The sequence below is a fragment of the Providencia sp. PROV116 genome (genome assembly GCF_028482485.1).
Taxonomy (GTDB): domain Bacteria; phylum Pseudomonadota; class Gammaproteobacteria; order Enterobacterales; family Enterobacteriaceae; genus Providencia; species Providencia rettgeri.
In genome coordinates, this window is the sequence record NZ_JAMPQO010000014.1 from 57,672 (window position 1) to 173,014 (window position 115,343).

Below are 115,343 nucleotides of genomic sequence, written 5' to 3' on the forward strand. Positions count from 1 at the left end.
TATCTCATTGATTGGGTCATTGTCATTACTTCTCGCTCACTAGTTCTTTAATGACTTGCTCTTTTTCTTGAGCCGATAAAGTTGAAGGTATCGTATTTAAGACATCATATTTCAAATCACTGGCAGATTTTAAATTTGTATTCGAATCAAAATGATCTTTATGATTAAAAGGAATAAATTCAGATGAATAATTTTGGTAACTATCTACTGAAACCTTGGTTAAGAATTGGTTTAAGAAATGAGTTAAAGCCCCCCCTTTATCTTTAAAGTGGGTTTCGAACATCAATAAATTAATATCATCTTTTGTTTTAATAACGCCCTCATTGATTGCAGCAACCAAACTGAGAGCCTCGACATTGTTATCATAAGATTTTAACTTAAGTGCCGCATAACTATCTAGAATATTTCTAATTTGAGAGTTAACTGTAGTCATGATAGAGACCGGCCACACTTTAGTGAACATAATGTACATGACAACATTACCTAATAGGATACCGAGGATCCTATCGGAAGCAACATCCAGATCATAGCTCGGTTTAAAACCATGAAGAACGGTTAATAAAAATGCCAGCCCAACTTGGACTCCTGCATAGGATATACGCTCATTACCCGCAGCCACCCATGCAGCAGGCAAGATACAGAAAAAGATGAGTATCATTAGGCTAAAAATATCGGATAAATGAGGGATAATATACACAATCGAAATAACCCCGATTAATGCACCAATTAAACACCCTATAATACGCAGCGTTAGCTTATGTACTGTTTCACCAACAGAAGTCAATGCAACAACGTAGCAAGTGATCATCGCTGTGTGGATCCCCTGCCATTCAAAATAGTCATAAAAAACATAGCATATTAGTGCAGCACAGGTTGTTTTGATGGCGAAATATTTATGGTTTGGATTTGTAAAAGCGTCTTTAACAAAAAAGGGATTTTTAGCTTTAGGGTCACTCCCCACTTTCTTCTTAAATAGAATATCTTGAAAATCAGCCAGTATTTTCTGGTTTTCAAGGTAACTGTTTTTTTCGCTTTTTAGCGTTTCCAATTGTTCAATTTGGTTTTTTTCCAAACACTGCGCAATAAATTGACATTTTTCCGCAAGTAATAGACGAATTTCAGCAGAAGTATCATCGGGTAAATTTAAGGACATGATCAGTATTTCATACGAATTATCAACCATGCTATCTAGCCACTGGATTTCCCTTTTTCCTTTTAGAAAAAAGAGTTTGATGAGCATTAGGTTCCGTTTACATTCAGCCTGCGTACTTAAAGCTTCACTAATTTGAATTGAATACGGCATTTTCCCTAAAAAAAATTGGTTTGCAGCCAAAAAACGCTCAGCTAGCTTATTCATTAATAATTTTTTAGGGCTAATCCCAAAAAAGTAATTAAAGATAACCACCAATAACATGGGGGATACAGCCATTAATAGTGCGTATAAAAGCCCTCTTGTTGCGGCATCGCCAAAAGGAACATCATCAATCAATGTCATTAGAAATGCAATTACAAGGGCAATTAAGTTACCGACATCACCAAGGCTGCTCGCTGAAGACAAATACATAAATAACCCTGAGAAAAGGGCCATAAAGAAAAAGCGCAACATCACATTTTGAATCGTAAAGTTAAACAATATAAAGATCACACAGACCGCTATACTGCATAGCACTATGACACCAATACATAACAGAATATTTTCAATCGCATTGGCTTTAACAAGGTAGATAATTAAATAGCAGCTAATCGCCGATTCTGGAATTTCGTATAACATCGCAATGCCAGCCATTAATGCGCACAGTAAAGCAATCCGCCATGTTGTCGCGAAACGAAAATTAAATGGCAACAAATCTTGTTTTATTTGTTGAAGAACCAGTAAAGCTTTAGCAGTCATCATCTTGGGATACAATATTAACAGTGGCAGTCGCACCAACACGCATCAGATTTTTCGGTGGATTTTCTAAAATTACTCTCACAGGAAAACGTTGTTCAACACGCACCCAATTTAAAGACTTGGGGACATAAGGTAAGTCTCGAGGTATATTCAACAGATCAGTAGACATTACTCCCCAACCTGCACCTTGTACTCGGCCTTTAATAGGTTGTTTGTTATTAATCATTGAATAAACAACTGCACAGCTGCCCATTTGGATGTTATCTAACTCTGTTTCTTTAAAGTATGCGGACGCAAACCATGTCTCTGTATCAATTAAGGTAAAAACAGATTGCCCTGAAAGGACAAACTCACCCGCTGATATCGTTAGTCCAACAATATACCCATCACTCGGTGCCTTAATTTCCGTGTTACCCAATTCCCACTCAGCCATGGCGAGTGATATTTTTAATGACTCAACAAGTGCTTCTTCAGATTTGGTGTTATTAATTAATGCTTCTGATGCCACATTTTGTTTTTGAGCTTGTTTTAAGCTGACTTCTGCATCACGTTTTAAGGTTCGGGCGTCATCCACTTGTTGGGCGGTAACAAAACCTTTCGCCAACAATGGCTCTAAACGTTTTAAAGACTGGGTTGCCAGTGCAAGGTTAACTTGTGCACGTTTTATTTGCTCTTCAGCCACTTCAGAATTTGATGTTTCAGCGACAATCACTCTCTTCTTGTTGCTTAACGCCGCTTCTGCAACAAGTAACTCGGCTTTAGCTTGGTTCACTCGTAGAGCATACATAGTCGGGTCAATCGTAAATAATCGATCGCCTTTTTTGACTTCCTGATTTTCTTTAACATAAAACTGGCTTATCCGTCCCGGAACGACAGAAGAAATGTTAATTTTATTGGCCTCAATCACGGCCTCTTCACTTAGTGGATTCAGAATCGATGATTGCAGGCTTTTCCATAGTAATAGTAATAAAGCCGCAAACATGCCGATTGTGAGAATGACGGCTATCTTTTTTTTATTTTTTATATTCATAATTTAATGAGAAAAATAAAGTAAGGATATGGTAATAGAGATTGTCAACAAGACACCAAAGTAAAACATCAGAGGAAAAGGTAACTTATCATCAATTTCTAAATAAACGAGAACAACACGCAATAATATAGCGCCAACCAATCCAATTAAGACACATAGCATCCAATAAGGGAAATAAGCGCCTAACATTGGGAATAATGGGGAATGTCCTTGGTTGCATCCCATTAACAATAAGGATAGCAGGCTAACGCTGATAATATGGCGATATTTTCTAATTAAGCTCAAGATAACTCACCTATCATATTATGATTAATTAACTTATTAATTAATCACTACTATAACTCTTTTTAAATAATAATCGAATGATAAATCGAAAGTTTATTAAACCTATAAAATGAAATGAAATAAAAAAATGAATTAAAGATACATAAACCAGCTACTAAATGCCGAGAACCCTCCCAAGAGGGCAATTGAGGGTTACTTCAAAAGCTATTTTTGCTTTATACCTACCGGTAAAAATGACTAAACAAAACGCCCTGTATCGCAACTAGCTTATGCGGATAACACTGAAAGTTAGTAACAGCTTATCATTTGTTTATCCGCTTATTTAAAATACCAATTAACCCGTTATTTGCCTCTCACCTTGCGTATCAACCAATAAGCGCTGGTTAATATACTCAATCGCCTCATCTATAGTCATGATTTTATTCACAACATTAGTAATTCCTTGCCCAATAATGACTTCAGCTTGGCGCAAATTAAACAACTTACCGTTTGGAATTGAAGATTCACGGATACCTCGATTTATTTCTTGATAAGCCAGTGGCATCCATGGGTAGCGATAGCAAACCTCTTGATTATGGCTGAAATCTTGATGATTACTGTTTCCACCCAACAAAATGAGGTGATCCATTACTATTGGTGAATAAAGCCAACGATAAAATTGTTCTGCATAATGTGTTTTTTGGCTATAGCGAGATACCCCTAATGCCCCACCCCCCAATTGAGGGACTCCCCCTGGTACAGGGGCAAAACCAATTTTAGGGAAAATATTACTGTGAGCAACATCGTTAAATAGGTTCATATAAGCAATCAGCATAGCAAGTTTCCCTTGCTCAAATTGTTCGACTGATTCGCTCCACCATTTATTATGAATATTTTCTGTAATAGAAACCTGGTGGAGGTATTCATCTAATACCTGACCCGCTAATGGCATTTCTAATCTAGGAATATTACCATTACTTATTAACTTTCCTCCTGCCGCGTAATACCTTAATAAGTACTCAGTGGCAATTAACCCCGCACTGCCTAACGTCGTTGATGCACCGATAGGCCGTAAAAACTCACCTTCTTCATGTAGCTCTGTAAAAAATTGGGTTACCTGATCGTATTCATCAAAAGAAGTCGGTACTGTTAGTTCTTGTCCTGTTTTCTCGTAATACATTCTTTTTAAAATAGGATCTTCAAAGAGATCTTTACGATAAAATAACATTTGTGCACTGGCATCAAATGGCATTGCATAAGCAGTATCATTCACCAAACTAAATTTTTGCTGTGTTGGTAAGGAAAAGTTACTTAATAAATCAGTCACCCCATTCCCGACTTTATCTAACGGTTGCAAGATGCGTTCCGCAAACCAAGGAAAGCAGGCCATATCGATACGTAGTAAATCATAATAAGGATGTAAATGGAGCTGCCCTAAAATTTGGTAAACTTCATCATAAGGATAAACTGCTAAATTAACCTTAATTCCTGTTTGTCGATAAAAATGTGGCAGTAGCTTTTTAAGTGCGTTTGTTGAAGGGCTGGGTAAAATGAGTAAATTTAAGGTTGGATCGGATTTATTGTCAGTAATTATTGCCGATGTTGCCGTATAAAGGTTACCACTTTGATTACGAACGTAGACAGTATTCTTCCCCACCGTTTTCTTTGCGTGATCTTCTCTCATCAGTTCATCGACCACTTCCAACCCTAATTGTGCATAGTTCATTGGGAAACAATGTAACCCTTTTAGTATCGGAGGAATGTTACCACTTAAAGCAAAAATTGCAGGGCAATCACCTTCACTACCAAAAAAACTAGCTTGGGTTAAAAAACTAGCTTTTTCAATGTCTTCAGCAACAAATAAATCGGGTATTTGCTCCTCAGAGAAAAAATCAAAAGCTGCCTTATAAGATTCATCATTAGAAGCACGAATAATAATAAATTTTTTATTCGGGGCCTGCTGTTTAAGGTTATTTTGTAACTCACTGACAAAGGTGGCGTGCTCTAAATCACCATGATCATCACTAAAAATACCCACTAGCTGGCTTCGACTTGTCGCAATTTGTTGGCAAATGGCATCAGCTGCCTGGGAGTAATCCAATGTGAAAAAGTGGTAAGCGTTTACAGGCTGACGATAAATAAAAATAATTTGAGAAGCGGCTAATTTTAAGGTGTCAAAATAGATAGCGGCATCCTGCAAACAACTGACTGCTACGACTTGCTTATAGCCACCAGCGGCAATTTTTTGTAATGCATCGAGTTCTGTCGTTTCCAGATCATCCGTCAAGAATAGATCATAAGTTATCTCTGGATACTGAGCCATAGATTGCCTAAATGAATTAAAAAATATTGCATACTTATCAGACACCAATTGCGGTAAAAGTATTGCTATCTTTTGGCTCTTATTGGTTCTCAATAATTGAGCTTGTGTATTTAACTGGTACCCCATTTGCTTGGCGGCTTTATAGACTGCTTCAATTTTCTCAACACTCACATTCCCCCGCTTATTCAAAACATTAGAAACGGTTCCATGAGAAACACCTGCTAATTTTGCGATATCCTTGATTGTTGCCATTTGTCTTTTTCACCTTGATTATTGCTGCCAATAGCATACCTGAATTATTCATCGCGACTACCGATAATTGATTTGAACGTTCCACTCTCAATTAGTTTATAAAACAAACGAATAAAATAAAGATTACTTTTCTTGCCTTTCTTTTGCAGGGCAATATTAAATAATAAGAAAATCAATTATATAAAAAATAATCTTTGAATGAGATCACTGATCTAAATAACATTTATTGGCAATAACAACCCCCAGCATTACCATTGGAACGTTCAAATTGATTTATTTTTTGTTTGAACACCAACACCAGGGATCAAAAATTCCAAAATAAAACTATAAAATACAGGTAATTATTATGAAACTTCACTTTTTAGGCACCGCGGCTTCTGAAGGCATACCAAATCCTTTCTGCCGCTGTGAGCACTGCCAAAAAGCAAGAGAGCTTGGAGGAAAAGATATTAGGACCCATTCTTCCGCCATTGTGGATGATCTTATGTTGATCGATGTTTCCCCGACATTTAGCTATCAGTTAATGCGTGACGGAATGGATGCAACTAAGTTTGAAAGCTTACTATTTACCCATACTCATCCTGACCATTTTAATGTCGGCGATTTATTCAGCCGCATGGAAGGTTATGGTTTTGAAATTCACCATCCATTACATATTTTTGGTAATGACCGAGCAATTAATGGCTGCCTTGACGTTCTACCTGGCTACAGTAAAGAGCGTTTCGATTTCCACTGCTTAGTCCCTTTTATCACCATCGAAAGAAACGGTTATAAAATTACGCCATTACTTGCAAACCATGCTAAGTGGGAACTTTGCTATGTCTATCATATTGAAAAAAATGGAAAAACTATTTTTTATGGACATGATTCAGGTTGGTTCCCTGAATTAACCTGGAAATGGTTGGAAAATAAACAACTTGATATCGTCGTATTTGAATGCACTTACGGGCTCAATGGGAAAAATCGTACAGATAATCACATGAGCCTAGAAACCGTCTTTGCAGCTAAAGAAAAACTGCAGCAACAAGGCTGCCTGCATTCAGAAACTCAAATTGCTGTTTCACATATTTCCCATAGTGGCAAATTACTTCATGACGAATTAGAAGCGGTTTGTGCACCTTATAATATCCGCGTTGCTTATGACGGATTAACGCTAGAAGCATATTAAGAGGAAAACTAATCATGGATATGAAAATAACCTCTCGCTTACTGATCATGATGTTTGTGCAATATTTCATGCAAGGCGCATGGAATATGACAATGGGACTTGTGTTAAGTACTTATGGGATGGCAAACATCATTGGTAATGCTTACGCTTTATTAGGTATAGCAACCATTATTTCCCCTTTATTCATTGGTATGGTTGCTGACCGTTTCTTTGCTTCACAAAAAGTAATGGGAGCACTGCATTTAATTAATGCGGCCGTCATTCTATGTGTGCCTCAATTTATTGAGGCACAAAATAGCGGCATGACCCTGTTTATGATTTTTATTATTGGGCTACTGTTTTATCCAACAACTGCGCTTTCTAATAGCATCAGCTTCTCTCATATTAATGGTGTGAAATATTTCCCTATTATTCGTGTATTTGGCACATTCGGTTTTATGGCTATCGGATTTATATTAGGGGAAATGGGCTTCTCGGGTAGTACCATGACTTGGTATATCGCATCCGCTGTTGCTGTATTACTAGGTTTCTACTGCTTTACTTTGCCAAATACACCACCAAAAGCGAAAGGTAAACCTTTCTCCGCTAGAGATATTCTATGTTTAGATGCACTTTCATTATTTAAAGACCGTTATTTCGCTATCTTAATGTTTAGTATCTTTGTATTAATGATACCGAAAACAGCTTACTCCGCTTATATCCCTGTATTTATTAAAACACTTGGATTCGATAATGCAGCATCTATCATGCAAATTGGTATTGCATGTGAAGTCCTATTTATGTTTGTACTGTCATTCTTCTTAATGAAATTCGGTTTCAAAATCACCTTACTTCTTGGCGCAGTAAGTTGGATTATTCGTTCAATGTTATTTTCCTATGCCGCAGTAGATTCCGGTTTCTACTTCATTATTTTCGGATTGATGCTTCAAGGATTATGCTGGGACTTCTTCTTTACAGCAGGTGATATCTACGTTGACCGTAAAGCAAAACCTGAGATCAGAGCGCAAGCTCAGGGTTTACGCTTTATTGTTTCAAATGGCTTTGGCTTATTATTTGCTTCAACAATTTGTGGTGAAATCTTTAATTCAACTGTCACAGAGACAGGTAGCGCAGCATTACCACAATGGGGAACATTCTGGCATTACCCGGCTATCGTCGCCGCTGTTGTCACCGTTTTCTTTATCTTCTTCTTTAAAGACGATGTGTCTAAAAAGAAAAATGGGGAAAATGAAAAACCAGCAAATCGCGTTACAGCACAATAATAATTAAGGAAAGGGTAAGGTCACGTCAGGAGCAAGCCATGGATTTATTTATACAGTTTGTTGACACCATTGGCCCTTTATCACTATCGAGTATTGCTAAACTACTGGCCGCCTTTATCTTAGGCGGCTTAATTGGCTTAGAACGTGAATCAAAGGGAAAACCTGTTGGTTTTAAAACTTGTGTCATTATCGCCGTTGCCAGCTGTTTATTAACCATCGTTTCTATTCAATCAGCGGAGCATTACGCCAATATCTCTGACAATATACGTAGCGACCCAATGAGATTAGCTGCACAAATAATTAGTGGGGTCGGCTTTCTAGGCGCTGGGGTTATATTGCATCGTCGTGATGATGCCATTTCAGGTCTAACAACTGCAGCCATTGTTTGGGCTTCAGCCGGTGTTGGAATTGCCTGTGGTTCAGGGTTCTACTGGCATGCAGTCATCGTTACAATCCTTTTTTTCTTAGCAATACAACTCAGTCCTCAAGTTGCTTTATTTCAGATGAGAAACCAAAAACTAGGAAAAATTAAAGTTCGAATGCTATTTACTCATGAAAAAGGTGTTCCTTTGCTTATTGAGTACCTAAAAAGCCACAAAGACTTAATTGAGAATCTCACCATCAGAGATATCAAGAAAGAGCGTGTCGAGGTAAATTTAAAGCTATTAGTACGCCAAAAAATCACTTTACCTGAATTTTACTGCTCCTTAAAACAGTTGGAGTATGTCCACTCTGTTTCTTTAGATCACTAATTCTTTCTTTTTCAAAGTGATATATTTTCGCTAAATAAAATGTGAATTATTTTAATAACCTGTTTATTTTAGCAGGTTATTTATCTATAAATTCCCCATCGACACTATAAGTGCCGTAAATCCTCTGGAATATTCTTTTTTAAAATGCGCCAAAAGTCCTCTGCAGTTTTATTTAGCCTTGTATCCATACGGTAGATATAAGCTTGGATAGGTATCGTTAATTCAGGCGTATCTAGACAAACGAGTTTCTTTTCTTTCAATTCATTCACTACAGAATAAATAGGCAACCATGCTATGCCATGACCATCCAAAGCCATATTTTTTAATAACTCACTCATTGATGACATAAAAAGTGTTTTCGAATTGATCGTACCAAATTCACTTAACCGACGATTAACTAACCTTCCCATATATGAAGCACTTGTGTAATTCAACAACGGCACTTGAGGTTGATAGATGTCAAATAGCGGCTTACCATGCTCATCTGCGGCACAAATTGGGTATAATTCAGATTCAAATACATTCAATGAGGAAAATGGAGATTGCATGAGATCTTCATCATAAAATGAGATAATAAAGTCACTCTTCCCTTCTCTCAATGCGTTGACAACTTGTACGACATCAATGGCTTCAACATGGTAAACAAACTCCTCACCGTAACCGGACAGCCCATGGACTAATTTAGGTAGTAATGTTAATGACAACGAATGAGCGGCAGCAATTTTAATATTTGGTAGACTCAATACATTATGGCCGGATAATTCATTTAAGTTACATTCCAGTTGTTGTAGTAAACTACGTGCTTGGGAATGGAAAATTTTGCCCTCTTCAGATAACTGTAAAGGGGAAGTCGTTCTATCAAATAATTCAACACCAATAGCTTCCTCTAACGCTTTAATACGACGGCTAAACGCGGGCTGAGAAATATTTCGTTGTTCTGCGGCATGAGAAAAATGTCGGCACGACTCTAGTGTTAAAAAATCATATAGCCATTTTGTTTCTATATTCTTCATCTTATTAAGCCTTAAATTGACTTGCTGTTAAAATATAAGAAATTAAAAGTGTTTTTATTGATATTTTAAGTTAATGATTAGTTAAGCAACCAAACAAAATTTGTAGATACATTATTTGTATTATGCATAGCCCTACTATTTAAAACATTAACAAAAATCAAAAATTAATTTTATTTAATTTATTTACATCATAAAACCCAGTCTATTCAGGCCCTCAGAGCAATTCATTAAAATAATTTTATTTTGAATAAAAAACTTAATGCATATCTTGCATCAACCCATACTTACTTGCATTTCTCATTCTAGATAAACATTGATAAATATTAACCATAGGTTATGGCAGTGATATTTAATTCAATGATTATTTGAATGCCAACCTATATGTTAAATAAATGAAGAAAGATAAGCATTTATTGATTTTTATTTTATAAAAAGGCTAATGAAATGCAGGGGTATTAAAATGAAAGGTTTAATTGGTGTATTAGGTGGTATGGGACCTGCCGCTACTGTCGATTTATTTAATAAATTCGTTAATTATACCGTAGCAAATAGAGACCAAGAGCATATCCCTTTAATTATATCATCTATTCCTGATATACCAGATCGAACAGAGGCGCTATTAAACCATGGTGAATCTCCTCTACCTTTAATGACTGACTATCTAAAAAAACTAGAAAATGCAGGTGCTGAATGTATTGTTATTCCTTGTAACACAGCACATTATTGGTTTAGTGAACTGAAAGATATTTGCCACGTCGATATGCTAAGTATTGTTGAGACAACAATGAAAGAAGTGCTAGCAACCAAGAAAAAAAATATCGGATTACTTGCAACAAATGCCACTATGTATATGGGGTTGTATCAAAAAAATATAGAAAATAAATATTTAAACTGCATCACGCCTGATAAAGAAAGCCAAGACAAAGTTATGGAAAGCATTTATTTATTAAAATCAGGAAATAAAAAAATGGCTGAGGCCATTATGAAAAAACAAGCTGAGGCATTATTCTCCCGAGGTGCAGAAATTATTGTTCTTGGCTGCACTGAAGTTCCCGTCATTCTTGAAAATGAAATAAATAATTATCCAGATAAATATATCGACTCAACCAGTACCTTAGTCAGAGCAAGTATTCACTGGTATGAAAGTAGAGTCGGGAAACAAAATTTAATGATAAATAAAAATATTTAATTTTATATCAAATATCAAAAATTAATTTTTAATATTACTAATGACAATATATTGTCTATTGGAGACGATTATGGTTTGGCTAGAAATCATTGTTGTATTAGGTGCAATATTCTTCGGTATACGGATGGGGGGAATTGGTATAGGACTCTGCGGTGGATTAGGATTAGCAGTTCTAACCATTGGGTTTGGTTTACCTATTGGCTCCCCACCTGTTGATGTTATTTTAATTATTATGACCGTCGTGGTAGCAGCATCTGCATTACAAGCTGCAGGTGGAATGGATTATCTCGTACGCCTCGCCAGTAAGTTTATGCGTAAAAAACCTAAGTACCTGAATATTATAGCGCCAATCATCACTTGGGTGATGACTATCATGGCTGGTACAGGCTTCATTGTTTTCTCTATGCTACCAGTGATAGCCGAAATCGCAAAAGATTCAGGCATTCGCCCATCCCGAACATTAGCAGGCTCAGTGGTTGCATCACAAATTGCTATTTCAGGTTCGCCAATCAGCGCCGCAATGGCAGCAATGTTGACAATAATGGAAGGTAATGGCGTTACTTTCATCGTTGTCATGTCAGTCTGCTTACCTGCCTCTTTTGTTGCAGCCATGGTTGCGGCATTTATCGCATCACGCCAAGGCTGTGAACTAGAAGACGATGAAGTTTATCTTGAGCGCTTACAAAAGGGCTTAGTCCATAAATACGAAGAAAAAACAGGTGAAAGCACCACCAGAGAAAAGTTTTCAGTTGTCTTGTTTATCATTGCCACTGTCGCGATTGTCATCCTTGCTGCCTTTCCGCAATTGCGTCCCGGCTTTGATATCGGTAAACCTATGGGCACTCGCGATATTATTATCATCTGCATGTTAAGTGCTGCATGTTTGATGGTGATATTCTGTAAAACATCACCAAACTCAATCGTTCTAGCACCCACTTTCCGTTCAGGAATGAGTTCACTTGCAGTGATATTGGGTATTGTTACCTTAGGGACGACATTTGTTGATGCACACATGGACCAAATTAAAGCGATAGCTGGAGATGTGTTATCTGCATATCCTATTTTATTAGCTTTAGTTCTGTTTTTTACCTGTGCATTGTTATATTCACAAGGTGCCACAACACCATTAATTATTCCGTTAGCTATTGCCTTAGATGTTCCCACATGGGCAATTTTGGCCTCTTTTGTCGCCGTCACCGGAGTATTTGTCTTACCCACTTACCCAACATCATTAGCAGCAATTGAATTCGACTCAACAGGGTCTACTCGGGTTGGAAAATATATTTTAAATCATCCCTTTATGTTACCAGGCCTAGGTGGAATTATTGCAGGTGTCGCCTTCGGTTTTATCATTGCACCAATGATTGTCTAACATAAAGACGTGAGGCTTCCACATATTTATAACAAGATAACAAAATGATTTTATTGACAAAATGAAGTTAAACTTTGGCTCTATTTGGCTTTATACTTTGCAAGATTGGCAAAATACAATAACAAAGTATAAAGCTGTTTTTTTATGCCTTCTTCAATGTTCATTAGGTACATCTGCAAAGAAAATATAATTAACAGCACGTAAAAATACCCCATTACTCTATTCAATTTTTTAAATTAAATTTTATAAATTAAAAATAACGTTCTATTAACCATTTTACGTCTCTTTATTTAATGTAAATTTAATTTGTTTTCATATAAAAATGTGAGCTGAAATGTTTTTGCATAAATTATCCACTTCTGAAAATAGTTAAAATAATTATACTCGGCTTCATATTCATTTCTTGAAAAACTAAAAAAAGGAATGAAATAAGATTTTTATTATAATTTTCATTGTGTTACAAAATCATTTTTGACAGTCTCATTTTCCAATGAAAGTACTCAATTAGGTGACTAAAATTAGGGGTTAAATCACAAATTTTAGTTTTTTACATTCATATTTTCAAAAATGACGACGTCGTCATATTAAAAAGAATTTATTTTATCTATAACATTAAACAACCATTTTTCTTACATACATATCATTATTGATAGTTAAGCGTTAAAAAACTAAAGCAAATGCGTTATAAAAAAACGCTTAATGTTGACGTCAACATTAGGGTTAACAACTAGAAAGAGGTTTTAGAACATGAGTAACCTACCTGAAAAAATGAAAGCTGTTGTTTGTCATGGACCGCATGATTATCGCTTTGAAAACATTAAAAGACCGACGCCAGGATTTAGAGAAGTTGTCATCAAAGTTGATGGATGTGGGATCTGTGCTGGCGACTGTAAAGCCAATGATGGCGCTCAAATGTTCTGGGGTGATGACCCATGGATTAAAGCACCTGTAGTTCCTGGCCATGAATTTTATGGGCGCGTTGCTGAACTCGGTAAAGGTTCCGCTGAAAAATTCAAATTAAAGGTAGGCGACCGCATCTTAGCTGAGCAAATTGTCCCGTGTTGGGAATGCCGTTTCTGTAAATCAGGCAAATATTGGATGTGTGAAACCCATGATATTTACGGTTTCCAAAAAGAAGTTGCCGATGGTGGTATGGCTGAATATATGCGTTTTTCAGAGCGTGCCATTATCCACAAAATCCCTGATGAACTATCTGATAAAGATGCCGCATTAATTGAACCGATGGCTTGTGCTATCCACACCGTACGCCGTGGTGATATCGATTTAAATGACGTCGTCGTCATTGCTGGTGCAGGCCCACTTGGGCTATGCATGATCCAAGTCGCCAAATTAAAAACACCGAAAAAATTGGTTGTTATTGATGCGATTGATGAACGTCTTGAATTAGCGAAAAAATTTGGTGCAGATGTTGTTATCAATCCACTGAAAGAAGATGCCATCAAATTAGTCAAAGATATGACGGAAGGCTATGGTTGCGATGTTTATATTGAAGCAACTGGCGCCCCAATTGGCGTTACTCAAGGGCTAGAAATGATCCGTAAGCTTGGTCGTTTCGTTGAGTTTAGCGTGTTTGGTAAAGAAACAACCGTTGACTGGTCAATCATTGGTGACCGCAAAGAACTTGATATCCGCGGAGCTCACTTAGGCCCATATAGTTATGAAGTCGCTATTGACCTATTTAGCCGTGGCTTAGTTAGCGCTGATGATATCGTTACCCACTTCTATTCCATCGATGATTGGGAAGAAGCTTTTGTCATGGCTAAATCGGCAGACTCAATTAAAGTCGTCATCAAGCCATAAACATATTTTTAACTGGTAGTAATAATTGATAATTCAAATAAACACTAAATAAGTAAAAACCCTACATATAATTAAACGCTCTTTTAGGAGAACATCTTATGCTGAGTAAATTTAAAAAGTTGGCTGTAGCAGCAAGTGTACTGACTTTAGGTATGGCTTTTAACGCTACCGCTAAGCCAGTTTCAGTGGGTATGTCATTTCAAGAATTAAACAATGAATATTTTGTCACCATGAAGGAAGCCTTAGAGAGCGCAACAGGTGATATGGGTGCACAACTATACATCTCTGATGCGGCTCATGATGTATCAAAACAAACCAGTGATATCGAAGATATGTTACAGAAAAAAATCGATATTCTACTAATTAATCCGGCCGATAGCGTTGGTGCAGAAACGGCTGTACTGGCTGCGAAAAAAGCGGGCGTTGTGGTTATCGCTATTGATGCACAAGCAAATGGCCCAATTGACTCTTTCGTCGGTTCTAAAAACTATGATGCTGGCTTAATGGCGGGTAAACGTTTAGGTGAAGCATTAGGCGGTAAAGGTGAAGTGGCCATTTTAGATGGTATTCCTGTCGTACCAATTCTTGAGCGTGTTCGCGGCTTTGAAGCGGCGATGAAAGAATACCCAAATATTAAAATCGTAACTAAATTAAACGGTAAACAAGAACGTGATACTGCGATGAACGTTACCGAAAATATGCTGCAAGCGAATCCAACTCTCAATGGGATCTTCAGTGTTAACGATGTCGGTTCTTTAGGTGCACTAGCAGCGATTGAGTCTTCTGGTCGTGATGTCAAATTAGTGAGTGTTGACGGTTCTCCTGAAGCTGTTGCTGAAATTGCCAAAGGCAACTCTCCATTTATTGCAACTTCAGCGCAATTCCCTCGTGATCAAGTGCGTATTGGTTTAGCAATGGGTTTAGCAAAATACTGGGGTGCCAATGTTCCTAAAGAAGTCCCAATTGATGTTAAATTGATCGATAAAACCAATGCAAAAGATTTCCACTGGTAATCGCTAGTTATCAATAACCGATGTATTGCACCTGTATTTCTGATGTTCGGTGCAATACATTTTCATAAATATTAATTATTAAATGCATATTGGAATAAAAATTCCAAATGGCTTTGTTACCCATTTTTAAGCAGTTGAGAAATATAGGGAAGCAATATGATGCAATTATTAGCATTAAAAGATGTCAGCAAAACTTTCCCTGGGGTTAAGGCGTTAGATAATATTAATCTTTCCCTCGAAAAAGGAGAGGTTCACGCATTATTAGGTGAAAACGGCGCAGGTAAATCAACGCTAATGAAAGTGTTATGTGGAATACATAAACCTGACAGCGGACAAATCCTGATTGAAGGCAAAGAGCACACCTTTCATAACTACAGAGATGCAATCAAAGCTGGCGTAGGTATTATTTTCCAAGAATTTTCTCTTATTCCTTATTTAAATGCTTTTGAAAATATATTTTTAAATCGAGAGTTAAAAAATAAGTTTGGTTTATTAGATAGAAAATTAATGCGAAAAAAATCACAGGAAATCTTAGTTGAGCTGGGTGTCAACATTAATATTGATGAACCTATTAGCCATTTAAGTATCGCTGAACAGCAGTTTGTTGAAATCGCAAAGGCATTATCTTTAGACGCTAAAATTTTAGTATTAGATGAACCAACTGCAACATTAACCCCCAATGAAGCAAATCATTTATTCGATGTAATGCGTGATTTAAAAGCTAAAGGGGTTGGAATGTTTTTTATTTCACATCATTTAGAAGAAATTTATGAAATCTGTGACACAATCAGTGTACTGCGTGATGGACAATATATTGGGTCACGTAAGGTTGATGAAACAGATTTAGACGTTATCATCGAAATGATGGTTGGCCGTGAAGTTGAAAATATTTATCCTCATAAACGCCAATTCAACGAGCAAGAAGTCATCTTAGATGCTGAAATTCAGCGCTTCTCATATAGCCCAACTAACCACCTTCAATTAAAAAAAGGTGAAATTCTGGGGCTTGCGGGGTTGGTCGGTTCCGGTCGTACAGAGACTATTCTTGCCATGATTGGTGCTGACAAAGCATACAAGAAAAAAGTTATTTTAGAAGGCAAAGAAGTTAAAGTTAAATCGGCTGCGGCTGCGCTGCAATTAGGTATCGGTTTATTACCCGAAAGCCGAAAAACCCAAGGTCTTGTATTACCCTTCTCCGTTAAAGAAAATATATGGTTAAACAATCACGCTCAAAAATTATTTTTAATTCAAAATAAAAAAGAACTCACTTTATCTATTGATCTAATTTCCCAAGTAAAAGTTAAAACACCAGAGCCTCACACTGCGGTTTCTACTTTAAGTGGTGGAAATCAACAAAAGGTTGTTATTGCTCGCTGGCTAAATAAACAAGCCAAAATTCTTATTTTCGACGAACCCACTCGAGGAATTGATGTCGGGGCAAAATCAGAAATTTATCAGTTAATGCGCTCTCTAACTGAAAAAGGAATTTCCATTATTATGATTTCATCGGAGCTACCAGAAGTTATTGGTGTCAGTGATAGAGTTTTGGTTTTTCGAGATGGCGAAATTGCCGCTGAGTTAACTGGAGATGAAATAAACTCAACTCAGATCATGGTACATGCGGCCGGCAATATTATATAGGATAACGACTATGTCTAATCAAAGTGCAATTCCATTAACTAAAAATAAGTTTAGTTTTTCTAAGTTAACTAAAATACCTGCATTTTTACCACTTGTTGGTTTAATTCTTTTATTTGTCTGCATGTCCATTTTTAATGAACATTTTTTAACTGTAAATAACCTTTCTACTATTGCTCGTCAGGTTTCTATCAATGCCATTATCGCTATCGGTATGACATTTGCTATCTTAACTGGTGGAATTGACTTATCCGTTGGTGCTGTTATGGCACTTTCTGGAACCTTGATGGCTGGCTTAATGAAATATTATGGAATGGATCCTTATGCAGCCATTGCTCTGGGGTTATTATCCGGTGTTGCTTTTGGCTTTATTAATGGGATTTTAGCGGCTTATGGTAAAATGCCGCCCATCATTGTCACCTTGGGTGCCATGATCATTGCTAAAGGCCTCGCCTTAATTTATACCGGTGGCTACCCAGTTTCAGGATTACCTCAAGAGTTTGCGTTTTGGGGACGAGAAGAATTAATGGGGATCCAAGTTCCTATTTTATTAATGCTTGGCCTTTATCTTATTTTCTATGTTGTACTAAATCATGTCTCTTTTGGCCGCTATATTTACGCGATAGGCGGTAATGAAGAAGCCGCTCGTCTAAGTGGTATCCGCGTTGAACGTTATAAAATGTTAGTTTACGTCATTAGCGGTTTTACTGCGGCTTTCGCTGGGTTAATATTTACCTCTCGAGTCATGAGCGGGCAACCCAATGCAGGCGTAGGCTTTGAGTTAGATGCAATTGCTGCAGTCGTACTCGGCGGTGCTTCAATCGCAGGGGGCCGTGGTATGATCATTGGCACACTCATTGGCGCAATGATCTTAGGTGTACTCAATAATGGTTTAAATTTATTAGGTATTTCACCTTATGTTCAATATATTGTAAAAGGCCTAATTATTTGGGGGGCGACCTTAATTAGTTCAATGAAACGCTAAATGAATAGTTTCTCATAACCATTAAAATAGGCAGGTATCGTTACCTGCCTATTTATATTTTTCATACATTAAATTACATGTATGTTAACTGTGCTCATATGCAACTCAAATTCTTTAGAGTACATATAAAAATCATAACGTACTTTATTTCTGATTCTTATTAATAAACAACAAGTTTCCCATCAACAAATATTTGTTTTGTTTTATGATCTTTATGTGAATCTCGTTCTATCTCAGAAAACAATAACTCAGTTGTTAATTCACCAAGATATACCGAATCATGGTGTACACCAGAAATAGATAAATGGTAAGTATCTGCATAGGGAGGTAAATCAACAGAAAAATAGCGGCAAGAAAGGCCTAATTCTAAAATGATTTTATACATTCCAGCTGTAATAATTCCATTCAACCCAACTATATACATATTAGGTGTGTACAGCTCTTGGACTTTTTTCCTTAAATAATCTTCATCATTCTTATTAAACATATAGCTACTGTATAAGACATTGATGCTTTTTCTATTTGGAAAATTTTCATATATCCCCGCTAAACGGGATAAACTAATTTCGGAGCCTTCTGGCCCTGAAACAATAAGTGTATTCTCACTATTTTGTTGGTTAAGAAATTTTCCTGTTAAAGCACCTATTTCAAAGTTTTTCAAGAATAAACCCGAATACTTATTTTGATAACCATAAATTGAACGGTCAACAAAAACCAAAGGCACATTGTGTTGGTCAATTAATGATAAGTAACTTGGTTGATAGTCTTTATCATCACGAACTGGCGATAGTAGAATACCGCTCGCCTTGTAACTGACTAACGTTTCAATTGCTGTTTTTTCTGCTTTTTCATCGCTATCTGAATCAAAAATCATGACTTGATAGCCTTTTTCTTTCGCTAAGCGTGAAACTGTTTGAATAAGCACCACATAAAATGGGTTAAATGTACTGTCAGTGACCACACCTATTATACGGCTATTTTTATTTTTCAGATTACGCGCAAAAAGGTTTGGGACATAATTGAGTTCTTGCGCAATAGCTAATATTTTATCTCGAGTTTCTTTCTTTACCATCTCAGGATGATTAAATGCTCTAGAAACTGTAATATCAGTTACATTAGCACGTTTTGCTATATCAATTATCGTTGTTGAGCTATCTTGTTTTGTCATAATTATACTAGTCAACCTTTAATGATTACCCGGAAGAATATATTAGCAATCCATTTTGCTATTATCTGGGTAGAAAAAATGCGATTATTCATTATACCTCTTTGAGCTTGAAGATAAATCAATTTCACTTTCATTAAGGAGAATAAATGACTGATAATTCAAAATAGTGACACATGCCGCATGAATTATAAAAAACCACTTAATTGTTTGATATTTAATATCTATGTTAAATAACATTTAATTCAATCAGTACTGATAAAATCAACCATAGAGCAACAAAGATAACAACACTTGAAAATAATATTTGGATAGCCTTATTGGAAATATAATGTGTTATTAATCGACCAATTAATAAACCAATAACACAAGAAGCAATGAAAACAAGACTAATTTCTTTAGGGTACTGGAACCCATTCCAGACATTAATGAAAATACTAATACTACCAATACAAAAAATGACCATTAATGATGTTGCAATAATACTCTTCATATTTAAATTAGTGAATTTTCGCAATGCAGGAACAATAATAAAACCACCTCCCACACCTAACAGCCCAGTAAGTAACCCAGTAACAACACCAATGCCCCCCAAGATTAAAGCAGTTTTAGTATTCCAAATAAATTTTCCAGTGTCTTTATTAATTATACAATGAGCATCATTCTGCACATATGCTCGATTGAAAAATATACGGCATCCGACATAAATCATAACGAAACTAAAAGCAAGCGTTAACCAAACTGGTGGGGTAACATGGGCAAGATAAACACCATATTTAGCGGAAGGAATGCTCAATAATGCTATCCAAATAGCCGCTTTATAGCGAATGTTATTTTTTATAAGGCCCTGAACAACACCAATAAATGCAGCAATTGTAACCGCTAAAAGACCAACGGGTGCCGCTAATGCCACACTCCAATTTTGGCTTGCCATTAACGCTGGAACAGCAAGAATACCACCACCGGCTCCCGTTAAACCAAGTAGGCAACCTATCAATAACCCTTCTAATATCAGTATCAGCATTGTGAATGACTTATCATTATTTTCAAATATATTCGCTGAGCATTAACGCTTCCCAAGTACTTTATTCAATACCATTAATGCACAATTAAATGACACTTCTCCAGCAATAATATCGATTAAACGAGTATCTTGGAAAATCGCAATTGTCGGCACTGATTTTATACCATATTTAGGAGCCAAAATGGGTGACTGAGCAATATCCACAAGACCAAAAACAATATTATTTTGTTGAAAATGCTCAGAAAGTTTAATGAAAATAGGGTGCATGCTTTTACAAGGCAAACACCAAGATGCCGAAAAATAAACAACTACCGTTTGATGCTCTTCCTGACCTAGAGGGTAAAGTGTGCTTGAGAAATTATCACTATCTAACTGTAAGATATGAGGCATTATACGCTACCTTTTTATACATTTTTTCTTAAACTAACATACTGAAGTGATACTTCAGATAATATATCACCTCTTATCCATTAGTTGTTCAATATTATTGATAAATTAAATATTACCTAAAAATCAATTGGTTGAGTTAAATTTAATCATAAAAAAATACACGCGTGAAAAATAATAAGTAGTTAAAATAAAATCTGTATTCATTTAACAAAAAATAACCATACAATATATATACGCTACTTTTATTTTTTATTATGCATTAATTTTTTATTTGTGAATATTCTTGTCGTTATAGTAACGACGTCGTTTAATATAACTTAAAGGTGTTCATAATGAAAAATAGACTATATCTTTTACTCTTATTAATATTTAGCCCTTCAATTTTTGCTCATTTAGATTCTGCTTATTACAGAAGCGCTTCTGATGGATTTACGGCGAAGCCTAAATGGATGGATACTCTTAGAGATGATATAATGCTTTCCGAAATAGCATTACCTGGGACTCATGATAGTGCTGCATATAAAAATTTTGTGGATAGTGTGTCAACACAAGCATTAAATTTTGACCAACAATTAGAATATGGTATTAGAGTATTTGATATCAGGGTGAGGCATACGAGTAATGCATTTGCCCTACATCATGGTAGTATATTTCTTGATGTTATGTTTGGTGATTTTATGAATTCCATTAATATTTTTTTATCAAAAAACCCTTCTGAAACCATTATTTTTAGGTTAAAACAAGAAATAGCCCCTGACAATAATAACACTCGCCCCATGAATAAAACATTAGAGTATTACATTGAATTATATAAAGATAAATATTTTAATTTACAGTCTATGGATACAAAATTAGGTGATGTTAGGGGAAAATATATGATACTTAGCAATAATGCTGCTTTTCATAATTATGGTTTAGCTTACGAACTTACAAGTATACAAGATAATTTCCATTTAAAAACCAATTGGCATTTATATTCAAAATGGGAGGCAGTAAAAACACAATTAGACCGTGCAAGTAATGGAAATAATAATAGAATCTATATCAATTACTTGAGTGGCTCTGGCGGTTCGTTTCCTTATTTTGTTGCAAGCGGGCATTCATCTCCAGGTACCTCAGCACCCCGTCTTTCTACCGGCTTAACCACTCCAGGATGGAAAGATAGTTATCCGGATTTCCCTAGAACATCTTGTGCTGGTATTTGTACAATTTCCTTTGAAGGTACAAATATTCTAACTCGAGATAAATTAAAATATTATAATAGCCTAAATATGAAACGCTCTGTCGGGATAATTATGGCTGATTTTCCTGGTGAGTCTTTAATAAGCCATGTAATAGATAATAATAAGAACCTACGAAAATAATTATTTTAAAATAAAGCATATAAAAGAATAAATTTTTTCCTTTATTTTTAATAATATCCAAACAGATTTTATTTTAACTAGAAATTTATTACAAAATCACTTAACACCCAAATTTCTAATTTGCTATTTGGCTGGTGAGAGATAAGTTTATTAATGCAAGTCCCAGTATTTTCTAAGACTTGCATCCGTCCCGCAATATCCGTGATTTGTTTGCCTAACTGCTAATGACCGCACCATCGAGCTGGGCGTGAATGCCAGCGGTCACTTCTGTGTCGGTATAAAACTGGCTGTCACTCTTTTCAAATCCGCTGCCTTTATTCACACTCGCATTGACATTCCAACCGCCTGTACTGATACCCGCACCGATTGAGCCACCTTTACTTTCATTTTTGCCATCCACCGTTTGCGTATTCGTCGCACTGGTCAGGTTGATATCATTTTTGGCAGTTATCCGGGTATTTTGTCCACTGATCTCACCTGAAAGTTGATTAATAACGGTCGTTGTGTTTAAAGCCAGTTCGCCAAGGCTAGAAAATAAACAAGGAAAAACAATTTATTGATTTTCGGCTGATAACACAAAGCGGGAAAAAATACGCTTTATCCCGCTTTGTCAACAACCTCAAGGGCAGTTTTACTTTGCCCTTATATTCTGTGAAAGGAAAAATATCTAACTATTACTTATATTCAGTTTCAATGCAGCGGCGATAGCGAGAGGAGAAAAGGTAATGCTCGCTGCAAATAACGCGGCAAGAATGGCAAAATAGCCATCGAGAGGCATTTTAAAGCTATGTGCCTCCATCGTACCCGTTGCATAAATAAGCACTGGAATATAAAGCGGCAAAACGAGCAGACTAACTAAAACCCCGCCTTTTTTTAAGGAAACCGTTAATGCCGCACCAATCGCGCCAATAAAACTTAATACCGGCGTCCCTAGTAATAAAGTACCCGCCAACACCAATAGCGTGTCTGCACTAAAAGACAACATTAATGCCGCAACCGGAGATAACAAGATCAATGGCAACCCAGTTACTAGCCAGTGGGCGATCACCTTAGCAAATACGGTTATAAATAAAGGATGTGGCGCAAGTAACAATTGCTCAAGGGAGCCATCAAGATAGTCATCCTTAAATAAACGCTCTAGTGATAATAGTGAAGACAAAATAGCCGCGACCCAAAATACCCCAACGGCAATACGCGCTAATAATTGAGGCTCAGGACCGATACTAAGCGGAAATAATGTGATAACAATTAAGAAAAACCACAACGGGTTAACGAGCTCAGAAAAACCTCGGAAAGCAATTTTAAGCTCCCGTTTAATTAATAACCAAAACATGATTCAACCCCACCCGTCAGTTTTAGTGAACCAAATTGCCCTGACATCGCTTGGTGAGAGGTAAACAAAATAATACCCCCCTGCTCTGCATGCTGATGAAAACGTTCTGTTAAACGAGCGACTCCCGCCACATCAATTGCGGTGAAAGGCTCATCAAGTATCCACAGAGGGGCTTCGCTTAGCCATAGCCTGGCTAAATTAACGCGCCGTTGTTGCCCTGCAGAAAGTTGACTAACAGGAATATCTTCATAACCGATTAATGAAACTTCCTCTAAAGCAGACCAAATCCGCTCGCCTTCATGCCCTTTATGGTGCATTTGATAATAAAACTTGAGGTTTTCATAAGGTGTCAGTAACGATTTAACCGCAGGTTTGTGGCCTAAATAAAGTAAATGGCGAGTGAATTCTTCTTTTAGCTTATCAATCGATTGATTATTCCAACAGACCGCACCTTCATCGGGTTTTAATAACCCAGCCATCATACGTAGCAGGGTTGTTTTTCCCGCTCCATTAGGCCCTTCAACTTGTAAGATTTCACTGGGCTGCACAATAAAATCAAGTTGATGGAATAACACCCTATTTTGCCGATGGCAACTCACTTGTTGAGCACTTAGCATGAAGCACAATTCCTGTTGTTTTTATTTTGAGGTTAGCTTTTTGCAACTTTGTTCAACAGCATATCACTAATAGAGTCACTCGATATTGCTTCACCGCAAAGCACTTGCATCAAAACCTCTGAACCTAAGGTCGATAATGAAAACAACATATCAGGTTTAAGTAAGCGAACTTTATCCATATTACTTTCTTGGTTAATTAACACCACGGTTTTCACAGTGCCCTCAACACCCGCTTGTTCTTTCACGCCCAATAGGGCAAAAGTGCTGAGCGAATCGCTATCCGTCATCACCAGTACGCACTTAGCATGTTTTACGTTTGCTGCTGCAAGCAATTCCGAACTGGTGGGGTCGCCCGTTACAATGTTATCTTTTTCTGGATAATGGCTACGATGGTTTTCTTGGCAAATCACGGCTACAGGTAGCTCTCGTTTTTTCAGCCCTTGATAAACATTGACGGCCATCGGTGTGCTACCAATCACCACATAATGATTTTTCATATAAGAAAACCTCTTACGCACAATTTCTTTCGTGCCTTTTGCTAACACCCCAACAATATAAACCACTGAAGTGGTAAAAATTGTGATCCCTAAAATAATCACTGTCACCGTGAACACACGCGCATCCACGGTGACCGGTACAATGTCACCAAACCCGACCGTCGTCATGCATACTAAAGCAAAATAAAAGGCCGTAGTGCCATCTTTAACCACTGGCGAAAATTCATTACCAATGTATAAAGTGCCAAAAATGGAGTAAAGCAACAATGCGATAATACACGTGATCGCCACAAACCCTGCACTAGTTAAGCTATGATGATGATATAGCTTCCAAAACACACACAATGCAATTAATAAAAAGAGCGAGAAATAACCTTGGTGAATGTTTTCTTGCGCTAACCTCAAATCAACAAATGAAATAATTCCAAGTAAAAATAATGAGAACACCCAGGCGATACGGGCTCCATTAACCATAAATAGCGATAGGAAGATAAGCGAAATCCCCAATAGAAAACGAGGAATATCCAGCAGTTTCATAAAACCGAGTGATTTCAACCACTGTGTCAGCCCAGACTCACGCCAATCAATATAGTCGGTATAAGCACTTAACACAGGCTTTAGAATCATTGTGCCATCAATAATAATTAATAATGAGAGCAGCACCCTGATTGATAAGGATGATTTCAAAAAAGCCACAAATGAGTTGTCTAACATAAGTTGCTCTCACCCTTTATTGATAATGTTGGTCAAATTTTTATACACCATAAATAGGTTAAAAGATAATATCAACTGAATGAAATATTATTAAACAATAATTCAAGATTTTACTGTTTTAGTATCAACGTATAAAACATTGTCTATAATGCAATATCATAGAAACAGTTTCGAGCTGTAACTTGGCTCAGAAGTGCAGTTAACCCCCTGCATCTTGAAAGATGACGATTCATACTCTAAATATTTCAAGAGGCAGGTAGGCGACAAATGACAATAGGCAAGGAGCATAGGTAAACTATGTGACTTGGCGAGCGGAGTGCAGTTAACACCCCTGCATCTTGAAAGATGACGAGTATGGGGAACTTAAATTACATCTTCATATCTAAAAATCGATTTCTCAATTATTTTTCAATTCGACTTAACAATAATAGAAAACAAGAGTTTAAAAACCTATGAGTAACACTACACACTCGGAAAAGTTTAGCTGGATCTCTCTGTTCTGGTTACTAATCTACTTTTGGTATTTTTCATCGTTATTACAGCTGTATGTGCTCGTAACAGGGCAAAGTAACTCCATTGGCCTTAGAGACTCACTACTTTATAGTTCCCTTTGGCTAATCCCTGCTTTATTGTTCCCAAAAAGAATCAAATTAGTTGCTGGGATGATAGGTATTGTTCTTTGGCTATCCTCTGTTGTCGCACTCGCCTATTTTGTGGTTTATGGCCACCAAATATCGCAAAGTGTCATGTTCGTCATGTTTGAAACTAATACCAATGAAGCTGGTGAATTTCTTAAGCAATATTTTAGCTTCAAAGTCCTAGGCGTCATACTCGCCTATACTGTCGTGGCGATTTTCCTTTGGACGCGTCTAAAACCTGTCACATTACCCAAACCAGGGCGAATTGGTATTTCATTACTGATTTTAGTTATTTTATTCGGAATTCCTTATTATAACAAAGGGATAAAACAAGACCGACCAATGGCTAATGTTGCGTCTTATTTGAATAGTAAACTCGCCTATGCTGCACCATGGCAATTTGTTAGCGGTTACTTTTTATATAAAAACCAGTTGGCAAACATGGAAGAGCTAATCCGTGACAACAGTAAAATTCCGCCACTAGAAAACTTCGTCGATGCAAACGGTGATACACCACGTACATTTGTATTAGTGATTGGTGAGTCCACCAGCCGCGATAGAATGAGCCTGTATGGTTATTCACGCCCAACCACGCCTGAGTTAGAAGAACTTGCAAGGGATTATCCTAACAACTTATCAGTATTCAATGATGTTGTGACATCACGACCTTATACCATTGAAGCGCTACAGCAAATTCTGACGTTTGCGACACAAACTGAACCTGAACTGTTCAATTCACGCCCTTCTATAATGAATATGATGAAGCAAGCGGGCTTTAAAACGTTTTGGATCACCAACCAGCAGACAATGACTGAACGTAATACCTTATTAACTGCGTTCTCTCGCCAAACAGATAAGCAATATTATTTGAATAATGATATGGCTCAAAGCTCACGTATCTATGATGACGTGGTTTTTTCTCCATTCAAAGAAGCACTTGCAGACCCTGCTGAAAAGAAATTTATCGTTGTTCATCTGTTAGGGACTCATATGCGCTATGAATTCCGCTATCCTGAAGATAAAGCTATTTTCAAAGACAAAGATAGCGTAGTTCCCGCTAATTTAAATGAGGACGAAGTAAAAGATTATAATGCGTATGATAACGCACAACATTATAATGACTATGTTGTTTCAACATTAATCAAAGACTTTGATTCTTCAAAAGAAAATGGTTTTTTGGTATTTTTCTCGGACCACGGTGAAGATGTTTATGATACCCCGCCCCATGAAATGTTAGGGCGTAGTGAAGGTAAGCCGAGTAAAGTCATTTATAATGTGCCTTTCCTAGTTTGGCAATCACCCGAGTGGTTATCAACTCATCAATTTGATTTGAATGATAAAACAACTCGACCGTTCAGTAATATGGACTTTATCTATGCTTGGTCTGATTTAGCGGGTTTAAACTATACTGGATTTGAACCTGAAAAAAGCCTATTTAATGAATCATTTAAGCCTCAGCCTCGATATATTGGTGACCCAGATAATAAATCCTCATTAATGCTCTATGATGATTTGAAAAAATAATTAAGCCTCTGTCGGTGAAATATTTTTTGTATTTCACCGACCTATTCATTTAAGCAATAACTTTTAGATGCTGTGCATTTTTGCGGTTTATTTTACCATCTCGCAAAATAAACGTGACTTCACCGCGCCAAAATTCAGCCAAGAAAATATCACTTATTGATTCAATGCCTTGTAATTCAATTTGCTGCATTAACCAGCTTTCATCTCTTTCGATGGACTCCAAACCATAGCTTCTAATAACCCCTTCTTTTATCAGGATCACTGATGGCATATTTTTTTCATCGCAAATAATAGTTAACTGCCCATCGGGCTCTATTTGTGCATAATAAATCTCTTGAAAAGAGTGAATTCCTTGCGCATGAATTCGAGATGAAATATTGATAAGGTCTATCTTATTGGCTTTCTCTAAAATGTTTTCCATTATAAATTGGCCTTTTTTAATGATGGGTATGGGATTACCAATCGCCACATTACGAAAAAAATTAAATCTTTTTGTTAAAAAGTTTAAAAAGCTAATAAACAAAACACCAATAATTAAAATAGTCACATACTGGTACAATGGGATAGTATCACTGTAAATCACCCCGCCAATAATGCCCCCTAAGACGAAATTACCAATGAAATCAATAGGAGTCATTTGAGAAAGCTGCGTTTTTCCCGATAGATTCATATGAATGATAACAATGGCAAAACCGATAATAAACTTTAAAATAATCAACGAATAATAGTACGCCATATTGCTATTCCTTTGTTATCTAAAACATACATTTGTTTTCATTATTTATTTAACTATTAAGTTTCGATCAGTTTAGCTTGATTATCTACCTTTTATAGCGCTATAGCATGGAACAAACGATTATTTTCCCAAAAAATAGGTTTCAATCCGAATCCAAATTCTAAAAACATCTTTACATTTCAGTGCGTTAGATATTTGGTTTATAATACTCTTAATTTCAACTATAGTTAAATATACACATTGGCAATCATGCCAATATCGGGATTTAATAATGTTTTTACCTACATCGTGCTAAGGATATGTTTATGAATATAAAACTCATTACTTCACTTCTTTTCGCGGGTCTTGTTACTGTTATCGCTGGTTGTGATGACTCCCCAAAACCAAGTGATACCGTTAAACAAGCAGAAGAAAAAGCACAGCAATTAAAAGAAGATGGTGAAAAAAAAGCCAATGAACTGACTGAAGATGCAAAAAATAAAGCTGAAGAGTTGAAACAAAACGCGTCAGAGCTAAGCCAAGAAGTCAAAACAGATGCGATTAATAAAGCCGATGAAGTAGCAACCGATATGAAAGAAAAAACGGAATCGCTCAAAGCAGAAAATGACGCTGAAACTGATAAAAAATAATTTTCTCCTCAGTTCTCTTCAAGAATGTGGGCTTTAAATGCCTGCATTCTTATTTGGTGCAAAAAAAAACAACAAAACCCGCCTAACTAGTTCGCCATTCCACGATATAATTACACTTCTTATTCATTAGCAATTAGGAAAACTAATGCAAATTAAACACAGTATTGGGTACGCAAACCCAGAACTCCTTACCGATGCTTTCAGTCTGCGCCAACAAGTTTTTACTCAAGAGCAGGGGTTCCCCGCTGATATCGATGTCGATGAATATGATGAATCCGCATTACATGTGGTTTTGTATTTAAATGATCAGCCAGCAGCTGTATTACGCTGCGTACTACTTGAAGACACTCTCATCAAAGTTGGTCGTGTCGCAGTACAAAAGCCACACCGCGGCAAAGGGCTTGGACGTGAACTAATGAAATTTGTAGAACAATATGGTCGCTCCCACCATTACCCTAAGATTGCTCTTTCAGCACAACATACGGCCATTGATTTTTACCATACCCTTGGGTATCAAACTGAAGGCGAAATGTATGATGAAGACGGAATGGACCACATTTACATGACATTATCTTTAGAGTAATAATTGCCCTTGAATTAAATTCTCTCGTCCCTATATTGATAGAAGGTCAAGATTTAATCAAATAGAGGTGAATAATGGCAAATGGTTGGGCAAATGAAGATGCCGTTCAAGAACAAATTGATGCCACTCTTGATGATGCGGTAGCAAAAGCGCGACGGCAATTACACTCCGGTGAAAGCGCCGAGTTTTGTGAGGAGTGTGGTGAAGCCATTCCTGAAGCCCGCCGCTTAGCATTACCCGGCGTTAAATTCTGTGTTAACTGCCAAAATGAATTAGATAAAAAACAATCTACGTTTAGCGGCTATAATCGACGTGCCAGTAAGGATAGCCAATTACGTTAGTTACATTTTCATCCCAATTTATCTGTGCTTTTTACTTACCTAGCACTTACTTTCACGTATTTGCGTTAACTTATTGGTAAAACATGTAAATAGTGCATCATTAACTATTAATTTAATGATAATTAACATGATATTTTCATCCCTTATTTAATCTTATTTCCCACTTTTGTTGATCATTCATCTATATCATGGCAGTATAACCGCCTATTTTTTAACTTATGAAGGTGGCAAAGACTCGGATTTCATTACTACTTTAGGCAGTTTAGCCTGTCATCAACACCATATTATTGTTCTTTCTATCTTGTTTCCTTAGGGAACCTTTTCGCAATTATTCATTGTTTCATTAAGAAGGACAGCTCGCTGCATACTTTGTCGATTTCGGTATGCCAAAAATAAAATAAAACAAAAGAAGGTTGTTATGAGTCAAATTGCTACTGATTCTAAAAAAGTTCGTTCTAAAATTAGTCCCCCTGTGTTTTATAGCTCTGCCATTATTATTTTGGTTATCGTTGGCTTTGCCGCTTTGATGCCAGAAGTCGCAGAATCTCATCTAAGTCATCTTCAACAAAATTTATTCAATAACGCAAGTTGGTTCTACATTCTTGCTGTCGCAATTATTCTTTTGAGTGTGACTTATCTGGGACTCTCCCGTTACGGGCAAATAAAATTGGGCCCAGACCATGCCCTGCCAAATTTTAGCTATGTGTCATGGTTTGCGATGCTGTTCTCCGCAGGTATGGGGATCGGCTTAATGTTCTTTGGGGTTGCAGAACCCGTAATGCACTACCTCAACCCACCGGTCGGTGAAGCACAAACGGTTGAAGCCGCTAAAGAGGCTATGCGCTTAACGTTCTTCCACTGGGGGTTACATGCTTGGGCGATTTACGCCATTGTCGCATTAATTTTAGCGTTTTTTAGCTATCGCCACGGCCTCCCTCTCACATTACGCTCCGCCCTTTACCCAATTATTGGTGAGCGAATTTATGGCCCTATTGGTCATGCGGTTGATGTCTTTGCCGTTGTCGGTACCGTATTTGGTGTTGCCACTTCTCTCGGGTTCGGTGTGCTACAAGTAAACGCAGGTTTAAACCATTTGTTTGGTTGGCCTGTGAATGAAACTGTACAGGTGATCTTAATTATCACCTTTACGGGTTTAGCGACACTTTCTGTGGTTTCAGGCCTTGATAAAGGTATCCGTATTTTATCTGAACTCAACCTTGGCCTTGCTTTCTTATTACTGGTACTTATTGTTGCTTTAGGGCCAACAGTGCTTCTGCTTAAATCTTTCGTTGAAAATACGGGGGGTTATCTATCAGAGATCGTCACTAAAACCTTTAATTTATATGCGTATGAACCTAAGTCCAGTGGCTGGTTAGGGGGTTGGACCTTACTGTATTGGGGTTGGTGGTTATCATGGTCACCATTTGTCGGGATGTTTATTGCACGTATCTCCCGCGGCCGCACCATCCGTGAATTTGTCATGGGCGTATTATTCGTCCCTGCAGGGTTCACATTGATGTGGATGACGTTCTTTGGTAACACGGCGATAGATTTAATCAAAAATAAAGGCGCAACACTATTAGCAGATACGGTACAAGCTGATGTGTCTCTCGCTTTATTTGAGTTTCTTAATTACTTCCCATTTTCTTCTGTGCTCTCCTTTTTTGCTATGTTGATGGTAATTGTATTCTTTGTTACTTCAGCAGATTCAGGCGCTATGGTCGTTGATACCCTAGCCTCTGGTGGTGACTCAAATACCCCAATTTGGCAGCGTATTTTTTGGGCTGGGTTAATGGGTGTCGTTGCCATTACCATGCTGTTAGCCGGTGGTTTGCAAGCCTTGCAAACACTGACAATAGCCAGTGCGCTACCGTTTGCGATGGTGTTACTGGCCTCTATTTATGGGTTATTTAAAGCACTTCGAGTTGATGCGTATAAACGCGATAGCCAGCAATTAGCGACCATCGCCCCAACCGCCAGTCGTAACCCTATTCCATGGCAAAGGCGTTTACGCAACATCGTATATTTCCCTAAACGCGCACATGTTAAGCGCTTTATGGAAGAATCTGTGAAGCCATCAATGGAAATGGTCTCTGAAGAACTGGCTAAACAAGGTACTGTATGCCATATCCATACCGATAAAGATGACCGAATAGGTTTTGAGGTCGATTTAGGCGAAGATATGAACTTTTTATACGAAGTTCGCCTCCGTTACTATATTCAACCGTCATTTGCCTTAGCGGGTATGGGCACAGAAAGTGATGATGAAAAGAGTGAAGAGCAACGCTACTACCGCGCTGAAATTCACTTAAAAGAAGGTGGGCAAGACTACGATGTGATGGGCTGGGCAAAAGAGCAGATCATTCACGATATTCTTGATCAGTACGAAAAACATATTCACTTTTTACACTTGTTGGGGAAGTAGCCCAAAAAGAGTGAGATTGAATATTAAAGACTGAAGTTTACACAGTAGTAACCGCCATCGTTACGTAAAGATGGCGGTTATTTATGATTCTTTCCTAGCTTTGCCTTGTTTTATTTTTTCGCTTAATAGCCCATAACCTTAGTCATGGTACATACGCGGAAAATACTCACTAATTTTATCGTTATCCAGTAGCCTATCTTTTGTAAAATCAAGCGTGTCTGAGACAACAATATAATTTCGAAGAGGGACAGGGATGTCATCTATTGTTAAAAATACTGTCGGAACAATAAAACGATAATAATCTCCCATTTTTGTTTCACCATCATAACCAATTGGGTAGTTATCACCTTCTGAAGGTAACTCTAAAGCCTCATAACAAAACATTCCCATTTTGGTAGCTAAAGAAGCAATACAATTTTTATTATTTTCAAGTCTAGAATTAAAACTTTTTATTAATTCATTCTTATCTCGGTATGATTCATAAGAGTAGATTGAATATAAATCGATTGTATAACTACCATTCAAATTTATTTCGTTAATATATTCTGTTGAGTCTCCATCTATATATTCACATAAAAGGTTAACATCATTTTGGCTAATAGATGAGTTAAGTAAAACTCTAGGTAGCCAACCATAACCATTACTTAACATCAAGGATAGCAATCCATTTTTATCTCTGGCGACCCAAGTATAATTACAAGCAAAATCGGGTGACCAATTATTATCTAACTGTAATTCCATAGATATCCTTATTATTCGACAAATACTTTAATACAATTTTTACAAGTAGATACTAGTGCTTCCGGCGGAACTTCTGATATATCGAATCCATGAGCATCTCTAGGTCTATACGCTTGTGAAATCCTTATGTCTGTTGGTTTAACTCCTTGCCTTATTAGCTGGTCGGCAGCTAATACCTCTCCACATCCCCCAACAATATTATTACAATAAATAGTTTTAGTCCCAACATCAGCTCCCCCCAACTTTTTCTTGAGAAGAGTTATTGTATCTTTATGAAGCATATCGGCCTCAATTTTATTACCTACGCTACCTTTGACAATGATAGTGCCACTTTTTATATCATATGCAGCAACCATGGTTGCTGTATCTCTAGCTTTATTTTTTGACGAAAATTTATTAATTTCCTCAATAACTTTTTTATTAGCCTCAACACGTAGTTTTTCAGCGTCTAGGAGAGACTTTAGTTTACTCGCATCTTGTTTTCCAGCCATTAGCATATGCTTTGAGCTGTTCATGGTGGTACTTGCGAGTGCTTTTGCCGCCTCCTCTGAGCTTGCTAATAATTTATAACCTGCTCCTAAAGCTGCCCCGCTAGAAATAGCGGTTTCTGGTGCAATAACCTCAGCTGAACTAATGGCTAGTTTATTAATGCAGAGCACTAGCCCTGCTTTACATCCCTGCATTCCTAATTTTGCTGCAGCTAATATTTCAGGAGATGCTGCTAGAACAATTTCACCGCCAATAACTGCGACATATCCACCTGCTGCAACAAAACCAACAAATATTGCCGCTTCTTGGCGCGCAGTAACACGTTTCGCGGCGGCTTTATCTCCCTTAGCTGCCGCCATCATATCGAGATTGTTCTCTATAATTATTTGCTGGAGTTGATGCTCTGTATAATTATATGTATAAACCAATTCAGCAGAATTAGCGGCAGAAAAAGCGCCTTCCGGCTTATGGGTAATTAATGCCCCTGCAAGTCCACCTAAGACTTTAGTGAATTGAGTTTTGGCTTCATTACCTTTGATAGCATCTTGTACCAATGCAAGTTGTCTTTCTTGCTCATTGAGATATTTAGGCTCAAACAATTTACTGTTCAATGTTATTGCAGCTAACTCTGCCGCTAATGCACCAACAACGGCGCCTTTGACATTAGCCCCAGATATTTCGGCACTCAATCCTGCCAATGCCATATGGCTAAGTGTCTTTCCAGCATGACCGATGATTTTTCCCTGTTTATCTACATATAAATACTGGAATTTATCGCCTATCAGGTTAGCCCCTTCTGCTTGAATTTGCCCAGCCACATTACTGAGTAGAGCTGTTTTAAAGTTGTCCGTGAAGCTCCCACCTTGAATCGCTGTTCCGATGGTTGAGCTGATAGCACTTTGCCCTACCACACGCTGCGCGACTTGAGTCCAATTCCCGTCACTGAGCTTTGGTAAGGTCACTTTGGCGGGATCAGTGACTTTGCCATATAACGCAATATCAAACCCTTCAAGTGAACCCGCAATAATCATACTGGTTACAATTGATTTTGCAGTATCACTTTGCCCTAGGCTGGATAAGGTTTTTGACAGGTTTCCTTTGTTCTCAACTAACGCGACAGAAGCTTGAGAAACGAGTGAGGCAAACCCCGCCTGTGCCGCAGCAGAAGCCATTGACGCTGTCGTCGCTGAAGCCCCCATGCTTGTGGCAGTCGAGCTCGCAAGTCCACCAACACTGGCGGCTGTAGAGGTTCCATAAGTAGCAGCCGCCACAGCAATGGCAATCACAGCACCTACGACTGGATTAAGGCTTTCAGTTTTTATATCCCACTGGCTATAAGCATCTTTTACAACAGCCCAATTGATGTTTTTGTTATTTTTAACGTCCCCGAGCCACTCATACCCCGGAGTGCGACTTAATATGGCTAGCGCCTGCTCGAATGACTGTCCTTCTTTGGTTTTGACATCCGCAGTGATCCCTTTATTCGCATCAACCGTCAACTTGCCACCAATATGAAGGCTGGGTAGAATCCATTTATCTGAGGTATACCCTTTATTGCGCTGTGTAATATAAAACCCGTTAGAATTTGTAATCACCTGTTCAAATTGCGAGTTTTTGACAGCCTTAAAATTCACCTTACCGGTTTGACTGGTGATTTTGGCATTCTTGCCCGTATTAATTTTGGTGGCTTCTAAGGTGACATCATCCTTGGCATATAGGTTAATATCACCACCTGCGGTAAATTCAGTGACTTTATTGGTTTTATCACTGCGTGTTTTTCTCACTTCCTTTTTCGTGATACAAAGCGTCCATCTATTGCATTTCTTTTTATACTCTTCGAAGTAACTGCTTTCCTCCATGGCTTGGGCATAGAGATACCCACCTTTTGCCGCAATATCCATCGCGCCTTTGGCAATGAGACGAGACGCTTGGAAAAGAATGCTCCCCTCAGACAAAATGGTCAGCGTTTTACCACTGTTAATTTCAGTGCCAATTTGGCGATATAACTCTTCATATGTTTTCCCTGACTGTTTTCGATAATTCGTTTTAACCGACTCTAACCGTACATTTCCCCCGCTTGAGAGTGTGATGTCATTTAGGGATTTGATTGTGCTACCTTGTGCGGTAAGTGCGCCATTGGAGGCCAGCGTGACGCCTTTATCACCGGAAAGTGTCGAAGTGACATAACGTACATCTTGGTTATCTTCATTGGAGTTTGGAATGGCAGAGTAGGCAGTCGCGGTTAATTTAATATCACGACCTGAGAGCGCGATAATTTTGTCTTTGGATTGAAGATTGGCAGATTGCAAATCAATATCGCGAGCTGCATTTAACGTAATATTGCCATTTGCGATGAGTTGAGAGCGCAGCTCTGGGTAGCGATGAGTTTTAAATACATTGTCGACATCTTTAATCGCTTTTGAACCTAACAAAATATCTTGGCCTGCATTGAACATCAGTGATTTTCCACTGTTGAAGGCAATGCCATGCGCTTCAATACTTTTGCCTGCGGTGAGGTTTATTTCCCCTGAACTTGCCCAATTTCCTGTTTTGGTAAGTAACGCATTGATATTGGCAGCAGGCTCTGAGGCCGCGAGTTTCATTAAGTTGAGTTCATCGCGACGAATAACAATATTGTCATTGGCACTGAAGGTGAGTTTATTGGTTTTGGTTAATTGCGCATTATCAAAAGAGATGTTTTTACCCGCTTGGATATGTAACGAGTTTGCGGCGTTGATAACCGGAGGAGATAAGACATTATCCTTAAACGCAGAGACAGGATTTAAGCTGTATTGAAGATTGCCATTTTTCGAAATTAAGGTACTGTCTTTAGCCGTTAAATTAACCTGTTTAAGATTAAGGTCGTTGTTGGCAATTAGGCTTTGGGATTGTTTTGCAACGAGCTGTGCATCATGGATATTGATGTTTTGACCAGCGATAATAGACAGATCATTTTCAGACTGTAAGTTGGTAGAAATATTTATATTATTAGAATTTAAGATAATATTTTTTGCAGTAACGGCAAAAGATGGATTACCTACTTGTACTATTTTTGCTATAGGTTTTTCAGTGCTAGGAAGCTTACTTTCAAGATTAATGGCGTTTTTAAAATCAAGGACAACATTATTTCCTGCCGATATCGTTTTATAATTTAAGGCTTCGGGAGCCCAAGAATAAAGTTTATCGATTAATTTAAAATCTATCGGCTCACTAACATAAAAAATATCATAAGTTCCATCATCATCGCTTTCATCTGCAAATTTTCCTAAATCTGCATTAGATCTATCATATTTATACCAAAGATCTAACTTGCCTGAGTTAAAAGAGGATATTGATGCATTTTGTCCCGTCAATATCACATTATTTTTTGCAGTGATTTGTCCAAAATCACTCACTAAATCATTTGCATTAATATAGGCGTTTTTCCCTGATGCTATAACGCCAATCCCCCCTTGATTTAGATATTGTTTCCGCTCAACATTAATGCTGTCACTGTTGATTAAATCAATTTTTCCGAACCATTTTTTATAGGAGAAGCTCTCTAATCGAGGATAGAGTGAAATAATCGAGACAACACCTTGCCTTTTTCCAAAGTAAGATGAGACAAAATCTTCACTATAGTTAGTTGTTGCATTGATATTAGAAGTTTTTATGGGAGATGCATTCACCGTATTTGTCAGTTTCTTCGTCCGAACCACCAAATCCCCCGTATTGGTCTTTATCGTTCCTGATTTATTCTCAATCAGGGTACTCAAATCCCCCTTGGCATTTTTTTGCATCCACAGATTATCTTGTGCCTGAATGAGTGCGTTATTGCCCGTATTGCTTACTGACTCGGCAAAGACTCGCATGTCCTTACCAGCGATAACTTTCCCGTTATTGGTGAGGGTGTTGGTGGCCAATGTGATGTCTTTGGCAGCATTCACGTTGACATTAGCGTTAATGTGCAGGTTTTTGGTGCTGATATTGATGTCTTTTTTCCCTTGAATATTGCCTGCAAGGGTAATTTTGCCATCGACGGTTAACGTCAGGTCATTTTGGTTGGTTTGCACATTGCTGAGGTTAATCCCAACCCCTGATTCCGTACTGACCAATTTCACTTGATTGGCATACATTCCACCCAGTGCTTTGGTATCTACGGAAATACTGGGTTTTGTCCCTTCGCCTGCAATCGGTGTCACGGTGCCTTTTTGAAAATCAACACGGTTGGTGCCTTGCATTAAGGTCAGATTCTTGGCTTTGATTTGCCCATTTAGTTCGGTGGCGCGGCTGATAATATCGGCATAGGTTTGTGCTTCGGCATTCATGCCATTTTCGCCGATAACCACACTGCCTTTTTTCACCTCAACCGCAGACAATGCGCCCTTGTTGTCCAGAATAGGTTTCCCTGTGGTCAAAGTAATTGCTGGAGTGTTCACAAAACTACAGCCATTACAGGTAATCCCATTCGGGTTGGCAATGACAACATTTGCGCCTTTGCCTGCCACTTCCAACTTACCTTGTAATTCTGAGCGGCTACTGCCCGTGACTTCGTTGATAATCAGATTGGCAGCATTTCCTTTTAAATTGGCATTGGTTTTGATTTGCCCTGCAATTTGGGAATTCACATTAGTGGTGGCGTTATTGAGTACCGCACCTTGTTTATCCACATTAAATTGTTGAAATTTATTGTGCGATATTCCCGCCCCATTCGGCGTGGCAATATTAATAATCGGGACGTTATTTTGTTGGCTGATTTGGGTGTTTTTATCGGCCGCCGTCATGGCTGCTCCCCAAGCGGGGTGTAAGGGGTAGACAACGGTTAAGAAAATAAGGGTATAACTTAATAACCGTTTAGGCCGTGAAGGCAATTGTTCATTTAGCATAAATAATCCTTTAAAAACGTAAAGCTACAGAGAGAATGAGACCGACCAATAAGCCGACCAATTGTCTGGTTTAAGTTGTGAGGGATAATGCAAAGGCTTACTGAGTAAAAACTGAGAATAAAACAGGCTATTACCAATAAAAGAGAGGCCAACGGCTCCACCTGCTAAAGTGTCAGGTTCAACGAGGTATTTATCTGAGGCAATAAACCCGTAATCTAACGCGCCGATAAAACGCAGTTGCCCAATTGCCATATTGGCGATGTCTTTATTGATTTCATTACGCCAATAGCCACCTCGGTTACCACTTAAAGACTGCTCGTGGTAGCCACGGACAGAGTACTGACCACCGATGCTGATGCGTTCAATGCCGTATAAATTATCGGGCGAATATTGACCGTAAAATGAGGTTAAATAGGTCACACCATTAGAGAAAAAATACTGATAACTGCTGCTTAGACTGAATTTGCGGTAATGGCTGCGCGGTGAATCTTTCGCGAGGGTATCCGGTGAGGCGCCAAAGGCAGATATCCCCCATTCAGCGGCAGGGTTAAACGTGAAGTAACCTTGTCCGAGCGTGGTGCTGTATTGCGGGGTAAATGAGAGGGAGGTTAAGGTTGGGCTGCTGATACTCAGGGTTTGGGAAGCTAACTGGGTGTTGGCATTTTTATGTTTTAAGCTACTTTGTAGTGTTAGCCGTTGCTTTCCATCGCGATAAATTAAGCGGCTGATATCAAGCTGCTGATTGGTATTTTTGCCTTCATAGCGATATTGCTGCCCCGATGTATAAAACGGCTGTAGCGTACTGTTACGGTAAAATTGGTAACGGTATGACCAATAACCATAAGGCACATTCAGATTCGCAACGATATAACGACTATGATGGGATGCACTTCCATCCATATCGGTATTGCCCGAGACTGACCACTGCTCACCAAACCCTAAGGGGGAATCTACCGTTAAACTGCCCGTTAGCAACTGTTTTCCCGTTGCCTTCATACCCGTGTTATCGAGGTTTAGCTGGCTCGTGATAGGCCATTTTTTCCCTTGCTGATGAATAATAATTCGAGAATAGCCATTTTGGCTTCCTGGTTGGATATCGATAGTGTTCTTAGCGGATGATAATCGGTTGAGTTGCTCCAACCCTTGTTCAATATGCCGTAGATTTAATATTTTGCCTTGTTGATGAGGAAATATTTGGTGAACTAAGCGATCAGGGGAGTTCTCAATCTCGATAGTTTCAATATGCCCTTCAATCACTTGTAATAACAATTGATGCGAGGATAAATCTTGCTCTGGAATGATGGCCTGAGAGGTGATAAACCCCTGTTCCATATAGTAATTAGTCACATGCTTAGTGAGCTTTTGTATTTCACTCAGTGTGAGGCAGCGTTTTAAATAAGGTGAGGTTAACTGAGTTTGAGTTTTAGTCGTGAGCTGTGTGGCGCCGACAAATTGGATCTCACTGATAAGGAAACATATTTCATTTTGGGAAGGAGATGGCAATGCATCTTCAATGGAAATAGTGCTTTGTTTTTCCAATAGATTACGTTGGATTAACTCTGACTCTAACCGTTGTTTTTGTTCAAATTGAACACTTTCCTGTGCAGAGGGGAGTAATTGATTTTCTGTGTAGCCATAGGGCGAAATTATGAATAACGATAAATATAATAAACGCCATAGAATACGATAATTTGTCATATTATTTAAATTTTCGTCACGAACAGTAAATTTACCGTAATGTAACTTATTCTCATTAACTGTTTTTAGATAAAAAATATTCACCATGACTAAAATTTAATAGTTTCATGTCTAATGCGGTTTTTTGTGTTTATTTCATTCCATTATTTCGGTTAATGCTTCATTAACGATAAAATTTAATATTACATACCAAAAATCAATCGATTGATTTTATTAGAAAATAATTTACTGAAGAATTTGTCACAAGTAGCCCTGCAGGTAATTTCGCAATTGTAAAAAAGGATATGACAGTGGGGAATTTAGAACTTATCTAATGAGTATAAGTGAAGTTCGATTGCAGTAAATCTACAGGGAAAAGTGAATCATTTAAGTAATAGCCATACTCTAAATAATTCGAATTGCAGGAAGGAAACAATTGAAGATAACTCGATGAACATACATCAACATGTGAGTAAGTCACCGAATGCCAGCAACAACGTCACCATGCGAAATATGACCAAGGCAAATTAATTTGCTAAATAGTTCGAACTCTAGCAAGGCAGCAATTGAGGATAGTTTGGGAAGCATACACCAGTATGTGACCCAAATAGCCGAAAGAAGCCAACACAGCTAGAGCTCGAAATATGACGAAAATTTAGGCGCTCTTTCTCTTATCAGCAGCGATATTACTATAATCTGGGCTCTCTAACGCGATTAGCTCATCCAACAACGCGGTTAATTGCTGCATTTTCTCTGGTGAAAATGCCAACTCTATTTTTTGATAACCTTCTTCCACTTCCTGCCGTGCTTTGTCATAGAGCTCTTGCCCTGCTGGTGTCAAAGAGACATATAATTTACGTTGGTCATTCAACGGTTTTAAGCGGAAAATTAAACCTTCGCGCTCCATACGGGTTAGGATCCCCGTTAAACTTGGGCGCAAAATACAGGTTTGAACTGATAATTCATGAAAATCAATTGAACGCTTATCAGCTAAAACTCGAATGATACGCCATTGCTGTTCAGTCAAATTATACGACTTTAATATCGGCCGGAAAAAACCCATTGCGGTTTCTCTTGCCTGCAATAATGCAATTGTCAATGATTCATGCATAAGATTAAAACTCACCACTTAATTAACGTTACTTAACCCAATTTTGGCATTTTATGGCAGTTGCCATTTCGCTTTGTTGGCCCTGTACTTTGATGAAATCACATACCATAACTATGAGCTTTCACATCACCAGTTTGCCTTATTTAAGAGTAGCACGGTCAAATAACAATCTCAAAGAAAAACCCTAAAATATTAATGAGTAAATAATTTAAAAACTCATTTTTAAGTTAATTTTTTGTAAATCAAAAAAAATTGAAAAAATAATAATTTCTTTTATAACATAACCTTACAGAAAGACAGCTTAATTATGTTAATGGGATCACAATTAAAATTAACATTTCCATAAACCTATTGCTAATTTCAAAATTATACTTTATTAATATATTAATAATTACTCGAAAGTTGAATTCTTTTCATTAAGGAGTTGTCAATGAAAGGCACTGTATTTGCCGTTGCCCTCAATCATCAAAGCCAGCTTAGCCACTGGCTTGAGGCATTCCAGCAAGCCCCTTATAAAACCCCACCAAAAACCCCAGTGTGGTTTATTAAGCCGCGTAATACGCGTATCAATTCAGGTGAAAAAATTTTGCATCCCGCTGGTGAAGAAGTGCAAAGTGGCGCTACGCTTGCTTTGGTGATCGGTAAAAATGCACGTAAAGTCAGTAAGACAGATGCACATCAGTTTATTGCTGGGTTTGCGCTGGCAAATGAAGTGAGCTTGCCAGAAGACACCTTCTATCGCCCTGCCATTAAAGCAAAATGCCGCGACACGTTTTGTCCAATTGGTGAAATGGTTGCAACTTCGCTAAATAATCCTGTCGATATCATCACCCTAGTAAATGGTAAAGAAGTGGATCGCTGGTCAACAAAAGATCTGATCCGTGATGCGAGTGAGTTAGTTGCTGCATTAAGTGACTTCGCCACCTTAAAGCAAGGGGATGTGATCCTGCTCGGCACACCACAACAACGTGTCACCATCAAACCCGGTGACGAAGTGGTTATCCAAGCGGAAGGCTTTCCTAGCCTGAAAAATACCGTTGTGGCAGCAGGAGGAAAATAATGTCTACGATTACAAAACACGCCAAAATCCTTTTTAAAGGCACTGAATATTCCGTCACCGTCGGTGATAACGAAGGCATTACGTTACCTAATGGGGACGTGATTGCGGGTGATTCTCCTGATGTTGAATGGTTACCTCCTGCGCAAGGAACCTTGTTTGCCCTAGGCCTGAACTATGCCGACCACGCTGCCGAATTAGAATTTAAGCCACCTGAAGAGCCTTTAATTTTCTTAAAAGCGGAAAGCAGTTTAACGGGTCATCGCCAAGTTTCTGTTCGCCCTGATAATGTGGAATATATGCATTATGAGTCTGAATTAGTGGTGGTGATTGGTAAAACAGCTCACAAGGTTTCAAGGGAAGATGCCATGGACTATGTCGCAGGTTACACCGTGTGTAATGACTATGCGATCCGTGACTATTTAGAGAACTATTATCGCCCAAATTTACGTGTTAAGAGCCGTGATACCTTAACGCCGATTGGCCCTTGGATTGTCGATAAAGATGCCATTAAAGATCCGCATAATTTGGCTTTGTACACCTATGTTAATGGTGAATTACGCCAAAAAGGCACCACTGCCGATCTAATTTTCGATATTCCTTTTTTAATTGCTTACCTCAGTGACTTTATGACATTGCAACCGGGAGACATGATTGCTACAGGGACACCAAAAGGGCTGTCTGACGTGGTACCGGGCGACGAAGTCATTGTTGAAGTTGAAGGCGTTGGCCGACTGGTCAACACCATTATCAGCGAAAAAGACTATGAGGAACGAGTGTAATGACTAAGATTAATCATTGGATCAACGGTAAAAACGTTGCCAGCAAAGACTATTTCGAAACCACCAACCCTGCAACGGGTGAAGTATTAGCAGAAGTCGCCGCGGGTGGACAAGATGAAATCAACCAAGCCGTTGCCGCAGCGAAAGACGCTTTTCCAAAGTGGGCTAACACCCCAATGAAAGAGCGTGCTCGCTTAATGCGTCGCCTTGGTGAATTGATCGACGAAAACGTCCCGCAAATCGCGGAAATGGAAACCAAAGATACTGGTTTACCTATTCACCAAACTAAAAACGTGTTGATCCCACGTGCTTCACATAACTTTGAATTTTTTGCTGAAATTTGCCAGCAAATGAACGGCCGTACATACCCTGTTGATGACAAGATGATGAACTACACCTTGGTTCAACCTGTGGGTGTCTGTGCACTGATTTCCCCATGGAACGTGCCATTTATGACCGCCACATGGAAAACCGCCCCTTGTTTAGCACTGGGTAATACTGCGGTTCTGAAAATGTCTGAATTATCTCCATTATCAGCGAATCGCCTTGGTGAACTGGCGCTGGAAGCGGGTATTCCAGCGGGTGTTTTGAACGTGGTTCAAGGCTACGGTAGCACTGCGGGAGATGCCTTAGTCAAACATCACGATGTGCGTGCAGTATCATTCACTGGTGGTACGGCAACAGGCCGCACCATTATGCAAAATGCTGGTTTAAAAAAATATTCCATGGAATTAGGTGGTAAATCACCTGTGTTGGTGTTTGAAGATGCCGATATTGAGCGTGCACTAGACGCAGCTCTGTTTACTATTTTCTCCATTAATGGTGAACGCTGTACAGCTGGCTCACGTATTTTCATTCAAGAAAGCATCTACCCTGAGTTTGTTAAACGCTTTGCTGAGCGGGCAAATCGCCTGATCGTCGGTGACCCGAACGATCCCAAAACCCAAGTGGGTGCATTGATCAGCCAGCAGCACTGGAACAAAGTTTCGGGTTATATTCGCTTAGGTATGGAAGAAGGCGCAACCTTGTTAGCGGGTGGCCCAGACAAACCGACTGATCTACCTGATCACCTCAAAGGTGGTAATTTCTTGCGTCCTACCGTACTGGCTGATGTCGATAACCGCATGCGTGTCGCCCAAGAAGAGATCTTTGGGCCTGTTGCTTGTTTAATTCCGTTTAAGTCTGAAGAAGACGGTTTACGCATGGCAAATGATATTGAGTACGGTCTTGCTTCGTATATTTGGACACAAGATGTCAGCAAGATTTTACGTTTGTCACGCAGTATCGAAGCAGGCATGGTGTTTGTTAATACACAAAACGTACGTGACCTGCGCCAGCCTTTTGGTGGTGTAAAAGCTTCGGGTGTAGGCCGTGAAGGTGGCGAGTATAGCTTCGAAGTCTTCGCGGAAATGAAGAACGTCTGTATCTCCTACGGAGACCACAACATCCCTCGCTGGGGTGTGTAATAAAAAGCAAAATTATTCCGTAGCAAGCTACACCATTCTTTATTCTAAGTAATTTTGAATCAATGATAATTAATTTGGCTACTTATCCTAAATAATTCGTGTTGTAGCTAGGCGGCAAGTGAAGTTATCCCTAGGAGCATACTGAAGTATGTGACTAGGGTAACTTTATGAAGCCAACAACGCTACGGCGCGAAGTATGACGGATAAGCGAAGGAGGAAGGAAATGGGTAAGTTGGCACTCGCAGCAAAAATAACACACGTCCCATCCATGTACCTATCAGAACTACCAGGTAAAAACTTTGGATGTCGCCAAGCCGCTATCGATGGGCACAAAGAAATCAGTCGCCGCTGCCGTGAGTTGGGCGTTGATACTATTATTGTTTTTGATACACACTGGTTAGTTAACAGCGCCTATCATATTAACTGTGCTGACCACTTCAAAGGTATTTATACCAGTAATGAGCTTCCACATTTTATTCGTGATATGGAATATGAATATGATGGGAACTCCGTATTGGGCCAAATGATCGGTGAGGAAGCACGTAAATTAGGCGTTCGTGCTCAAGCACATGAAATTCCAAGCTTAACCCTCGAATACGCCACATTAGTCCCTATGCGCTATATGAATAGCGATCGTCACTTTAAAGTCATCTCGATTTCAGCCTTCTGTACTTCTCATAGTTTTGAAGACAGCCGTAAGTTAGGCGAAGCCGTACTGACTGCGATTGAAAAATACGATGGAACTGTGGCGGTACTAGCAAGTGGTTCATTATCTCACCGCTTTATTGATGACCAACGTGCTGAAGATGGCATGAACAGCTACACACGTGAATTTGATGAGCAAATGGATAAACGCGTCGTCAAACTTTGGCGTGAAGGACGTTTTGAAGAATTCTGCAAAATGTTACCTGAATATGCCGACTACTGCTATGGCGAAGGCCATATGCACGACACCGTGATGCTATTAGGTATGCTGGGTTGGGATAAATACGCCGAAAAAGTGGAAATTTTAACTGACTTGTTCGCAAGCTCTGGAACAGGGCAATTAAACGCGGTATTCCCTCTGCCTAGTTATATTACTGACAAACAAGCCACCACTGCGTAAGGAGTTGTTATGCCTCATTTTTATGCAGAATGTACAGAAAACATTCGTGATGACGCTCAGCTACCTGAGCTCTTCGCCAAAGTGAATGAAGCCCTTGCGGGAACAGGTATCTTCCCATTAGGTGGCATTCGTAGTCGTGCTATTTGGCTAGATACTTGGCAAATGGCCGATGGCAAGCACGATTATGCTTTTGTCCATATGACGTTGAAGATAGGTACTGGGCGTTCTCTTGAAGATAGGCAAAAAACGGGGGAAATGATTTTTGAGCTGATCAAAAAACATTTTGCCGATTTGATGGCAAAACGCTACCTCGCATTATCTTTTACCATGGAAGAGCTTGATCCAGTTTTAAATTATAAGCAAAACAATGTTCATGCCTTATTTAAGGGTTAACAGTTTAAAGGTTAATGGTTTAAATCTTTATTTAGCGTTTTATTGAGAGGGCAAGATGGTTAAAAATTTCGATAAACACATACCGCGCTATTTGATCCCATTACTAGGGTCATTAGTGGCATTCGGTCCATTGTCTATCGATATGTACCTTCCTGCCCTCCCTCAAATGGGTATTGCGTTACACGCCACTCAAGGGCAAATGCAGTACACTCTTGGCGCCTTTTTTGCCGGATTCTGCATTGGAATGCTGTTTTATGGCCCACTAAGTGACCTTCTAGGTCGTCGGAAAATGTTGTTAAGTGGCCTTGCCATTTTTACTGTCGCCAGTTTGTTGTGCGCCCAAGCCACCAATGCAAATACTTTGATTGTATTCCGAGCGCTGCAAGCTTTTGGCAGTGGAGCGGCCATTGTGATGGCAAGGGCTATCGCTAGGGATGTTTACCCTGCTCATGAGTTACCTAAAGTACTGTCATTAATGACACTTGTGACCATGATAGCGCCATTACTGGCACCGCTATTGGGTGGTTTTTTACTCGTTCATTTTCAGTGGCAAGTGATTTTCTATTTGCTGGCAGTGATTGGCTTGGCTTCGGTGTGTGCAATTTTTTTCTTACTCCCTGAAACGTTAACCCACCAGCGCGGTTCTGAAAATATACTTTGTGTCGCTTTCAAGAATTATGCACAGGTGCTCACAGACCGAGAAGCACTGAGTATTATTGGCACCATGGCTTTCTCCTTTGCCGGTATGTTTGCCTTTATCAGTGGTTCACCGTTTGTGTACATCAATTATTTCGGTGTTTCTGAACAACATTATGGTTTGCTGTTCGGCTGTAACATCTTGGGGATGATTGTCATGCTGTTGTTGAACGTTAAACTACTAAAAACCTATAGTTTAACGCGCATACTGACTATGCAAAGTGGGTTTCAATTAGCGTTTGGTCTGCTGTTACTCATATTTTACCAACAAAGTTTGCCCATAATTGTTATTCTAGTCGTACTGTTCTTATCGATGGTCAATGCTATCGGCACGAACAGTTTGTCACTATTACTGCAACATCGCGGGAAAATTGCAGGAAGTGCCAGTGCACTTGCCATTTCTATTCAGTTTGCCTTAGCGGCTGTCGCCAGCGTTGCAGTTTCTGTATTACAAGATGAATCCCCATTCGCTATGGCACTTGTTATGGCGCTTTGTGCCGGGTTAAGTTTTGCTAGCCAACAGCTATCAGCTAAAAATATCCGCCCACAAGTCCAATCAGTGTCTTCGGAGAACAACGAAAAATGAGCATAAATACCAATTCTACATTATTTCGCCAACAAGCTTATATCAACGGCCAATGGGTTGATGCCCAAAATAAAAGTGTATTTGAGGTCACTAACCCAGCAAACAACGAGGTTATCGCTAACGTCAGCAATGTCGGTGCTTTAGAAACTCAACAAGCTATCGAAGCCGCAGAAAAAGCCCTGCCGGCATGGCGTGCTAAAACCGCCAAAGAGCGCAGCCAAATTTTAAACAAATGGTTCCGTTTAATGATGGATAACCAAAAGGAATTGGCCGAATTACTCAGTGCTGAGCAAGGCAAGTCGATCACTGAATCGATGGGAGAAATTGCCTACGGTGCCAGCTTTATTGAGTGGTTTGCTGAAGAAGGTAAACGAGTGTATGGGGAAACCATTCCATCACCTCTGCCAGGACGTCGTCTGGTGACGATAAAACAGCCCGTGGGTGTGGTTGCGGCTATCACGCCATGGAACTTCCCAAATGCCATGATCACCCGCAAAGTCGGCCCTGCACTCGCAGCAGGCTGTACGATGGTATTAAAACCTGCGGCAGAAACGCCATTATCAGCATTAGCATTGGCAGCGTTAGGGGAAGAAGCTGGCATTCCTGCTGGCGTGTTTAACATTGTTCCAGGTACTGATGCTAAAGCTATTGGTGGCGTTATGACTTCCAGCCCAATTGTTCGCAAACTCACATTCACGGGTTCAACGCGAGTCGGTAAGTTGCTGATGGAACAGTGTGCCAATACGGTGAAAAAGATGTCTCTGGAACTCGGTGGTAACGCGCCATTTATCGTGTTTGATGATGCTGATTTAGATGCAGCAGTACAAGGTGCATTAGCGGCTAAATTCCGTAATAGCGGGCAAACTTGTGTGTGTGCTAACCGTATTTTAGTCCAAGAAGGGGTTTACGATGAATTTGCAGCTCGTTTGGCAAAAGCGGTGAATGAACTGAAAATCGGACCAGCCACACAAGCGGACTCTCAACAAGGTCCTCTGATTAACCAAGCCGCGGTCGATAAAGTCACTGAACATATTGCAGATGCCGTTTCACACGGTGCAAAAGTGATTGCAGGGGGTAAACCAGCCCAATTAGGTGGCTTGTTCTTTGAACCGACGGTTATCACAGGTGTGACTGAGTCCATGAAGGTCGCAAAAGAAGAAACGTTCGGCCCACTGGCACCATTATTTAAATTCCGTGATGAGCAAGAAGCGATTGATCTTGCCAATGATACTGAATTTGGCTTGGCATCTTATTTCTATTCAAAAGATATCGGGCGTATCTACCGTGTTGCAGAGGCATTAGAAAGCGGCATGGTGGGTATTAATGAAGGCATTATTTCAAACGAAGTAGCCCCATTTGGTGGTATTAAGCAGTCTGGTCTGGGGCGTGAAGGTTCACGCTACGGAATTGAAGATTATTTGGAAGTGAAATACCTCTGCTTTGGTGGTCTTTCCAATTAGAAAGACACATTAGCTGGCGGTCTTCGCTTTTAAAATCTTAGCTCTAAATAATTCGAGTTAGAACAAGGCGGCAAATGAGACTAATCCCTTAGGAGCATACCCGTGTGACTAGGGGATAGGCCAAGCCTATCGTGAAGCTAACGCAGTTATAGCTCGAAGTATGGCCTGAACAAATGATTTTAGAGCCTCTTTGTTAGCTCTAAATAATTCGAGTTAGAACAAGGCAGTAAATGAGACTAATCCCTTAGGAGCATACCCGTGTGACTAGGGGATAGGCGCAAGCCTATCATGAAGCTAACGCAGTTATAGCTCGAAGTATGACGAGCTGAGGTACAAAAGGAAAATAAGATGTTACAAAAAGATGTCATATCGCAAATCGCACAGCGCCTAAATCAGGCTGAAAAATCACGTGAGCAAATTCGTCAGATCTCACTCGATCACCCAGAAATGACGATCGACGATGCTTATGCTATTCAAAAAGAGTGGGTTGGCGTGAAAATTGCTGAAGGACGCGTGTTAAAAGGCCATAAAATTGGGCTGACGTCTAAAGCAATGCAAGCCAGTTCACAGATTGATGAACCTGATTACGGCGCGCTTCTTGACGATATGTTTTTTGATGACGGCTGTGATATTCCAACAGACCGCTTTATCGTGCCACGCATTGAAGTTGAATTAGCTTTCGTACTCGCAAAGCCATTACGCGGGCCAAACTGCACCATCTTTGATGTGTATAACGCGACTGATTATGTGATCCCAGCACTTGAGCTAATTGATGCACGTTGCCACAACGTTGACCCTGAAACCAATCGCCCACGCAAAGTGTTCGATACCATTTCAGATAACGCAGCAAATGGCGCAGTAATTTTAGGTGGCAGACCAATCAAGCCACGCGATTTGGATATGCGCTGGATCAGCGCCCTGCTCTATCGCAATGGTGTCATTGAAGAATCCGGTGTAGCAGCGGCTGTACTCAATCACCCAGCGAATGGTGTGGCATGGCTAGCGAACAAATTAGCACCGCATAATGTGCAACTTGAGCCAGGCCAAATTATTTTAGGTGGTTCATTTACACGCCCTGTCCCTGCTCGTAAAGGCGATGTATTCCATGTTGACTACGGCAATATGGGTTCCATTAGCTGCCGATTTGTATAAGGAATCCCCATGGATCTGTTAGAAAATAAATTCAAGAAAGCCTTAAAAAGTGGCCAACCGCAAATTGGTTTATGGCTTGGCTTGTGCAGCCCATATAGTGCTGAATTACTTGCCGGTGCAGGCTTCGACTGGTTATTAATTGATGGTGAACATGCACCAAATAATGTGCAAACGACCTTATCTCAGTTACAAGCTATTGCCCCTTATCCGTCACAACCCGTCGTTCGTCCGCCATGGAATGATCCAGTTATCATTAAGCAATTGCTAGATATTGGCGCACAAACGTTGTTGCTGCCAATGGTGCAAAATGCAGAGCAAGCCAAGCAAGCGGTACGCGCAACGCGTTATCCACCCGCAGGGATCCGTGGTGTCGGCAGTGCTTTAGCTCGCGCTTCTCGCTGGAACCGAGTACCTAATTATTTAACTCGTGCCAATGATGAAATGTGCGTGATAGTACAGGTTGAAACCCGTGAAGCCATGAATAATCTTCCTGAGATCTTAAAAGTTGAAGGTGTCGATGGCGTGTTTATCGGCCCTGCGGATCTTAGTGCAGATATGGGCTTTTCAGGCAACCCTAACCACCCAGAAGTCAAAGCTGCGATAGAAAAAGCGATTGTCCAAATTCGTGAGGCTGGCTTGGCACCAGGTATTTTAATGGCAGCCCCAGATGTTGCCGAACATTATCTTAAACTCGGCGCACTATTTGTTGCCGTCGGGGTCGACACCACGCTACTGGCACGTACCGCAGAAGCACTAGCAGCAAAGTTTGGTAAAACAGTTTCAGAGGTGACCTCGAGTGCACCCAGTGTTTATTAATAAAGCTATCTCTAAATAAGTTAATTTTAACCCTACAGACAAATAACTTAATTAGATAAATAAAAAATCAATATCGCAATATAGGGCAGACAGCACCATGACTGCCTACTAGTCCCTTGTACCTATAATAATCTGCAAAAGAAAGAATTGAGGGCCCTACAATATGAGTAATCAACAACTTGCAAGCACTAACCCTGCTGAACAACATAAAAATTTAACCGAACCGCAGCAGCGGGTGATTAATAAACTATTTAAACGTCTCATTGTATTTTTATTTGTGCTGTTTGTTTTTTCTTTCTTAGACCGTATTAATATCGGCTTTGCAGGTCTAACTATGGGGAAAGATATCGGCCTAACTTCCACCATGTTTGGCTTAGCAGCCACCTTGTTCTATGCCACTTATGTGATTTTTGGTATTCCAAGTAACATCATGTTAGGGATTGTTGGGGCTCGCCGCTGGATAGCCACCATCATGGTACTTTGGGGTATCGCTTCTACAGCCACCATGTTTGCCACAGGGCCAACCAGTTTATACGTCCTACGGATGTTAGTGGGTATCGCTGAAGCTGGCTTCTTACCGGGGATTTTAGTTTATTTAACTTACTGGTTCCCTGCCTATTTCCGTGCTCGTGCTAATGCCTTATTTATGATTGCGATGCCAGTCACCATGGCATTCGGTTCATTAGCTTCTGGTTATATTTTAGGCATGGATGGCATTTTAAACCTAAAAGGCTGGCAATGGCTGTTCCTATTAGAAGGTTTTCCATCAGTGATCCTCGGTGTGTTGGTTTGGTTCTATTTGGATGATTCACCAAAGAAAGCCAAATGGCTGACCCAAGAAGATAAAGACACATTGCAAGAAATGATGGACCAGGACCAACTAGAGCTTGTGCAACCTCATGGTTCAAAAAGCCATACGGCTATGCAAAACAAAAGCTTATGGAAAGAAATTTTCACTCCAGTCATTCTGATGTATACCGTGGCCTACTTCTGTTTAACCAATACATTAAGTGCCATCAATATTTGGACTCCGCAAATTATGCAAAGCTTCAATCAAGGCAGTAGTAATGCCATGATTGGGCTGTTAACTGCCATCCCACAGTTTTGTACTATTCTTGGGATGATCTATTGGAGCCGCCGCTCTGACCGGTTACAAGAACGGAAAATGCACACCGCCTTACCGTACTTATTTGCAGCAGCGGGGTGGGTGCTCGCGGCGATGACTAGCCATCCAGTCATTCAATTGATTGGTATCATCATGGCATCAACGGGTTCATTTACTGCAATGGCTGTGTTCTGGACAACGCCAGACCAATCAATCAGTCTACGTGCTCGTGCTATCGGTATTGCTGTTATCAACGCAACAGGTAATATAGGTTCTGCCGTCAGTCCACTGTTAATTGGTTGGCTAAAAGACCAAACCGGTAGCTTTAACTCAGGCCTGTATTTTGTGGCTGGTTTGCTGGTGGTCGGCGCGCTGTTAGTCATTGCTATCCCAATGAAAAACTCAAGACCAAGAGCAACACCTTAATGTTTTGATGTTTTGATGTTTTAAATGTTTTAATAACTTACGCTGCAAATAATTATTAAAGGGTGTTACCCAAAATAATTTGGCTTGCAGCTAGGCGGCAAGCAAGTTAATCCCTAGGAGCATACTGAAGTATGTGACTAGGGTTGGCTTGTGAGGCCAACAACGCTGCGAGCCGAAGAATGAAGGGTAACTCAACTTTAATTACCAATATAGACATCAGTACAGACTACGACGAAACCCAAGGCACCGACGACGTCCACTACCAAACCTTTGGCAACATGGCCGCCTTCTTTGGTCGCGACATGCAAGCTCATCGCCATGATGGTTTCTTTCAGTTGCACTATTTGGTTACCGGCCATATTACTTTGCAGCTCGATGAGTCACGCTATTCTGTTCAAGCCCCGCTATTTATTCTTACGCCCCCTTCGGTTGCACATGCATTTTTCACTCAAGAAGACACTGACGGCCACGTACTCACCGTACGGCAAGACCTGATCACCCCGCTTCTTGGCTCACTGTACCCTGCCAATCCAGATTTGGTCGATATTCCTGCTATTTGTTTATCTGTTGCCGATAAGCCTGATGATATCGATACCTTTAACCATTACTGGGCATTAATGGCTCGTGAATCGGCTAATAACCATACAGGCAAAGACCAAGTTCTTGCCTCTTTAGCCCAAGCGCTATTTACCTTTCTACTGCGCTCTATTCCACTTGATGAGCACCCAACAACAGGGGTTAGAGGCGAACACCGCCTATTCCAGCGGTTTAATCAGCTTATTGACTTACACTATCATGAACACCTCGCAGTGCCTGAATATGCCAAAAAACTTGATGTTACGGAGTCACGCCTTAAAGATATGTGCCGGCGGTTCGCTAACCGGCCACCGAAAAGGTTAATTTTTGACAGAATATTGCGAGAAGCCAAGCGGATGTTACTGTTTTCCGATAGCCCCGTTTCAGAGATTGCCTACCAGCTCGGTTTCAAAGACCCCGCCTATTTTGCTCGTTTTTTTAACCGATTAGTCGGATGCTCTCCTAGCCTATGGCGGGAACAAAACCTTCATTAAAAAGGAGCCTTAGTGATTTTATTCTTATTTCTGAGAAAAAATCATCAATAGCTCCTTAGCTGTATATCAAATCCTCTTCAAGTTTATCTCGATAAACTGTTACGCCCTCAAATCACGTTACATTTTAAAAACATTTTTGATATTTTATAAATTTCGTTTTAACTTTGTAAAAATACCAATAATGCTTAACCAAAAGTGAATACAAAGATTAAAAAAAGAACAATTATAAAAAATAATATAATTAACATTAATATAGAAATAATTTTATTATTGAATAATAATCAATATGTTAAAAATGAGATTAAGCATTACATTAATATCAAAACATCGAAGTGATCACATTTCTTTCACAAAGAACAATTTTCAACGAAAAGTACCAGCGAACCTTTAGAAAATCTCTTTAAAACCCCCTCGAAAAACGATTCAATTAAGAAACACAAAATAAACATAAAATTAACATATTCGCTTGCAACCTTTATACCCTATCAATGCAAGCCCTCATTGTGAGATAACGAGGTAGACATGAAACCAGAAGATTTTCGTTCAGATGCTAAACGCCCTTTTAATAGCCAAGAATACTTAAAAAGCCTACAAGATGGCCGTGAAATCTATATTTATGGCGAGCGTGTGAAAGATGTCACTACTCATCCAGCTTTTCGTAACTCTGCAGCTTCAATAGGACAGTTATATGATGCGCTTCATGATAAAACGACTCATGACCAGCTTTGCTGGAATACCGACACAGGTAACGGTGGATACACTCACAAATTCTTCCGTTTCGCAACCAGCCCAGAAGAATTACGCCAACAACGTGATGCTATCGCAGATTGGTCACGCCAGAGCTACGGATGGATGGGACGCACTCCAGACTATAAGGCGGCATTCGCCAGCTGTTTAGGTGCAAACCCTGAATATTATGGCCAATTTGCAGATAACGCGCGCAATTGGTACAAACGCATTCAAGAAAGCGGTCTGTACTTTAACCATGCGATCGTTAACCCACCGATTGATCGTCATAAGCCCGCTGATGAAGTGAAAGATGTTTATATCAAACTCGAAAAAGAGACAGATGCAGGGATTATCGTCAGTGGTGCGAAAGTCGTTGCGACCAACTCCGCATTAACACACTATAACTTTATCGGTTTTGGCTCTGCACAAGTAATGGGAAATAACCCTGATTTTGCCCTGATGTTTGTTGCCCCAATGGACGCAGACGGTGTGAAATTAATCTCACGTGCATCTTATGAATTAGTGGCTGGCGCAACAGGCGCACCATTTGATTACCCACTTTCCAGCCGTTTCGATGAAAATGATGCCATCTTGGTGATGGATCACGTGTTAATTCCATGGGAAAACGTCCTGATCTACCGTGACTTTGACCGTGCACGTAATTGGGCTGTCCAAGGTGGATTCGCACGTTTATTCCCATTACAAGCTTGTGTCCGCTTAGCGGTTAAATTAGACTTCATTACCGGATTGTTACAAAAAAGTTTAGAATGTACAGGTGTTATTGATTTCCGTGGTGTACAAGCAGATTTAGGTGAAGTGGTTGCGTGGCGTAACCTGTTCTGGTCCTTGACTGACGCAATGACTTCTGAAGCCAAAGCCTGGGAAGGCGGTGCATTCTTACCGGATACCCAAGCTATCCAAACTTATCGAGTTATGGCACCAATGGCTTACACCAAAATCAAGAATATCATTGAAAGTAACGTAACAAGTGGTTTGATTTATCTGCCATCAAGCGTTCGTGATATGAATAATCCTGAAATTGATAAGTATTTAGCGAAATATGTTCGCGGTTCGAACGGAATGGATCACGTTGAACGCATCAAGATCCTTAAGTTAATGTGGGATGCTATTGGTAGTGAATTTGGTGGGCGCCATGAATTGTATGAAATTAACTACGCAGGAAGCCAAGACGAAATTCGTCTGCAATGTCTGCGTCATGCACAAGGTTCTGGCAATATGAAAGCCATGACAGATATGGTTGATCGCTGCTTATCAGATTACGATCAACATGGATGGAAACGTCCACACCTGCATAACAACAATGATATTAATCAGTTAGATTCGCTGCTGAAATAGTCGGCAGCAGGAGGTCAAAATGTCTTTAGAAAATGAACATCGCCTGCGTTTCAGAGATGCGATGGCAAGTCTTGGTGCAGCAGTCAATATCGTCACCACGGATGGGACTGAGGGTCGCTGTGGAATTACAGCTACCGCAGTCTGTTCAGTTACAGATACGCCACCCACTTTGATGGTCTGTGTCAACCGCAACAGTGCAATGAATGCGGTTTTTCAAAAGAATGGCCGCCTGTGCGTGAACGTGCTGAGCCATGACCAAGAAGAGTTAGCGTGCCATTTTGCTGGGATGAAAGGTTCCACAATGGAAGAGCGTTTTAGCTGGAATGTATGGGAAAAAGGCCTCTTACAACAACCTCAATTAAAAGGTTCTCTTGCTAATTTAGAAGGTGAAATTACACAAGTGCAAGATATTGGTACGCACTCTGTCTACATGGTTGAAATGAAACAAATCATTGTTAACGATACAGGGCATGGTCTCGTTTACTTTAAACGTAAATTCCATCCTGTTATGCACCAAATCCTTGAGCCAACCGCTTAATTGGTAAAGTATTTATATTAAATAGCCTCTTATATTTGAGGCTATTTTTTTATATCTCATCGTTTAGTCAAAATAATAGCTAGCAACAGACTTACTCCTCATAAAATGTTTCAGTCTGAAATTTTTTATACATATAAATTATTAGTTATTTTGTATAATTTTTAAAGGATAGTGTTTTTCTGGAAAAACAAATACTCCTTTAGCCTCCCACCTTTAAACATAACATGCGTAAACAAAAACCCAACCAACTGATTTTTAAGGATTTTTAAAATTACACTAAATATGCTTAATTGACATAACATAAATAACAGGTATAAACTCAAATAATATAAATATTTTTCCTATAAATACAATCAATCTAAAAATGAACTATTTGATTAATAATCATATTAATTATGACAGTCATCAGGGGCTGTTATATACCGACGATATTAATAATGCCTTAAAGCTAACGACCACGCTAAATCGCTTGTTATTAGTCTTAGTGCAAAACAATCATGATATCGTTGACCGAGAAACCATATTACGTCGGGTTTGGGAGGAACATAACCAAGTTGTCTCTGATAATAACCTGAATAGTAGTGTTTCTGTACTTAGACGCCATTTATCTTCCTTTTCTGATGAAGAAATTATCACAACAGTCCCTAAAGTTGGGATTAAGTTTTCTGCTGACCTGAAAATTGAGAATGAGCGTGAGGAAATAAAGGATAATAATGACAAAGAATTGCTCACTACTGAGGTTGAACTAGGTTCTTCATCAAAAGCACCCGAAGGGACTCCCCCCCAAGCAAACGAAAATAAAAAAAACTACATGCTGAATAACCGGTATGTTGAAATCTCACTTATTGGACTCATTATTTTTTGCTTATTATACCTATTTAAAAGTTATTTCTTTGCAAGCCGAACAGAATATCCTGAAGTTGGTCGTATCGATCAATGCAGTATCCGCTACATTAATAGTTACCATAAACCCGATACAACAACCATCAGCTTTGCGACAATTAAAAATGAACTAACAAAATTAAACCTTGATTGTAAAAAGCCAGCAACTGTTTTTTATTATAACGTTGGTATCGTTGCGAATGATAAAAATTTATATGACAATTTCCTATTTTTGTCGTATTGCCCAACAATACCGAAAGAGAGAGCAACTGTGAGCTGTGAGAATTTTTATGTCAAATAAAGTATCAGCAAGAATGCTTTTTTTGTTTATTACATCTATAACTCTAGTTTTTATTAGCTTATATGTTCATCACATAATTAATACTCCTGTTATTCCAAATTGTCAGACAACCTTAAAAATAAATATCTCTGATCACCGTTCTACCTTAAAAGGATTTTACCTACTAAGTGTTATTCCTAATGAAAACAAACCTGACCAACACACATTCATCATGAATGGAAACATTAATGAAAATGGTAATAACTATACTATTTCACGAAAATTTCTGATGAAACATGAATACTTAGGTGACCATTTTTTTTTACGTGTTGACAATATATTTATAGACCCAGGTGATCAGGCTCAAGGAAAAATCAATATTCGGGGAGTCCCTGAAATGAATCAACTTTATTTTTTAAAAATAAAAAAATTAACCGATACAAGTTATATTTTTGAAGAAAATTTCTCTCCACTTTTTATTTGCACTCTGTAAATTCAAAAAAAAACCATAAAAAATGCATCAAATATTGATATTTTGATGCATTTTTTTTATTTCTAAACATCTCCAACCTTAAAATACCTTAAAAGCACAAACATTAAACATTTCACAGCAAATTAAATCAACATAAAAACATTAATAGACATTAAAAAAAACTAAATATCAAACTATAACTTTGAATTTAATTAAAATTAAAGAATTTTATTCCACTTTACACCTTAGAAGGATAAGATTTCCTCCGTCGAAATGACCCACGCTAAAAACGATTATGTTAAGCGTTCTGTGATTAGGACATTTGAAAATCCATTGATGGATACTGAACTTTATTCCTATGCCAGTACTTATATAAAGGCTTACTAGGGATCAAATATTTACTTATTTTTAAGGATGTAAGATATGAAATTAAATAAACTTTCCATTGCTGTTTTATTCGCTACTTCTGCTATTTCAACTTCTATCTTTGCTAGTGGTAATAGCGGTGAATTACATTTCAGTGGCCAAGTTGTTAATGCTCCATGTAATATTGAATCAGAAAGTACAAAACAAGAAGTTCCATTCGGTCAACTTTCTCGTGCATCTTTAGAAGCGGGTAATGCAGCGGAAAAAGATATCGCAATTAAATTAAAAGAATGTAATTTTGATGAGTTTAGCAAAGACACTGAAGGTAAGTGGGTTGCTGTTAAAGATATTAAAATTACCTTTGGTGGTAAAAACTATGTCGGTACTGATAAAGAATTCTTAGGTACTACTGGTACAGCTTCAAATATCGGTATTCAAATCAAAGATTTCAAATTTGATGAAGCTAAATCTGTTATGAATCAAATTCGTAATAAACAAGGTGAAAACGTTTTAGAATTTACTGCATTAGCTAAACGTGTTGATGGTACAACACCCGTTACCGAAGGTGAATTTAATTCTATTGCTGATTTTAAAATCACATACGAGTAATTTTTTTAGGGGAGAGAATTCTCTCCCCATAAAAGGCTCATTATGAAAAAAAATACTTATCTATGGATTGCCTTATTATTTAACTCGATTAACTCTAATGCGGCTAGCTCTAACCTTGGACATATTCAAGATGGTCTTCGAGGTGAAACAGTAATGCAAGGTTATATCGTTGCGGCACCTTGTTCAATTGAAACTGATAGTCAATATCAATATATAAATTACGATTATATTTCTAACTATAGTATAAATAATATAGAAGATGAAAAATTAATGCGAAAACCTTTCTATATAAAATTAAATAACTGTATTAGTGAATATGACAGCAGTAATCATAAAGGTATTAAAATTCGTTTTTTTGCACCGCAAGATACGTATTCTAATGCAATAAAACTATCAGGCCCAAAGCCTGGGGTTGTCCTATATATATACGATATTAACAATAATTTATTAATGCCAAATAAGCTCTATCCTATTTCTAATAATTACGTTTATTTTGATAAAAAGAGTAAAGAGAGCTTTTTAAAATATGAAACAGAATTGGGTGCAAGTAATAACGAAATTACACCTGGCGATTACTTTACCACAATTAAATTCAACGTTACTTACGATTAGTAAATAAACTCATAATTAATTTGATGAAAAAATCATGGTTAAATTTAATATTTACTCTTACATCATTGTGACTTCTTTTGTATCTTCAATCTCTTCGTTAGCCTATGCTGTCGAATTTAATACCGATATGTTAGATACGGAAGACACTCAAAATATTGACTTTAGCCAATTTTCTCAGGCTGGATTTATTATGCCTGGTATTTATCATTTAACCCTCAAAGTCAATAATGAGAGTATGGGTAGTGCACAAGATATCACTGTGATAGCGCCACAATCCCAAAACAATAATTTATTCGATACCGTTTGTGTTCCCGTTAATATTCTTGATCGTTTAGGGCTTACTCCAGACGCAATTAAATTAATTAAATATCGTGATGAGGGTAAATGCCTTGATTTATCTCCGCTTGAAGGTGCTTCATTAAATGTAGATTTATCAACATTAACGCTATCCATTTTAATTCCACAAAGCTATTTAGAATATACCGATCCCAGTTGGGTTCCTCCTTCACGTTGGGAGGAGGGGGTAAATGGGTTTTTATTAGATTACAACCTAACAGGTTCTTTAACGCGTCGAGATTCAGGTTCACGAGAATCGTACCTTTCTGCTAACGGAACAACAGGGCTTAATTTTGGTGCATGGCGTTTACGCGGTGATTACCAAGCAAACTATCGAAAATCGACAGGAAGCTTCAAGAACCAATATAGCGATGCCACATTTAGCCGATTATTTGCATATCGCTCAATAAAATCTATTGCATCTATTTTAACGTTAGGTGAGAACTACTTTTACTCTGCTATTTTTGATTCTTGGCAGTACACCGGGGTATCTCTTGAAACCGATGAAAATATGATGCCCCCTAAATTAACGGGTTATGCACCAGAAATTATTGGTATTGCTCAAACTAATGCCACGGTTATTGTCAAAAGCCATAACCGTATAGTTTTAGAAACAACCGTACCTGCTGGCCCCTTTCGTATCCAGACACTGGATAGCTCCATTCGTGGAACATTAGATGTGACTGTACGAGAAGAAAATGGTGAAGAGCAACAATTTAGCATTACCACCGCAGCATTACCCTATTTAACGAGACCAGGGCAAATCCGCTATAAATTTGCAGCGGGTAAACCACGTTTTAATGGCCGCCAGCTCGAAGGCGATTTAACTGCGTCGGGAGAACTCTCTTACGGGTTAAATAACCTTTGGTCTATCTATGGGGGATCCGTTTTATCAAAAAATTATCAGGCATTTTCAGCTGGCTTTGGCCGTGACCTGTTTTCATTCGGTAGCCTTTCGTTCGATGCGACTCAGTCACATGCTCAATTACTTGATAAAACATTAACTGGCCGAAGTTATCGACTTAGTTATTCAAAATCATTTGATGAAGCCAGAACTGACATTACATTCGCAGGGTATCGTTTCTCTGATGAAACCTATCGCTCTTTGCAACAAACGTTGGATGAACGACGTACAGGTAATGAAAGCCAAGCTCAAAAAGAAAGCTATCAAGTTAATATTAATAAATATTTTGATGATTTCTCATTGGGTGGAAACTACCAATATAATACTTATTGGAATAGTGAAACAGAAGAACAATACAGCTTATACCTAAGTACTCTTTTAAATTGGGCGGCTATTGGGCTAAAAAATATTAACCTGACAGCGTCTGCAACTCGTTCAAAAAGAGCAGGATATCAAGATGATGCGATCAGCTTATATTTCACTATTCCTTTAAGTCAAGGAAGTAGCGTCAGCTTTTCTGAAGGTTATACCCGCAACCAAAATGGCCAACACAGCTCAACACATAATATCGGCTATAGCGGATATAGTGAGCAGCGCAATTATAACTTAAATGTCGGTTATCAAACAGGAAGCCATCAGGATGACCAAACCAGCTTTAGTGGTTATTTAAACCAAAATCTTCCTTATGCCTCCATTTCAGGAAACGCAAGTTATGTCCCGAACGAATATCACAGTGTTGGGGGATCAATTAATGGTGGAATTACCTTAATTAAAGAAGGCATTGCCATGCACCAAGCCGCTTATGGCGGTACTCGACTCGTTGTAGAAACACCTGGAGCAGCTAACGTTCCTCTGAGTGGTGGCGTTTATCAAACTAATCACTTTGGACTCGCTGTATTGCCAAATGTGAGTAGTTATCGGAAAACCAGTGCATCTATTAATACCAGTAAATTACCAAAGGATGTTGAAGCATTAGAGACTGTCACCGATGCAACTTTGACTCGTGGAGCAATCGGATATCGTCGCCTCAACGTTATTCAAGGTGAAAAAACGTTCGCTCGCTTAAAGCTGGCTGATGACACTTATCCACCTTTTGGCACTAGCGTGCGTAATAGCAACAATATTGAACTCGGAATTGTTGGTGAACAAGGTATTACGTGGATTGTTGGTATCCAACCTAAAGACTTACTCAATCTCTATTGGGGAAATAAACACCAGTGTAGCGCCCATGTGCCTGATGTGATTAATCCTCAGGAGATTTACCCAACTATTATTTGCCGTTAATAAGAGAACTAAGATGAAATTGAATTCCCCTTTTTTATTACTTACTAGCGTATTCACGCTGACTATGAGTGTAATTTCAGTTACGAATGCTGCGGTTACACTTGATCGCACTCGTATAATTTTCGATGGAAATCAATCGTCTATTAATATTACGATCCGTAATGATAACCCGGAGCTACCTTATTTAGCCCAGTCTTGGTTGGAAAATGCATTAGAACAAAAATTGGAAACCGGCCCTATTATTGCCACTCCGCCGATTCAGCGCATGGAGCCCAAATCAACTAGCCTAGTTCGCCTAAGCACCGCACCTGACATTGCAAAGTTACCGCAAGACAGGGAATCCCTGTTTTATTACAACCTGCGTGAAATCCCGCCTAAATCATCAGAAGCGGGTGTGTTGCAAATTGCATTACAAAGCCGTGTAAAACTATTTTATCGCCCTGAAAACATTGTTGCACAAAGCAAAACAGATTGGACGAAACATATAACATTAACAACAACATCATCGGGCTATACGTTAAATAATCCAACACCATTTTATTTAACTGTAATTGGTTTAGGGAACAGCCAAAAACAATCTGAAGAAAGTGATTTTGACGCGGTTATGGTACCGCCAAAATCTAATCAAATGATTAAATCCTCCAAATTTTCAACACCTTACCTGACATATATCAATGATTATGGTGGAAAGCCTTCACTTGCTTTCAAATGCCAAGCTTCAAAGTGCAGTGTGACGGAATAATGAGTAAAAAATAGATAGGAGCAGAACAATGAAATTGAATTACCTAGCACTATGGGCTTTTGCTATACCTATTTTTGCTGAATCTGCTGTGCCTGTGACAACAGGCACGATATATGTCAATGCGCGTATTGTTACTGCTCCTTGTCTACCTAATATCTCATTAAAATTAAATGAAAGTACTTTAATTGCAGCAACCTATAGCGTGGAAATGCATTTTTCTCATTGTAGCAAACCAATACAAAAGCAAGCTTGGGCGCCGTTTACACTGAAATTAGGCAATAACCAATACGTGCTAACACAACCACGACGCAATAACACCATTTTATTCTCTATTCCTGCTAGTAATAAGATGCAACGTGTGGAAATAAATTATGACTAGATACTCAACATTATTATTTAGCCTTTTATTCCTAACATGGAATACCAGCTTTGCCAATAGCCTAACCGTTTACTTTGAGGGTGTGCTAGTGCCTCTTGGTTGTCGGCTGAGTGATGATGATACACAAAAAAAAATATATCTTTCTGGGCTACGTTTTTCTTCAATCGAAACATTAGGACGTTCAGATATGCAGCCATTTAAGTTGGATATCATGGACTGTTCTGCAATGGCTTTGAATAAAACGATCAAAATAACGTTAAATACCCAAAATATTGAAACACATAATGGTATTAATTATTTAAAAACCACTGGTGAATCTAATGTGTTATTAGCTCTGACTGATAGTCGTGGTAAAGAACTGGAGCTTAATACAACAATTGATGTCAGCACAGTTACTGAATCAGGTAAAGGATCCGTTAATACACTTTTATTTGGTGTTTATGCTCAAAAACCCTTTAGTACTCGTTTAAAAACAGGGGGGTTTTCCTCAACTGTTACTTTTAATCTTGATTATCAATAAGGAGAATTGAAATGAAATTCATTTGTTTTTCATTCCCTTTAATTAGCTTATTAGTTTCCTTAGGTACTCAAGCAGATGTGCTAATTTCTCTTTCTGCTAAATTGGTTCGGCCGCCATGTGTACTTACAGCAGAAAATGGCGAAAAAGAATTAGTCATTAATTTTCGAGAGGTGGCGCTAGACAGACTAACTGAAGAAAAACAGTCCTTTGGTATTCTCATTAAACAATGTGAACTTCGAAAAAATTTACAAGTTTACCTATCTCCTAGAGAAGGAAGTACTTTAACAATAAACAATGAAACCGTGCTTGCGACCTCTATTAATGGATTGGGTATTCGTTTTTCAGAAGAAAATAAAAGTAATGCGCTCAACCTTAATAAATGGGAAAGGATTGCTCCATCCGTAAGTGGTGATACAGGGAAAGTTGTTATTCAATCACAATTAGTCACTAATCAAGCTATTGAAAATCTCACTGCAGGGCCATTTAGTGCCGCTTTATCAGTGATGGTTGATTATCTGTAATATTGGGAAGTCTTTATGAAAAATATAAAAATATATTCACCATTACTTTTGTTACTACTCTTAATTAGCTTAAATTCCTATAGTGCGACCCGCTATTCAGGAAGTGGTGGTGGTTATAAAATGAGCTTAGTATCTAACAACTCCGTTGTTTCTAACACCCCAGCAATTGGAAGTGATAACAATAAATATTTTTTAATCGCTCCAGCAAATAGCTCCGGTATTGTTATTAATGAAAGTACATCTCAGCCTTATGGCTCTGTATATTGTACTGTGAACTTCTTACAAGGTAATTATTCCGCTGGTCTTCCTTGGAGCTACGCCTACCACCGTGTCTTTGCCTATATGCCAGAGGCAGGCTTTACTATTGGTGGGCTGACCGCATATAAAATAAACAACAATACATTTTTTACTCTTTATTCTGAGAATGGAATAACCAGTGGCTGGCGAAATATTTCAGGGAGAGGATGTTCTAATGAAGAAATGGGGCCATTAGCAACATCATTTTTTACTGTTCATTTTCCTTTTACCGTTAGAGTTTATGTCAAAGATATTCCTGTTGATGGAAAAATTGTTATTCCAAACGCAATGATCGCAGGTTATACACGATTATTCCAAGACTATGGAACTCCGACTATTTATGTACCTGCAGATAAAGCCACCGTTAAATTAGACCTTGCTACATCGGTTATCAATTATCCGTCAAATTGCCGTTCTAGTATTGATAATTTAAATATTGATCATAAAACACTGGATGCTTATGAATTTAATAGTAAAGAAACTCGTACTGTTACCTATACATGCGATAGAGTGCAGCCAGTTAAAGTAAAATTAACTTTAGACTATGCCACAGATAGCGATCCACAAAAAAGACTCCCTTTAAAATCAGGAAATAATACTATTTACTCTGAGCTTACACTTTATGATGAACAAAATAATCAAAGTGGAAAAACATTTGAAACAACAATAGATAAAGTAAAAAACATTGTGATTGAAAGTAAAGTTTCAGGTTATGACGCCGAACCTGGAGACTACAAAGGTAATGCTTGGTTAATCGCCACATTTATTTAATTTAGCGGTAAGTGTACTATGATAATAATATCCCGCGCACTATTTATTGGTATCTTTATTGTTTGGCACCTTGCTAGTCTTATTTATATCGATAGCCTAGGAAGCCTAAGACAATCATTGCCACAAAACATTATTAGTTGGTTATCTATTTCCTTGACAATATCTATTATTGCATTTACTGTTTTCTATCGAAAAATTAAAATAATCATTACATTACCTGCTATTTGCTACTGTTTGTCTTTAGCCATTCTAATGATGGGATCAATATCTTATCAGGGAGAAAATAATAGCATTGATTTTTGGTATTGCTCTGGTATTACTGTTGGCGTATTACTCTATATTGCAGGGTTACAAGTGAGAAAAAAATGGTTAATACAATCATTTTGTATTTACTGTTATATCACTATTAGTGTAGTTCAAGCCTTTATCACTGCATATCAATATATATTTGAAGCAGATATTTTTTATCTTGCCTCTGGTATGCGGTCAAATGGATTATCACAACAAGTCAATATATTATCAGTTAACATGGCGACTGCATGCTTATTATCTCTAATGACTCTTGTATTATCACAATTTTCATTGTTGTCTGAACGTTATGAAAAAATTAGGGTTGTATTACTAGGAATTTGTATTTTGTTTTTCACATTAACTTTAGTCGTTCTGCAGTCTGTTATTGCTTGGCTAAGTTTTACCGTTTGTGCCTTTATTTTCATTTGCCTTTTTTACAAGAAAAACCCTCTGCGTGTTAGCTCTAGTTATTTTATTATTGCTGTAGCAATTTTTATTGGAATTTATCTAATAAGGCTATGCCCTCAGTATATTGCAACTGACATTATGAACCAATTCCATTTAAAACAAATGTTGCGTTTTTCTATTACTTTATTCTTAGAGAAACCTTATGATGCATGGGAGCAGTCTTTTTTATTTGAAAACAGTTATGAAAGAACAGCAATTCCTTTTTTTAGCCCTAAAATGTATATTGTCCCTCATCCACATAATGAAATATTACTCTGGCTGATGACTGGAGGGTTCATTAATTTGATTTTTTTATCTTTATTATTAACCGGAGGTATCTATGTCGTATTTCAATCTTTTATAAAATATAAAATTAACGGAAATGGTTACCCATTGGCAATCATTCTATCAATAACCCCTATTATTATACATAATCATGTTGAATACCCTTTTTTACTTTCTGTATTACACTGGGGGATCGTCATATTATTTCTATCATTCTCAGATGCCGCTTTCGCATTAGAAGAACAATCCCTATTTTATATTAACAAGCAACTCTCTTATTTATTCAGCTTTATTATATTTATTATTGGATTGGGTGTATTTATTATTGGGCTATTTCTATTTAATGGAGAGAAATCTTTTTATGCACAGGGTAGTTATCATAACGAAAGCATAACAATTCGAGTATCGAGTTCAATTAGCTTAGAAAAAAATAACGTATAAAAAAACATAAATAAACCTTATTTTCACTCAAGTAGTGTTATATTAATCAGGACAGTATTATGAGAATATATCAAACTGAAATTTCAAACACCTATATAGGACTACAACTTCGTAAGCGCCGCTTGCAAATGGGCTGGACAGCACACACTTTAGGGAAAAAGTCGGGATTAAGCCAACAGCAAATTTCCCGTTATGAACGCGGTACGCAGAATTTTACGATTCATCGACTATGTATATTTGCTAATGTACTGCAGTGTGACCTAGATTATTTTCTTGAACAGAATATCTATGAGAGCCATTCCCTTGTCGATATAAATCTTTAAGCACTGTTTAAGCAGTAAAATCTGATTTTGTCATAAAGCAAGATCAGATTTTCTTTATTCTAACCTCACTTTCATTCTTTTCTGATTGCATAAACGATAAGGCTCTTATATTTTTAACTCAAATCACTGATCATGGGTTAAAAGATACCAATATGACCATCACACTTATCGTTGTATTTGTTTTACTCTTATTGGCCATAGGTTGGGGGATCTCTATCTATAACCGCCTGATCAATACCCGTAATCAAGTCAGCAATCAATTTGCCAATATTGATGTTATTTTAAAGCAAAGAGCAGATCAGATTCCTCAGCTAGTCACTATTACGGAAAAAGCGATTGAACATGAACAAACGTTATTTACCTCATTAAGTGATGCACGCCAACGCTATTTCAATGCCCAAAATATGAATGAAAAAATCGCAGCATCGAATGAAATGAACCGTGCACTGGGTAACCTTGTAGCCATTGCGGAAAATTACCCCACCCTCATTTCTGGTGAGCAATTTACCCAATTACAAATCGCTTTAAGTGATGTTGAAAATAAAATAGCCCAACGACGTGAAGGCTTTAACGACGCAACAACAGAGTATAATACTGCAATACAAATGTTCCCTGATAGCCTAATTGCCAATGCCTTTCGTTTTTCAGCACTGCCATTACTTGATATTTCTGAAGATGAAAAAAAATATCAAGGCGTCCAGTTTAAATAATGTCAGCCTAAAGGTATTAATGCGTGAATATGTATTTTTTACTCGGAGCCGCTATTGGTACTTTCATTTTATTTATCGATAACAAGTTCTCGGTAAATAAAAAAGTAAACTGGGGAATTATTCCTTTTATCAGTGTTGCTTGTGGCATGTGGTACTCACTCTCACCTTCCACCCGTGATTATGTCAGTATCATTTATTATGTCGTTGTACTGGTCATCACCTTTTTTATTACTCGTAGTGTCGTCAGTTCTAGCAAAGTAGCCTATCAACGTTATCAACGCTTACAAAATGAAGGCTCATCAAAGTTTAGTGCGTTTCTTAGAGTCCTTGTAGGAATGCTGATCGCCACTTGCCTATTTGCTGGGTTCTTTATCGACATGCGCGTATTTTTTATCGCATTTGTCTTAGCCTTCGTATTTAAAGCAATTGAAAATACACCAACCAAGCGCTTCTTAAAATTTCAGAAAAACCTAGCCACCTCTAAAATACGCTCAATGGCGATGGGACTTGTGGAAATTGAAGGGAAAATCACAACGGGTACTGTCATTAAAAGCCAACTAGGTAATAAAAGCTGCTATGGTTCCTTTTATTTTGAATATTCCATATCAAAAGATAAAGACGGTAAAAAAAGCTATACCTTACAAAGTAGTAAATGCAACATGCACAGTTTTACCCTAACGGATGATACGGGTTCTGTTAAAGTAGAATGTGACCCTGATTATTTCGTTTACCCGGGCTTAGAGCCGCATATGGATGTTGAAAGCGGTAATCGCCGTTACACAGAGTATTTACTCGAAGCAAACCGCAGTTATTTATTAATTGGTACAGCAGACGCTAACGAAAAAGGCGAATCAATTATTATACGTAAAGCACCTCATATGCTATTAGGCGTCTCCCCCTCAGACTATGTCGTTCGTTGGAACAAAACAGGTCCATTACGTCGAAATTTAGCTATTACCGCCATGATTGCACTTTTTCTGATTGGTGTGATTTTAGTTACGCCAATGGATTATCAAAACGGGCAGCTAAATATGCATTTCGACCAGATCGCATTATTTGATGGTAATGACTAACATGGAAAAGCTTATTTTTTTCATCATCATTGCGGTTATTAGCTATATTTTTATACGCTATCTTATTAATATTTATAATAATATTGTATTTTTAAAAAGCAATTGCCATAAAGCGTTTGCTAATATTGATGTATTGCTAAAGAAGCAAATTGAATTAGTGCCGGTATTAACTCACATTGCAGATAAAGCGATGGCACATGAAAAACAGCTGTTTAGTGGATTGATTGCCAGCCGTCAGCGCTATTTATCCAGCAGCGCGATCGAAACCAAAGTCGATATTGCGAATCAACTGCCAGCGAAAATAAAGCCACTGCTCGCGGTTGCAGAAAACTACCCAACACTAATTAGTAAAGCAGTCCTAATGGAATTACAAACCCAAGTAAAACATATTGAAGACCAAATTGCAGACCGACGTGAATTTTTCAACCAAACCGTCACACTCTACAATACGGATATTCATGTTTTCCCCAATCTTATTTTTGCCAGATTATTTCGTTTTAAAGATATCCCCCTACTCTACTCTAAATAATTCGAGTTGCAGGTAGGCGACAAAGGAAGATAGGCCGATGAGCATACACGAGTATGTGATTCGGCTAGCTGAGTGTGGTCAACACCCTTGCAACTTGAAGTATGACGAGTATATGGTAAACAGGAGCGTTTATAATGATAAGTATCCCTTTCTCTTGGTTTGGTTTCACCGATTGGCTCATTGAACAAGAGGCAGGGCTTATCATTATGTTTGCGACATTCGGTACACTACTTTTAACGGTTGCCGTCCTTATCATCCTCAATATATTCGGGTTAAAAAAGTACTCGCTCTACATTGCAGGTGCTTTATTTTGTTCCGTTTTCATTAGCATGATGGTCATGATCCCACTGTTACTGCTTTTTAGTATTGAAAATTCAATTAAGTTGCAACTTGTCTGGTTGGTGATCGTTGCCAGTTGCTTAATTTCATTTTTAAGCAACCGACACTATTTAGATATCTACTTCAATTCCATTGCAAAGAAAGCGAATAAAGAAGTCAAAAAAACAAAATAAGAAACGTAAAAAGTAGTACCGGGTCTATTTATATTAAACTCGCTCTGTTTCTAATCGCTGCATATAGCGGTAGTGCGAAAATGTCACTAACAGCGCAATAAAGGCAATTAACGCCCCTAATATAAACCCACCGGAATAGCCTACCGCTGCGGTTAAACCTACAAGCATCATTGAACTGGCTAATTCACCAATATCACGGGTACTTTGTACTGCAGTCATATCAGTACCCGCTTGCTGATAGCGCGATGCAAATTGCATCCCGGCCGTCATTATCGCGACTGATGTGATCCCCGCAGATAACGAACCAAACGTAATACACAGTGCAACTAAAGAAATAGAAACACCATTAGCCGATTGCAACAGCCATAACAATGAAGATAACAAAGCAAATAACAGACCAAATGAGAAAGCCCGCCACACACCGATTTTACCGATTAACCACGCTCCACCACCACAGCCTAGGACTAATGTGACCATCCCCCCTGCCATGCCCATTTTACCAATTTGCGCTAATGACCAACCCGCATCATTTAGGAATAGTTTGGCTAAACCAAAGCCGGAAACAGCCGTCACCGCAGAAAGCAAAGTTAATAACAATAAACGCGGAGCACCACGACGTTTTACCGTCTTTAATAGGCTCGCTTTTTCGTTCATTTCCTGTGTTATTGATGGCGTTTTTAATGGACAGACACTAATAAACAATAAACTGAGTAACGGCACGCAGGCTAAAACCCCCAAAGCAAGGTGTTGGCCTAAACTTTCACTCATGATCATCAACCCTGCGCCACCAATAAAAAAGCCCGCCATCACCCCTGCTATCTGTACTGCATTGATCTTTGATAACATTGTGCCACTGACCTGCTCCGCAGCCATACCATCTGTTGCAATATCTTGGGTAGCACTGGCAAGGGAAGCGGCAAACAACAATACAATGCAGGGTAAAGCATTCTCAACCGATAACCCGATGGTGCTTAGTGCGAACATCGTTATCGTGACAATAATTTGCATTGGAATAATCCAACTTTTACGGCGACCTAAACGGTTCCCCCAATGGTTATCAACAAACGAAGCCCATAAAAATTTCACCACCCATGGCAAACCGACTAATGGCAAAAAAGCTAATGCTTTCAATTCGCCTCCATCATGGCGTAAAAAAGTAGGCAATGCATCCATTGCTATCCCCATCGGTATCCCTTGCGCAAGATAAAGTAACCCCAATGTCACCACTAACTGTTTATTTTGTAATAGATCTTTCATACTCACTCCGCGCACGCTTTGCTGTGCCTGACAATTTTCGACAACCGAATAAAATACATAAAAGCCCTATTCCGCCACATAACAAAACGAGATTGATACGAGAAAAAGGCAACGAACTAAACAGATAGGAGGCTATAAATGCGAATAGCAACAAAGCAGCAGAGAATAAAAGGCATGCCTGCAAGCTCAACTGTGCATTTTTGCAGGGTAAACTCGCTATACAGGCTATCCCCCAGCCCATAAAAAAGTGTATTGGTAGCAAAGCAGTGAACCATGGTATTAGCGCTAATAGTGCGCATGCGGACAACAGCAATCCACCACAACTGCCCACAATGAACCTTGCCGCTAGGCTATAATTTCTTTTCCAACACCACATGGCGAGGCCGACAGAAACCAATATCAGCCCACTCACCCCTGCGATAAAATGCAGATAACTCAATGTATTACTTATTTTAGGTAACCATTGATATTGCCCATAGTGCAAAGGTTGGATGGCGATAAAAGCACGTGTCCAAATACCTTGCTGTGCAGAATCCCGCACTGCAACTAACTGGCGCTTTTTACTATCAAATTGATATTGTTCAAAGTTAGAGGTAGATAACTGTCCATTACGCACACCGCCAATCACCCACGTATCACCTTGCTTGAACAAGGTTTGAGGGATAAAGCTAGGGACTGTTTGCTGTAATGCGCTGATTGCCGCAGTAATCGAGCTTTCAGCCACGGGAACCGGTGTTTTCAGTGGTTTAAACTCGCCCATCAAGGTTTTCATGATAATTTGTGGATTATCCGGAGCAGCCCTTTCACCAAGGGAAACCGTTCCTAGCGCCCCTAGGCCTGATAATGCTCCGGTAAACGCAAATAAAACCAGCCACGGATAACACCATAGGCCAAGCCAGCTATGTAAATCATGGAGAAATACTCTCAAGTGTGTAACACGCGGCAAGCGCACCATTGTGGATATTCTGCGGCGTTGTATCACTAGCCCTGTGATTAACAAAACGGCGAATGCAAAACCAAATAAACTGATAAAAACTCGCCCAGGAAAATCCATAAATAAGTTTTTATGTAATGTTACTAGCCACATTGTCGGGCTGTTTAAGACAACCAATTCACCGTTAATCGCGCTATAGCTTAATTCACATCTTCCCATACCTTGGCAAAAAGTGATCTCAGGATTATGCTGCTCAGGCAGCTGGATCATGGTTGCACTTGGTTGCAACGCAAGAAGCTGTTCGAGTGGTAATAACTCACCTGAAAGTGGCACATTGTTCCACCATAACCGCAATGCATCACTACCTAAGCTCCAACACCCTGTGAATAGGATCACAAACAGAAAAACGCCAAATAGCGCCCCCGCACTGCGATGTAATTGGTCTAAACGACGAGTGAGAGGCTGTTTATGCTTCATACCCACCCCGCCATCATTAAAAAAAGCGGCAATAGCCACCAGCTATAGCTACGTACTAATAATTTTCGCCAATTTAGTGCACTGAAGTTATAAACTAATAATCCCATCGTGATGATAACGCTTAGAAATATTGCACCATATACGCGTTCGAGCGGATCTGCTGATGGATAAAAACGTGCTATCAACATAGATAGCACGATCCCACCGAACAACGTGCCAATAACTGCTAGGCAACTGACTAATTTCATTAAAAATCAGCCTTCAATGTAAACATTACATTACGTGGATCACCATAGCGGTTATTCCATTGTGGAGAGAAGAGTCCTGAGTAATAACGACGGTCGAACAAGTTATTAACATTAACCGCTGCCGTCCATGTCTCATCGATTTGGTAACCTAAGCGGGCATTAAAAATGGCATACCCACCTTGACGCAAGGTTACATTACCATTGCTAGTGCTGTAGGCGCTTTGCGCTTGCATACCACCGCCCAAGCTCCATTTGCGCTCATTCCAAGGTAGGTCATAGTTAGACCACACGCGTAGCATATGACGAGGGGTTAAAGTGTTATAAGACTCCCCTTGGTGCTGGCTGTCATCACGGTATTTCGTATCCGTATAGGTATAACCCACCGATACATCCCAAAATGGGGTCAGATAACCAATACCTTCAAGCTCAAAACCTTGGCTACGAACTTTACCACCACTAATGAAATAGTTATTAAAGCCCCCTGTTGGGTGTGCAGGATCAATTTGTGGGTTATTTTTAATATCAATTTGGTAAATAGCACCTGATAGGTTTAATCCGCCGTTGAATAGCGCGCCTTTGACACCCGTTTCAAGCGTTTGCCCTTCAACAGGCTTGAGCATTTTTCCGCTCCACGTTTTTCCTGTTTGTGGCTGATAGACTGTTGAATAGCTGCTATACCATGACCATTGCGGCGTAAAATCCCAAATCACACCACCGTAGGGAGTAAGGCGGCCATTTTCGGTGAAGTTTGCTGTTGGTGTTTTGACATCCCACCAGCTATCACGCACCCCCGCAATAACAGTAACAGGTTCGATCACTTTGATACGTCCCATCCCGTATAGACCCTTTTGCGTCGTTTTGGTTGGCCCTGCGGAGCTATAAGCGCCAACATTAGGTTTTGGTACACTGTGAGGGTCCCAACGATACACGTTCACTGGCACATTTAAGGCGGGGTCTAAATCTGCGCTATATTGCTTTTCACTGGCATGTGAGTAACTTGCACCGACAACTACATCATGGGTTAACCCCCATGCGTCTACCTTACCGTTTAAACTGGTATCTAAGCTGGTTTGTTCGTTACGGAATTTATACGCTCCCCCCATTAACATTGCACCATCACCGGTTACAGGGTCGATATTTCCCCATGCTCCTGCGTACAATAATCGGGCATTTACATGTTGATACTCTGCGTTAAGCTTATATTGCCAATCATCATTGATTTTATGTTCAATACCCGCAAATGAACGGGAGGTATCCCACTTGAAGCGGTCCCAATCCACATCTAAATAGGTTTTACGTGGTAGATGTAAATCACTGCCATCTTTACCGAAAGGAACACCTGCCATATTGGTAACAGAATCAATTGTTTGGAATTGTGCCCCCATACGCAGTAAAGTATCTGGGGTAACATCGATGTCAACAGTACCGTACATCAACCGTGTTTGTTGGTCAGAAATATCATAAAAATAGTCTTTATCTTCCCATGCCATGACAAACCGCCCACGCACTGAACCTGATTGATTCAGTAGGCCCCCAACGTCCACTTCTCCACGATAACGATCCCAACTTCCCGCACTTAAGCTCAACTTGGCCATATTTTCTTTTGGCGCATGTTTTCTTACCATATTGACGGTTGCGGCGGGGTTTCCCATACCATGTAAAAGGCCGTTCGACCCGCGAAGAATTTCAACCCGCTCATATACCGCCATATCTTGAGGAGAACTGGCCATGTTACCTAATAGAGCTGGCACACCATCAATTTCAAATGAATCAATCTGGAAGCCACGCACATAATAAGCCGTTGTTAACTTCACATAGGGCGCACTGGTTACCCCTGTTGCACGTTGCATGACATCATCAAGCGTTTGTAGGTTTTGTTTTTCAATTTGCTCTCTATCAATCACGCTAACAGATTGCGCCACTTCCCGTGGTTTGAGTGCAATTTTTCCGAGTGTTGTCACCCCCGGTGCAACATAGTCATCATCAATCTCTGAAGATGCGGTCACTTGTATAACATCCTGTTTCGGTTGCATAGGTGCTGCATTCACCATCGCAGAGCAACTCACTGTTGCACACAAAAGGGCACAAGGTGTTAAGCGGAATTTTCCGCGTGACTTAATGTTATAAACGGACAGCATTTCCCACCCTAAAAAAGTTAAATGATAATTGTTATCAATTTAACAATTAATGTAATGGGATACTTTCGACTGCCGGAATTTGTCTATCGTTATCCGGCTACACACTGTTATTTTTTGAGTTGATTAGGTGAAATGCCAAAACGTTTGCGAAATGCAACGGAGAAATGAGCGGGGGTATAGCCGACTTGGTAAGCCACTGTTGAGATATTTGCATCATTCATACTCAATAGCTGGAAAGCTGTTTCCAAACGGGTCTCCTGCAACCAGCCATAAATACTATTGCCAAATAATTGGCGAAAGCCTTGTGTGAGCTTACGGGTATTGACCCCTAACCGTTTAGCCAATTCATCTAAACTGGGTGGGGATTCCATTTCCTGAATCAATATAGTTTTTGCCATATGCAAGATATCAATATCTCTCTGGCGTAATACGCTCATAACAGGCGTATTTGTATGAGATAGCGAATGATGTAAGCACAGTGCCGTAATTTCAGACACTTTAGCGCTTAAATAAAGTTGGCGTAATGACGAATGAGTCGGGCAAGCAAATAACTGATGAGTGATCGCCAGTACACTCGGTGGAATAACCAACTGTAATAGCTTTGGGGAACGAGGATGATAACAAGTATCTGGTAAACTTAATTGTTGCATTTCCAACCATTCAGGAGAAATATCTATCATGGTGTATTTCATGGTTTGCTGGCCATAAAATTGATTATTCAATAGATAATTTTGCGAGCTGCTCGATAAAATCAAAGAAGGTGAATTGACTTCAACATTTTGTCCCGCGCTACTACGGCAACCCATTGCTCCTTGATGGATAGCCACAATTTTGAGCCCAGCGGCTTGTTCTTCTTCAATACCTAAATCACGGTTAATCAGAAACTCACCGCGGCGGATCCGGATAAATTCACCAACAGATTGTTCTTCACGGGCTGAATGTGCTTGTGTGAATTTATCTTCAATACGCTGCTGCATAGGGCTCTTACCTAGACGAATAAATAAACAGTTATAGTGGCAAAAAAACACCAAGATAACAATAATTATCATTCGCAATAAAAAAGAGGAGATTAATTATCTTAAATTGAAGATTTGACTATAGCTTTTAGGGTTCAAACGCAAATAAAGAATCAATGTTACTAATACAAAGACCACATGCATTGCCCATACCCATGTAAAACTCTGGCTGACTTGATGTAACCAAGCCGCCACTAATGGCCCAAATGCAGCAATAATAAAGCCACCAGCCTGCATCAACGACGTTAATGCGCCTGCGCTAACGGGATGAGGAAGGTGATCTAAAGCCGTAATAATACTGAGTGCAAAGCAGCCGCCTAACCCCATACCTAATAACGCCACCCATAAAAGTGGCACATCGCTGGCAAACAGCATCAACCCGGAAAAACCAAGTGCTTGGCAACTGAGCGTGACTATCAACCAAAAGCGACGATCAATATTATGTGAAGCAAATACAGGGATCATTAGCGCAGATAACGCCTGAAACACCGTTAATATGGCAACAAACGTGCCACTTTGTGCAGCACTCATTCCCTGCTCTTGGAAAAAAGGTGCCAACCAAGTCACTACGGTACCATAACCCGCATTAATCAGCCCAAAACCTGCCATCAACAACCATGCTCTCGGCTTTCGTAAGAACACCAATACTGAAACTGATTCTACTTTTGAACTCCGCTCTGTATGTACATTCGCCCAAATAGCCAACAACGCCAGCAAAGCTGGGAAGGCAAGCCACGCTAAGGCAATCTGCCAATGTCCTGTCATTTCCTCAACTAAAGGAGTGAGCTGTGCGCCAATTGCTCCCCCCGCCATTAACGTGGCGGAATACAACCCTGTCATCATCGCCATTTTTTGGGGGAAATTCGCTTTAATGAGCCCAGGAAATACCGATTGAATATAAGCCGCCCCCACACCACATAAAAAAGCCGTTAATAATAAAGCCGCACCATCAACAACAAAGTAACGAGCGAGTGAACCGACTAGCAGTAATAGCATTGCAGTACTGATCCCTGCACGCTCGCCTATACGTTGGTTTAACATCGGTACAACCAATGCCCCAACTCCCATCAATAACATGGGTAACAAGGTTAAAAGCGAAATGCTTTGATAACTCATCCCTGTCGTTTGAATGATATTGTCGATAACGGGCCCTGGGCCCGTCATAAAGGGCCGTAAATTCAACCCGACTAAGACAATGGTCAGTATCAACGCCAACGAAGATGGTGCTGTTTTACTCATTTAGATTGCCGTTCCCACCACTGTTGGTATAGGGTGCTGCGCATTTCACCGTTGGGCTTTAATTGCTCAAACCGTAAACCTGATTGCTGTTCAGGCGCGACTCTCAGCGCTTTGGCAATGGCATCCGTAGAAAGCCCAAAAGGTGCGGCATCATCGTTTGAATAGGCGTAAACGACCCGAGAGATACCCGCCATTCGCATGGCAGCAAGGCACATAGGACAAGGCTGCCCACTCGCATAAACCACACAGTCATCTAATTTCACGCGGCTTAATTTTTGCCCTGCCTGACGCAGCGCCATCAGCTCTGCATGGGCAGTTGGGTCATTGAGCTCAAGCATCTGGTTGACGCCACTTGCAACGACTTGCCCATCACAGACAACAATTGCGCCAAAAGGTCGTCCGCCAGCTTGCACGTTTTCCATTGCTAAGTTGATAGCTTGTTGCAAAAATTGCGTATCCGACATTATTTCGCTCCCGAATTCTCAAGAATTTCAATCAAATTACGGTAACCTTTGCTTTTTGCCAACGTCAACGGTGATATCCCCGAGCCATCCGCTAAATTGACATCTGCGCCACCTTTAATTAATTCAGTGACAATTTGTGCGTACTTATCGCTACCATCACCCAAAATAATCGCCTCAATCAGTGCAGTCCAACCCAACCGATTAACGTGATTCACATCAACCCCTGCATCAATCAAGGTTTTGACCGTCGTTACGTGTCCACGTTCTGCGGCAGGGATCAACGCGGTTCCCCCGTAGCGATTAGTGCTTTTCAAGTCAGCGCCATTTTTCAGGGTTAATAGTAAAATATCTTGCAGCCCACGCGCCCCTGAATAAAGGTACGGTGAATCTTGCATGTTATCCTTCGCATTCACATCTGCACCGCGCTCAATTAAATAGCGCGCCACATCCACACGGTTTTCATGGGTTGCCGCCATCAGCGCAGTACGTTGGCGTAAATCGCGTTGTTCAATATTTGCGCCTTGCTCAACCAAGGACTTAACAGCTTGTAGATCACCTTGTTCCGCCAATGACACCAAAGAATCAAGTTGTGAATTCGCCATACCTTTCACCATAAATACCAATGAAACTATAAGAATGCTAGCTAAGTGAACCAACCATTTCCCACGTAAAAAGAATGTTTTCATGATTAATCTCCCCGATGACTCTTTAATCTACTGAAAAAGTATGTTATTTAAAAATTAAATAACTAAATGATAGGTATTTATAAAATGAATCCATTGCTCAATCTTGTTTTGTTGAAAACCTTTGTCACTGTTGCTGAAACAGGGAATTTCACCGTGGCTTCACAGCATTTAAATTCAACGCAATCAACATTGAGCCAGCAGATTCAACGGCTAGAAACTTTAGTCGGCCAGCCTTTATTCGTCCGGGGACACCGCATACTCACCTTAACCGAAACGGGTGAAGTTTTGTTGAGTTATGCAAAAAATATCTTAGTGCTCAATGATACCTTCTTTATGAAAATCACTGGCAACGCAGTAATTCAAACTATTCGCCTCGGTTTTCCTGAAGATCTCGCTTCTGGCCAAGTGACCCCAACACTTGCTGCATTTATGCAAGCTAATCCCAATGTACGGTTAGAGGTCACCAGCGGTTTAAGCCGCCAGCTTCATCAACGCTACCAACATGGTGAGTTAGATTTAATTATTGTGAAACAGAAAAAAGGCGAATTTAAAAGTGATTACCATTGGCCTGAGCCATTATGTTGGCTAATGAGCAACCAATATAAACACTTCAATAATGATTCCGTACCCTTGGTAGTTTTTCCTGAAAATGGCCTGTATCGTAATGATATGTTTAAGTTATTAGACAATGAACAGCGCCCTTGGCACATCACTTATACTTGTTCTAGCCTCGCGGGCATTCAAAGTGCGATCGCCGACGGGTTAGGTGTCAGCTTATTACCTTTGCGAGCAAAGCTGCCTCAACATCGAATTTTAACAGAAGAAGAGGGGTTCCCTGCCGCTCAAGAAATGGAAATTGCCATGCATTTCCACGCAAATACTTCGGATATTGTTACTCAGCTAGCCGAGAAACTGGCACAAAAATTGGGAGAGCGTGAGTGATGCATAAACTGATTGAATTAGAAAAAAAATTACATAGCAGCACTAACCGACAGAATAGTGATTTTCTTCGTGAGATATTACATGCGGATTTTTTTGAATTTGCTCGTTCTGGAGGAACCAGTGATAAGCGAGATACGCTTTTGTCATTGGCAAATGAAATGAAAACATCTATTTATTCAGAAAATTATCATTGCTCATTCTTGAGCGATAATACCGTGTTAATGACCTATACCAGTTTTGAATTACACCATAGTAAAAAAATCAAACTCACCCACCGTTCATCTATTTGGCTAAAAAATTCAGAAAACCAATGGCAGTTGCGGTTTCATCAAGGAACCCCGATATAACTCTCTACTAAAAAATTTGAAACCTACTGAAAAACAGCAGTCTCCATATGAAGACTGCTGTTTTTTATTGACGATTACTTATCAAAATAACCCGCTCGGATAGATGCCCCAATAAGGTTCACAACAAAGCGCCCGGCAGTCACCCCCGTTAGCTTAGATGGAATATCTTTGGCTGGGGTAATTTCCACAATATCCATACCAACAACGCGACCCTTCTTCACTAAACCGTGAATTAGGCTGCGAGCTTGCAAATAGGTCACCCCACCAGGAGCTGGGCCATCAACTCCAGGCATGATACTTGGGTCAATCCCATCTGCATCAATACTAATATAGTAGTTCGAATTATCAGGGATCCGGTCTAAAATGGCTTGCATTCCAACCTCATGCAGTTCGTAGGCTGGAATAACATGCGCCCCATGGTCTTTAGCCGCTTGGTAATCCGCTGGGCGTCCACTACCTTGCGCACGTAAACCAATTTGGAAAATTTCACCGATATGTTTCATTTCTGAAGCGCGGCGGATCGGGCTTGAAAGGCCAGTATCGACACCATTAACCTCTTCACGCCAATCTAAATGCGCATCAATATGCACAAGTGTAATCGGTCCTATTTCATTAAACCCCTGCAAAATAGGCGTTGTGATGCCATGATCGCCCCCTAAAACAATAGGAAGTGCTTTAGCTCTTAGTAATTGCCGAACCGCCTCAGCCGCACGTTGATGATGTTCCCCCAAAGGCTTTGATAAATCAGGAATAACATCACCACAGTCAACAAATTTAATATCTTTTCGGCCTTGTAATAGTGGCCCATCAATATCAAAATCATAATGATCTGGATGCCTAACAATTCGGTCACTCATATCACGTAAATATTGTGGAGCTCGAGATTGGTCATTGGTAAATGCGTGAGCACTATAAGCAGAACTAAATGGCATCCCTAGTATGGCAATATCCGCTTCAATGTCGGTCAATTCAGTCACTAATTCTGAATATAAAAATGTTTTATGCCCAACATTTGGGGGTGTCGTTAATTTTTTCATACAAACTATTCCTTCTTAGATTTAGTTTTATTTCTTTTATTTTTTATTTCTTAGCCACCAAATGTGTTAGCTAGGAATACAAATAGAGGAACACCAACAATATCCGTTAATACCGTTCCGGCGATTGGAATAATAATGAATGCCTTTCGTGAGAATAAACCATATTTATTACAAATAGCGTCCATAACCACTAAGCCATTTGGTGTTGCACCTAAACCATGTCCAATAAAACCAGCGGACATAACAGCAGCATCATAGTTTTTACCTAATGCGCGATAAACAACAAATATAGAAACTAATATTGTTGTAATAACCTGAGATATTAATATAATCGTTAGTGGTAATGCTAACTCATATAATTCCCAAAGTTTTAATTTCATCATTGCCATCACTAAAAACATTTCTAGTGATAGAGTAGAAATTAACACCACTGTATTACGAGATATTTTAATTATCGGTTTTCTTTCATTAATTGAATGAAATACAACACCAACAAATAAACTAAAAATATGGCCGGGAATGGTAAAGCCTGTTGCTGTGCTTATCCATTTCGCTGTCGGCATTCCGATAGCGAGTATGCTTAAAATAACCGCTCCTGTAATAATACATTGTTGGGCTGTAATTTTATCTTCTTTGCTGTTACTTTCTGCTAAATTTTCTAAATCAACATGGTCAGTTTCAATTTTTAATTTATTTCTTTGGATCAACCAGTTCCCAACTGGCCCCCCTAGAATTGACCCTGCAATCAAACCAAACGTTGAAGCCGCTAACCCAACATTCAGTGCTTGGTCATGACCAAAGGATTCAATCAGTGGTGCTAAAGATGCCGCCATACCATGACCACCCTGCATCGAGGCTTGGCCTGCCATCATGGCAACTAATGGCTCAATATCTAAAACATATGATAAACCAATGCTGACGCCATTTTGCATAAATGCCAGTCCCCAGCAAATTACCATATAAATCAGTAATATTTTCCCACCGCTCACTAATAGTTTAACACCTGTCATTAAACCAATTGTGACGAAGAATATATACATCGATAAGTCATATAATGTGTTATCAAAATTAAGTTCTACAATATTAAATTGATAAGCTAACCACATTACAATAGAAAACATAAACCCGCCGATAACAGGGCTAGGAATTGAATACTTCATAAAAAATGGGAACTTTTTTATAATTACATTGCTAGCGATTAATAATAAAGCCCCTAATGCTGTAAATGTAATCATATCTAATTTTATTGTTAACAATTCATCTGTGACCATAAATTAGAATCCTTTTGTATTTATATATATTTGGATTAATTATTATTTTGTGGCGCCACTTTGGTAATAATCTATTAACAACTACAACTTTAAGATATACGTATCTGATAGGAATAAAAGTGATATTTTTGATCCTATGGTTTCATAAAATGAAACCTTTTATAGAAAATAAAAATAATTTTAATAATTAAAATAAAACAACATTATTTGTGTCGTTTGTGTCCCAACAAAAATTAAGCTAGATTAGCATTTAGTGATTCATTTCACGTAATAGGTATAAATATGCATAATAAAAAATTAACGGAAAAAGACTTAAAATCATTACGTGTTTTTACTTCTGTTGCAGAAGTCGGTGGCTTTACCATTGCAGAAAAAAAATTAAATATGTCAAAAGCGTCAATAAGCCGCCATATTCGTGAAATTGAAGAAAAACTCGGAGTCCAATTATGTGAAAGAGGGCCTTCAGGCTTTAAGCTAACTGAATCAGGTTTATTTGTTATCGAAAAAGCAAAAACTGCTTTGAAAGCATTAGATAATATCAAAACTGAAGTTGATGAACGCCATGGGGTTTTATCTGGCACATTAGTTATTGGTGTTATTGAACATATTTTAACGGATCCACTCTGCCATTTATCAGCCACTATCGCTCAATTTACCCAAGAGGCGCCTAATGTCAAATTAGAGCTAAGCATACTCAACCATAATCAATTAAATAAAGCACTTAGCGACAGAACAATTCAAATTGGTATTCGGGGGCAGTATCACGAAAATAGCCGTTATAATTATCAATTCTTATTTATAGAAAACCATAAGCTTTATGTTTCTGCCAATACCGCCAGCAACAAGCATAATCTAGCATTGGTTTACCGGCCACATCCATTCACTGAAAGTATTTTAGCATCGGGTGAATTTAGTCGAGGCCCTGAAGCCGCTGGCCTTGAGGCCGTTGCTACCTTTATCGCTTCAGGTCACTATGTCGGAATTCTGCCCGAGAACTATGCCTCTCATATTAATTTTCGCCACTCACTGGTAGAAATGAACGATTCCCCTGTTTTTCATAACCGCATATGTGCGATCACTGAGGCCAGTAAACCGCTAACACAAAGTGAAGCATTATTTTTAAAACTACTTTCACAATTAAGTGAAACTTCGCTATCTACATGATCAAAAAATCCCCCAGTAAGTCACCTTACTGAGGGATTCATCACAAGAAACTTAATGCGTGTTAATTACAGAACATCAACACAGTTCAGTTCTTTAAATGCTTGCTCTAAACGAACAACCATTGACTCTTGTGCTTTACGCAGCCATACACGTGGGTCATAGTATTTTTTGTTAGGTTTATCCGCACCTTCTGGGTTACCTAACTGACCTTGCAGATAGCCTTCGTTCTTTTTGTAGTACTGTAAAATACCATCCCAAGTTGCCCACTGAGTATCAGTGTCGATGTTCATTTTGATAACACCGTAGCTAACTGCTTCTTTGATTTCAGCAGCACTTGAGCCAGAACCACCGTGGAATACGAAGTCTAAGCTGTTGTGTGGCAGATTATATTTTTCTGAAACGTAGTCTTGTGAATTACGCAGAATTTTTGGCGTTAACTGAACGTTACCTGGTTTATAAACACCGTGAACGTTACCGAAAGATGCAGCGATAGTGAAACGTGGGCTCACTGCACTCAGTTTTTCATACGCATATGCAACGTCTTCTGGCTGAGTGTACAGCTCGGAACTGTCCATTCCGGTGTTATCAACACCATCTTCTTCACCACCTGTACAGCCTAATTCGATTTCCAATGTCATATCGATTTTAGCCATACGTGCTAAGTATTTAGCACAGATTTCGATGTTTTCTTCCAGTGATTCTTCTGACAAGTCAATCATGTGAGAAGAGAACAATGGTTTACCGGTTTTCGCGTAGTGTTTTTCACCTGCATCTAACAGGCCATCGATCCATGGCAGTAATTTTTTCGCACAGTGGTCAGTATGCAGAATAACAGGTACACCGTAGTGCTCTGCCATTTGATGCACATGATAAGCACCTGAAATTGCACCTAAAATTGCAGCTTGTTGGCCTTCTGCTTTCAAACCTTTACCTGCGATAAATGCGGCACCGCCGTTTGAAAACTGAACAATAACTGGCGCACGCACTTTCGCGGCCGTTTCAAGTACGGCGTTAATTGAATCCGTACCAACACAGTTCACCGCTGGCAATGCAAAGTTATTTTCTTTGGCAACTGCGAAAACTTTCTGTACATCATCACCCGTGATAACACCCGGTTTAACAAAATCAAAAATTTTAGACATGTGAAAAGGTCCTGTGGTAAACAGGCAGCCTACGCTGCCTGTTGTGTATGAACAATTAATTACGCTTTAGCACGTTCTTCTAGCATCACAACGGCAGGGAGCTTTTTGCCTTCAACGAACTCAAGGAAAGCACCGCCACCAGTAGAGATATATGAAATTTTGTCAGCAATATCGAATAAATCGATAGCTGCTAGGGTGTCACCACCACCAGCGATAGAGAATGCGTCGCTATCAGCAATCGCTTTTGCAACGATCTCGGTACCTTTACGGAAATTAGGGAACTCAAACACGCCTACTGGGCCATTCCAAAGAATGGTTTTGGCATTTTTCAGGATCTCAGCCAAGCGCTGTGCAGATTCATCACCTAAATCCAGAATTTGTTCGTCATCTTTAATTTCAGTACTCGCTTTCAGAGTTGCTGGTGCAGTTTCAGAGAACTCGGTTGCAACGCGAACATCCGTTGGTACTGGAATTTGGCAGTTTGCCAGTAATTTTTTCGCTTCAGGGATTAAATCCGCTTCATATAATGAGCGACCAACATTATTGCCTTCCGCTGCGATAAAGGTATTCGCAATACCGCCACCAACAATCAGCTGGTCTGCGATTTTAGATAGGGAATCTAATACAGTCAGTTTCGTTGACACTTTAGAACCACCAACAATCGCAACCATTGGACGAGCTGGGTTATCTAATGCTTTACCTAATGCTTCTAACTCACCACTCAGTAGTGGGCCAGCACAAGCAACTGGAGAGAATTTAGCAACACCATGTGTTGACGCTTGTGCGCGGTGAGCCGTACCAAATGCGTCCATAACATAAACATCACACAATGCAGCGTATTGTTTAGACAGGGTTTCATCGTCTTTTTTCTCGCCTTTATTAAAGCGAACGTTTTCCAGCACAACTAACTCGCCAGCTTCGATTTCAACACCGTTAAGGTAGTCTTTAACTAAGCGGACTGGGTAATCCATTTTGTCAGCCAGATAGTCAACAACAGGTTGCAGTGAAAACTCTTCGTTGTAGTCGCCTTCGGTCGGGCGACCAAGGTGAGAAGTGACCATGACTTTAGCGCCTTGTTTCAGAGCAGCTTCAATTGTTGGTAATGAAGCACGAATACGTGCATCAGAAGTAACTTTGCCATCTTTTACAGGAACGTTTAAGTCAGAACGGATGAATACGCGTTTACCCGCTAAGTCTAAATCGGTCATCTTAATTACAGACATGGTGAATCCTCTCGTTGATTCTCTATAAAGTTTCCATCAGCGACTGTGCAAAACAATAAAGTTATCATGCCCTGCTGTCTGTCAGTCGCCAATTAGTTTAAACCTGTCGCTGCCATCGCTAATGTTGTATCTAGCATCCGGTTAGCAAACCCCCATTCGTTATCACACCAAACTAGGGTTTTAATTAAATGCTTACCACTAACTCGCGTTTGTGTACCGTCTATAATAGCACTGTGTGGATCATGATTGAAATCCATCGAAACTAGCGGTAATTCAGTGTAGTCCACTATACCACGAAAATGGCCTTGTGCCGCGCTTCGCAGTAGTTGGTTGACTTTATCAACACAAACATCGTTATGTACGGTAACACTCAAATCAATCGCTGTCACATTCGTCGTCGGTACACGGACAGAAATGGCTTCAAAATGGTCTTTAAATTTCGGAAAAATTCGCGTAATTCCTGCCGCTAACTTGGTATCAACAGGAATAATAGACTGACTCGCTGCACGAGTTCTGCGTAAATCTTTATGATAGGCATCGATAACAGGCTGGTCATTCATTGACGCATGAATCGTCGTCACGGTTCCCGATTCAATCGAAAATGCCTCATCAAGCAATTTAATAATAGGAATAATACAGTTGGTGGTGCAAGAAGCATTGGAAACAATCTTGTCTTGAGCGGTTAAGCTTTCATGGTTAACACCATAAACGATAGTTGCATCAAGGTCATCAGTACCCGGGTGAGAAAATAATACTTTTTTCGCCCCTGCCGCTAAATGCAATAAACCGTCATCCCGTGAACCATAAACCCCACTACAATCTAAAACAACATCAATCCCCAGTTCTTTCCAAGGCAACTCATGCAGCTCAGATTGGTGAAATAAACGAATATTATCATCACCAACTTGTAAAAGTGTTCCGTTAAGTCGTACATCCCAAGCAAAACGCCCATGGCTGGAATCATACTTCAGCAAATGCGCAATCCCTTCAGGTTCAGCAAGTTCATTAACCGCCACCACGACAATCTCTGCCCGACGGCCAGACTCATACAACGCTCTTAGAACACTTCGACCAATACGGCCAAAGCCATTTATTGCTACCCTGATTGCCATTCTACACCTTGTATCTGAGCAAAATCACACGGTTGCTAAGGATAACTGACTCACACCAACTCTACTGCTCATTTTAGCTGTCAAACATCAAAAGTGTGCTTCAACCGACATTTTTAAAAAATATTTTCATTCTGTAACATGCGACTGAAACGGTTCAGCTTATCTGGGATTAGATTAAGGGATATATTTATAGAACGCAATAGAAAATCCTATATTGGTGCACAAAAAAACAACGCCTAGTTTATCGCTAGGCGTTGTTCAGCAAGATAATTAGAAATGAGAACCGAAATTCGGAACTCATTCCTTCTTATTTTATTTCAGTAAAGATTTCGCAGCTTCAACAGCTTTCTCTACTGTGATACCGAATTCTTTAAACAGAACTTCGGCAGGAGCAGATTCACCAAAGGTATGCATACCGATGATGGCACCGTTTAAACCAGTGTACTTGAACCAGTAATCTGCAATACCCGCTTCGATAGCAACACGAGCTGTCACATTGGCAGGTAAAACCGCTTCACGGTAAGCCGCGTCTTGTTTATCAAATGCATCCGTTGATGGCATAGAGACAACACGAACTTTACGGCCTTCTGACGTTAATTGGTCAGCTGCTTTAACTGCCAATTCCACTTCAGAACCTGTTGCAATAAAGATTAGCTCAGGCGAACCCGCGCAATCTTTCAGAATGTAAGCCCCTTTCTCGATATTGGCTAATTGCTCAGCGGTACGAGGTTGTTGCTCTAAGTTCTGACGAGAGAAGATTAATGCGCTTGGGCCATCTTTACGTTCAATAGCATATTTCCACGCCACCGCAGATTCAACTTGGTCACAAGGGCGCCATGTGCTGACATTTGGTGTCACACGCAGGCTTGCCAGTTGCTCAACCGGTTGGTGAGTCGGGCCATCTTCACCCAGACCAATAGAATCGTGAGTATAAACGAAGATGCTACGCACTTTCATCAGTGCTGCCATACGAACCGCATTACGCGCGTATTCAACAAACATCAGGAATGTCGCGCCGTAAGGAATGAAACCACCATGTAACGCGATACCGTTCATGATAGCTGACATACCAAATTCACGAACACCGTAGTGAATATAGTTACCCGCTGGGTCAACATTCAGCGCTTTCGAACCTGACCACATAGTTAAGTTACTTGGTGCTAAGTCTGCAGAACCGCCCATAAATTCTGGTAACACTTTACCAAACGCTTCTAATGCATTTTGTGATGCTTTACGGCTGGCAATATTTGCTGGGTTTTGTTGCAGATTTTCAACAAATTGTTTTGCATCCGCGTCAAAATTAGCTGGTAATTCACCATTCATACGACGAGTAAATTCCGCAGCTAATTCAGGGAATTGCGCTGAATATGCGGCGAATTTTTTATCCCATGCGCTTTGTTTTTCTTTACCTGCGGTACGAGCATCCCAAGCTTCGTAGATATCTTTAGGAATATCGAATGGACCGTAGCTCCAACCCAGAGCTTCGCGAGTTGCTGCAATTTCAGCATCACCTAAAGGTGCACCGTGGACAGACTCAGAACCAGCTTTGTTTGGTGAACCAAAACCAATAATAGTTTTACACATAATCAGTGTTGGTTTATCAGTTTGGTTCTTCGCTTCGTTCACTGCCGCGTTGATTTGTGATGCGTCATGACCGTCGATATCACGGATAACATGCCAGCCATAAGATTCAAAACGTGCTGCGGTATCGTCAGTAAACCAACCTTCAACTTCACCATCAATAGATATGCCGTTGTCATCATAGAATGCGATCAGTTTATTTAATTTCAGTGTACCCGCTAAAGAACATGCTTCGTGCGAGATACCTTCCATCATACAACCATCACCCATGAATACATAAGTGTGGTGGTCAACAACGTCATGGCCAGGGCGGTTAAATTGCGCTGCTAATGTGCGTTCTGCAATCGCAAAACCTACTGCGTTTGCAATGCCTTGCCCCAAAGGACCAGTTGTTGTTTCAACACCTGGAGTATAGCCATATTCTGGGTGGCCCGGTGTTTTAGAGTGTAATTGGCGGAAGTTTTTTAACTCTTCGATAGGTAAGTCATAACCAGTGAGGTGCAGTAAGCTATAAATCAACATTGAGCCATGGCCGTTTGACAGTACAAAACGGTCACGATCTGCCCAGTGAGGGTCTGCTGGGTTATGATTCATATGGTCACGCCACAGTACTTCAGCGATATCAGCCATGCCCATTGGCGCGCCAGGATGCCCTGATTTTGCTTTTTGAACCGCATCCATACTTAGAAAGCGGATAGCATTAGCAAGGGTTTTACGAGTCGTCATCAGTATACTCCAGGTAGGATAAAAACGTACTTAAACCAATTTTTACAACGCAATACGGATAGTGCTACTTTAATTTCGCTGCAACATGAAAGTATCAATTTACCGAGGTATCGCCATCGGTCTCCTTATCTAAGGAACCACAACACATCGACAACAAACTGAGCATTTCACGAATAGAGCGATTGAAAGTAACCCAATTCTACCCATACCGCAATATTTGCTATGTTCATGGCAGCAGATCGCTAATAAATTGAACTGCCGCAAAGCTGAATCCATTCCATTGCGCAAAATATCCCTTAAGACTTACATTTTTGCGCAAGTGACTAACCTTATTAAACCTGAGTTCAGTGTCTGGGATCAAGGTGATTTATGCTTCTAGCACATTTAGCTGCCACATTAGTGATAATTGGCAAAGTTTTAGACAAAAAAAAGCTCAATATGCCCGAATATTTTTGTTTGAGTTGAGTAAAAGACCTAGCCTTTCTAATGACTATTAATAGATAGAAGTAACATGAATTGAAAAAAAACCAGTAACAACAAATATTACTGGCTAATCATAAAATATGAAATTTTAAATCGGCTAATCGCAGTTACCTATAGAATGGTATTTATCAAATATAACAATGTACTTACGGCTTTTTCTCTTTAAGGCTTCATGGCGAAACTCTTGTTGTGGTAAAAGATAAAGAACTAAGGGCTGCTCATCATCCTTTACTTCGCAGCTTTCATGAATTAACACCCTAAAATAAGTATTGCCCGTATTTTTTAATATGCCCGCATCCGCATCCATCGCATATTTAAATGCAATATCTTTCGGCCTAACTACAAAATAGGTTTCTAAACTAACTGTGGGGTAAAATAAAGATTGCTGATTCTGAGAAGAGTCTGTTTCCACATCAAGCGCTGTTTCGCTGATCACAATCTTATAATAGCGTTCTTTATCATCCGTTTTACCGCGATAAAAAATCTTAAAATACTCTTGCTCCCCAGGTAATACGATTTTTTTTAAAGGGGTAAAAATAATTTCCCCCTCTTTTATTGGCTTCCCTTGCTCTTTATTATCAGGCTTATCTATTTGGTATGCACTAAATGTATATAAATTCACCTTTTTCGTATCATTGATATAGGACTTTGAAAAAAAGCTTTTGTTGGGCTCTAAAGATGAAATATCTGAGCTCAAATAAAGTGCATAGGCCTTACTAAAAAATGAAAATAGCAATAATAACAATAATCTAATCAATAATTGAGGCGCTATACGCTTTATCTTGTGAGTATGAATCACTCCAGCCTTATAAATGGACATCTGGCCCCATCCAAATCGCTTTCACGACAACCGTTCCACTCGCAGACACCGTTCCTAACCAATCGATGCCATCTAACGTAAATAATGAGTTTGAATCATTCATTGGGAAACGTAAATCCAAATTAGTACGATAGAATGACCCTAAATCTTGGTTAGGAATATCCCACGGAGTTTCCGCCCACAACGCATTATTCATTGATATTTCCGTACCATCACAATTTGAGCGATAAGACTCTTCGATACCTGAAGTATTTTTAAATGATAAGTAAGCTGAAAACGGAACACGAAATTTGTCATCATCGGAGCTGAACAAACAAAAGTTTTGTCCGTTAACATTCACTGTCGGCCCCTCGACTCTTGCAGTGATCGCGTCCGCTTGTCGAGGGCCGCTTGTCGTCACAATATAATTAAACTCAATTGGTGGTTCCGCTGGGCCAATTTTCCCAGTTTTTGACGGGTTAGGAATATAATCCGCAGGCACAATACTAATACTGTAGTCCCTAGGCTTTATCACTAACTGGTTCGATGGCGTGAATTCATAATAGCCTGACTGTGGGGCAGCGGCAGGGTTCGTAAACGAAAACGTAAAAAAGTCTTGGCTATTGGTGAAATCAATATTATTTGTCACTAATTGTTTGAAAAACGTATTAGAGAAAAAGATAGAAACATAGTTATTTGAACTTTTAAAATATGAGTTCGCTGCATAAGCCGAGTTGTAATTTCGCCAAACATTAGAACCGTCGTCAGGGCCTATTTTTATTGACGCAGCAGCAGGGGTAAATGGAATTAATGTTGAATTTACTTTTAATGTTAGCAACACATTCGCAAAAATATCCCCCGATGTTTCATGTTTTACCACTTGGCAAATTAAACCGTTCACGTTGGCAACAATACCAATACGACAAAATTGCTCCCCAGGACCTAGGCTTGGGTTACCATTACTATCAATGTAAACTTCTTGCATTGCGCCTGTTGAACTCAGTTTAATATGCCCTGATTTCGTCATTGTAAACTCATGAGATGCGATAATTCGTCCACCAACACTTTGGCAACTTTCCCCTTTTGCAGGGTCATAATCCAAGTCAGTCATACATGCACGATAGCTATAAGTTTCTACTGTACCAATAGGCAGTTTTTGAAAATATTGGTATGTTGACTCACTAAAAATACCTCGCGCATATGCCCCTTCCCCCAAGGTATTATCCTGTACAATTTTATACGCGCCATTTCGACCAACATATTGTGCAGGCCAATAACCCGTATCGCGATTACAGTAATTACGCATACAGCGGTTACCAATAAATGGGCTATCAATCGGTGAATTTTCAAACCAAATATCTACATTCTGGTTGGCCCGAATCGAGGTATTGGTGTAGCCCATATAACCTAAGCTTTCTTGGTTTCTTGCTGAATAACGGGAAAATTTATTTGCGCCAGTGAATCGAGGATCTAAAGACCTTGGTGTTACAAAAAACTCATTATCAACACCATTTTCAATAAATACATAAGAGTTACTCAGAGCCACAGCTAAGCCAGAAGAACTAAAGACGCCATTCAACAAACAACTCGTCAAAAATAGTAAGAAATATTTTTTATTCATCATGAAACTCTCATTGCCTTAATGCGACTGTTCTTTGCGGGTCACAGGTAACATCCCCTAGCCATAACGCACCTCTGGCTCCCTCTAGATTCAAATCAGCTTCGCAAATAGTTTGCTCATCTTCTTGTAGAAGTGAAATAACAGGGTAGCGAACATCGACATCCATCGAAAACTCACCATTGTGATCTGTTTTTGTGCGACCAATATGGTTACGGATAGACGCATATTTAATAAATTCGCCAGTTGGCGATTTCAAACGACCAAATACCGTCACGAGCTGCCTAACTTCAGGTTTATAAATAGCAATATTCCCAGGGTATAATGTGACAGACTTATTTCGCCCCGATACAATGTCAAAACTGTCTTTAGATTTCGCATCATTCATTAATTGAATGTCATAATCCGAATAAGGGGATAATGGAATAAAGGTATTTGCTCCACTAATAGGGTAATTTTGCCCATTAACACGTGCTGTCATACTCCCAGCCCCATAAATATCCGAATTAATAATGACGCCTGATTTCCCTTGCTGCCCACTTGGCATAATAGTTCCATTGCTATAAGCGACTGAGCCTCTTGAGGTCAAATTACCATTAAGCCTATTACTATCGGGCCGGTTAAGTGTCACCATACCTGAGTTATATTTAGTCTCGTAAGAGGCATAGCCCATTGTTGAAATATTAGACTCACCGTTATTTTTATCTTTAACTAGCTTTGATACCGAACCTCCGACACTTGTAATAACCGAATCATCAAAGCTCTTATTCGCATAAATATTGGCTTTCACATTACCATTGCTCGATGAAAGACCTGTACTCAACCATGTTGATAACGGTAATGAAAAATCGAGGCTAATAAATTTTTCATTCATACTTTTTTGGTCATCATAGTGATAACGCTGAACGCCTGTTCTTAACCCAATCGTGCCGTAACGACCTGAAAACAATGTATTTGAATACTCATAGTTAATTGAATCACTACCAATACGTTTATCTTTTGTACTACTAATAGTGAATGTTCCCGCTCGCTCAAATACCTTGTCAAAATTTAAAGTCGCGCCATAAGAGTAGCTATCAGAGTCATAAATCGGTAATTCACCTTTTACTACGGCTTTTTCTTTCGAAGCCCAAACAGATCCATAGCCATCAGGTATATTTGTCGATAGCGTAGCAATATTTCTATGGCTTCCATGGTTTTCAATCATTCCCTGCCAAGACAGTGATACATACTGATTTAAAGAAAAGTTAATGCTGCTTTCATTAATTAAAAAATTGTCATAGCCATAATTAGACATCTGAATATTTAATCCAGATAAAACAGGAAAACCTTTTGCCACGGACGCACCGACTAAATAACTTTGCTTCAGTGGCTCACGTTTAGAATATTTTCCTCTTACATAACGTTTCTTATCGAAATCAACATATCCCCCATAGACTTCCCAATTTAATTTTTCAAAATTAGCGCCGCTAGTTCCAAAGGACTTATTAATTGTTTGATGTTGAGTCGTCACAATTTTACCATCTACAACGGTCTCAATCGTGACATCATAGATACCAAATGGAAGAATACTCGTGTCGACTTCAAAGCTACCCATCGGAAAATTTTGAATATTTAATAACTTTCCATCACGGTAAATACGAATTTCACCTGGGCTATTTAAAAATACATAGATTGGTGTTAACGAATATTTTGAGTTCACCACGACACTAGATGCATTATTTCCTAGTGTAACTGCATAAATTTTACTGCTATTTAGTGTAGTTAGGCTCGCAATAGACTGTAAATTCCACGTACTCATTAACCCAATCGCATAACGTATTCCATTAAAATCGCGTTCATACATAGCACGATATAATTCAATATCAGAGTTTGATTTACCAATGCTGTAAGCTGATGCATTAATGTTAATGTGGTGTTCGGCTATAGCCAACAAAGTATCTAAATTAAAATAGCTACTCGACGAATTTTTCCCTTTTTTTACCTGACTTCCAAAAACACCTAAATCATAATTAGCTACTGCAGAAAAATCATTTACCGATGAGTCACCTAGAGAAAATTGCCTAACTTTTTCTTTAGGCACAAAAGCATCTTGGTCAACATCGAGTGACAGATTAAATGAAGAAATATCTAACTGAAGTAATGTATCTTTATCAATCTTAATGTTATTTGATTCATTGAAAAAGTTATCCTTACTGTTTTCTAATTCATCTATCAATAATGAGCTTAACTTTGGTCCTTGGCTATTATCAATAAAATTAATATTCGCAAGTTTAATTTTTCCTTGTTCAACAATAATGATGGCATCAGCAATTTTATCTTCACTTTGATTTTTTTCTCTAGAAGTATTTAATCGTAAAAAAACAGGTACTGACATTCCCTCTTCCAGTGCCATAACAAAAGCTGGCGGAATAATATACCCTCCAATTTTAATACGCTTGATGTCTTTAGCATAAACAACATTTGAAAAAATAAAGCTCATTATTGATAATGCAATAATACTTTTATGCATAATTAAGATCCAATATTAGCTATTTGACTACAATAAAATCACCTTTGTGCCAAATACCAACACTTGTTTTTTTATTATTTATATCAACCAACTGAAGTTTTACAGCTAAATTTGGCATCAAGTAATAACGTTCTTTACAGATCCCATCGGAACCAAGATTTATTTTCTCAGGTAAACAAGGTCCTGAAGCAACAACACGAAAAGAACTGTTCCCTAAATTAGCAACTTTCTGATTTTCATATTTGTATTGAAAATTTTCTATTCTAGGTGCAACAACAAGTATTGTACTAATCGTTGCAGATGTTGTTGCTGATGCTGATTTTGAACTTTTCGTAATCCCACTTTCACTAATTGGGTCATCTTTCCAATTTAGTCGATAATAACGTTCCTTATCGTCTTTCGGACCATTGTAAATAACTTTAAATACATCACGTGCATTTCCGGGAAGAATAATATTCGCTGGTGTTGACAATATTTCGTTAGGATCGTTAGTTGAAATTACCTTTCCATGTTCTAATGGTGTATCTATTTTTTCTATCGTTAAGTTTACTAATCTAGCCGCATCAACTGTGTTTTCAATTTCCTTAGAAAGTGAATTTTCATCAGATGAAATAATTTCTGTGATATTACCAACATTAACAGCCAAGGTATTTTTTAGTGGGAGAATTGATAATAGAATAACTGCTATTGTTGTTTTTTTCATAATAGAACTCAAAATAAAAAACGATAAAGACTCTATATCCTTATATTATCTTTATCGTAACAAAGGATTTTTTATTTAATTAATAAAAAACTTATGGAGTAACAAAAGTTCCTTCCCAGTTTGCAGTAAACTGGACTTTCACATCACCATCCCAAACACCATCATCTAAGTCTTTAAACTCAGCAACTGCGCCTGCAGATTTAGCTTTAGCAATAACAAAGGTGAACTCACCGCGATCTGTTGCACGATCTGAGCTATTATAAACACCATCAGCCGCTAAATTATCTAAGCCTGAAGTAATACCATCAGCGACGCTGATTAACGTAGTATCCGTAGCAGTGTTTAAATCAGTGCCATTCCATTTAACGCCAACTTCTAATGTAGAATCGTCGGTAGTTCTTGCTAATGTATTCGCAATAATTTTTGATGTTAATTTAAAATCTGTTGCGCCGGATTGTCCTTGAATAGCGACATCGAATGCACCATTTTGCTGATTAAAGCTTTTTTGGCCTTCAGCGTAATTAAAAGTTAAGCTTTTTAGTGGAGTCACAACTAACATACTTGTCGTGTCTTTAATTGCAGTCGCTTGCCATGTCGCTGTTGCTTGAGCAGTACGTGTATCTGCATTTGCAACCGTAGCAAAAGAAGCAGCAATAATCCCAGATAATAATACAGATGATATCTTCTTATTAAACATTTTATTCTCTCTAATTTAAATTCAATATACAACAAATGAAAAATTACTTAGTATAAAAAACACTTTTAACTGTGTTTTTTATAAAATATAATCTTGACCACTATGAGAATAGAGCTAAAAAAAATTAAAATAAAATTACTGTTTTTTATTTACTAAATTATCAATTAAGTAATTACTTAATAAGTAATTTCTTTTGCTTTTTTCTTTTTCCAATTTTATATCGATATCACATTCACTTTGAACAAATAAAATAAGCTCAACCCAATTCTTATCTAAGAGATGTAAAAGATGACTTAATTGGTCTATTGTTAATGATGTTTTTCCTGTTTCATAACGAGATATTTGTTGCTGACTAACGTGCATTAGCTTTGCTAATTGCTTACCCGTCAAATTCTTTTCCTTTCTAGATTTCCTTAAAAATATTCCCGCATAATAACTCAACCTATTTACTTCCATAAGCATTTCCAGAATTTTCCCGATGTATAAGATCAATAAATTTTTATCAAATGATAAGCATTAGTATATTTATTTAATAGGCTAAATTATTCTAGTGATAATTCATTAACTACTAATTTATGCTTAATAATATAAATTGAATAAAAAACGAGTAAAAATGTTTAAACCTATCAATAGAATTAAAATCAATAGGCCTGGGCTTTTTTATTTTTTTTGTACCCATATTTTGAGACATACAACCGAATAAAACACGCAATTGGAGTAGAAAAATGATAAGTAACTATGTGATTAATCAATTAATTTTAGATGTGATAATATTGTTGCAGTTATTAACTCAATATGTTGCAAGTATTATTACTTATAAAACAATATAGATTACAGTGACACGCCAATTAATGCTAAGTTTCATTTTGTTACAATTTGGAATGCAATGTATTACTTGTAATTTAAAATAACACTTAATATGAGTATTAAGGATTTTGCTCTATAAAATACTCATTGATTAGCGTTAAGATCGAGTATGCTATTTTTATTGATACATATCAAAACATACTCATTCATTTTTATTTTTTTAAAGAATTAAAAAAATAAAAACAATGACTATAATAACTATCCCTACTGAAACAATTCATCAATGATATAAAAAAAACATCATTTCGAACTCTCAAATAAAGCACAAAAAACCATCTATTTTACGCGGTCTATACCAAAGCAAAGAATAGTAACTTCAATAAATTAAAATACGCACTCATCAAGATGGGAATAAGAATCGTTCAAAAAAATCTAGATTAGCTGTTCTTCAAAACTTATCGATATTGCTCATTACAGATAGATGGATAGATGGATAGCTTATTCACTTCTAGTAGTCAACTTTTTACTAACAGACATTCCTATGCTCTGTTACTATACCCAAAAGTATAATCTCTAGTGGAAAGCTAGGTGCAAAAGAAAGGATTAAAATCTAGATTAGCTGCTATGTAGATAGTTATATCTAATTTATAAGTAATATGTAGCGTAGCTTTAAGTGATAAATTGGGTCTAAAACAAGCCGTATAGATTAGGCACTTCAGAATCTGTATGCATTGAGCCATTTAATTGGAAAGGAGGGAATCTTAGCACTAGCTATTTCGATAACTCACTACAAACATTCATAAAGCATCACATTGGATATCACCAAAATTAAAATGAGGGGCAATGGAGAACATAATACCCCATCCCTGATTCAACTATTACTGGCCAAGTACCTTATAAAATTATACAAGATAAGCTGGTCTGTAGGACGAACTATTAACGCTAACCTCTATGTACCACAATAGGATCATAATATAGAAAGTTGATACTATAGTAGATAAAGCAGATCAACTATTTGTTTTATCTTACATTTATTCACCTAATAGACATTGATATTATATCATATATCTAATTATCAAAGTGGGACTTTAACATCATACACATTAAATTAGTTAACTGAGTTATTAATAGATAAAAGGGTTAAATACACATTTAAAATTACAATTCTACCAATATAACTGGTTTCCTACCTTTATTCTCAATTCTTCCCTCTCTTTAATTGTAATAAATTGTAACTTTCAATGTGGATTCTTTATGCTTCTTAATTAAATATACATTTGTTAAAAATTATAATAATTTTACACTTATTTGGTGTATTTTTTTATTGAATACCCTGTTTTCAACATTATGAAGTGTATTTTTAACCAATTAAACTGGTGAAGAGATATTTTTTAATTGAATAATGCTAAAAAAAACAGATTTAATAGAAAAAACCTATTGAAAGTAAATCTTTAATAGAAACCCTGCCATTTACTCTTTTTTTAATGTATTTATTATAACACTCAATTAAGCAAGCGAGTGAGCTAACGAATATCACATAAATAGATCTATTAATATTAGAGGCTGAAAAAATGAAAGCTAATATAATTAGTAGTCATGTAGGAAATTATTTACGAAAATCACGCAAAGAAAAAAACATGACAGGAAAACAGTTGGCAGAATTAATTAATATTAGCCAACAACAGGTATCTCGCTATGAAACTGGTACCAGTTCATTATCGCTAGATCAATTAAATGAAATCTTAACTGTTTTAGACAAAAGATGGATTGAAATGATTTACTATATTGATTGTTTCTCTGAAGAAAATAAAAGAAACAATATAAATTTAAGTAAAAAAACAATCGCAATATTACTAAATAGCATGAAAGATATTTAAACCTTTCATTTTAAATTCAATAAAACCATATCAATATGTAAAAATTAAATGACTATTTTTACTATTGTTTTCTATCAATATAAAAAGAGAGATTAGTATGTTAAATAAAAAAATGGCTTCTGTATTGTTATCAACAATTATTGCAGCTTCTTTTGCTACCGTTGCAAATGCAGATACACGTACCGCTCAAGCAACAGCTACATGGCAAGCAACTGCAATTAAAGACACGACAAGTATGTTAGTGGTGACTCCATTAAGAAGTTTAACCTTTAATTATGCCGAAGGCCAAAAAAGCTTTAACCAACAAAATGGCGCATTTGATATCGCTATTCAAGGCCAAGCTGGTGCAACTGACTTTAAATTAGCGTCAAAAATTATTGCTAATACATTAGCAAGAACTACCGACGATTCTAAATTAACTGTTGGTGTTAAATGGAATGGTGAAGATCTGACTAAAAATAATGATTTAGTATTAATTGATACATCAACCGGTTTAACTTCTGGTTTAGATAATTTAGCGGCTGATGGTATCTATAATGGCTCAGAGCGTGCAGCAGATCGCGGTGAATTCACCTTTGTTATTGCTGGCGCTGAAGCTGATGGCGCAGCGACTGACTTTAAAGCACTGACTGACGGTACATGGGATGGTGATGTGAAAGTTCAGTTTACTGCAACTTGGGACGGTGAGTTTACTCCAGCTCCTTAATTCAATATCCCCTTATTAGATAACTAAATATTACGATAAAGATACTATAGGGAAATAATATCTTTATCGTCATTCATTTTATAAATTTATGATTATGAAAAAGATAACATTAGCATTAATTTTATTATCATGGTTACCATTAAAAAGCAGTTTTGCTGTCAATGTGGGAAATATCACTGAAATAATATCATCGGATGAAGACACCTTATCTAAAGAAATTGAAAATACAGTAGATACGGCAAGATTGGTAAATTTAACGATAGAAAAAATAGATTCACCACTTGATACTGGAAAAGTAATTCCAATTACTGATCCCAATGAAATATTATCCACACCTGCTAACTTAATTCTTCCTGGGCATGCAAAAGATATATTTAAGATAATTTATCAAGGCCCAAAAGATAATAAAGAACGTTACTATCGATTAAATTGGAAAGATGATCCTATTGGCGAGAGTGGTGTTACACAAAGTGCGAAATCGGCATCAGCAACAACATCGGCAACAATTAGCACAATTCTCGTTGTCGCACCAAGAATTGAAAACTTTAATTATAAATATTCTAATTCCCAAGTTTCAAATACTGGAAACAGCACCTTCCGTGTAGTGGCTTCAGGCCCTTGTTTAGCAGAAAAACAAAAATACGGAGTGGATGGTATTTGTCGCGAGCGTTATTACCTCATGCCAAATTTAGCCGTCAAATTACAATTTGTCGATGTCACAAATAAAAAATCAAGCGTAGGTATTTGGCACAAAGGAGAGTTCATTGTTGTCAAATAATTAAGAATGGACTTAAATTATGCGTAAAAGTGCTATTGCTTTATCAATATTAAGTATTATTTTTTCGAATACGATTAATGCCAATGAAATGAAAAGCGTTAAGATCGGTGGATATATTATTCCTCCTGCATTTGTTAGTGCATTGGAAGAAGGAATGTCTGTACCTGTTTTTTTACGACTAAATGATGATGCGGTAATCAATCAGAGCGAAAGCAAAATTGCAGATGCAGTTATTGTAATCGACCATGATAATATTAAATTATCAAGTATTCATCTCATTGAAAATGAGCAAGGTGCGAAACTAAATAATTTACTAGTCGATAAACTTGAAGAAAAAAAGGATGCCATTTTTAATGAAAGTAATGGCATTGTTATTGATAATAATGCAACCCTTCAATTAAATATTTCTTCATTTAATTTATCATTAGATGTTGATAAAGCTGCTTTTTCGCCAAAAGAACATGCGCGGCAATCTGTACTAGGAAATTCTTCAGTTAATTCATTTTCAGCAGTTGCTAACTATGATTTAGGGGTATTTCAGAGCCGTGTTAAAGATTCAAAAGATACATCCAGTAGCTATTTCAATTTAGACACATTATTCGCAGCTGCGGAACATCACTTTAATGTAAATGCATCAGCATATAGCATTGGAAAATCTAATTCTAATGTTGAACTGTATCGTGCAATGTATGAGCGTGATTTCAACGGATTCCGTTTTGCGCTTGGGCTAATGAGTACGTGGAATTTGCAGTCTATTGCCAGCTTAACTGCCCTTAGCAGCAGTAAAATTTATGCGGCATCAATAGGGAATAATTCCTCAAGTATGGTGACAAATAAGCAGCAATCACTCACACCGATTTATGCTTTTTTAAATAGCCCAGGTGAAGTACGTATTTATCGACAAGGTAAGTTATTAAATATTCAAAATTTTCCCATGGGTAATTTTGAAATTGATACAAGTGTACTGCCCTATGGCATTTACGACGTCACTATTGAGACGGTTGTCGATGGCAAAATTGTCACAACACAGCACCAAACAATTAATAAATCCTTCGGTGCGATAACTGGCGGTTTTGATAAACTCAATTGGGAAATTTATGGTGGTTATATTGACTTTGATAAGCGTCATTATGTAAGAAATGAAGGCTCAACAAGCCAAACTCCGGGTAAAAGCCATTTAATCGGAGCCTCTTTCGCTTATAACTTCCCAGTGTTGTCTGGCGTGCGTTTTCAAATGTCAAATTATGGGTTTGATAAATTTGTTGTACAAGAAACGAGTATCAATGCAGCTTTAAATAACTATATCTCAGTTAACTGGCAAGGCATGCTAGAAAATCATGGCAGTTATCGTAACATTGCGACTCTTTCTGTCAATATACCAGAAGGCTACGGTTCTTTATGGGCATCAAAAGAAAAAACTGTCGTGAGCGGTGATTTACCACTTTATGATGCTGACAGCTATTCTTATGGCGGAACCATTAACTTTGACAAAATAATTGATAGAACTGGGTCACTGACTATTAGTAATACTAAAGATCGTCGTATTGGCAGTGATTCAATTAACTATGAATATGCAAATACATTATTCTCTGGCCGTTATGGAACCGTGGGGCTAAGAGCGGGTGTACAGCGTTACCATTATGATAATCAAAATAGTACCAACGAAAAATATATTAATCTCGATTTTTCCTTACCCTTATCAACATGGTTGAGTACAGGTGTTTCCTCAACAAATGGTAATGTGAAAGCGAATATTTATGCGAATAAAAATTTTGAAGACTCGGTGATTACCAATGCAGGGGTTTCTGTCTCCAAATTAGTCAGAGATAAAGATAATGGTGAATCCAATTTTTCAACATTAGGCTATGCTTCTTATGATACTAAATATAATTCAGGTACCGTGACAATTAATCGCCCCGATAATAACAGACTTAATGGCAACTTAACCTCTCGTGGCTCTGTGGCATATAGCGACGGCATGATCATGCCAAGTGGGCAACAAGGCAAATCAGGCGTTATTATTAATTCCGATATAAAAGGTAGCGGCAGTATGGTCGCAAAAGTAAATGGGCAGAATTACCCAATTAGCGGAAAAAATACCTTTATTCCACTATCCCCCTATTCGGATTATGACATTCAATTAATGAATGACGGAAAATCAAAAGACAGCTTTGATATTGTCTCAGGACGAAATAAATCCGTCACATTATACCCAGGAAACATTGCTCTTTATCAACCAGAGGTAAGGCAATTAGTTACGGTATTTGGCCGTCTGAAATCACCAAATGGTGAATATATAAAATATGCCTCAATTCGAAATCATATTGGTCGCACAAAAACAGATCAAAATGGTGAGTTTTCCATGGATGTTGACGTCCGATATCCAGTGATATCGTTATTACAAGATGATCAGCAAACAATTTGTGAAGCAGATTTAAACCTTCAAGGTGCACGTGGTGCATTGTGGGTCGGTGAGGTGACATGTGAGCCTCAAGAAGCATTTGCTAAACGTTAATTATCACTTTAAAGGCTAATTTAATATGCGATTATTATCGATAACAGCACTTTTTATTTCATTTTCGGTTCTAATACCGAATTCGTTTGCTGCAACAGCACCATTACAAGAGTATGTCATTGTCGAAAACCAAGTTGATAACGAATTCTTTATTGTTGCTAATAGAGTTGACCCACGCTTTTCGGGCTCAAATGTATTCACAAAATACCAGCGCAATAGGCAATACAGCTTAGGCTATATGGGATATACTGGAACACCTTTTAGCTCAACTTATAATACAGGTGATATTTGGTTAGAAAATTCTCCCGTAAGCCAACCTTTTATCGGGAATCGTTGTATGATAAATAACCGAAATTGCCCGGCGACGTCTTATTGGTCAGCTCAGCAGTTACGAGATAATGGTGCGTATAAAATCCAACAAACAGGAACACCGGGTGAGTCTGGATATTCAAGACCGATATTTTCTGAATCTTTTTATCGCTGGTTAGCCGAAATACCACCAGGAACAGAATATACTTTTGATTTAAGAACCTGTACAAGCCGCGATGATTATGATTTAAGTAACGCAACCTGTATGACGAGTGGCGGAAGAACAACAACACAACAACATTACATTCCAACCAATAAAAAAGGCAATATTATTCTAAAAGGAACGGGAGCCTTACAAGAAGTTTTTGTGGATAGCAATGGCAATCCAACTATTGGACTTGGTTCTAACTTTTGCTCAACAGGAATTGTTGGAAATACATCTGGAATTATTTGTAAGTTAGTTGAATTAGAAACCCAAGGGCAATCTATCGGCGGTACATTTACAGTTCGTATGTATATTGATAGCGCAAAATTAGGCTTAGCTAGGGACCCCCGGGCTGCACTTATTCAGTATAAAGGGAGTAACAGCACACGCTGGACGAATTGGTCCTCAACAACCAACATGTCAGAGATCTTTAATAATGGCTCACAAAATATTGAGGTTTTCCTCTCAAATGAGTATTTAAAGTCAATTGTTGATGCTTCACCTAATTCAACCGTCACACTCGCTGATAGCGTGTATACTTTTGGTTTTCAATCACCACTTCCTCAATCGGGATTTTATGAATTTACGCCTTCAAATTTCTTAATAATTAAACCGAGGGATTATGGAATCAGCATTATTCCTGCAGATTTTAACCCAAACCAATCGAAAACGGGCAAAGTCGGCAATGATGAACCACCAATAGAATTTAATTATATCGTCACAACTAGCGGGCCAAGACAAGCGGATTCTATTACGGCAAAAGTTGAAGGACCAAACACAACATTAAAAGGACAATCATACTGTTTATTTACCTCGAGTGATAATAAACTTAATGTCCCTTTTTCCGCTTATCTTTCATTTAAAAATGAAAATGGCGCTAGAGAATCACACCGAGCAAGTTGTGATAGCAATGAAGTTTCATTAAAAAATGCATTATGGTCTGAAACACCATGGGATAGGCCTAATGAGGATTTAGGATCTTTTTATCGGACTAACTTAGATTTATCATTCCCAATGAATGACTCTGAATCATTTTTTACATTAGATGGCATTGATTGGTTAGGAACCGTTTCTGCAAGTGGCACAATAACTGTCAAAGCAATTTGGACTGGACCCGATATTCAATAATATCTAATGACGACTTATAGGGCTACTTGTAAAAGCTCAAATGGCCCTTTTATTGAACCTCATATATACTTAAACTTTGGCTTGGATTTTTAATATGAAACCATTTTATTTACTTAAAATCCTATTCTTGATTGTGCTATCAATGCTTTGCAATAGTGCTGTTGCTTTATATATCAATGCAGATATTTCTTCGATGGAGTCAGGACAAGAGTTTTTTTCTAAGCCATACATCAATGACACAAATAAAACTAATTTATATAATTTTAGTGCTTACAAAATTGATAAACCAGGTAACCAAGAACATGGAACATCTCTCCATAATGGCGAGATTATTTTTACTCCATTGAAGAAAATTTTATTACCTGGAGAACAAGAGTTTTTTAAGATTTTTTATCGAGGAGAAACCGATGAGACTGAGCGCTATTATAAAATCATCATTAGCGAAACGCCTCTTGATATGCGTAATGATGATGAACAAAAAAAGCGACCTTTATTTTACCCAACGGTTAGCCTAGAAACCTATTTCGTTGTAAGACCCAAAAAACCAGATTTCAAATATGAGCTTAATCCCAGTACTCGTATTCTAAAAAATACGGGAAATACCTATTTTAGAGTGCTCTTACATGAAAACTGTGATGCTAATGATGATTCCGAGCCTTATGTATTTTACTTATTACCTGGCCAAGAATCTAAAGATGAGCGTCTTAAAAAGAAGAGCCGTAAATATATTGTAATCTTTGATAAATATTACCCAATTGGCAACTGTGAATAAAAAACCAATAATATCAATTTGTTATAAAATAAAATGACAAATTTGACTATGCTATTGTTTAAAAAAATTTAATTATCTAATCATAATTCGATAGATACTCTGTATCTATAATTACCTAAAAGCATTACAAATTCATAAAACTCAGTTATATAAAATTGCTTCAGACAATTTAAAAATAAATTAATTTAAGCATCTATGACTTGAAATAGTGATTAATACTGTTTTTTGCCTAAATATAAAACATCAAAACAAAAAATGTCAGTTTCATTAATACGATACACTGAAATTTTTCACCATTACATATATAACCAATCATTATAAACAAAAATTTATTTTCATATTTTCTTCTCAAAAAAAGAGTAGTATATTACACTGATACAATTACTTTAAAATCAATGACTATCATGTTAGCTAAAAGTAACCAAACTAAGCACATATTTTAATAACTAAATAAGAGTCATGTATGATATATATACTGAATAACATAATAAAATATAACTCTGACTTAGGTGAAATATTTAGGGTGGATACAGAACTCAGTGTAATGAAATTAACCCCCGTATTGAATTATATTTTTATAATACTAATTCAAAATAACAAAACGACTATCACTCGTGAAGAGATACTAAAAAAAATACTAAATAAATATGACTTAAAAGTTTCGATAAACACGCTTAACCAATACATTAGTACATTAAGAAAAGTATTACATCAACAGCTTTTAGTTGAAAATGCAATTCTAAGCATATCAAAAAAAGGCCTTGTTATCTCTTCTGAAATTCAAATTGAAGAATCGATTGCCAAGTTCAATAACAAAATAGAGAAAAGCCTAGCTAACCCTCCCATTTCAAGCAAAAAATCTGCCAAATCACTATTACTTAGTAATAAAAATCATATTATTAAAAAAATATTATTGATAATTAGTGTTTTTTTACTTTTGGTGATTATTTACCTTGTAAATCAAATTTACGCAGTAAAATACCCATATACATCAATACAATCATACAAAATTAGCACAATTGGTGATTGTCCTGTTTATGGATTCAAAGATAACTATGAAAAAAACATAAGTGATTCAATAGGCAAACAAGCAATTGATTTTAACTTAACCTGTGAAGATTCTGATATCTTTTATTATTACAACAACATACAAAACTTAGGAAAAAACAAACATAGCTTATTAGTAAAATGCAAAAAAAACAAAGATTGTATTTCAACAAGAATAAACTGGCAGGAAAAAAATGACTAATAAAACACTATACTCATTGATACTATCATTTTCATTAATCATCGTTTTCTTGTTGTTTAATTTGAATTCAGAAAAAAATCAAGCGCAATACTGCGAAGCAACTGTTTCCTCTAATTTCATATTGGCTAATAATAAATCATCATATACGCTAGATATGAAACTAGTAAAAAACAATGATAACAGTGGATATATTAAATTATTAGGAACAATTACAACTGATAAGACGTATACTGTCAATCGAGTTGTTCATTTCAATCAATCATCAAGAAAATATATAAAAGATTTAAAATTAACCATAAGTTATGACAGAAAATCTACAAATGATAATGTTCCTGATGATATATTCGAAAAATACTTCAAAGCATTCAACCTAAATTCAATTGCATATGTAGAAATTGATGAGATAACTCCTGATTGGTATCTTTTTTCTAGTTCGTTTGGACCTTATTTTGTCTGTAGCAGACAAGCCAAATTAAATACAATTTAATACATAGCGTTCCACTTACAAGGTTGAGACAATAGCAAGTATTGTATCTTTGCTTCTTATTATCATTTCCCTCCAATTAATTAGGCTTGATTATACTTTTATCTAGATATCGATAAGTACCAGCTCAATCCTTAACAAATCACCATTTCAACTTAATCTATAAATACTTTCTGTAATTTTATGTAAAAATATAAACAATTACTTTTATATGACTATAAATGCATTTTTTTCATTTATTATTTATTATATTTTCACTTTTAAGTCAATCTTTCAGGCTAATGTAATGTATTGTTTTTATTGAACTATAAAAACCTATATTTTCATTTAATAGCCTATATTTATTATTTATACCTATATTGATAGTTAAAAACTATTAAAACAACTATTTTTGATTCATTAAAACAATTTCACATTGGTAACTAAAAAATATAATCTACCTCTCATTGAGAAAGTCAAAAAATTCAAATTAATACTATAATTAATAGCTAACTTTAAGATAATAAGTTTCCAATAGAGAGAATATAAAATGAAATATATTAATACTAAAGAATTGAATATAAATAACGACCTAGATATTGTTATGGCCACCGCAAAATACTTAAAGTCTGCACGTATTGAAAGATCATTAACGGGTACAGAGGTAGGAAAACTATTAAATTTGAGCCAACAACAAATATCAAGATATGAGAATGGCCAATCTGCTATTTCTATTGATAGCCTTCATACATATCTTAAAGTATTAGGGAAAGATTGGTTAGATTACTTTAGATCTGTTATCTTAGTTAGAGTTCATGCGAATTACTATTAATACAAGCAATACAAAATTTAAATTAATTATTTTAAATAAGAAATTAATTTTAAGATAAGTGCTCAAAATCACATATCAATAACAACATGAAAAATTTTAAAGTAGTTAATATGATTGAAAAAAATGCGAATTATTCTCGCAAGTTTACTATTTACAAATCTCATTATATCAAAACTTAACTCGAAGAAGTTATTAGAAGCAGCAAATGATATCTATAGAAAGGAACTCTCAGTGCAGTTGAATACAGTCATTCAAAAAGAAAACGCCACGCTAATAAATTAGCGTGGCGTTATAATTTGGCGGAACGGACGGGACTCGAACCCGCGACCCCCTGCGTGACAGGCAGGTATTCTAACCAACTGAACTACCGCTCCTGATGTTCCCTGCTGGGAACGCCATGCATATTACGAATACTTGAGGACCCCGTCAACACTTTTTCTTGTTAAATCGCACAGTTGAACAGTTTTTAGCCTTGAGAGGCTTTTCTATCCATTTTCCTAAGCAAGTATAAATAATGAAATCAATTATTAGTGTAAATTTTCAGCTTCATCAGAAGGTTGGCGCCAAAGACAAGGTTTGCCGCCTTTCTTATCAACAATATCCAACCGAGCTTCATGAGCAATTATTTCTTCATCAGAAGCAAAAATCACTCTAAGACCGCTCTGAGGACGTTCAATCCTTTGAATTTCATACTCTTGCTCATTATTAGCTGATTCTGAATCCATCGAAAATGCTAATGAAGTTTGCCCGCCCGTCATTGCCAAATAGACATCTGACAGAATCTCAGCATCGAGTAAAGCCCCGTGCAGTGTACGCTTAGAGTTATCAATTAAATAACGGTCACATAACGCATCCAAGTTATTCCGTTTACCAGGAAAAAGTTTGCGAGCCAATACTAAGCTATCAGTGATAGTACAAAATTCTTGCGTAGGCGGAATACCTTTATTGAGTTTACGGAATTCATAGTCCATAAAACCGATATCAAAGGGGGCATTATGAATAACAAGTTCTGCACCACGAATAAATTCAAGGAACTCATCCGCAATGTCAGCAAAAACAGGTTTATCTTGTAAAAATTCATCACTTATCCCATGCACTTCAAATGCTTCAGGATCCACTAAACGGTCAGGTTTAATGTACACATGAAAATTACGCCCTGTGAGTCGGCGGTTAATCACTTCAACCGCACCAATCTCAATTATGTTGTGCCCTTCATAATGAACACCGAGTTTATTCATACCGGTTGTTTCAGTATCAAGGATAATTTGTCTGGTTATCACCGTGCTCATAATGTTTTTTTGTGTCAAACTAGAAAGGAACGAATAATATAGAGTGTAACAGAAATGACAAAGCAGGTAGAAATTTTCACGGATGGTTCCTGTTTGGGTAATCCTGGCCCGGGTGGATATGGCGTTGTTCTACGCTACCAACAACATGAAAAAACATTGAGTGATGGATATTTTTTAACCACGAATAACCGTATGGAACTACTTGCAGCCATCGTTGCATTAGAATCACTAACAAGGCCCTGTGATATTATTTTAACCACTGATAGCCAATACGTACGACAAGGAATCACACAATGGATCCACGGATGGAAACGAAAACAATGGCGAAAAGCGGATAAATCTCCTGTCGTCAATGTTGATTTATGGAAGCGCCTTGATGACGCCATCCAACGGCATACGATTGATTGGCGATGGGTTAAGGGCCACGCAGGCCACCCTGAAAATGAGAAATGTGATGAATTGGCTCGAGCTGCCGCTTCAGCGCCGACTAAAGAAGACACGGGTTACCAACCCGCACAAAACTAAGAAGGATCGTCTATCTTCATTGATTTACTGATCTCCTTCGCCGCACCGAGTGCTGTTCCAATCTTAACCTTCGGTTGCTTGAATTTTAGTGGTGTCGGAGTCAGTGGATAAGTCCGTTTCCGCGCCACAATAACGCTTAACGCCCCAATTCCCCCACAGTTTTTATTCACTCGTCTTTGTGCACTCAACCAAGGAAATATTTGGCAATTACGATGATACAAAACTTCATAGTTTAATAAGCTTAACCAATCAAATACCCTAACAGAGGGGAAAAAACGGCTACAATAAGGCTGCCGTTTACGTAAAACAGGTACGAGTTTCGCCATTCCGACAAGACTGAAAGGGTTAAAACCTGAGATGATTAGCCAGCCATCGTCGATTAACACCCGGTCAACCTCCCGTAAAAGCCAATGAGGATCATGGCTATATGCCAAACAGTGAGTCATTAGACAGGCATCTATCGATTTTTGGGTTAACGGTAATGCCTCGGGCTTTGCAATAAGATTAAAACGAGGATCACCAGTACCAACATTAAATTGGTGGGAGATTAAGCAGCCTTCGGTATGGATTTCAGTACTTAAATGGCCTAACTTAAGCAAATGAAAGCCAAATATCTTCGGCCACCAAGGGCTAAGTTGATTTTCTATGGCTTGACGATATTGTTCTCCAAAAGGAATGTCAGACCAACTAACTGGCATTTGAATTTTTTTATCAATACGCGCAGGCTTCATGAAATTCCCCTATTAACTATTAACAAGTATCGAGGTCATTATGGAGTTAATTCGAGTACCAGCTTTAAACGATAACTACATTTGGGTTTTAGTCGATGGCCACCAACAGTGTATCATCGTTGACCCCGCAGAGGCAGAGCCTGTGCTTGAAATAATTACAGCTAAACAGTTGACGCCTGTCGCCATCCTATTAACTCACCACCATAATGACCATACAGGTGGTGTAAAAGGGATTTTAAGCAAATTTACAACTCTTCCTGTTTTTGGCCCAAAAGAAACCCAATCTAAAGGGGCGACAGAAATAGTCGAAAACGGTGATAAGGTCATAATTAACGAGTTCAACCTACAAGTTATTGCATTATCAGGCCATACTTCTGAGCACATCGGCTTTTACCAAGCACCTTATTTATTCTGTGGCGACACGCTGTTCTCTGCCGGTTGCGGGCGGATATTTGAAGGAACTCCTGAACAAATGTTCGAATCTATCCAAAAAATTGCTGAGCTTCCTGATGAAACCTTAATTTGCTGTGCCCATGAATATACTTTATCTAATCTCAAATTTGCACACCATATATGGCCTGAAAATGAAGCGATTACACAATATTTACAAAAAATAACGCAAATGCGTGACAAACATCAACCAACAGTACCTACCACATTGAAAACAGAGAAAAAAATAAATATTTTTCTGCAATGCGATAACCTTCAATTACAGAAGAAGCTCAATATTAATATACAAAATCCACCTTTAAGAGCAGTTTTTACCCTGTTGCGTCAATTAAAAGACCAATATTAAAGTTTAATGATTGTCATATCGGGGTGGGATAAGTATTATTGTTCGACTTTTAAACATCAAAATGAAGAACAATAGAAAAGAATGAAGATAATCGCGACGCTTATCGCCATTGTTCTGTTGGCCGGATGCCAAACTGCCCCGAAAAAAATTAAGCAGAACAAAACTCCAACTAATCATACTATTGAAACTGTTGCATCACACAACCAAGCAGCCAGTCGACAATTACCTAAAGTCGACTATGACCTATGGGGTTATATTAGTGATGAACTAAAAATGGATGTCCCTGATAAACCTCAAATTAGGGAACTCGCAAATAGTTATTTAAATAAACAACGTTTTGTCTACGATGTGGCATTAAGAGCTGAGCCATACATGTACCTCATCGTAGACGAAATTAATGAGCGCAATTTACCCATGGAATTAGCTTTAATTCCTATTATTGAAAGCTCATTTAATCCTAAAGCAACTTCTCCTGCACAAGCCGCAGGTCTATGGCAAATCGTTCCTATCACTGCACGCTCATATGGACTAAAACAAACACAATGGGTTGATGAGCGCAGGGATGTGGTTTCTTCAACTAAAGCGGCTTTTGATCTTCTCGAAAACTTAAATGTTATGTTTGGCCACGATTGGGAGCTCACCCTTGCTGCCTATAACTGTGGAGAAGGCTGTGTTCAAAATGCTATCAAGAAAAACGAAGCTGCTGGGCTACCTACTGATTTTTGGTCACTCTCATTACCAAAAGAAACTAAACAATACGTACCAAAAATCTTAGCACTTAGCCAAGTATTGAAAAATCCTGAAAAGTACCAAGTTAATTTGCCAACAAGTAATAAAAATCGAGCACTCACTCAAATCGATGTTGGTCAACAAATCACGTTATCTCAAGCCGCTGAGTTGGCTGGGTTAACTGTTGAATCGGTAAAAACGTATAATTCTGGTTATACACGCGGCATAACATCGCCAAGTGGCCCTCATTATATTATGTTACCTACAGCAAAAGCTGAACAATTCAAAACATCACTCTCAGACGAAGATGTTTTAAACACAATTAGTTTAGCCGCACAACAAAATCAACAGATAAAAACAACACAACCCACTGCCATTTCTAGCGCGCGTCAAAATCGAGCTAAAATAGCTACATATAAAGTACGCAAAGGCGAATCTGTCGCGAGTATTGCAAAAAAATTCAATACTACCGCCAAAAATATTCAAAAGCTAAATGGGCTAAAAACTGCGAGTGTTATCAAACCAGGACAAGTATTAAAAGTTACGAGCTCAGTGCCTGCTGCAAGCAACCGTAAGGCAAAAACCTATAAAGTAAGAAAAGGCGACTCCTATTATAGTATTGCGAAACGTCATGGCATAAAACTCAATGATTTAATGACTTGGAATTCAGGTGTTAAAATGGCGGACCTGAAACCAGGGGTAACCTTAAACCTCTATCTTTAAGTTATTCTCATCAACAAAGCTTTTGTCTATTTCAGGCAAAAGCTTTTTTATTTTTAATTTTCTTATTAGTAAAAATAAATTATTTGAATGAATTAAGTAGGAAAATAATTTTTATAACATCTTTTGTATAAACACTTCATATTCACTGTACTAAAATAACCGATGGTTAAACTATAATTTAAATACTTCATAAAATTGAGTTTAGGCAGAACATACGCGACTCAGCCCCCAACAACTTGCTAATAAGCTAGAAAAAAGTAGTTTATTGCTGGTGACATATGTGATAATAATGCTATTATTATATCGCGGCTAGTTTAGTCCGAGCTGCCAGTCCGTATTCGAATATCGCTTATGTATTATATTAATAATCTTCGAAAGTTTAACGAACTAGCAATAATCATATATTTTTCAATATACTAGTACATGAGCTTTTATATTGAACATAGGTGTTTTAATTAGTTAACATGACATTATTGATAAAAAATACACTCAGCAAAAGTCAGATTCGCCTGCGGAGGTGATTATGGATGAATACTCACCCAAAAGACACGATATAGCAGAACTAAAATACTTATGTAATAGTCTCAATAGAGACGCTATTTTAAGTTTACAAAAAACAAATACGCATTGGATTAATGATTTAAGCTCCCCACAAAGCGCAGCCTTGAATGAACTCATTGAACATATCGCTGCATTTGTCTGGCGATTTAAGATCAAATATCCAAAAGAAAATCTTGTTATATCACTTATCGAAGAGTATCTCGATGAGACTTATGATTTATTCGGCAGTCCTGTCATCACACTCAGTGAAATTATAGACTGGGAAGCAATGAATCAGAGCCTTGTCGCTGTGCTGGATGATGACCTAAAGTGTCTAACCAGCAAAACCTAAAGATATTATTTATCTTTAGTTCAAACTACAAAACTGTATATTAATAAGTAATTTTGCACAAAAGAAAGGGTATTATGACCAAATCTGATTATCTGATGCGTTTAAGAAAATGCACAACAATTGAAACTCTTGAGCGTGTCATTGAAAAAAATAAGTATGAATTATCTGATGATGAGCTAGAGCTATTCTATTCAGCTGCAGATCACCGCTTAGCTGAACTCACAATGAATAAGCTTTATGATAAAATTCCAGCTTCTGTTTGGAAATTTGTTAGGTAATATCTTATTAACACGCACAGATAGTGAATGGTTGTAGCCGGTAAACCTGCTTATCGGCTGGACGCAATGTAATTATCGTTTTATTATTGGCGTTATAATTATGCCAATGGAAATTTATTGCTTTTAATTTTAGCATATCAATTTTTCTTATTACAATAATCAACAATGAATGTTGTATTCTTAACCTTTCTTTTTTAACTTCAGAATTTATTTGAGATTTAGAGTTTAATTGACAATTATAAAATATAATTAAATAACATATTTATAATAAATTAGAATATATAGATGAGAGGAAAGGCAAGATATGCTGAGTTGGGTGGGGGCCCTGCCAGCGACATCCCGGCACACACAACCCCTGCTATGGCTGCTTCCTTCCGGACCTGACCAAGTTAACAAGTTAGCGTTGCGGGAGAACCAACAGAGCCCCCATTGAATGCTTCTTTCAAAGCAGGGGCATTATGCTTGATAGTCATTGAAATAGCAAGAACCCCCTGACCAAGTGACGTTTTATTACACAAACGCATATAAAAATAGCGACTCAACTAAGGAATCGTTTATTAACTAGTTCGCAGGCACCATCAACAATTCAACATTTTTTGTGACACCATTATTGATAACCTCTACAACGCTATCACTAATGTATAAAAGTTTTCCATTCGCGTTCACGGTTGCATTAACAACTAGCGAGCCTTCCTGCCTAACTTCATTTTTTTGGTAAGTTAGTTCAAAAGGAATGGTTGGACGATTATTCACTGAATTGTAATATTTTTGAGATAATATCAGTGCAGGTAAGTCCGCAACCGTTGTATCTGCCAACGTAATTGTAACAACTGCGTCTTCAGGTAAAACAGTATCCTGTAAAATCACCACACGGCCCTCGATTTTTCCTGAATCGACTGTCTGGTTATTATTACTATTTTGAGCATTAAGTGCTTTTTCGCTGGGCTTGGTGCTATTCCCTTCACAGCTAACCAACGTTAAAATCACTAATAAGCTAACAATATAGCGAAAAAACTTCATAGTTATTACCTATAACACAATGTTTACTAAAACATTTTAAAATAATCGGAATAGACAAGTCATTTTCTGATGAGGGAATAATAAAAAGTATAACTAATATTGGTAGAATAATACATTTATATTTCCAAATGTAACAATACGTAACCCCAATTTATTCGCTAGTAATTAATCTACCTATTCAGGGTAAATAATGGGAAAATACCAATATCTCATTTACGTATAACTGAACTAAGATGACTATGAGCCCAGAATTACAGAATTTAATTAGCCTAATTGAACTCGAAAAAATTGAAGAAGGTATTTTTCGTGGACAAAGCGAAGACCTTGGTTTACCTCAAGTTTTTGGTGGACAAGTTGTTGGACAAGCCATGTATGCAGCTAAGCAAACCATACCTGAAGGAAGAGCGATTAATTCTTTTCATAGTTATTTTTTACGCCCAGGCGATAGCTCACGTCCCATTGTTTATGACGTGGAAATTTTACGCGATGGCGGAAGCTTTAGCGCACGCCGAGTAAGTGCCATTCAAAATGGCAAACCTATCTTCTTTATGACCGCATCATTTCAATCTCAAGAAGAAGGTTATAGCCATCAGAACTTAATGCCAGATGTACCACCACCTACAAAATTAATTTCTCAAGATGATATTGTTCAAAGTTTGGCTGATAAATTACCAGAAGCAGTTAAAAAGTATGCTCTTCGGCCAACTCCTTTTGAATTTCGTCCCGTTGAATTTTACAGCCCATTCGATGCCGCACCTCAAGAACCATTTCGTTATATTTGGTTCAAAGCGAAAGGGCAACTGCCTGATATACCTTCACTACACCACTATTTATTAGGTTATGCCTCTGATTACAATTTCCTCCCTGCCGCATTACAGCCGCATGGTAGAGGATTTATGGAACGCGACTTACAGGTTGCAACTATTGATCATTCAATGTGGTTCCATCGCCCATTTAAAATTGATGACTGGTTACTGTACGCTGTAGAAAGCCCTTCGGCATCAGGTGGGAGGGGTTTTGTGAAAGGACAAATCTATAATTTACAAGGTGATCTTGTTGCAACTGCAGTCCAAGAAGGCGTAATTCGTCAACGGCAACCTCGTAAATAACCGCTATTTAAAGTAAGTGATTACTTACTTAGAAAAATATATTAGTCAGTTTAAAAAGGTAATGGCAGCCAGCAATAAGCTGCCATTATCAATTTACATAAAACACAGTATTATCCTGTAATTATCTTTACATGAAGGTTAATTGTAGGCACTTTCACCATGAGAAGTAATATCTAAGCCTTCCCTTTCTTTTTCAACATTAATTCGTAAGCCTGACGTTTTCTCTGCAATTTTAAATGCGATATAAGCAACAATTGCAGTCCAAACAACACAAACTAGGATGCTAACGGCTTGAATTCCTACTTGTTTCATCATCGTAATACCTTCCGCATAGCCACTTCCACCTAATACCGTTGAGGTAAATACCCCCGTGAGTAAACACCCTAAAATGCCACAGACTCCGTGAACGCCAAAAACATCGCAAACATCATCAACTTTTAACCGACGTTTTAAAATCACTACCCCCCATAAACCTGCCAATCCAGAAAGTAGTCCGATGATTAATGCCCCGCCAACACCCACAGTACCCGCAGCAGGCGTAACACCGACTAACCCAGCCAAACACCCAGAGCAAGCCCCTAATAATGAAGGTTTCTCCCTGAAAAGCCATTCCGCTAAAGTCCACGATAAGATAG

104 protein-coding genes, 1 tRNA gene and 1 other RNA gene (2 of these 106 cut by a window edge) are annotated in these 115,343 nt (G+C 38.3%); 62 read left to right on the plus strand and 44 right to left on the minus strand.

Annotated elements, in window-relative coordinates; translation table 11 throughout:
- The 5 genes from PSE72_RS10110 to PSE72_RS10130 form a co-directional block, all read right to left on the minus strand.
- Window positions 1–26 carry the beginning of a TolC family protein gene (locus tag PSE72_RS10110; protein ID WP_004905211.1) on the minus strand. Its footprint begins 1,459 nt before the window's first position, so the window shows 26 of its 1,485 coding nt (coding positions 1–26); the start codon lies at window positions 24–26; the stop codon falls past the left edge of the window.
- Window positions 26–1,894 carry an FUSC family protein gene (locus PSE72_RS10115; RefSeq protein ID WP_110732244.1) on the minus strand — a complete coding sequence of 623 codons (1,869 nt, stop codon included), beginning with the start codon at window positions 1,892–1,894 and terminating at the stop codon, window positions 26–28. Before PSE72_RS10115 ends, PSE72_RS10110 begins: the two co-directional genes overlap by 1 nt.
- The gene (gene mdtN, locus PSE72_RS10120) at window positions 1,881–2,921 is read right to left on the minus strand and encodes a multidrug transporter subunit MdtN (protein WP_115166694.1); all 1,041 of its coding nucleotides are present in this window, start codon (window positions 2,919–2,921) and stop codon (window positions 1,881–1,883) included. The genes PSE72_RS10115 and mdtN overlap by 14 nt, the downstream gene beginning before the upstream one ends.
- A 3-nt stretch (window positions 2,922–2,924) precedes the next feature.
- Window positions 2,925–3,206 carry a YtcA family lipoprotein gene (locus PSE72_RS10125; protein WP_004905217.1) on the minus strand — a complete coding sequence of 94 codons (282 nt, stop codon included), beginning with the start codon at window positions 3,204–3,206 and terminating at the stop codon, window positions 2,925–2,927.
- Between the two features lie 334 nt (window positions 3,207–3,540).
- Window positions 3,541–5,760 carry an extracellular solute-binding protein gene (locus PSE72_RS10130; protein WP_004905219.1) on the minus strand — a complete coding sequence of 740 codons (2,220 nt, stop codon included), beginning with the start codon at window positions 5,758–5,760 and terminating at the stop codon, window positions 3,541–3,543.
- Window positions 5,761–6,106: 346 nt separating this feature from the next.
- On the opposite strand from PSE72_RS10130, the gene PSE72_RS10135 reads away from it, so the two are divergent.
- From PSE72_RS10135 to PSE72_RS10145, 3 genes are read left to right on the plus strand one after another with little or no spacing between them, the layout of a single operon-like run.
- The gene (locus tag PSE72_RS10135) at window positions 6,107–6,928 is read left to right on the plus strand and encodes an MBL fold metallo-hydrolase (RefSeq protein WP_115166693.1); all 822 of its coding nucleotides are present in this window, start codon (window positions 6,107–6,109) and stop codon (window positions 6,926–6,928) included.
- Window positions 6,929–6,942: 14 nt separating this feature from the next.
- Window positions 6,943–8,190 (plus strand): MFS transporter, encoded by a 1,248-nt coding sequence (locus PSE72_RS10140; protein ID WP_217007898.1) that lies wholly within the window; start codon window positions 6,943–6,945, stop codon window positions 8,188–8,190.
- 38 nt (window positions 8,191–8,228) lie between these two features.
- Window positions 8,229–8,942 (plus strand): MgtC/SapB family protein, encoded by a 714-nt coding sequence (locus PSE72_RS10145; RefSeq protein WP_115166692.1) that lies wholly within the window; start codon window positions 8,229–8,231, stop codon window positions 8,940–8,942.
- A gap of 104 nt (window positions 8,943–9,046) precedes the next feature.
- Here PSE72_RS10145 and hypT read toward each other — a convergent pair whose 3' ends face one another.
- Window positions 9,047–9,955, minus strand: a complete 909-nt coding sequence (hypT, locus tag PSE72_RS10150; protein WP_004914205.1) for a hypochlorite stress DNA-binding transcriptional regulator HypT — start codon at window positions 9,953–9,955, stop codon at window positions 9,047–9,049.
- 460 nt (window positions 9,956–10,415) lie between these two features.
- On the opposite strand from hypT, the gene PSE72_RS10155 reads away from it, so the two are divergent.
- The 6 genes from PSE72_RS10155 to PSE72_RS10180 all read left to right on the plus strand — a co-directional run bounded on the left by PSE72_RS10155 (window position 10,416) and on the right by PSE72_RS10180 (window position 17,973).
- Entirely contained in the window at window positions 10,416–11,144 is a 729-nt protein-coding gene (locus PSE72_RS10155) for an aspartate/glutamate racemase family protein (RefSeq protein ID WP_198641876.1), read from the plus strand.
- Window positions 11,145–11,214: 70 nt separating this feature from the next.
- Window positions 11,215–12,516 carry an anaerobic C4-dicarboxylate transporter gene (locus tag PSE72_RS10160; RefSeq protein WP_217007897.1) on the plus strand — a complete coding sequence of 434 codons (1,302 nt, stop codon included), beginning with the start codon at window positions 11,215–11,217 and terminating at the stop codon, window positions 12,514–12,516.
- 747 nt (window positions 12,517–13,263) lie between these two features.
- Window positions 13,264–14,337, plus strand: a complete 1,074-nt coding sequence (locus PSE72_RS10165; protein WP_272690955.1) for a zinc-binding dehydrogenase — start codon at window positions 13,264–13,266, stop codon at window positions 14,335–14,337.
- 152 nt (window positions 14,338–14,489) lie between these two features.
- A complete protein-coding gene (locus PSE72_RS10170; RefSeq protein ID WP_370661211.1) occupies window positions 14,490–15,350 on the plus strand; it encodes an ABC transporter substrate-binding protein in 861 nt (286 codons plus the stop codon).
- Between the two features lie 156 nt (window positions 15,351–15,506).
- Window positions 15,507–16,991 carry a sugar ABC transporter ATP-binding protein gene (locus tag PSE72_RS10175; RefSeq protein ID WP_115166691.1) on the plus strand — a complete coding sequence of 495 codons (1,485 nt, stop codon included), beginning with the start codon at window positions 15,507–15,509 and terminating at the stop codon, window positions 16,989–16,991.
- Between the two features lie 10 nt (window positions 16,992–17,001).
- The gene (locus tag PSE72_RS10180; RefSeq protein WP_004905244.1) at window positions 17,002–17,973 is read left to right on the plus strand and encodes an ABC transporter permease; all 972 of its coding nucleotides are present in this window, start codon (window positions 17,002–17,004) and stop codon (window positions 17,971–17,973) included.
- Window positions 17,974–18,133: 160 nt separating this feature from the next.
- Here PSE72_RS10180 and PSE72_RS10185 read toward each other — a convergent pair whose 3' ends face one another.
- The 3 genes from PSE72_RS10185 to PSE72_RS10195 all read right to left on the minus strand — a co-directional run bounded on the left by PSE72_RS10185 (window position 18,134) and on the right by PSE72_RS10195 (window position 20,552).
- Window positions 18,134–19,141, minus strand: a complete 1,008-nt coding sequence (locus PSE72_RS10185) for a LacI family DNA-binding transcriptional regulator (protein ID WP_109911949.1) — start codon at window positions 19,139–19,141, stop codon at window positions 18,134–18,136.
- Window positions 19,142–19,367: 226 nt separating this feature from the next.
- On the minus strand, window positions 19,368–20,162 hold the full coding sequence (locus tag PSE72_RS10190; protein ID WP_115166690.1) for a sulfite exporter TauE/SafE family protein: 795 nt from the start codon (window positions 20,160–20,162) through the stop codon (window positions 19,368–19,370).
- A 42-nt stretch (window positions 20,163–20,204) separates the two neighbouring features.
- Complete coding sequence (locus tag PSE72_RS10195) at window positions 20,205–20,552, minus strand: thioredoxin family protein (protein WP_115166689.1); 348 nt, start codon at window positions 20,550–20,552, stop codon at window positions 20,205–20,207.
- Window positions 20,553–20,884: 332 nt separating this feature from the next.
- Here PSE72_RS10195 and PSE72_RS10200 point away from each other — a divergent pair, with 332 nt between their 5' ends.
- Window positions 20,885–21,916, plus strand: a complete 1,032-nt coding sequence (locus PSE72_RS10200; RefSeq protein WP_004914233.1) for a phosphatidylinositol-specific phospholipase C — start codon at window positions 20,885–20,887, stop codon at window positions 21,914–21,916.
- 214 nt (window positions 21,917–22,130) lie between these two features.
- Here the strand turns inward: PSE72_RS10200 and PSE72_RS10205 are convergent, their stop codons facing one another.
- From PSE72_RS10205 to PSE72_RS10220, 4 genes are all read right to left on the minus strand, one after another.
- Complete coding sequence (locus tag PSE72_RS10205; protein WP_080641522.1) at window positions 22,131–22,469, minus strand: hemagglutinin repeat-containing protein; 339 nt, start codon at window positions 22,467–22,469, stop codon at window positions 22,131–22,133.
- Window positions 22,470–22,583: 114 nt separating this feature from the next.
- The gene (gene ccmB / locus PSE72_RS10210; protein ID WP_004914238.1) at window positions 22,584–23,249 is read right to left on the minus strand and encodes a heme exporter protein CcmB; all 666 of its coding nucleotides are present in this window, start codon (window positions 23,247–23,249) and stop codon (window positions 22,584–22,586) included.
- Complete coding sequence (gene ccmA / locus PSE72_RS10215) at window positions 23,234–23,866, minus strand: cytochrome c biogenesis heme-transporting ATPase CcmA (RefSeq protein WP_004914240.1); 633 nt, start codon at window positions 23,864–23,866, stop codon at window positions 23,234–23,236. The genes ccmB and ccmA overlap by 16 nt, the downstream gene beginning before the upstream one ends.
- A gap of 32 nt (window positions 23,867–23,898) precedes the next feature.
- Window positions 23,899–25,077 (minus strand): ion channel, encoded by a 1,179-nt coding sequence (locus PSE72_RS10220; protein WP_004914242.1) that lies wholly within the window; start codon window positions 25,075–25,077, stop codon window positions 23,899–23,901.
- Between the two features lie 452 nt (window positions 25,078–25,529).
- Between PSE72_RS10220 and cptA the strand changes: the two genes are divergently transcribed.
- Window positions 25,530–27,239: a phosphoethanolamine transferase CptA gene (cptA, locus tag PSE72_RS10225; RefSeq protein ID WP_115166688.1), complete on the plus strand. Its 1,710-nt coding sequence runs from the start codon at window positions 25,530–25,532 to the stop codon at window positions 27,237–27,239.
- A 49-nt stretch (window positions 27,240–27,288) separates the two neighbouring features.
- Here cptA and PSE72_RS10230 read toward each other — a convergent pair whose 3' ends face one another.
- Complete coding sequence (locus PSE72_RS10230) at window positions 27,289–27,975, minus strand: DUF421 domain-containing protein (protein WP_115166687.1); 687 nt, start codon at window positions 27,973–27,975, stop codon at window positions 27,289–27,291.
- A gap of 305 nt (window positions 27,976–28,280) precedes the next feature.
- Between PSE72_RS10230 and PSE72_RS10235 the strand changes: the two genes are divergently transcribed.
- From PSE72_RS10235 to PSE72_RS10250, 4 genes are all read left to right on the plus strand, one after another.
- Entirely contained in the window at window positions 28,281–28,604 is a 324-nt protein-coding gene (locus tag PSE72_RS10235) for a hypothetical protein (protein WP_115166686.1), read from the plus strand.
- Window positions 28,605–28,749: 145 nt separating this feature from the next.
- Window positions 28,750–29,187, plus strand: coding sequence for a GNAT family N-acetyltransferase (locus PSE72_RS10240; protein WP_115166685.1), 438 nt, complete (start codon window positions 28,750–28,752; stop codon window positions 29,185–29,187).
- A gap of 74 nt (window positions 29,188–29,261) precedes the next feature.
- A complete protein-coding gene (locus PSE72_RS10245; RefSeq protein WP_004914260.1) occupies window positions 29,262–29,528 on the plus strand; it encodes a DksA/TraR family C4-type zinc finger protein in 267 nt (88 codons plus the stop codon).
- 418 nt (window positions 29,529–29,946) lie between these two features.
- A complete protein-coding gene (locus PSE72_RS10250; protein WP_115166684.1) occupies window positions 29,947–31,953 on the plus strand; it encodes a BCCT family transporter in 2,007 nt (668 codons plus the stop codon).
- Between the two features lie 138 nt (window positions 31,954–32,091).
- Here PSE72_RS10250 and PSE72_RS10255 read toward each other — a convergent pair whose 3' ends face one another.
- From PSE72_RS10255 to hpaR, 4 genes are all read right to left on the minus strand, one after another.
- On the minus strand, window positions 32,092–32,694 hold the full coding sequence (locus PSE72_RS10255; RefSeq protein WP_004914266.1) for a hypothetical protein: 603 nt from the start codon (window positions 32,692–32,694) through the stop codon (window positions 32,092–32,094).
- An 11-nt stretch (window positions 32,695–32,705) separates the two neighbouring features.
- Complete coding sequence (locus PSE72_RS10260; protein ID WP_217007896.1) at window positions 32,706–38,048, minus strand: two-partner secretion domain-containing protein; 5,343 nt, start codon at window positions 38,046–38,048, stop codon at window positions 32,706–32,708.
- Window positions 38,049–38,072: 24 nt separating this feature from the next.
- Window positions 38,073–39,746 (minus strand): ShlB/FhaC/HecB family hemolysin secretion/activation protein, encoded by a 1,674-nt coding sequence (locus PSE72_RS10265; RefSeq protein WP_272690956.1) that lies wholly within the window; start codon window positions 39,744–39,746, stop codon window positions 38,073–38,075.
- Window positions 39,747–40,380: 634 nt separating this feature from the next.
- Complete coding sequence (gene hpaR / locus PSE72_RS10270) at window positions 40,381–40,836, minus strand: homoprotocatechuate degradation operon regulator HpaR (RefSeq protein ID WP_004905292.1); 456 nt, start codon at window positions 40,834–40,836, stop codon at window positions 40,381–40,383.
- A 430-nt stretch (window positions 40,837–41,266) separates the two neighbouring features.
- Here hpaR and PSE72_RS10275 point away from each other — a divergent pair, with 430 nt between their 5' ends.
- From PSE72_RS10275 to PSE72_RS10415, 29 genes are all read left to right on the plus strand, one after another.
- A complete protein-coding gene (locus PSE72_RS10275; protein WP_109911939.1) occupies window positions 41,267–41,896 on the plus strand; it encodes a fumarylacetoacetate hydrolase family protein in 630 nt (209 codons plus the stop codon).
- The gene (locus PSE72_RS10280) at window positions 41,896–42,675 is read left to right on the plus strand and encodes a fumarylacetoacetate hydrolase family protein (protein WP_115166682.1); all 780 of its coding nucleotides are present in this window, start codon (window positions 41,896–41,898) and stop codon (window positions 42,673–42,675) included. The genes PSE72_RS10275 and PSE72_RS10280 overlap by 1 nt, the downstream gene beginning before the upstream one ends.
- Window positions 42,675–44,141: a 5-carboxymethyl-2-hydroxymuconate semialdehyde dehydrogenase gene (gene hpaE / locus PSE72_RS10285; RefSeq protein WP_004905295.1), complete on the plus strand. Its 1,467-nt coding sequence runs from the start codon at window positions 42,675–42,677 to the stop codon at window positions 44,139–44,141. The genes PSE72_RS10280 and hpaE overlap by 1 nt, the downstream gene beginning before the upstream one ends.
- A gap of 223 nt (window positions 44,142–44,364) precedes the next feature.
- Window positions 44,365–45,246, plus strand: a complete 882-nt coding sequence (gene hpaD / locus PSE72_RS10290; protein ID WP_004914293.1) for a 3,4-dihydroxyphenylacetate 2,3-dioxygenase — start codon at window positions 44,365–44,367, stop codon at window positions 45,244–45,246.
- Window positions 45,247–45,255: 9 nt separating this feature from the next.
- Window positions 45,256–45,639, plus strand: coding sequence for a 5-carboxymethyl-2-hydroxymuconate Delta-isomerase (locus PSE72_RS10295; RefSeq protein WP_115166680.1), 384 nt, complete (start codon window positions 45,256–45,258; stop codon window positions 45,637–45,639).
- Window positions 45,640–45,694: 55 nt separating this feature from the next.
- Complete coding sequence (locus PSE72_RS10300) at window positions 45,695–46,921, plus strand: Bcr/CflA family multidrug efflux MFS transporter (RefSeq protein ID WP_115166679.1); 1,227 nt, start codon at window positions 45,695–45,697, stop codon at window positions 46,919–46,921.
- Entirely contained in the window at window positions 46,918–48,381 is a 1,464-nt protein-coding gene (locus PSE72_RS10305; protein WP_109911937.1) for an NAD-dependent succinate-semialdehyde dehydrogenase, read from the plus strand. The genes PSE72_RS10300 and PSE72_RS10305 overlap by 4 nt, the downstream gene beginning before the upstream one ends.
- Window positions 48,382–48,729: 348 nt before the next feature.
- A complete protein-coding gene (gene hpaH, locus PSE72_RS10310; RefSeq protein WP_004914311.1) occupies window positions 48,730–49,533 on the plus strand; it encodes a 2-oxo-hept-4-ene-1,7-dioate hydratase in 804 nt (267 codons plus the stop codon).
- Between the two features lie 9 nt (window positions 49,534–49,542).
- Window positions 49,543–50,349: a 4-hydroxy-2-oxoheptanedioate aldolase gene (gene hpaI, locus PSE72_RS10315; RefSeq protein WP_110732249.1), complete on the plus strand. Its 807-nt coding sequence runs from the start codon at window positions 49,543–49,545 to the stop codon at window positions 50,347–50,349.
- Between the two features lie 163 nt (window positions 50,350–50,512).
- Window positions 50,513–51,880: a 4-hydroxyphenylacetate permease gene (gene hpaX, locus PSE72_RS10320; protein WP_004914317.1), complete on the plus strand. Its 1,368-nt coding sequence runs from the start codon at window positions 50,513–50,515 to the stop codon at window positions 51,878–51,880.
- A 179-nt stretch (window positions 51,881–52,059) separates the two neighbouring features.
- Window positions 52,060–52,950, plus strand: coding sequence for a 4-hydroxyphenylacetate catabolism regulatory protein HpaA (gene hpaA, locus PSE72_RS10325; protein ID WP_004914320.1), 891 nt, complete (start codon window positions 52,060–52,062; stop codon window positions 52,948–52,950).
- Between the two features lie 522 nt (window positions 52,951–53,472).
- The gene (gene hpaB / locus PSE72_RS10330; RefSeq protein WP_004914324.1) at window positions 53,473–55,035 is read left to right on the plus strand and encodes a 4-hydroxyphenylacetate 3-monooxygenase, oxygenase component; all 1,563 of its coding nucleotides are present in this window, start codon (window positions 53,473–53,475) and stop codon (window positions 55,033–55,035) included.
- Between the two features lie 19 nt (window positions 55,036–55,054).
- On the plus strand, window positions 55,055–55,573 hold the full coding sequence (hpaC, locus tag PSE72_RS10335) for a 4-hydroxyphenylacetate 3-monooxygenase, reductase component (protein ID WP_109911935.1): 519 nt from the start codon (window positions 55,055–55,057) through the stop codon (window positions 55,571–55,573).
- A 364-nt stretch (window positions 55,574–55,937) separates the two neighbouring features.
- Window positions 55,938–56,756, plus strand: a complete 819-nt coding sequence (locus PSE72_RS10340; RefSeq protein WP_115166678.1) for a winged helix-turn-helix domain-containing protein — start codon at window positions 55,938–55,940, stop codon at window positions 56,754–56,756.
- Window positions 56,746–57,228, plus strand: coding sequence for a hypothetical protein (locus tag PSE72_RS10345; RefSeq protein ID WP_115166677.1), 483 nt, complete (start codon window positions 56,746–56,748; stop codon window positions 57,226–57,228). Before PSE72_RS10340 ends, PSE72_RS10345 begins: the two co-directional genes overlap by 11 nt.
- A 402-nt stretch (window positions 57,229–57,630) precedes the next feature.
- Complete coding sequence (locus tag PSE72_RS10350) at window positions 57,631–58,182, plus strand: fimbrial protein (RefSeq protein WP_115166676.1); 552 nt, start codon at window positions 57,631–57,633, stop codon at window positions 58,180–58,182.
- Between the two features lie 42 nt (window positions 58,183–58,224).
- Window positions 58,225–58,794: a fimbrial protein gene (locus PSE72_RS10355; RefSeq protein WP_115166675.1), complete on the plus strand. Its 570-nt coding sequence runs from the start codon at window positions 58,225–58,227 to the stop codon at window positions 58,792–58,794.
- A gap of 34 nt (window positions 58,795–58,828) precedes the next feature.
- Window positions 58,829–61,318 carry a fimbria/pilus outer membrane usher protein gene (locus tag PSE72_RS10360; protein WP_115166674.1) on the plus strand — a complete coding sequence of 830 codons (2,490 nt, stop codon included), beginning with the start codon at window positions 58,829–58,831 and terminating at the stop codon, window positions 61,316–61,318.
- Between the two features lie 13 nt (window positions 61,319–61,331).
- A complete protein-coding gene (locus PSE72_RS10365; protein WP_109911929.1) occupies window positions 61,332–62,060 on the plus strand; it encodes a fimbria/pilus periplasmic chaperone in 729 nt (242 codons plus the stop codon).
- 28 nt (window positions 62,061–62,088) lie between these two features.
- Entirely contained in the window at window positions 62,089–62,439 is a 351-nt protein-coding gene (locus PSE72_RS10370; protein WP_109911928.1) for a hypothetical protein, read from the plus strand.
- The gene (locus PSE72_RS10375; RefSeq protein WP_102139511.1) at window positions 62,432–62,959 is read left to right on the plus strand and encodes a fimbrial protein; all 528 of its coding nucleotides are present in this window, start codon (window positions 62,432–62,434) and stop codon (window positions 62,957–62,959) included. Before PSE72_RS10370 ends, PSE72_RS10375 begins: the two co-directional genes overlap by 8 nt.
- An 11-nt stretch (window positions 62,960–62,970) precedes the next feature.
- Window positions 62,971–63,480 carry a fimbrial protein gene (locus tag PSE72_RS10380; RefSeq protein WP_004905345.1) on the plus strand — a complete coding sequence of 170 codons (510 nt, stop codon included), beginning with the start codon at window positions 62,971–62,973 and terminating at the stop codon, window positions 63,478–63,480.
- Window positions 63,481–63,495: 15 nt separating this feature from the next.
- Window positions 63,496–64,548, plus strand: coding sequence for an adhesin (locus PSE72_RS10385; RefSeq protein WP_198641866.1), 1,053 nt, complete (start codon window positions 63,496–63,498; stop codon window positions 64,546–64,548).
- A gap of 18 nt (window positions 64,549–64,566) precedes the next feature.
- A complete protein-coding gene (locus PSE72_RS10390; protein WP_254178904.1) occupies window positions 64,567–66,012 on the plus strand; it encodes an O-antigen ligase domain-containing protein in 1,446 nt (481 codons plus the stop codon).
- A 59-nt stretch (window positions 66,013–66,071) separates the two neighbouring features.
- The gene (locus PSE72_RS10395) at window positions 66,072–66,335 is read left to right on the plus strand and encodes a helix-turn-helix domain-containing protein (RefSeq protein ID WP_115166673.1); all 264 of its coding nucleotides are present in this window, start codon (window positions 66,072–66,074) and stop codon (window positions 66,333–66,335) included.
- 152 nt (window positions 66,336–66,487) lie between these two features.
- A complete protein-coding gene (locus PSE72_RS10400; protein ID WP_115166672.1) occupies window positions 66,488–67,045 on the plus strand; it encodes a LemA family protein in 558 nt (185 codons plus the stop codon).
- A gap of 29 nt (window positions 67,046–67,074) precedes the next feature.
- Window positions 67,075–68,118, plus strand: a complete 1,044-nt coding sequence (locus PSE72_RS10405) for a hypothetical protein (RefSeq protein ID WP_198641899.1) — start codon at window positions 67,075–67,077, stop codon at window positions 68,116–68,118.
- Window position 68,119: 1 nt separating this feature from the next.
- Entirely contained in the window at window positions 68,120–68,647 is a 528-nt protein-coding gene (locus PSE72_RS10410; protein ID WP_272690957.1) for a LemA family protein, read from the plus strand.
- 134 nt (window positions 68,648–68,781) lie between these two features.
- On the plus strand, window positions 68,782–69,159 hold the full coding sequence (locus PSE72_RS10415) for a hypothetical protein (protein ID WP_198641865.1): 378 nt from the start codon (window positions 68,782–68,784) through the stop codon (window positions 69,157–69,159).
- A gap of 33 nt (window positions 69,160–69,192) precedes the next feature.
- Here the strand turns inward: PSE72_RS10415 and PSE72_RS10420 are convergent, their stop codons facing one another.
- From PSE72_RS10420 to PSE72_RS10455, 8 genes are all read right to left on the minus strand, one after another.
- Window positions 69,193–70,416, minus strand: coding sequence for a RhtX/FptX family siderophore transporter (locus PSE72_RS10420; protein ID WP_004914377.1), 1,224 nt, complete (start codon window positions 70,414–70,416; stop codon window positions 69,193–69,195).
- Window positions 70,394–71,827, minus strand: coding sequence for a PepSY-associated TM helix domain-containing protein (locus PSE72_RS10425; protein WP_004914379.1), 1,434 nt, complete (start codon window positions 71,825–71,827; stop codon window positions 70,394–70,396). The genes PSE72_RS10420 and PSE72_RS10425 overlap by 23 nt, the downstream gene beginning before the upstream one ends.
- Window positions 71,824–72,075: a hypothetical protein gene (locus PSE72_RS10430; protein ID WP_109911920.1), complete on the minus strand. Its 252-nt coding sequence runs from the start codon at window positions 72,073–72,075 to the stop codon at window positions 71,824–71,826. Before PSE72_RS10430 ends, PSE72_RS10425 begins: the two co-directional genes overlap by 4 nt.
- A complete protein-coding gene (locus PSE72_RS10435) occupies window positions 72,075–74,213 on the minus strand; it encodes a TonB-dependent siderophore receptor (RefSeq protein ID WP_109911919.1) in 2,139 nt (712 codons plus the stop codon). The genes PSE72_RS10430 and PSE72_RS10435 overlap by 1 nt, the downstream gene beginning before the upstream one ends.
- Before the next feature lie 107 nt (window positions 74,214–74,320).
- Entirely contained in the window at window positions 74,321–75,190 is an 870-nt protein-coding gene (locus PSE72_RS10440; RefSeq protein ID WP_004914388.1) for a helix-turn-helix transcriptional regulator, read from the minus strand.
- Between the two features lie 96 nt (window positions 75,191–75,286).
- Complete coding sequence (locus PSE72_RS10445) at window positions 75,287–76,468, minus strand: cyanate transporter (RefSeq protein ID WP_115166667.1); 1,182 nt, start codon at window positions 76,466–76,468, stop codon at window positions 75,287–75,289.
- Window positions 76,465–76,932 carry a nucleoside deaminase gene (locus tag PSE72_RS10450; RefSeq protein WP_004914393.1) on the minus strand — a complete coding sequence of 156 codons (468 nt, stop codon included), beginning with the start codon at window positions 76,930–76,932 and terminating at the stop codon, window positions 76,465–76,467. The genes PSE72_RS10445 and PSE72_RS10450 overlap by 4 nt, the downstream gene beginning before the upstream one ends.
- Window positions 76,932–77,618 carry an ankyrin repeat domain-containing protein gene (locus PSE72_RS10455; RefSeq protein WP_115166666.1) on the minus strand — a complete coding sequence of 229 codons (687 nt, stop codon included), beginning with the start codon at window positions 77,616–77,618 and terminating at the stop codon, window positions 76,932–76,934. The genes PSE72_RS10450 and PSE72_RS10455 overlap by 1 nt, the downstream gene beginning before the upstream one ends.
- Window positions 77,619–77,702: 84 nt before the next feature.
- Here PSE72_RS10455 and PSE72_RS10460 point away from each other — a divergent pair, with 84 nt between their 5' ends.
- Window positions 77,703–78,560, plus strand: a complete 858-nt coding sequence (locus tag PSE72_RS10460; RefSeq protein WP_232801017.1) for a LysR substrate-binding domain-containing protein — start codon at window positions 77,703–77,705, stop codon at window positions 78,558–78,560.
- Window positions 78,560–78,907 (plus strand): nuclear transport factor 2 family protein, encoded by a 348-nt coding sequence (locus PSE72_RS10465; protein ID WP_115166664.1) that lies wholly within the window; start codon window positions 78,560–78,562, stop codon window positions 78,905–78,907. Before PSE72_RS10460 ends, PSE72_RS10465 begins: the two co-directional genes overlap by 1 nt.
- A 74-nt stretch (window positions 78,908–78,981) precedes the next feature.
- On the opposite strand, the gene PSE72_RS10470 is transcribed toward PSE72_RS10465, so the two are convergent.
- Together PSE72_RS10470 and PSE72_RS10475 are read right to left on the minus strand one after the other, a co-directional pair.
- Window positions 78,982–79,944 carry an agmatinase gene (locus tag PSE72_RS10470; protein ID WP_115166663.1) on the minus strand — a complete coding sequence of 321 codons (963 nt, stop codon included), beginning with the start codon at window positions 79,942–79,944 and terminating at the stop codon, window positions 78,982–78,984.
- A gap of 50 nt (window positions 79,945–79,994) precedes the next feature.
- Entirely contained in the window at window positions 79,995–81,215 is a 1,221-nt protein-coding gene (locus PSE72_RS10475; RefSeq protein ID WP_211889591.1) for a sodium/glutamate symporter, read from the minus strand.
- Between the two features lie 282 nt (window positions 81,216–81,497).
- Between PSE72_RS10475 and PSE72_RS10480 the strand changes: the two genes are divergently transcribed.
- Entirely contained in the window at window positions 81,498–82,379 is an 882-nt protein-coding gene (locus PSE72_RS10480; protein WP_004914408.1) for a LysR family transcriptional regulator, read from the plus strand.
- Between the two features lie 65 nt (window positions 82,380–82,444).
- On the opposite strand, the gene fbaA is transcribed toward PSE72_RS10480, so the two are convergent.
- The 10 genes from fbaA to PSE72_RS10530 all read right to left on the minus strand — a co-directional run bounded on the left by fbaA (window position 82,445) and on the right by PSE72_RS10530 (window position 95,431).
- Complete coding sequence (gene fbaA, locus PSE72_RS10485) at window positions 82,445–83,521, minus strand: class II fructose-bisphosphate aldolase (RefSeq protein WP_109911909.1); 1,077 nt, start codon at window positions 83,519–83,521, stop codon at window positions 82,445–82,447.
- Between the two features lie 59 nt (window positions 83,522–83,580).
- The gene (pgk, locus tag PSE72_RS10490; RefSeq protein ID WP_272690958.1) at window positions 83,581–84,744 is read right to left on the minus strand and encodes a phosphoglycerate kinase; all 1,164 of its coding nucleotides are present in this window, start codon (window positions 84,742–84,744) and stop codon (window positions 83,581–83,583) included.
- 92 nt (window positions 84,745–84,836) lie between these two features.
- Window positions 84,837–85,856, minus strand: coding sequence for an erythrose-4-phosphate dehydrogenase (gene epd / locus PSE72_RS10495; protein ID WP_004914418.1), 1,020 nt, complete (start codon window positions 85,854–85,856; stop codon window positions 84,837–84,839).
- Window positions 85,857–86,168: 312 nt separating this feature from the next.
- Window positions 86,169–88,163 (minus strand): transketolase, encoded by a 1,995-nt coding sequence (gene tkt / locus PSE72_RS10500; RefSeq protein ID WP_115166661.1) that lies wholly within the window; start codon window positions 88,161–88,163, stop codon window positions 86,169–86,171.
- A gap of 580 nt (window positions 88,164–88,743) precedes the next feature.
- Window positions 88,744–89,466: a fimbrial protein gene (locus PSE72_RS10505; protein WP_232801015.1), complete on the minus strand. Its 723-nt coding sequence runs from the start codon at window positions 89,464–89,466 to the stop codon at window positions 88,744–88,746.
- On the minus strand, window positions 89,453–91,069 hold the full coding sequence (locus PSE72_RS10510; RefSeq protein ID WP_254178903.1) for a fimbrial protein: 1,617 nt from the start codon (window positions 91,067–91,069) through the stop codon (window positions 89,453–89,455). Before PSE72_RS10510 ends, PSE72_RS10505 begins: the two co-directional genes overlap by 14 nt.
- A gap of 7 nt (window positions 91,070–91,076) precedes the next feature.
- Window positions 91,077–93,575 (minus strand): TcfC E-set like domain-containing protein, encoded by a 2,499-nt coding sequence (locus PSE72_RS10515; RefSeq protein WP_115166660.1) that lies wholly within the window; start codon window positions 93,573–93,575, stop codon window positions 91,077–91,079.
- A 19-nt stretch (window positions 93,576–93,594) separates the two neighbouring features.
- Window positions 93,595–94,278, minus strand: coding sequence for a hypothetical protein (locus tag PSE72_RS10520; RefSeq protein ID WP_198641859.1), 684 nt, complete (start codon window positions 94,276–94,278; stop codon window positions 93,595–93,597).
- A 91-nt stretch (window positions 94,279–94,369) separates the two neighbouring features.
- Window positions 94,370–94,975 (minus strand): common pilus major fimbrillin subunit EcpA, encoded by a 606-nt coding sequence (gene ecpA, locus PSE72_RS10525; RefSeq protein WP_198641858.1) that lies wholly within the window; start codon window positions 94,973–94,975, stop codon window positions 94,370–94,372.
- A gap of 135 nt (window positions 94,976–95,110) precedes the next feature.
- On the minus strand, window positions 95,111–95,431 hold the full coding sequence (locus PSE72_RS10530; protein ID WP_198641857.1) for a helix-turn-helix domain-containing protein: 321 nt from the start codon (window positions 95,429–95,431) through the stop codon (window positions 95,111–95,113).
- Window positions 95,432–97,353: 1,922 nt separating this feature from the next.
- Here PSE72_RS10530 and PSE72_RS10535 point away from each other — a divergent pair.
- The 9 genes from PSE72_RS10535 (at window position 97,354) to PSE72_RS10575 (ending at window position 106,616) form a co-directional block, all read left to right on the plus strand.
- On the plus strand, window positions 97,354–97,659 hold the full coding sequence (locus PSE72_RS10535) for a helix-turn-helix domain-containing protein (protein WP_004914446.1): 306 nt from the start codon (window positions 97,354–97,356) through the stop codon (window positions 97,657–97,659).
- 97 nt (window positions 97,660–97,756) lie between these two features.
- Window positions 97,757–98,365, plus strand: a complete 609-nt coding sequence (gene ecpA, locus PSE72_RS10540) for a common pilus major fimbrillin subunit EcpA (protein ID WP_004914448.1) — start codon at window positions 97,757–97,759, stop codon at window positions 98,363–98,365.
- A gap of 94 nt (window positions 98,366–98,459) precedes the next feature.
- Window positions 98,460–99,143, plus strand: a complete 684-nt coding sequence (locus tag PSE72_RS10545) for a hypothetical protein (RefSeq protein ID WP_198641856.1) — start codon at window positions 98,460–98,462, stop codon at window positions 99,141–99,143.
- Between the two features lie 19 nt (window positions 99,144–99,162).
- A complete protein-coding gene (locus PSE72_RS10550) occupies window positions 99,163–101,658 on the plus strand; it encodes a TcfC E-set like domain-containing protein (RefSeq protein WP_115166658.1) in 2,496 nt (831 codons plus the stop codon).
- Between the two features lie 25 nt (window positions 101,659–101,683).
- Window positions 101,684–103,300, plus strand: coding sequence for a fimbrial protein (locus PSE72_RS10555; protein ID WP_115166657.1), 1,617 nt, complete (start codon window positions 101,684–101,686; stop codon window positions 103,298–103,300).
- A gap of 142 nt (window positions 103,301–103,442) precedes the next feature.
- Window positions 103,443–104,072 carry a fimbrial protein gene (locus PSE72_RS10560; protein WP_371021399.1) on the plus strand — a complete coding sequence of 210 codons (630 nt, stop codon included), beginning with the start codon at window positions 103,443–103,445 and terminating at the stop codon, window positions 104,070–104,072.
- Window positions 104,073–104,595: 523 nt separating this feature from the next.
- Window positions 104,596–105,321 (plus strand): winged helix-turn-helix domain-containing protein, encoded by a 726-nt coding sequence (locus PSE72_RS10565; RefSeq protein ID WP_217007895.1) that lies wholly within the window; start codon window positions 104,596–104,598, stop codon window positions 105,319–105,321.
- Window positions 105,314–105,808: a FidL-like protein gene (locus PSE72_RS10570; RefSeq protein WP_115166655.1), complete on the plus strand. Its 495-nt coding sequence runs from the start codon at window positions 105,314–105,316 to the stop codon at window positions 105,806–105,808. Before PSE72_RS10565 ends, PSE72_RS10570 begins: the two co-directional genes overlap by 8 nt.
- A 526-nt stretch (window positions 105,809–106,334) precedes the next feature.
- Entirely contained in the window at window positions 106,335–106,616 is a 282-nt protein-coding gene (locus tag PSE72_RS10575; RefSeq protein ID WP_198641854.1) for a helix-turn-helix domain-containing protein, read from the plus strand.
- A gap of 297 nt (window positions 106,617–106,913) precedes the next feature.
- Here the strand turns inward: PSE72_RS10575 and PSE72_RS10580 are convergent.
- Window positions 106,914–106,990, minus strand: a tRNA-Asp gene (locus tag PSE72_RS10580).
- Window positions 106,991–107,143: 153 nt separating this feature from the next.
- A complete protein-coding gene (gene dnaQ / locus PSE72_RS10585; protein WP_115166654.1) occupies window positions 107,144–107,905 on the minus strand; it encodes a DNA polymerase III subunit epsilon in 762 nt (253 codons plus the stop codon).
- A gap of 54 nt (window positions 107,906–107,959) precedes the next feature.
- Here dnaQ and rnhA point away from each other — a divergent pair, with 54 nt between their 5' ends.
- Window positions 107,960–108,430, plus strand: a complete 471-nt coding sequence (rnhA, locus tag PSE72_RS10590) for a ribonuclease HI (RefSeq protein ID WP_004914473.1) — start codon at window positions 107,960–107,962, stop codon at window positions 108,428–108,430.
- Here the strand turns inward: rnhA and PSE72_RS10595 are convergent.
- Window positions 108,427–109,161 (minus strand): class I SAM-dependent methyltransferase, encoded by a 735-nt coding sequence (locus PSE72_RS10595; protein ID WP_004914475.1) that lies wholly within the window; start codon window positions 109,159–109,161, stop codon window positions 108,427–108,429. The genes rnhA and PSE72_RS10595 overlap by 4 nt on opposite strands.
- A 40-nt stretch (window positions 109,162–109,201) precedes the next feature.
- On the opposite strand from PSE72_RS10595, the gene gloB reads away from it, so the two are divergent.
- The 4 genes from gloB (at window position 109,202) to PSE72_RS10615 (ending at window position 112,579) form a co-directional block, all read left to right on the plus strand.
- Window positions 109,202–109,957 (plus strand): hydroxyacylglutathione hydrolase, encoded by a 756-nt coding sequence (gene gloB / locus PSE72_RS10600; RefSeq protein ID WP_217007894.1) that lies wholly within the window; start codon window positions 109,202–109,204, stop codon window positions 109,955–109,957.
- 81 nt (window positions 109,958–110,038) lie between these two features.
- The gene (mltD, locus tag PSE72_RS10605; protein WP_217007893.1) at window positions 110,039–111,409 is read left to right on the plus strand and encodes a murein transglycosylase D; all 1,371 of its coding nucleotides are present in this window, start codon (window positions 110,039–110,041) and stop codon (window positions 111,407–111,409) included.
- A gap of 523 nt (window positions 111,410–111,932) precedes the next feature.
- Complete coding sequence (gene tomB, locus PSE72_RS10610; RefSeq protein ID WP_115166653.1) at window positions 111,933–112,301, plus strand: Hha toxicity modulator TomB; 369 nt, start codon at window positions 111,933–111,935, stop codon at window positions 112,299–112,301.
- Between the two features lie 74 nt (window positions 112,302–112,375).
- The gene (locus tag PSE72_RS10615) at window positions 112,376–112,579 is read left to right on the plus strand and encodes an HHA domain-containing protein (RefSeq protein ID WP_004905417.1); all 204 of its coding nucleotides are present in this window, start codon (window positions 112,376–112,378) and stop codon (window positions 112,577–112,579) included.
- 323 nt (window positions 112,580–112,902) lie between these two features.
- On the opposite strand, the gene ffs is transcribed toward PSE72_RS10615, so the two are convergent.
- Window positions 112,903–112,999: signal recognition particle sRNA small type (gene ffs / locus PSE72_RS10620), an RNA gene on the minus strand.
- Between the two features lie 141 nt (window positions 113,000–113,140).
- The gene (locus tag PSE72_RS10625) at window positions 113,141–113,599 is read right to left on the minus strand and encodes a YbaY family lipoprotein (protein WP_004914482.1); all 459 of its coding nucleotides are present in this window, start codon (window positions 113,597–113,599) and stop codon (window positions 113,141–113,143) included.
- 239 nt (window positions 113,600–113,838) lie between these two features.
- On the opposite strand from PSE72_RS10625, the gene tesB reads away from it, so the two are divergent.
- The gene (tesB, locus tag PSE72_RS10630; RefSeq protein WP_115166652.1) at window positions 113,839–114,708 is read left to right on the plus strand and encodes an acyl-CoA thioesterase II; all 870 of its coding nucleotides are present in this window, start codon (window positions 113,839–113,841) and stop codon (window positions 114,706–114,708) included.
- Between the two features lie 138 nt (window positions 114,709–114,846).
- Here the strand turns inward: tesB and amtB are convergent, their stop codons facing one another.
- Window positions 114,847–115,343, minus strand: the final stretch of a protein-coding gene (gene amtB / locus PSE72_RS10635; protein WP_228367686.1) for an ammonium transporter AmtB. It continues 751 nt past the right edge of the window; only the last 497 of its 1,248 coding nucleotides appear in the window; its start codon lies off the right edge, out of view; the stop codon is at window positions 114,847–114,849.

What these genes read in the sequence shown, in the direction of transcription:
- rnhA (WP_004914473.1), top strand. Translation starts at nt 107,960, where the DNA reads ATGACAAAGCAGGTAGAAATTTTCACGGATGGTTCCTGTTTGGGTAAT.
- PSE72_RS10360 (WP_115166674.1), top strand. Translation starts at nt 58,829, where the DNA reads ATGGTTAAATTTAATATTTACTCTTACATCATTGTGACTTCTTTTGTA.
- PSE72_RS10170 (WP_370661211.1), top strand. Translation starts at nt 14,490, where the DNA reads ATGGCTTTTAACGCTACCGCTAAGCCAGTTTCAGTGGGTATGTCATTT.
- ccmA (WP_004914240.1), bottom strand. Translation starts at nt 23,866, where the DNA reads ATGCTAAGTGCTCAACAAGTGAGTTGCCATCGGCAAAATAGGGTGTTA.
- PSE72_RS10115 (WP_110732244.1), bottom strand. Translation starts at nt 1,894, where the DNA reads ATGATGACTGCTAAAGCTTTACTGGTTCTTCAACAAATAAAACAAGAT.
- fbaA (WP_109911909.1), bottom strand. Translation starts at nt 83,521, where the DNA reads ATGTCTAAAATTTTTGATTTTGTTAAACCGGGTGTTATCACGGGTGAT.
- PSE72_RS10510 (WP_254178903.1), bottom strand. Translation starts at nt 91,069, where the DNA reads ATGATGAATAAAAAATATTTCTTACTATTTTTGACGAGTTGTTTGTTG.
- PSE72_RS10625 (WP_004914482.1), bottom strand. Translation starts at nt 113,599, where the DNA reads ATGAAGTTTTTTCGCTATATTGTTAGCTTATTAGTGATTTTAACGTTG.
- tkt (WP_115166661.1), bottom strand. Translation starts at nt 88,163, where the DNA reads ATGACGACTCGTAAAACCCTTGCTAATGCTATCCGCTTTCTAAGTATG.
- PSE72_RS10165 (WP_272690955.1), top strand. Translation starts at nt 13,264, where the DNA reads ATGAGTAACCTACCTGAAAAAATGAAAGCTGTTGTTTGTCATGGACCG.
- PSE72_RS10390 (WP_254178904.1), top strand. Translation starts at nt 64,567, where the DNA reads ATGATAATAATATCCCGCGCACTATTTATTGGTATCTTTATTGTTTGG.
- PSE72_RS10555 (WP_115166657.1), top strand. Translation starts at nt 101,684, where the DNA reads ATGCGATTATTATCGATAACAGCACTTTTTATTTCATTTTCGGTTCTA.
- PSE72_RS10405 (WP_198641899.1), top strand. Translation starts at nt 67,075, where the DNA reads ATGTATTTTTTACTCGGAGCCGCTATTGGTACTTTCATTTTATTTATC.
- PSE72_RS10380 (WP_004905345.1), top strand. Translation starts at nt 62,971, where the DNA reads ATGAAATTCATTTGTTTTTCATTCCCTTTAATTAGCTTATTAGTTTCC.
- PSE72_RS10265 (WP_272690956.1), bottom strand. Translation starts at nt 39,746, where the DNA reads ATGACAAATTATCGTATTCTATGGCGTTTATTATATTTATCGTTATTC.
- PSE72_RS10465 (WP_115166664.1), top strand. Translation starts at nt 78,560, where the DNA reads ATGCATAAACTGATTGAATTAGAAAAAAAATTACATAGCAGCACTAAC.
- epd (WP_004914418.1), bottom strand. Translation starts at nt 85,856, where the DNA reads ATGGCAATCAGGGTAGCAATAAATGGCTTTGGCCGTATTGGTCGAAGT.
- hpaI (WP_110732249.1), top strand. Translation starts at nt 49,543, where the DNA reads ATGGATCTGTTAGAAAATAAATTCAAGAAAGCCTTAAAAAGTGGCCAA.
- PSE72_RS10425 (WP_004914379.1), bottom strand. Translation starts at nt 71,827, where the DNA reads ATGAAGCATAAACAGCCTCTCACTCGTCGTTTAGACCAATTACATCGC.
- PSE72_RS10410 (WP_272690957.1), top strand. Translation starts at nt 68,120, where the DNA reads ATGGAAAAGCTTATTTTTTTCATCATCATTGCGGTTATTAGCTATATT.
- PSE72_RS10545 (WP_198641856.1), top strand. Translation starts at nt 98,460, where the DNA reads ATGAAAAAGATAACATTAGCATTAATTTTATTATCATGGTTACCATTA.
- PSE72_RS10295 (WP_115166680.1), top strand. Translation starts at nt 45,256, where the DNA reads ATGCCTCATTTTTATGCAGAATGTACAGAAAACATTCGTGATGACGCT.
- PSE72_RS10130 (WP_004905219.1), bottom strand. Translation starts at nt 5,760, where the DNA reads ATGGCAACAATCAAGGATATCGCAAAATTAGCAGGTGTTTCTCATGGA.
- hpaX (WP_004914317.1), top strand. Translation starts at nt 50,513, where the DNA reads ATGAGTAATCAACAACTTGCAAGCACTAACCCTGCTGAACAACATAAA.
- PSE72_RS10180 (WP_004905244.1), top strand. Translation starts at nt 17,002, where the DNA reads ATGTCTAATCAAAGTGCAATTCCATTAACTAAAAATAAGTTTAGTTTT.
- hpaH (WP_004914311.1), top strand. Translation starts at nt 48,730, where the DNA reads ATGTTACAAAAAGATGTCATATCGCAAATCGCACAGCGCCTAAATCAG.
- PSE72_RS10375 (WP_102139511.1), top strand. Translation starts at nt 62,432, where the DNA reads ATGACTAGATACTCAACATTATTATTTAGCCTTTTATTCCTAACATGG.
- PSE72_RS10135 (WP_115166693.1), top strand. Translation starts at nt 6,107, where the DNA reads ATGAAACTTCACTTTTTAGGCACCGCGGCTTCTGAAGGCATACCAAAT.
- PSE72_RS10385 (WP_198641866.1), top strand. Translation starts at nt 63,496, where the DNA reads ATGAAAAATATAAAAATATATTCACCATTACTTTTGTTACTACTCTTA.
- PSE72_RS10280 (WP_115166682.1), top strand. Translation starts at nt 41,896, where the DNA reads ATGTCTACGATTACAAAACACGCCAAAATCCTTTTTAAAGGCACTGAA.
- PSE72_RS10395 (WP_115166673.1), top strand. Translation starts at nt 66,072, where the DNA reads ATGAGAATATATCAAACTGAAATTTCAAACACCTATATAGGACTACAA.
- PSE72_RS10440 (WP_004914388.1), bottom strand. Translation starts at nt 75,190, where the DNA reads ATGCAGCAGCGTATTGAAGATAAATTCACACAAGCACATTCAGCCCGT.
- PSE72_RS10455 (WP_115166666.1), bottom strand. Translation starts at nt 77,618, where the DNA reads ATGAAAACATTCTTTTTACGTGGGAAATGGTTGGTTCACTTAGCTAGC.
- PSE72_RS10460 (WP_232801017.1), top strand. Translation starts at nt 77,703, where the DNA reads ATGAATCCATTGCTCAATCTTGTTTTGTTGAAAACCTTTGTCACTGTT.
- hypT (WP_004914205.1), bottom strand. Translation starts at nt 9,955, where the DNA reads ATGAAGAATATAGAAACAAAATGGCTATATGATTTTTTAACACTAGAG.
- hpaB (WP_004914324.1), top strand. Translation starts at nt 53,473, where the DNA reads ATGAAACCAGAAGATTTTCGTTCAGATGCTAAACGCCCTTTTAATAGC.
- hpaC (WP_109911935.1), top strand. Translation starts at nt 55,055, where the DNA reads ATGTCTTTAGAAAATGAACATCGCCTGCGTTTCAGAGATGCGATGGCA.
- PSE72_RS10420 (WP_004914377.1), bottom strand. Translation starts at nt 70,416, where the DNA reads ATGAAAGATCTATTACAAAATAAACAGTTAGTGGTGACATTGGGGTTA.
- PSE72_RS10415 (WP_198641865.1), top strand. Translation starts at nt 68,782, where the DNA reads ATGATAAGTATCCCTTTCTCTTGGTTTGGTTTCACCGATTGGCTCATT.
- PSE72_RS10480 (WP_004914408.1), top strand. Translation starts at nt 81,498, where the DNA reads ATGCATAATAAAAAATTAACGGAAAAAGACTTAAAATCATTACGTGTT.
- PSE72_RS10185 (WP_109911949.1), bottom strand. Translation starts at nt 19,141, where the DNA reads ATGACAAAACAAGATAGCTCAACAACGATAATTGATATAGCAAAACGT.
- PSE72_RS10245 (WP_004914260.1), top strand. Translation starts at nt 29,262, where the DNA reads ATGGCAAATGGTTGGGCAAATGAAGATGCCGTTCAAGAACAAATTGAT.
- PSE72_RS10190 (WP_115166690.1), bottom strand. Translation starts at nt 20,162, where the DNA reads ATGCTGATACTGATATTAGAAGGGTTATTGATAGGTTGCCTACTTGGT.
- PSE72_RS10365 (WP_109911929.1), top strand. Translation starts at nt 61,332, where the DNA reads ATGAAATTGAATTCCCCTTTTTTATTACTTACTAGCGTATTCACGCTG.
- PSE72_RS10515 (WP_115166660.1), bottom strand. Translation starts at nt 93,575, where the DNA reads ATGCATAAAAGTATTATTGCATTATCAATAATGAGCTTTATTTTTTCA.
- PSE72_RS10255 (WP_004914266.1), bottom strand. Translation starts at nt 32,694, where the DNA reads ATGGAATTACAGTTAGATAATAATTGGTCACCCGATTTTGCTTGTAAT.
- hpaA (WP_004914320.1), top strand. Translation starts at nt 52,060, where the DNA reads ATGAAGGGTAACTCAACTTTAATTACCAATATAGACATCAGTACAGAC.
- hpaR (WP_004905292.1), bottom strand. Translation starts at nt 40,836, where the DNA reads ATGCATGAATCATTGACAATTGCATTATTGCAGGCAAGAGAAACCGCA.
- PSE72_RS10230 (WP_115166687.1), bottom strand. Translation starts at nt 27,975, where the DNA reads ATGGCGTACTATTATTCGTTGATTATTTTAAAGTTTATTATCGGTTTT.
- PSE72_RS10240 (WP_115166685.1), top strand. Translation starts at nt 28,750, where the DNA reads ATGCAAATTAAACACAGTATTGGGTACGCAAACCCAGAACTCCTTACC.
- PSE72_RS10200 (WP_004914233.1), top strand. Translation starts at nt 20,885, where the DNA reads ATGAAAAATAGACTATATCTTTTACTCTTATTAATATTTAGCCCTTCA.
- PSE72_RS10430 (WP_109911920.1), bottom strand. Translation starts at nt 72,075, where the DNA reads ATGAAATTAGTCAGTTGCCTAGCAGTTATTGGCACGTTGTTCGGTGGG.
- PSE72_RS10340 (WP_115166678.1), top strand. Translation starts at nt 55,938, where the DNA reads ATGAACTATTTGATTAATAATCATATTAATTATGACAGTCATCAGGGG.
- PSE72_RS10520 (WP_198641859.1), bottom strand. Translation starts at nt 94,278, where the DNA reads ATGAAAAAAACAACAATAGCAGTTATTCTATTATCAATTCTCCCACTA.
- PSE72_RS10470 (WP_115166663.1), bottom strand. Translation starts at nt 79,944, where the DNA reads ATGAAAAAATTAACGACACCCCCAAATGTTGGGCATAAAACATTTTTA.
- PSE72_RS10400 (WP_115166672.1), top strand. Translation starts at nt 66,488, where the DNA reads ATGACCATCACACTTATCGTTGTATTTGTTTTACTCTTATTGGCCATA.
- PSE72_RS10535 (WP_004914446.1), top strand. Translation starts at nt 97,354, where the DNA reads ATGAAAGCTAATATAATTAGTAGTCATGTAGGAAATTATTTACGAAAA.
- PSE72_RS10435 (WP_109911919.1), bottom strand. Translation starts at nt 74,213, where the DNA reads ATGCTGTCCGTTTATAACATTAAGTCACGCGGAAAATTCCGCTTAACA.
- ccmB (WP_004914238.1), bottom strand. Translation starts at nt 23,249, where the DNA reads ATGTTTTGGTTATTAATTAAACGGGAGCTTAAAATTGCTTTCCGAGGT.
- PSE72_RS10140 (WP_217007898.1), top strand. Translation starts at nt 6,943, where the DNA reads ATGGATATGAAAATAACCTCTCGCTTACTGATCATGATGTTTGTGCAA.
- PSE72_RS10275 (WP_109911939.1), top strand. Translation starts at nt 41,267, where the DNA reads ATGAAAGGCACTGTATTTGCCGTTGCCCTCAATCATCAAAGCCAGCTT.
- tesB (WP_115166652.1), top strand. Translation starts at nt 113,839, where the DNA reads ATGAGCCCAGAATTACAGAATTTAATTAGCCTAATTGAACTCGAAAAA.
- PSE72_RS10505 (WP_232801015.1), bottom strand. Translation starts at nt 89,466, where the DNA reads ATGTCCATTTATAAGGCTGGAGTGATTCATACTCACAAGATAAAGCGT.
- PSE72_RS10355 (WP_115166675.1), top strand. Translation starts at nt 58,225, where the DNA reads ATGAAAAAAAATACTTATCTATGGATTGCCTTATTATTTAACTCGATT.
- PSE72_RS10175 (WP_115166691.1), top strand. Translation starts at nt 15,507, where the DNA reads ATGATGCAATTATTAGCATTAAAAGATGTCAGCAAAACTTTCCCTGGG.
- PSE72_RS10530 (WP_198641857.1), bottom strand. Translation starts at nt 95,431, where the DNA reads ATGGAAGTAAATAGGTTGAGTTATTATGCGGGAATATTTTTAAGGAAA.
- PSE72_RS10370 (WP_109911928.1), top strand. Translation starts at nt 62,089, where the DNA reads ATGAAATTGAATTACCTAGCACTATGGGCTTTTGCTATACCTATTTTT.
- mltD (WP_217007893.1), top strand. Translation starts at nt 110,039, where the DNA reads ATGAAGATAATCGCGACGCTTATCGCCATTGTTCTGTTGGCCGGATGC.
- cptA (WP_115166688.1), top strand. Translation starts at nt 25,530, where the DNA reads ATGAGTAACACTACACACTCGGAAAAGTTTAGCTGGATCTCTCTGTTC.
- gloB (WP_217007894.1), top strand. Translation starts at nt 109,202, where the DNA reads ATGGAGTTAATTCGAGTACCAGCTTTAAACGATAACTACATTTGGGTT.
- PSE72_RS10445 (WP_115166667.1), bottom strand. Translation starts at nt 76,468, where the DNA reads ATGAGTAAAACAGCACCATCTTCGTTGGCGTTGATACTGACCATTGTC.
- dnaQ (WP_115166654.1), bottom strand. Translation starts at nt 107,905, where the DNA reads ATGAGCACGGTGATAACCAGACAAATTATCCTTGATACTGAAACAACC.
- PSE72_RS10615 (WP_004905417.1), top strand. Translation starts at nt 112,376, where the DNA reads ATGACCAAATCTGATTATCTGATGCGTTTAAGAAAATGCACAACAATT.
- pgk (WP_272690958.1), bottom strand. Translation starts at nt 84,744, where the DNA reads ATGTCTGTAATTAAGATGACCGATTTAGACTTAGCGGGTAAACGCGTA.
- PSE72_RS10305 (WP_109911937.1), top strand. Translation starts at nt 46,918, where the DNA reads ATGAGCATAAATACCAATTCTACATTATTTCGCCAACAAGCTTATATC.
- PSE72_RS10145 (WP_115166692.1), top strand. Translation starts at nt 8,229, where the DNA reads ATGGATTTATTTATACAGTTTGTTGACACCATTGGCCCTTTATCACTA.
- ecpA (WP_198641858.1), bottom strand. Translation starts at nt 94,975, where the DNA reads ATGTTTAATAAGAAGATATCATCTGTATTATTATCTGGGATTATTGCT.
- ecpA (WP_004914448.1), top strand. Translation starts at nt 97,757, where the DNA reads ATGTTAAATAAAAAAATGGCTTCTGTATTGTTATCAACAATTATTGCA.
- PSE72_RS10475 (WP_211889591.1), bottom strand. Translation starts at nt 81,215, where the DNA reads ATGGTCACAGATGAATTGTTAACAATAAAATTAGATATGATTACATTT.
- PSE72_RS10195 (WP_115166689.1), bottom strand. Translation starts at nt 20,552, where the DNA reads ATGCCTCATATCTTACAGTTAGATAGTGATAATTTCTCAAGCACACTT.
- PSE72_RS10450 (WP_004914393.1), bottom strand. Translation starts at nt 76,932, where the DNA reads ATGTCGGATACGCAATTTTTGCAACAAGCTATCAACTTAGCAATGGAA.
- PSE72_RS10575 (WP_198641854.1), top strand. Translation starts at nt 106,335, where the DNA reads ATGAAATATATTAATACTAAAGAATTGAATATAAATAACGACCTAGAT.
- PSE72_RS10345 (WP_115166677.1), top strand. Translation starts at nt 56,746, where the DNA reads ATGTCAAATAAAGTATCAGCAAGAATGCTTTTTTTGTTTATTACATCT.
- PSE72_RS10235 (WP_115166686.1), top strand. Translation starts at nt 28,281, where the DNA reads ATGAATATAAAACTCATTACTTCACTTCTTTTCGCGGGTCTTGTTACT.
- PSE72_RS10220 (WP_004914242.1), bottom strand. Translation starts at nt 25,077, where the DNA reads ATGTTAGACAACTCATTTGTGGCTTTTTTGAAATCATCCTTATCAATC.
- PSE72_RS10550 (WP_115166658.1), top strand. Translation starts at nt 99,163, where the DNA reads ATGCGTAAAAGTGCTATTGCTTTATCAATATTAAGTATTATTTTTTCG.
- PSE72_RS10160 (WP_217007897.1), top strand. Translation starts at nt 11,215, where the DNA reads ATGGTTTGGCTAGAAATCATTGTTGTATTAGGTGCAATATTCTTCGGT.
- PSE72_RS10560 (WP_371021399.1), top strand. Translation starts at nt 103,443, where the DNA reads ATGCTTTGCAATAGTGCTGTTGCTTTATATATCAATGCAGATATTTCT.
- hpaD (WP_004914293.1), top strand. Translation starts at nt 44,365, where the DNA reads ATGGGTAAGTTGGCACTCGCAGCAAAAATAACACACGTCCCATCCATG.
- PSE72_RS10595 (WP_004914475.1), bottom strand. Translation starts at nt 109,161, where the DNA reads ATGAAGCCTGCGCGTATTGATAAAAAAATTCAAATGCCAGTTAGTTGG.
- PSE72_RS10300 (WP_115166679.1), top strand. Translation starts at nt 45,695, where the DNA reads ATGGTTAAAAATTTCGATAAACACATACCGCGCTATTTGATCCCATTA.
- hpaE (WP_004905295.1), top strand. Translation starts at nt 42,675, where the DNA reads ATGACTAAGATTAATCATTGGATCAACGGTAAAAACGTTGCCAGCAAA.
- tomB (WP_115166653.1), top strand. Translation starts at nt 111,933, where the DNA reads ATGGATGAATACTCACCCAAAAGACACGATATAGCAGAACTAAAATAC.
- PSE72_RS10250 (WP_115166684.1), top strand. Translation starts at nt 29,947, where the DNA reads ATGAGTCAAATTGCTACTGATTCTAAAAAAGTTCGTTCTAAAATTAGT.
- PSE72_RS10350 (WP_115166676.1), top strand. Translation starts at nt 57,631, where the DNA reads ATGAAATTAAATAAACTTTCCATTGCTGTTTTATTCGCTACTTCTGCT.
- PSE72_RS10260 (WP_217007896.1), bottom strand. Translation starts at nt 38,048, where the DNA reads ATGCTAAATGAACAATTGCCTTCACGGCCTAAACGGTTATTAAGTTAT.
- mdtN (WP_115166694.1), bottom strand. Translation starts at nt 2,921, where the DNA reads ATGAATATAAAAAATAAAAAAAAGATAGCCGTCATTCTCACAATCGGC.
- PSE72_RS10155 (WP_198641876.1), top strand. Translation starts at nt 10,416, where the DNA reads ATGAAAGGTTTAATTGGTGTATTAGGTGGTATGGGACCTGCCGCTACT.
- PSE72_RS10570 (WP_115166655.1), top strand. Translation starts at nt 105,314, where the DNA reads ATGACTAATAAAACACTATACTCATTGATACTATCATTTTCATTAATC.